Raw genomic sequence first — 115343 nt, 5'->3', positions numbered from 1 at the left:
TGTCGACGCCGATCGAGGCTTCGCTGACAGCGCCGAGCGGCAGCCACAGCTTCTCGCGCATCAGGTCGGTGAACCGCTGGCCCGACGCACGCTCGAGCAGCAGGCCGAGCAGGTCGGAATTCGGCGAGCGGTAGCGGAAGGTCTGGCCATGCGGCTCTGCAAGGCGTTGCAGGGTCAGGATGAATTCGCGCAGGCTCTCCGTGCCGCCGCCCGGATTCCACAGCGTGGCACGGCGATAGCGGGCGAAAGCACTTTCCGGATCGAGATAGGCTTCCTCGAAATCGAGACTGACGCTCATATCGAGCACATGCCGCACGCTCGCATCGCCATAGGCCGAGCCGGCGGCTTCGGGGATGTAGGCCGTCACCGGCGCTTCCGGGTCGAACACCCCCTCGCCTTCTAGTATGCCGGCAATGATGGCGGTCAGCGACTTGCTGATCGAAAAGATGATGTGGCGGGCGCCGAAATCCATATGCGGCGCGAACCAGTCGCCGACGATCCTGCCGCCTTTCATCACCGTCAGTGCGTCGGTGCTCGAACGTGCGAGAAAATCAGCCACTGTCTCCGGTGTGCCGGCGATCGCGACCTTCTCGCCGAGCAGGCCGCCCATATCGCGCACGGGGGTTTCGACAACGCCCGACGTCGCCGTCACCCGGGCGGTCGGCACCAGTTCGCCGAGATTCTGGAACGACCACCGGTTGAACGGGTTCTCGCGCCAATTGGCGAGCACGACCTGGTTGCGCCGGAAGCCATAGCGGGTCTCGAACACGGTTTTGCCGGTCATGGCGTTTCCTTCCGGGTCGTTTCTTCTTTGTGGGGGCTCAGCGAAGTGCCGTGGCGATAGCGTGCACGGCTTTCAGCGTCGCTATGGAATAGGCACCATTGGCGAAATCCGGCCAGGTCGAAAGCTTCACCACGACCATTCCGGTGTTCCAGTCGATATGGATCATCTGACCGAACACGCCGCGGCACATCAGTGCGCGCGAGCGCGGGTCCTCGATCCAGAACTGGTTGCGATAGCTGCCCTCCGGCAGGCTGGGGCTGAAGTCCGGCCCATGCCTGCCGTTGCGCGTGTCCTCGACCCAGCCGGCCGGCACGACGCCGCCACCATTGTCGAGGATCAATTGGCCGAAGCGGCCATAATCGCGCAGCGTCGCGTTGAAACCGCCGTCGGCCACCGCATAGCCGGCGCTGTCGACCGTGAAGCAGGCGCTTTCATCAGCGCCGAGCTTTTGCCAGAGTTCTTCCGAAACCAGTTGCGGCAGCCGTTTGCCTGTCACCCGCTCCATGATGAAAGCAAGCACGTCGGTCTCGATCGAGCGGTATTCGAATTGAGCCCCGTGCGGACGGATCGTGTCCTTCAAGCCCAGGATCAGCTCGAACATGTGCGAGGGCCAGCGAAAATCCGGATCGCTGCCCGGCGGCACCGGCTTCCAGCCGGTGGCGACATCGACCTGGCCGATGTCGGAATAGCGGTCGGTGTATTCCTCGGAGAAACGGACGCCGCTGGTCATGTCCAGCACATGCTGCACATTGGCGCCGGCCCAGCCGGTGGCGCCGAGTTCCGGCAGGTAGTCGCTTACCGGTCTGGCCGGATCGATCAGGCCGCGCCCGACCAGTATGCCGAACACCGAACCGGTGACGGACTTCGCCATCGACTGCGACAGGTGCAGCGTGCGCTCGTCCATGCCGTTGAAATAGCGCTCATAGGCAAGCTTGCCGTCCTTGAGCACCAGAAAACCGTCCGTATAGGTCTCGTCGAGCAGCCCGGCGAGTGTCGTCGGCTTGCCCTCGCTGTCCTCGACCGCCAGCCCGTCAAGATCGACCACGGCGCGTTCGAGACGGCGGCGATGGCCGTTGCCGCGCCAGACTTCGGCGGTCGGCAGAATTTCACGGATGTGCTGGAACGCCCAGCGGTTCCACGGCGGCCGGTCCCAGTCGAGCTTCGGCGGCACCATGGCGGGCGGCGAGCCCTGCATGATCGGCGGCCGCGGATCGCTGTTGCGATAGGAGTCCATGAAAGCCATTCCCGGAAAAGAAAAGACCCGGCGGCATGTACCGCCGGGTCCGTCATGCAGCGATTACTTCTGCAGTTCGGTCCAGATCTTGGTGTAGATGTCCTGGATTTCAGGCGCGCACATCTTCTGGAATTCGCCCTGTGGCTTCGCTGCGGCCGGAATGACGACTTCCGGCGCATCTTTCATGTCGGCCGGCATGTATTTGTCCGAGCCGGTGATGGCGTTGGCATAGCGGTGGAAGGCCGACAGGCCCGCCGCGTTTTCCGGATCCATGATGAAGTTCTGGAACAGCTTGGCGTTGTCGACGTTCTTGGCTTCCTTCAGGACGACCACGTTATCGCTCCACAGGCCGTAACCTTCCTTTGGATAATTGTAGTGGATGGCCGGATTGGCCAGCCGCTGGCGCAGCGCCGAGCCGTTCCAGTCGCTGGTTGCCTTGAAGTCGCCGGCGCCCATCTTCTCGATGGTGTTGTATTCCATGGCGATCCAGTTCGGCTTGGCCGCGACCAGCGTGTCACGCACCTTCTTCAGCACCGCCTTGTCGTCCGTGCACTGCTGGCCGCCGACATATTTGATCGCCGCGAAGATGACGTCATTCATCTCGGGAACGACGTTGACCTTGCCCTTCAGCTCGTCCGGCGTGTTGAAGATGATGCCCCAGCTGTCGGCCGGTCCCTTGTAGGCGTCGGTGTTGACGACGACGCCCACCGTGCCCAGCGCCCACGGCACCGAGTATTTGCGGCCTGGATCGAAGTCGGGGTTGGCCCATTCGGGCGCTACATTCTTGAAGTTCTCCATCTTGCCGGGGTCGGTTTCCAGGACAAGGCCTTCCTTAATCCAGATCGGCACGTAGGTCTGCGAGGGTACCGCAATGTCGAAGCCGGTGCCGCCCTGGCGAACCTTGGCCAGCGCGGTGTCGTTGGAATCGTAATCGGTGATGGTCACCTTGACGTTGTATTTGGTTTCGAACTTCTTGATCACGTCGGGGCTGGTGTAGTTGCCCCAATTGTAGATGTTGAGCACGCCGTCGGCGCGGGCCAAGCCCGTCGAGGCGAGCAACGCCAACCCCATGGCGGTTGCTGTTGTCTTCCAGTTCATGGTTTTAACTCCCATTTTTCGGTTCAGTCTCGTTTCCTGCTGACGAAGAAAAACAACGTGACGATCGCGACCGAAAGCAGCAGGAAGGCGGTCGATATCGCGTTGATCTCGGGTGTGATGCCGCGGCGGATCTGGCCGAGCATGTAGGTGGGCAGCGTGTCCTGGCCGCCCGATTTGACGAACTCGGTGATGACGACGTCGTCGAGCGAGATGACGAAGGCCAGCATCAGCCCGGCCAGGATGCCGGGCCACAGGAGCGGCAGCGTGATGCGCCGGAACGTCTTCCAGGGCGTCGCGTAGAGGTCGGCTGCGGCACGCTCCAGCGTCAGGTCCATATTCTCAAGCCGCGCCCGGATCGGCAAATAGGCAAAGGGAATGCAGAACGCCGTGTGCGCGGCGACCAGATAGCCGATGCCGGAATAACCGGTGAAGATCTTGATGCGCGAGAAGAAGATCAGCAGCGCCACCCCGGTGACGATCTCGGGCACCATCAGCGGCTGGTTGATCGCCGCATACTTGAAGGTGAGGCCGGGATAGGACGCGGTGCGGGTGGTGGCGAGCGCCGCCATGGTGGCAAAGATCGTGGAGAGCACCGCCGCAATGGAGCCGATCTGGAAGGAACGCAGCGTGGCATCGACGACCTGCGTGTTCTGCCATGCCGACTGGAACCATTTCAGCGAAAAGCCGCCCCATTCGGAGGTCGAGCTCGCCGCGTTGAAGGCATAGATGACCAGCACGATGATCGGCAGATACAGCACGATAAAGCAGGTCGCGGCGATCGCGCTGAATCCTGGCTGGTGCTTGATGGAAAAGTTCTTAGCCATGACGCACCCCCGACTTGCCGGCATTGCGCACATAGGCAAGCAGCGCCACCATGACGATGATCATGACGGCGATCGACAGCGCCGAGCCGAGTGGCCAGTTGCGGCCCTGCCCGAACTGCAATTCGATCAGGTTGGACAGCATCATGTTCTTGCCGCCGCCAAGCACGCTCGGCGTCACATAGGCGCCAAGCGCTGGAATGAAGACCAGGATGGAGCCGGCGATGACGCCCGGCTTGACCATCGGAAAGATAATCCGCCGCAGCACCTGGAAGCGCGTGGCGTAAAGGTCGTAGCCCGCCTCGACCAGCCGGAAATCGAGCTTTTCCATACTGGCGTAGATCGGCAGCACCATCAGCGGCAGGTAGACATAGGCCATGCCGATCAGGATCGCCGTGTCGGTATAGAGGATCTGGATCGGCGCCGAGATGATGCCGAGCTTGAGCAGCATTGTGTTGATGATGCCTTCGTTGCGGATGATCTGCAACACCGCGAAGGTGCGGATCAAAAGGTTGGTCCAGAACGGAATGGTGATCAGGAACAGCCAGAGATCGCGGGTCTTTTCGCTGCGCGTCGCCATGAAATAGGCGGTCGGGAAACCAAGCACCAAGGTGGCGATCGTCGTCACCACCGAGAGCTTGATCGAGCGCAGGAAGATGGTGACGTGGGCGGCGGCGATCGAAAGCGTGTCGTCGAAGATATCGCGTTCCAGAAACACCGCTATCCAGGCTTCCGGCGAGAACTGCCACTTCACGTCGCCATAGGAGCCTGGCGTCAGGAACGAGTAGACGAGCACGATCAGCAAGGGGCCGGTCGCTGCGAGGAAAATGACCAGCAGCGCTGGCGCTGACAAAAGCCAGCGGTCGCGGACATCGCGCCGCTCCGCTGCCTTGGCGACTTCTTCCGCGGTCGCCATCGTCAGTCCTTCAGGACCTGGGCGGCATCGCTGCCGATGAGGATCCCGACCGCGTCGCCCTTCTCGAAACCGCAGCCCGCGCTGCGCGTGTTCTGCTGGCGTACGGTGAAGAGTTCGCCACTGTCGAGATGAACGTGGATGTGGGTGTCGGTGCCGAAATAGACGATATTGTCGACCCTCCCCGACAGTTCGCCCTTGGCCTTGGTCAGCTTGGCGTGTTCAGGCCGAACCACGACCGTGGCATTGGGCTTGGGCTGGAAACCCTGGGCCACGGTCGCCTCGATGGTCGCACCGGACTTGAGCGTGGCGCGCGCCTTGCCGTTGGCCATCTCGCTGATGGCGGCCGTCAGGAAGTTGGTTTCACCGATAAAGTCGGCGACGAAGCGTTCGGCCGGCTTGTCGTAGATATCCCAGGGCGAACCGACCTGGAGGATCTTGCCCGATGACATGACCGCGATGCGGTCGGACATGGTCAGCGCTTCTTCCTGGTCGTGGGTGACGAAGATGAAGGTGATGCCGGTCTCGTGCTGCAGCCGCTTCAACTCGATCTGCATCTCCTTGCGCAGCTTGTAGTCGAGCGCCGACAGTGGCTCGTCGAGCAAAAGCACCTTCGGCTGCGGTGCCAAGGCGCGGGCCAAGGCCACGCGCTGCTGCTGGCCGCCGGAGATCTGGCTGGTGCGACGACCGGCGAGTGCCTCCATCTTGACCAGCTTCAGCATCTCGGCGACGCGCGCCTTGATCTCGGCCCTCGGCTTACCCAGCATTTCCAGGCCAAAGCCGATATTGTCGGCGACCGTCATGTGCGGGAACAGCGCATAGGATTGGAAAACGGTGTTGACCGGCCGTTTGAAGGGTGGCAGCGGCGCGATGTCCTGGCCGTAGAGCAGGATTTCACCGGCGGTTGGAAAATCGAAGCCGGCGATCAGCCTGAGCAACGTCGTCTTGCCGCAGCCGGATGGCCCCAGCAACGTGAAGAATTCGTTCTCGCGGATAGATACCGAGACCGTGTCGAGGGCAGCCACCTGCCCCTCACCTGATCCGAAAATTTTGCTGACGTTTACTACTTCAATCGCATTCCGATCCGGTTTGTCCGGCACGATTACGCCTCACTGTTGACCCCGCTCTTGCTGGCGGAGCTCTTCCCCTGTTCGATGTGACCACATGGCCGGTGGGTTGGCAAGCCCGGCATTGGGTCACAGTTCAGTCAGTCATTGAGGCCTGCAAGCCCCATGCCATAGTCAGGCCTGATAGGTGATTTTGCCGCCGCAAATCGTCGTCACCGGCCGCACCTTGTGCAGATCGGCCGGGGCGGTGTTCTCGATATCCATCGACAAAACCACCAGATCGGCCATGTAGCCCGATCTCAGCGTGCCCTTGCGGTGCTCGGCGAATTCGGCGTAGGCGCCCTCGATCGTGTAACCGGCAATCGCTTCATGCAGTGAAAAACTCTGGTCCGGGTCGCTTTCTGCCCACGGTTTGCGCAACACTGCCGCCTGAATGCCCAGGATCGGATCGATCGGCGACACCGGCCAATCGGATGCGAAGACGACATGCGCGCCGGCATCCTTCAAGGTCCGCCAGGCATAGCTCAGCGGCCAGCGTGCCGGCCCGATGCGCGACACCGTCGGCTCCAGCGGAAAATCCATGGCGCCGGGCGGATGCGGCGGTTGCATGGAAGCAATGACGCCGAGTTCTGCGAAACGCGGCACATCCGATGTGGTGGTGACCTCGATGTGCTCGACCCGGTGACGGCTGTCGCGCTTGCCGTTCGCCTTCTGCGCCGCCTCATAACCGTCCAGCACCGCGCGCACCGCGCCGTCGCCGATCGAGTGCACGGCGATCTGCAGCCCGCGCCTGTCGGCCGCGACGGCCAGATCGATGAATTGTTGCGGCGTGAACAGCGGCTCGCCCACCCAGTCGGGCCGGTCGGCGTATGGCTCGACCATGACAGCTGTCCAGGAATCGAGCACCCCGTCGTAGAATACCTTGACCATGCCCGACGACAGCCATTCGCTGTTGTAGCTTTCGGCCATACCAGATGCCTTGTCGAGCATGTCGAGCGTCATGAAATTCTTGTAGTGGAACGGGATCTTGACGCGGCAGGGCAAGCCTTCCTCGGCTTCGATCTCGGCCAGCAGCTCAAGCTGGTAGAGGTTGCCGTCCATGTTCTGGATCGAGGTGATGCCGTGGCGGGCGCACCAGGCGAGCCCGCGCCGCATGATGTCGCGATCGGCGTCCCGCTCGGCCGCCGTCGGCATCGGGTCCGGCTCGCCGCCGGTCGACAGCCCCAGCCGCACCCGGCTTTCGCCGGCAAGGTCGAGCACCGGGCCAAAGGCCTCGCCTTCGCGCAATTCGCCGGCGGCCAGTCCATCGTCACCCATGACAATCTCATTGCCAGGGCCGAGCGTGCGCCCCTGCAGGATGCCGGCCATTTCCAACGCCTTGGTGTTGGCCCACATGGTGTGATGGTCGGGCGCCGCCATGCAGAACGGACGATCGGGCAAAATGGCGTCGAGGTGATGGCGCGTCACGCGCTCGCTGCCGAGCACGGTGTAGTCGACGCCTTGGCCGACCAGCATCTTCGCGTCGGGCCGGGTAGGCGCATAGTCGCGGATCGCCTTCTGCAGCGCCTCGAAGCCATGGATACCGGTGAGTTGAAGGTGGGCAAGTTCAGCCCCGCCCGAAAACAGATGCATGTGGGCTTCGATAAAACCCGGCAGGACGGAGCCGCCCTTGGCGTCGATTACCTTGGTGGCCGGTCCCTTGAACTCTTCGATGGAGGCGCGGCTGCCGATGGCGATGATTGCGCCGTCCTTGACGGCGACGGCCTCGGCGGTGGGATTGTCGTCGTCGATGGTCAGTACACGACCATTGATGACGATCAGATCCGCATTGTGACCTGCACCTGTGACAGACATCGCGACTCCGCGCTTTTGACGACTGACTGAGACCGACAACCTCTTGGCCAACGACCTGCCACTCCACCGGAGCGGCGCCATGGGACGAAAAGGAATGCCAGCGCGCTGTCTTGGAAATTCCCCTTGTCATCCCAAGAGGCAGCGTGGATAAAGAATGCGACTGATTATTCGCGTTTGTCAACATACCGAATCTGGAATGTATCGTGGACAGCAAGCTCCCACCATGTTGAGACCGGGCGGGGAACGAGGACATCGGACGGTGAAGCGCAGTCTCGACCGCAAAACCAGGATAGCGCTCGAACCGCGCAAACAGCCGCGGCAACAACGCTCCAGCAAGGTGGTCGACCGGATTCTCGACGCAGCGCTGGTCTTGACGCGGGAGCAAGGAACCAAGACGCCGACGACGCTCGCCATTGCGCAGCGCGCAGGCTTGTCGGTTGGTTCGATCTACCAATACTTTCCCAACAAGGAAGCCATTCTTCTGGACCTCGCCCGGCGCTGGCTGTCATCCTTTCCCGAGGTGATCGCCAAGCGTATCAAGGTCGCCCCGCCCACCAACCGTGAAGAGTTTCGGCAGGAAGTGCGCAAGCTCTTCATCGACACGTCCAGACTCTACCTCGAAAACGCCAGCCTGATGCCGGTGATCGAGGCCATTTCAGGCAACGCCGACCTCAGGCCGATCCAGAACGAATATGACGAGCAGATCATCGCGCTCTACGCCGCATGGCTGCAGCATGTGAACCCGGCGCTTGAAGACAATGTCGCCAGCCGGCTCGGCGTGCTGATGATGGACGTCGGGCACGCCTGCCGGCTTGTCGGGCTGAAAAGAGACCGCAAGACATACGACCTCATCGAGGACGATGTGGAAAGAATGTGGCTCGCTCTGGTGAGCCCTTATCTCAATCTTGAATCTTGACTGATTTCGCACTTCGAGAGGAATTTATGAAGACTGTTTTCTCCCCCCTTCACGCCGGCCATGCCGGTCAAATGGAACTGGTCACATCAGCCATCGTGCCGGGTTTCGAGAAGCCATCGAGGGCCGAATTCATCAAGGCGCGGGTCGAAAGCGAGAAACTGGGTCCCATCATCGCGCCGCACGAACATGACCTCGCCGCCGCCAAGCGCATCCACAAATCAGACTATATCGACTTTCTCCCGACGGTCTGGCCGCAATGGCTGGAAGCAGGTCTCACAGGCACGGCGATGCCCTTCACCTGGCCGACGCGCGGCCTGCGCGGCGACGTGCCGCCAAAGCGCGTCGACGCGCTGCTCGGCTATTATTCCTTCGATGCCGGCGCCACTTTCGTCGAAGGCACGTGGGCCGCGATCAAGTCTTCCTACGACGTAGCGCTGACCGCCGCCGGCCTGCTCAAGGATGGCGAGGCTTCCGCCTTCGCGCTCTGCCGTCCACCCGGCCACCATGCCGGGGCTGGCTTCATGGGCGGCTATTGCTACATCAACAACGCCGCTGTCGCCGCGCAATGGTTCCGCGACCACGGCGCCAAACGCATCTCGATCCTCGATGTCGACTACCATCACGGCAACGGTACGCAGGAGATCTTCTACGACCGTGCCGACGTCCAGGTGCTCAATCTGCATGGCGATCCGATGGTCGAGTACCCGTTCTTCCTCGGCCATGCCGACGAACGCGGCGCGGGTGCCGGCGAAGGCTTCAACATCAATTATCCGATGCCCTTCGGCACCGACTGGGATGCATGGAACGCCTCGCTCGAGGATGCCTGCGGCAGGCTCGCCGCTTATGCACCGGATGTCGTCATCGTCTCGCTGGGTGTCGATACGTTCGAGAAGGACCCGATCAGCCAGTTCAAGCTGAAGACGTCTGATTATCCCAAGATCGGCCGCCGCATCGCCAGGCTCGGCCTGCCGACGCTGTTCGTCATGGAAGGCGGCTATGCCGTCGAGGAGATCGGCATCAACGCGGTCGGCGTGCTGACCGGGTTCGAGGATCGGTAAATGCCTGTCGTCCAGGAGCATCTGGCGGTTTTGGGACAACGACAGGCATAAGCAAAGGACCACCGGGACCGGGCGGCAACATCGCCCGGCTCCGACTATCGGGCCAAGGCACCCCCTTCGGCACAGCAACCGGCGCGCCCGTCTGTCCAATGCTCCCGAGCCTGGCGAAATCGACCAGCCGCCGAGGTGGCCGGCGAAGACTTTCGCGTCCCGGTCTTCTGTCCAGGGCGCGAAAACCGACTTGTGAGTCGCACATGAGTCCACCGGATTCGATTTTGTCAAATCGCGTTTGATGTCAGATTCAACTGCGGGTAGATTAGACCCGAATCAGCCGGTCCTGGGGGGCGCGGCGACCACCCAAAGTCTTTTGTTCCGGAGCTTTTCCGGCACCAGACGCGGACGGCTTCGCGTTCCCTGAATGGATTCGGGTTTGGTTCGGTGCAGCCCTGCGCCACGCGTGTGTCTTCGTCAAAGTAATGCGTATTCGGGTTCGGCGGCTGGCTTCCAGTATCCGGACAGCAGAAACGATTCCGGCCAAAAGCAACAAGAATGAGCAGTCCCGCCGCACGTCTTCAATCCGACACATTGGGCTCGCGCCTGACGTCGCGCGGCGATCTCACCAGCTTTTTCATGCAACTGACCGCCGAGATCGGCGCCGACAGCTACATGTTGGTCGCCATCGTCCACGACCAGGACCGCAACGATGCGCGCATCGTCTCCTCCAACTGGATTTTCGATGCCATCGAGCTGATCGGCAAGCGATTGATCGCCGGGCTTGCGCAAGGCGCGCTCACCGTCGCGCCAGGCATCCGCCCACAGCCGCTGGTGGCATCTCAAGCACCAGAGGCAGACGGATTGGTCACCGGCGAGGAAGCCCGCCTTCTCGACGTGCTCGGCCATGCCGAAATCTATTCGCTGCGCCTCAATGTCGGCCGCCAGCGCCTGTTTGCCCTGTTCTCTGCGGCGACCGCCGGCAGCATCGACCAGCCGGCGCTGATGCGCGCGCAGCTGAAATGCTGCTACGCGCTCTCGCACATCCCGCAACTGATTGCCGCCGCCGCCATGCAGGACCCGTTGTCGGATCGCGAGCGCGAATGCCTGTTCTGGGTTTCCGAAGGCAAGACCACCGACGAGGTCGCCGTCATCCTTGGCGTCTCCTCCAACACCGTCAACAGCTACATCACCCACGCCATCCAGAAATTCGCGGCCAGCAACCGCGCGATGGCCATCGCCACGGCGATCAGGAGCGGCATCATTTGAAACACGCCGATATCAAGGAAACGGCCGAAGCCCTTTTCAACGAGCAGCGCAACCCGTTCGGGGCCTTCACCCTTGGCTCCGAAACCCATCACGCGGTCACCATTCCCGATGCCGTGCGCCGCTGCCGCTGGATCGCCGTTGACATGAATGCCTCGGCTTTCGGCCTCTTCTTCGTAAGCCCCTCGCCCGAGCGGGCGCGGCTCGTGCCATGCTTCGATTCCGATTATCCCGGCATTGCCGTGGCGACCAAGTTCATCTCAGGCGCCAACGGCGAGGAGATCGTGCGCCACACCCGCATCTCGACCGAACCGCGCTGGTGGACGGATGACGGCGTCCCTGCCACGGCGGAGCTGTTTGGCGATTTCGCCTGGACCGAGCGGATGGCGGCGCTGGTGCCCGGAACCAGCGGCATCGCTTTTCCCGTGCACGCCGACCGCGGCCAATGCGGTCTTGTCGTGTTCCTGGGCTCGGAGATGACCTTGCAGCAGGATGCGCTCTACGAAATACACGCCCGCTGCTTTTCGCTGTTCGCCGCCGTCGCCCGCATCCGTCCGGGCGATGCCGGCCGCATGCGTGCAATCTCCAAGCGCGAACTCGAATGCCTGAAGCTGACCGCCAACGGCAACACCAGCGAGGAGATCGCGCGACTCCTGAAACTGTCGGTGCACACCGCCAACCAGTATCTGACCCAATCGACCCAGAAGCTCAACGCCGTCAATCGCAACCAGGCCGTTGCCAAGGCGCTGCGGCTGGGCTTGATCGAATAGAGGAATTCGAAAGCGATCAGCGATAGGCCAGCGGCTCGACCTTGCGGATACGCGCCTCTTCGATCACCGCTTCGAGCAGCGCCGTGTTGCGCTCCGGGTCTTCGCCCGGCTTCTCGAACGATACGTAGTTGACCGCCACCGACGCGCCGAGCTCGCTCAGCGTCAGCTGGAAATAGACGGTGACGCCGGGCGGCCTCAGTTCCAGATCGAGCACGATGCGCGGGCTGCCGCTCCAGTCGACATGCGCCTCACCACCATGGCCGAGCCGCAGAGTGCCCGGCATGAAGAACAACTCAACCGCTGAATCGACCAGGTCCGACAGGCACGCGAAATGCTCCAGCCGGATAAAGGCGATGTAGTCGGCGACATCGATCAGCCTCAGTTCCCTCACCACCTGCTCGATGGCGCTGGCGACGATGATCTCGCGGGATTTTGCGTGCGGTTGCCGGTTCATGAAATCTGTCTGCGCTCAGCCTTTTTCGAGTAGACGATCCGCACCAGTTCGGCGACGGCCTGGTAGAATTGTGACGGGATCACATTATCGACCGAAACTTGCTTGTACATGGAGCGGGCGAGCGCCACGTCCTCGAAGACCGGGATGTTGTGTTCCCGCGCGATCTCGCGGATCTTGAGCGCCACCAGATCCTGGCCCTTGGCCAGCACCATGGGCGCCGAGTCCTCGTCGCGCACATATTTCAGCGCGATCGAGAAGTGCGTCGGGTTGGCGATGATCAGCGTTGCGCGCGGCACCGCCGTCATCATCCGTTTGCGCGCCCGGTCGCGCGCCAGCGAGCGCAGCCGCGACTTGACGATCGGGTCGCCCTCGGACTGTTTGAACTCGTCCTTGACCTCCTGCTTGCTCATGCGCAGATCCTGCTTCCAGTGGAAACGCGACCAGACGATGTCGACTGCCGCGATCAGCCCCATGACGAAGACGATGGCCACCAGGATGTCGACGGCGATGCCGCGGATGACGAGACCGAAGGCGATCGGATTGGTGATCATCCCGGCGAGCAGCTTGCGGTGGTCTTCCGACAGGGTGAAGCTCAGCACGACGATGGCAAACCCGACCTTGCCGAGTGACTTCAGGAACTCGACCCAACCCTGGATGCCGAACAGCCTGTTCCAACCCTTGGCGATCGAAATGCGCGAGAGTTGCGGCCGGACCCGCTCGCCTACGAATTGCGGCATGTTCTGGAACACCGAGGCGCCGACGCCGGCGACGGTCAGCAGCACCATCAAGCTCAGGACGGCGCGGCCGACCTCGAGCAGGACGATCTTGTAAAGCGCGATGACGTCGGTCTCCGTGTCCATCGGCCAGGCTTCCGGCTTCTCCAGGAACATCGACAGGAACATGCCGAGATCGATGATCGCATCCTTGGCGTAGAAGACGGTGAACACCAGTATGGCAACGAACGAGGCAAAGAGCGCTGTCTCCCGCGAATGGGGCAGCTTGCCCTGTTCGATGGTGTCGCGGATCTTCTTTTCCGTCGCCTCTTCGGTTTTCGAATCCTTGTCGACCGCGTCAGCCATGGCGCGGTCCTAGGCGGCGTCTTGGGTCGAGGGGAGTTCGAAGGCGCCTTCGCGCGACAGCCGGATCGTCGTCGTCACGATCGTCTTGCGGGCCGCCATGATGTCGGCGAGGGGGATCCCGTCCGAGCCCTGCCCGAGTTCGGCTTCGATCATGCGCCGCGAGCGGGCGCCGATGGCCGACAGCACCGATTCCGCGAGTGCGGCCGACGTGCCACGCAAGGCCAGCGTGACCAGCTCCGTCGATAGCCCGTCGAACAGCAGCACCCGCGCTTTCTGGGTGAGCAGCGGCAGATCGTCGAAAGCAAACAGCCGGGCTCGCACGCCGTCGAGATCAGGCGTGCCGGCGGCTTCCAGATCCTGCATCACCTCCTCGAGCAGCGGCTTGTCGAGTTCGTTGAGAACGCTGGCAACACGCGCCTGCCCGGCCGAGGTGTCTTTGGTCGAGGTTTCGGCCAGCACACTGGTGCGCAACCGGTTTTCGACGATCCTGGCGGCAGCGTCGGGAACATTGGCCATCGTCACCATGCGCTTGATGATTTCTCCACGCATCGGCTTGGTCAGTGTCAGCAGCACGCTCGCCGCCACCTGCGGCGCCAGCTTCGACAACACCATGGCCGCTGTCTGCGGATGCTCACCGGCCAGGAAGGCGCCAAGCCGCGCCGGCTCGAGCTTTTCGAGCTCGGGCCAGATCGGCGGCGGGCCTTCCGGTGCGACCTCGAATTTCCTGTCGCCCATGATCGCGCTCATCTCTTCGGGCGACAGCGATTCGTTGAGGATGGTGTCCATCCTGTCGGCGGAATCGAGCAATCCCGCCCCTTCCGTGAACTCGGCCTCGAACTCGGCGACGATGCGCTCAAGATCGCTTTGCGGAATCGTCCGCAGCAGCCGGGCGCCCTCGATCAGGGCCTTCAGTTCTTCCTGCTTGAAGAATTTCAGCAGGCGGCTGGCCGACGGCTTGCCCATCGCCACAAGTATGGCGGCCGCCTTCTGCGCGCGGGTCAAGGTCACCGGCGTCGTCATGCCACTCGCCTCCGCTGCCACCGGCAAGCCCCGCAAACCATGTCTAGGCGCCCTTCGTGCCGGCGATGATTTCGGTCAGCCTGATGCCGAAGCGCGACGGATCGCTTTCCAGAACGGTGATCTCGCCGCGCGCGATCTTTCGGCCGTTGACCACGACGTCGACAGGTTCGCCGATGCGGCGATTGAGCGCCACGGTCGACCCTTTTTGCAGCGCCATCAGATCGGAGACCGGCATCTCGGTGCTGCCGAGGATGATCTGGACATCGACGGGGATGTTCATGATCACGCTCGAATTGGCCGATGAGGCCGCCCTGAACGCCGCATCGGGGCGTTGCTCCTCTTCATGCAGGACCCCGCGCAACTCTTCGATGGCACGGTCGAGTTGCTCGTCCGGCTGGTCGAGGTCGGCTTCCGCCTTGGTTTTGGCCATGATCGTCTCCAAATGCTCAGGCGCGTCCGGCGGCAGCCGGCATCAGCCCGTCGATAAAGTCCTGCCCGGCGTCGTAAGGATGCCTGATCCGGACGGTGTAATTCTGTCCCAGTTTGCCGAACTCGCATACGTACAGCGTCTTGCCCCGTGCGCTGAGACGCGCCTGGGACTGGGCCGTTTCCTCGAATTCGATGACGTCGCCGATTTCGAAACCGGCGAGGTCGCCGAGCGTCAGCCGCGCCAGCGGCATCGTGGCCTCGAGCGCCACGGTGGAGCGCATCACCTCTTCCGAGAAGCGGGCGCGCCAGCTGGGGCCGTGATCGTCGTCGCTGACAGGCACGGCTCCGTCGCGGCTGGCCAGCACGACGCGCTGCGGCATCGTCACCGTCACGGTGCCACTGTCGGCCGGCGTCGAGATGCCAAGCACGATGCGGATTGCCGCGCCATCGCGCAGCACGTACCGCTTCGCCTCGGTGCCCGACATTGCCCGCGGCGCGGGCAGGCGCAGGTCGAGCGAACGCTTTCCCGATCCGTTGAGGGCCTGTGCGACCTGCTGGAACACCATGGTCGAAACATCGATTTCGATTTGCGACAGATCGCGTTCGATCGGCGATGCCGGCAGATCCGGGTCGCCGCCGAACAGCGTGCAGACCATGATGGCGATCGCCGGAGCATCGATCACCAGGGTCATCGCATCGGAGGACGCCGACGAGCCGATCACGGTCATCGCAAACGTGTCGCCGGCACGCGAACGCGCCTCGGGAACGCGGCTGACCTCGATCGCTTTGAGATCGACGACGACCGGAACGCCAAACTCGCTGGTCAGGCTTTTCTGCAGCAGCGGCACGGCGCGTTCGGCCATGGCGCGGCCTGCGTCGATGACCTGCGCGGCCTCGCCGCTGTCGCCGACCAGACGCTCGATGATCAGCGAGCGCGCTTCCGCTGGACTGCCCAGGCTGGTCATGACAGTGCCGGGACCGATCTGTCGCGCATCGTTCAGGCGGCCTTCTTTTCGACGGTGCCGGTATTCATCGTGCTCTGCTCGACCGCGTCGATCGTCGGCCGTTCATAGGACGAGATGGTCTTGCGGCCGAACTCGATCGCCACCTGCGGCAGCGCGCCGTTCATGTAGGCCAACAGCGTCTGCTTGACGATGATATAGAGGCGGTTCTTCTTCTCGCGCACTGTCTTGATCTTGGTGGCGACCGGTCCGACCACCGAATAGGACAGGAAGATGCCGAGGAACGTTCCGACAAGTGCGGCACCAATCAAACCGCCGAGAATTTCCGGCGACTGGTCGAGCGCGCCCATCGCCTTGACCACGCCGAGCACGGCGGCGACGATGCCGAGCGCCGGTAGGCCATCGCCCACCGCCACCATCGCGTGATAGGCCTTCATCTTGTCGGACCTGATGGTCTGGATTTCTTCATCCATCAGCGCCTCGATCTCGTGCGAGCGGGCATTGCCGATGATGATGATGCGGCAGTAGTCGCAGATGAAATGCGTCAGGTCGTGGTTATGCAGCACGGTTGGGAACGCCTGGAAAATCGCCGACTCTTCCGGATTGTCGATATGCGCCTCGACCTCGCTGCGGGATTTCGAGCGCAGCTCGCGCATCAGCGAGTGCAGCACGCCGAGCGTTTCGAGATAGTCCTGTTCCTTCGGCACCGCCTGCTTGAAAGCTTCGAGAATGCCCTTGCCGGTATCCTTGACCGTCTTCATCGGATTGGCGACGAGGAAGGTGCCAAAAGCCGCACCACAGATGATCACCGCCTCCCAGGGCTGGATCAGCACGTGAAGATGGCCGCCCATGGCCATGAAGCCGCCAAGGACGCAACCGAGCGTTACCACCAGTCCAATCAGAATGCCCACGACAGGTCCTTCCGCATTTCACATCAGGAGCTAGGGATAGCCCCCGTGCCTTGTGTGAGGCTTGAATCGAAGGCGTCGGAGACGATTCAGTTTCGCGCAAGGAAGTAGGGGTATTGTCCGGACATAGCTTCGGCCGGAGGCACCTTTTTGCTTAATACCTTTACCAGCTACCAGCTCATCACCAGGGACATTTCAAAGTCGATCGACAGGATCGAGCAGCAGCCCGTGGTTGATCGCGACACCAAATATTATCTGGACAACATCACCAAGGTGAAATCGATCGACGATTTCGTCAAGAATGACCGTTTGTTCAAATATGCCATGAAGGCCTACGGGCTCGAGGACATGGCTTACGCCAAGGCCTTCATGGTCAAGGCACTCAAGGAAGGCGTCTCCGATCCCAACAGCTTCGCCAACAAGCTGACCGACAAGCGTTACGCCGAATTCGTCAGGGCCTTCAATTTCGCCGCCAACGGCACCAGTACGACTGTCTACAACAAGGCGCAGCAACTGGTGACCAGCAACTATGCGCTGCAAGTCCAGATCGGCGCCTCGCAGAAGGGGCTCCCTTACTACCAGAGCGAAACCGCCTACTACGTCACCAACATCGCCAAGGTTAAATCGGTCGACGACCTGATGGGCGACAGCCGCCTGCTGACATATGCGATGGCCGCTTTCGGACTCGACGCCGCAACCGAACCTGCCGCAACCGTCAAGGCGATGCTCGAAGGTGGCGTCAGCGATCCCGACAGTCCCGCCAACAAACTGCCCGACAAGAGCTACGCCAAATTCGTCGCAGCCTTCGACTTCGCCCAGTATGGCGATCAGACGACCATGCGCGACGATGTCCAGCAGGCGGTGCCGAAAGGATACATGGCCGGAGCCGGACTGACATTGGTCGAGCCAAGCGCGCAATATATCAAGGGCGAGGCCGATTATTACGCGGCAAACATTTCCAAGGTGACGTCGATCGACAACCTCATGGCGGACAAGCGCCTGCTCACCTTCGCCATGGCTTCCTACGGACTTGATGCGTCAACCGAAACGCCGCAGCAGATCCGCACAATGCTCGAGGGCGGCGTCAGCGACCCCGACAGCCCAGCAAACAAGCTGACGGATAAACGGTACGCCAACTTCGTCACGGCCTTCAACTTTGCCCAATATGGCGATCAGACGACGTCGCGCGACGAAGTGCAGAAAGACACGCCGAAAATCTATACGACGGAGTCGGCGCTTGGCCTGATCGCGCCGAATGCGGACTACATCAAGTCGGAGACCGCGTATTACCTTGCCAACGTCACGAACGTGAAATCCATCGACGACCTGATGGCCAACAGCCGATTGTACAACTACGTGCTCTCGGCCTACGGACTGGACCCGGCGACGGAAAGCAAGGACCTCATCCGCAACGTTCTTGCCGGTGGCATTCGCGACGCCGACAGCGTCGCCAACAAGATGACCAACAAGGCCTATGCCGGGCTGGCCGCCGCCTTCAACTTCGAACAATACGGCGAAGCGGCCACCACCATCAATCCGGCGCAGCAGCCGACCGTCGACAAATACATGCGCCAGACCCTCGAAGAGGATGCCGGCCAGACCAACCAGGGCGTGCGGCTGGCGCTTTATTTCGATCGCAAGGCCCCAACCATCACCAGTTGGTATGACGTGCTGGCCGACACTGCGCTTGCCAGTGTCGTGCGCACCGTGCTCGGCCTGCCCGATTCCTTCGCCACCGCCGATGTCGACAAGCAGGCGCAGCTGTTCGAGCAGAAACTCGACATCTCGGATTTCTCCGACCCCGAGAAACTCGGCAAGTTCCTGACGCGCTTCACCAGTATGTACGAGATCAACAACCCGACTTCATCGGCCGTCACCTCGGTCAGCGTGCTGTTTGCCCAGCCACTCACCGTCGGCATCTCCACCGACCTGATGATGGCCATGCAGAAACTGAGGTTCTGAGACCATCATGCGGGACAGCCTGTACGTCGCTCTTTCATCGCAGATCGCGCTCGAGCGGCGCCTCGACACCATCGCCGACAACGTCGCCAACGCCTCCACGATCGGCTTTCGCGCCACCGGCGTGAAGTTCGAGGACGTCGTCTCTGGCACCGGGCAGAAATCGGTGTCATTCGCCTCCCCGGGCAAGACCTACCTTTCCGGCGCCCACGGTGCCTTGAGCGAGACCGGAAATCCCTTCGATTTCGCCATCCAGGGCGATGCCTGGTTCGCCATAGAGACGCCGGTCGGCACCGTCATGACCCGCGACGGCCGTTTTTCAATGAACGAGAACGGCGAACTGATGTCGATCGAAGGCCACCCGGTGCTCGATGCCGGCGGCTCGCCGATCCAGCTTGACCCCCGCAACGGTCCGCCCAAGGCCGGGGCCGATGGTTCGTTGCGCCAGAACGATCAGCTTGTCGGATCGATCGGCCTCTACAATTTCGATCCAGGCGCGAACTTCGTCCGCTATGGCAATTCCGGCATTGTTCCGGCACGCACCCCGGAGCCTGTCACCGATCGCTCCGATATCGGCGTTGCCCAAGGTTTTCTCGAAGAGTCCAATGTCAATCCGGTGCTGGAGATCACCAGGCTGATCATGGTCCAGCGCGCCTTCGAGAACACCGCCGCCCTGATGCGCCAGACCGACTCGTCCACCGACGAGGCGATCAAGACGCTCGGCTCGAAATAGTCCATGTCGCTCGACCAGCCATCCCTGCGGGCACTCGAAAGACAACTCCAGCCGGCACCGGAAGACCGGCTTGCCGCCCTGGAACGGGTCTGGCGGCGTTTCGCCGACGCCGAGGCACTGCTCAAGCGCGGCGGCCGCGTCATCGAAGTCACGCCCACGCACTACAAGGTGCACGGCCTTTCCAGCTTCGCCAGGCTGGGTGACATCGTCGAGCAGCCCGGCCATGCCGGTGCGCGCCGCGGCGAGATCGTCAAGATCGGCCGCGACGAGGCCGTCGTGGCACCCTTCGAACGCAGCGCCGATTCCGGCATCGGTGATGCCGTGTTCCGCCGCGGTCCGCTTGTGGTGGCACCGCATGCCTCATGGCGCGGCCGCACCATCGACGCACTCACCAGGGCGATCGATGGCGGCCCGCCGCTCGCCCGGGGAGACGACACATCGCGCGGCGCCCAGACGACGCCGGGCGCCATGGCGCGGCAACGCGTCGGCACTGCCTTCATGACCGGCGTCAAGGTCATCGATATCTTCACGCCGCTCTGCTTCGGCCAGCGCCTCGGCATCTTTGCCGGCTCCGGCGTCGGCAAGTCGACGCTGCTCGCCATGCTCGCCGGAGCCGACGCATTCGATACCGTCGTGGTGGCGCTCATCGGCGAACGCGGCCGGGAAGTCCGTGAATTCCTCGAGGACACGATCGGCGACAGCATGGCCAAGACCATCGCCGTCGTCGCCACCAGCGACGAAAGCGCCATGATGCGCCGGCGTGCGCCGGACACCGCCATGCGCGTCGCCGAGCATTTTCGCGACCAGGGGCATCGCGTTTTGCTGGTGCTGGATTCGATCACCCGCTTCGCTCATGCCTTGCGTGAGGTGGCGACGGGAACCGGCGAGCCGCCGGTCGCCCGCGGTTATCCGGCCTCGGTGTTCACCGAATTGCCCAAGCTGCTCGAACGCGCCGGGCCGGGTACGGAAGGCAAGGGATCGATCACCGCCATCATTTCCGTACTGGTCGACGGCGACGATCACAACGACCCGGTCGCCGATTCCGTGCGCGGCATCCTCGACGGCCATGTCGTGCTCGACCGCACGATCGCCGAACAGGGTCGCTATCCCCCCGTCAATCCGCTGTCGTCCATATCGCGGTTGGCCGGAAAGGCCTGGAGCGTCGAACAGCGCGCGCTGGTGACAAGGCTGAAGTCGATGATCTCGCGCTTCGAGGACACACGCGATATCCGCTTGCTCGGGGCCTATCAGGGCGGCGTCGATGCCGAACTCGACATCGCCGTGCGCCAGGTGCCGCTGATCTATGAAGCGCTGACGCAAGGGCCGAAGGATCGCCCCTCAGCCGACCCGTTCTCCGATCTCGCCCGCCACCTCAAGAGCAAGCTGAACGCCGATGCCGGAGACTGAACGCGAATACACCGAGCGCATCCTGCGCGACATGATCGCCGAGGCCAATGCCGCGCAGCAGGCAGAGGCTGACACGGCGAGAACTGCCAAGGCAAAGGCCGCCCGTGCCATCGCGGCCAAAGCCGAGGCCGTTCTGGCCAGAGCCGTCAAGCCAATCCTGCCACGGGCTGGCAAAGCCGATCCTGATCTGGCCAGGCCCGTCGAACCCGCTTTGTCCCGGGCTCCCCAGGCGGTGGCTGCCGAGATGACGCAGGCCAGCCGGGAATCGCTGATCGACGGCCTGTTCCCGCGCACCGAATGGCCGCAGCCGCCAAAGGCGCCGTTTCCCCGACTGGAGAGGAAGTCCGACCGACGCAGCGATTTCGTCATTGCCGCGCTCGGCATCGCGCTCGGCCTGATCTGCGCCCTGTTCCCCTGGTATATCTTCTTCAACCAGGACCAGTTTGGCGTCCAGGCGATGAAGTTCGGCGGCACAGGCTCTAATTCCGGGCGAGCGGGCGGCGGCGTGGTCGCCGAACGCAGCGCGCCGCTGACGGCAAAGGACGTTCCCGCGGCCAATCTCGATCTTCTTGCCACGGGGACGGTGCGGGATGATGCCGATCCCGCAGCCGCATCCGACGAGCAACCGTTTCCGGCCGACGCGGCGAAATTCCGCATGGTTCATGTCGCCAACGGCCGCGCCATGATCCAGGACGACGCTGGCCTCTGGATGGTCCAGCGCGGCTCGATACTGCCGGATTCCAGCAAGGTATCCTCCATCGAGCAGCGCAACGGCAAATGGGTCATGGTCACCAGTGCCGACCAGGTGATCGAACTGTCCCGATAAACGATCTCCGGCTTCCGGCCATCCGCAAGGCCCGCGCAAGACTGGCGGCCTAGTCTCTGGGTACCTGCTCGGAGATTCCCATGGAGCCCGTTTCCCTTTTCGACCTCGCCGCCAAGCAAGCGCAATGGCTGGCCGTGCGCCAGTCGGCCGTGGCCGGCAACATCGCCAATGCCAACACGCCAGGCTATACGGCAAACGACGTCGAGCCATTCGAAAAAGTGCTCGACCGCGCCGCCGTATCGCTGCAGGCCACCCAGGCCGGCCATCTCGGCAATGCAGCGACCAATGCCGGCTTCACCATCAAGCCGCAGGAAGATGACGGCGTTGTCATGCCGTCCAAGAACTCGGTCGTGCTGGAAGACCAGTTGCTGAAGGCCGGCGAGGTGCGCCGGTCCTTCGAGCTCAACACGGCGATCGTCAAGGCGTTCCATTCGATGATGATGATGGCGGTGAAGAGCTGACCATGGACGCACTGACCGCAGCCCTCAAAGTCGCAGCATCCGGCCTCGGCGCCCAGTCGGAACGCCTGCGCGTGGTTTCCGAGAACCTCGCCAACGCCCAGTCGACGGGCACCGCGCCCGGCTCCGACCCTTATCGCCGCAAGACCATCAGCTTCGTCTCCGAGCTCGACCGGGCCTCCGGCAGTTCAACGGTTGCAGTGAACTCGATCGATCGAGATCCCAGTGACTTTCCAGTCGAGTTCCAGCCCGGCAACGAGGCCGCCGACGAGAAGGGCTACGTCAAGATGCCCAACGTCAACGTGCTGATCGAAATGGCTGACATGACCGAGGCCAATCGCTCCTACGAGGCCAACCTTCAGGTGGTCAAGCAGGCCCGCGATCTGATTTCCATGACCATCGACCTGATGAGGAACCAGTAATGATCAGCGGTATCGGAGCCCTTCAGTTCAAGCCGTCGATCGGCGGCGACGACGCGGCGACAAGCCTGCTCCAGGGCGGCGCGACACCGTCAGCCGGTGGCAATGTCGGCACCTCCTTTGCCGAAGCGCTGAGCCAGGCAGCCTCCAAGACCGTCGACACGATGCAGAACGCCGAGCAGGTATCGATGCAGGCGCTCAAGGGCGATGCCGACACCCGCCAGGTGGTCGACGCCGTGATGAGCGCGCAGCAGGCGCTTCAGACCGCAGTCGCGATACGCGACAAGGTGGTCTCCGCCTATCTCGAAGTCAGTCGAATGGGCATCTGAGGAATTCCGCCATGAAAGCACTCGCCATCGCCGCCACCGGCATGAATGCTCAGCAGACAAATCTGGAAGTCATCGCCAACAACATCGCCAACATCAACACCACCGGCTACAAGCGCGCCCGTGCCGAATTCTCCGACCTGCTCTATCAGGTCGACCGCACGCAAGGCGTGCCCAACCGCTCCAACGCCTCGCTGGTGCCGGAGGGCGTCTCGATCGGCCTCGGCGTCAAGACGACGGCGGTGCGCAACGTGCACACCCAGGGCGAACTGACCAGCACCGGCAACAGTTTCGACCTGGCGCTGACCGGCAGGGGCTGGTTCCAGATCGAGGGTGCCGACGGCGGCACGCTCTACAGCCGCGCCGGCGCTCTCAACACCAACGCCACCGGCCAGTTGGTGACGGTCGACGGCGCTGCGGTCATTCCGGCAATCAATGTTCCCGTTGATGCCGTCGAGGTCATCGTCAACAAGACCGGCCAGGTCTTCGCCCGCATCGACGGCCAGACCGACCTGCAGAACCTCGGTCAGCTTCAGATCGCCAATTTCGCCAACGAGGCCGGCCTGGCGCCGCTCGGCGACAATCTGTTCCAGGAAACCACGGCTTCGGGGCCGGCGAACGTCGGCGTGCCTGGCGATCCCGGTTTTGCCACCATCCAGCAGGGCTATCTCGAAGCCTCCAACGTCGACCCGGTCAAGGAAATCACCGAGCTGATCTCGGCGCAGCGCGCCTATGAGATGAACTCCAAGGTCATCCAGGCCGCCGACGACATGGCCTCCGTGGTCTCCAAGAACATCAGGTAACGCATGATGTCGACGCCCGGCCTCCTGTCTGCATTCCGCCGCACCGCGCTCGTCCTTGCGCTGGTGACCGGCACGATGCCGGCTTTTGCCCAGGAATCGGCCAACCAGTCGGCCACCCGGATCGCCAGCAATCAAGCTGGCGGCGAGGTGGTGCTTATTCCGAGCCGGGTTATCTATCCCGGCGAGACCATCAACCTGGCTGCCCTGAAACAGGTCACCCTTATCGTCGGCAAGCACAAGCCGGAGGCGGTCGCCACACGGGCCGAGGAACTGGATGGCAAGGTCGCCAAGCGCACCCTGCTGCCCGGCCGCTACATTCCCTCCGCCGCCATCCGCGAGGCCTGGCTGGTCGAACAGGGTGCCTCCGTGCAGATCTTCTTCATCGCCGGCGGCCTGACGATCTCGGCGACCGCCGTAACGCTGCAACCAGGAGCCGCGGGCGACCTCGTCAAGGTTCGCAACATCGACAGCGGCAAAATCCTGTCCGGCACGGTGATGGCGGATGGAACCATCCAGGTCAGCGCTTCATGATGCGCGGGCTTACCTTGATCCTGGCAGCCGTGCTTGGCCTGCAGCCGGCGCTGGCCGACGGCCTGACGCCGAAGGCCAAGCGCGAGCTCGCCGCCAAGAATGGCGGCGTCTACAACGATCCCGAATATGATCCGGCCACCACAAGCCGCATGTTCCGGGTTTCGACCGGGCCGAGTTCGCTGCCGCCGGGCCAGGTCGCCTCGCGTATCAAGGACATCGCCCAGCTGCAGAGTTCGCGCGACAATCAGCTCGTCGGCTACGGCCTGGTCATCGGCCTTGCCGGATCGGGCGACAGCCTGCGCAACTCGCCATTCACCGAACAGTCGATCCGCGCGATGCTCGAAAACCTCGGCATCGCCACCGAAGGCGGCAGCGCGCGCGCCAAGAATGTCGCCGCCGTCATCGTCACCGCCAACATGCCGCCCTACGTGCAGTCGGGCGCCCGCATCGACATCGACGTCTCCTCGATGGGCGACGCGACCTCGCTTTCCGGCGGCACGCTGATCATGACGCCGCTGAAGGCGGCGGACGGCGAAATCTATGCCGTCGGCCAGGGCTCGGTCATCGTGTCCGGCTTTACCGCGCAAGGACAGGCCGAGCAGCTGACGCAAGGCGTGCCGACCGCCGGCCGCGTGCCCAACGGCGCCATCGTCGAGCGTGCTGTCCAAGCCGAATTCGACGATCAGGCGATCCTGACGCTGCAGCTGCGCAATCCCGATTTCTCGACCGCTATCCGCATCGCGGATGCCATCAACGACTACACCGGCCAGCGCTTCGGCATGCGGGTGGCGGCCGAGCGCGATTCGCGCACCGTCCAGATCAGAAGGCCGAAGGGTGTCTCGGCGGCGCGCTTCTATGCCGAAATCGAGAATTTGGTGGTCGAATCCGACACGCCGGCCCGTGTCGTGATCGACGAGCGCACCGGCACCATCGTCATCGGCAATGACGTCAAGATCTCACGGGTCGCCATCAGCCACGGCACGCTCACCGTGCGCATCACCGAAGCGCCGCGCGTCGTGCAGCCCGAACCCTTCTCCAAGGGCGAGACCGCGATCGAACCGTTCACCGCCATCGACGCCAGCCGGCCCGACGCCCGCGTTGCCGTGCTTGACGGACCCGATCTCCAGACCCTCGTTTCCGGCCTCAACCGCCTCGGCGTCAAGCCGGACGGCATCATCGCCATTCTGCAGGGCATCAAGTCGGCCGGGGCCCTGCAGGCCGACCTGGTTCTGCAATAGGCGATGCCGATGAAGCGCTCCTTCCCACGCCACGACAGACACCGCAAAGCCGCGATCCTGCTTGCGACCGCTTTTCTCGCGGCTCTGCCCTTTGCCGGCGGCACCGCGCGCGGCGAGGAGACGGTCCGCCAGGTCCTGCCGGGAGCACAGGTGGCGGCGGCGCCGCAGCAACTGACACGGGAAAAGGCGCCGGACCAAAGCGAGATCGAGCGCTTCTGCTCAAACATCGCCGATGCCGCCCGCGACCGCCGCTATGTCCTGCAGGCGCAGGAACTGAAGCAGCTCCAGGCTGGCATTGACGAGCGCATGAAAGCTCTTGATGCAAAGAAAGCTGAATACGAGACCTGGCTGAAGCGGCGCGAGGTTTTCCTGGCCCGGGCCGAGGACGGCGTCGTCCAGATCTACGCCGGTATGAAACCCGACGCCGCCGCCGAGCGGCTGGCCATCGTCAACGCCGACCTGGCTGCGGCTATATTGATGAAGCTCGATTCACGCAAGGCGAGCGTCATCCTCAACGAAATGGACCAGAAGGCGGCGGCGACGCTCACCGGCATTATGGCCAGCGCAGCCCGAAGGGTAGATCCGTCATGATCCGGAAGATGCTTGTCCTGTGCGCGGTTGCCATGCTGTCCGGTTGCGGAACCAACCTCAAGGAGGTCGGCAGAGAGCCGGCCCTGTCCCCGGTCGGCTCCGGCATCGATGGCGGCAGCACCGGCTCGCTCTATCGATATCCGCAAACGCCGCCAGTGCCGGTCAAGAAATTCTCGTTGTGGGACGACCGCCAGAGCCGGCTGTTCACCGACCCGCGGGCGCTGTCCCAGGGCGACATCCTGACGGTCAAGATCAAGATCAACGATCGCGCCAACTTCAAGAACCAGAACGACAGGAGCCGCACCGCCAATCGCAAGCTCGGTTATGACCTCAGCGCGCAGTGGGACAAGTGGAGCACCGCCGGCAAGGGCGCCGGGGCTCTCAGCTCCACCACCGACACGACGGCTGACGGCGAGATCAAGCGCTCGGAAACGCTTGAACTCAATGTCGCGGCGATCGTCACCGATGTGCTGCCCAACGGCAATCTGATGATCACCGGATCGCAGGAAGTGCGCGTCAATGCCGAGCTCAGGGTGCTGACGCTCGCCGGCATCGTGCGGCCGGCCGATATCGGCGCCGAAAACACCATCCCCTACGAACGCATCGCCGAGGCCCGCATCTCCTACGGCGGACGCGGTCGCATCACCGAGGTCCAGCAACCTGCCTACGGCCAGCAGATCCTCGACCAGGTTCTTCCGTTCTAGGATCGGGGCAGGGCGCCGTGGCAAATATTGAACAGGTTCAGCCGCGCAAGGGTCCCTCCCCTGTCATTCAGGCCGGCATGCTGCTGCTTGTGACGGCGGCCGCCATTGGCGTGGGCTGGATGTCCGGCGGTTATCTCAAGGGCGTCGGCGCACCGGCGTCGGTACCGGTCGCGCCTGAGAACGAAGGTAAGATCATGCAGCCCGCCGCAGCCGAGCAACCAGGCCTGGGCCCGATGCTTGTCGTGCTGGCGCCGATCACCACCAACATCGCCTCGCCTGCCGGCACCTGGATCAGGATGGAGGTGTCCGTCGTCTATGACGCGCCGCAGCCACAGGCAATGTCGGATGACATCCACCAAGATCTCCTGGCCCTGGTGCGCACCTTGAAGATGCATCAGATCGAGGGAGCCAGCGGCTACCAGCACCTGAAGGCCGACCTCGAAGAACGCGCCGCGATCCGCAGCCAGGGTCACGCCAAACAGGTACTCATCAGGACATTGCTGCTCGAATGAGAAAGTTCCTTCTCGCCACCGCCATGATCGCCGCCGCCACCTCCATCGCGGCGGCTCAGCAGCTCGATCTCGGCGGCATCGGCAAGGCTGACGGCACCACCGTCGGCTACATCATCCAGATGTTCGGCCTGCTGACTGTTCTGTCGGTCGCGCCGGGCCTGCTGATCATGGTGACCAGCTTCACTCGCTTCGTCATCGCCTTCTCGATCCTGCGCGCCGGCATCGGCCTGCAGTCGACACCGGCAAACCTCATCCTGATTTCGCTGTCGCTGTTCATGACCTTCTATGTCATGGCGCCGACCTTCGATCAGGCCTGGAACACCGGCGTCAAGCCGCTGATGGACAACCAGATCACCCAGACCGAAGCCTTCGACAAGATTTCCGATCCGTTCCGCACCTTCATGCTGCACAATGTGCGTGACAAGGATTTCGACCTCTTCGCCGATCTCGCCCGCGAGCGCGGCCAGACCGTTTCGCGCGACACCGTCGACCTGCGCATCCTGGTGCCCGCCTTCATGATCTCGGAGATCCGGCGCGGCTTCGAAATCGGTTTCCTGATCGTGCTGCCGTTCCTGGTCATCGACCTGATCGTCGCCACCATCACGATGGCGATGGGCATGATGATGCTGCCGCCCACGGTGGTGTCGCTGCCGTTCAAGATCCTGTTCTTCGTCCTGATCGACGGCTGGAACCTGCTTGTCGGCAGCCTGGTGCGCTCCTTCAACTGACTCTGCCGCGCCGGCTCGAAATTCCAGCAATATATTTTCGATTAACCGTCCGGTTTAGCCCTTTGGTAGGGACTTGCCCGCATATTCGCTCGCAGATGGCGGGTGATCGATTTCAGAGATCATTGGCATGATGCCGCACCGTCATACCGGGAGGCCCGGTATGTCAAAAAAACACCTGTAAAAACCAAGGTACGAGTACCATGTCCAGCATCATGACGAACTCCGCCGCGTTGACGGCTCTGCAGAGCCTTAACGCCACCAGCAAATCCCTCCAGGACACCCAGGCCCGCATCTCGACCGGTTATCGCGTCTCGCAGGCCTCGGACAACGCCGCTTACTGGTCGATCGCCACCACGATGCGCTCCGACAACCAGGCAATGTCCACCGTTTCGGACGCTCTCGGCCTCGGCGCCTCGAAGGTCGACACCGCCTATACCGGCATGAACAGCGCGATCTCCACCATCAACCAGATCAAGGCAAAGCTGCTGGCTTCCTACGGCCAGACGGACGCCTCGAAGGAAAAGACCCAGACCGAAATCACCGCTCTTCAGGCGCAGATGAAGTCCTACGCCGACGGCGCCACCTTCTCCGGCACCAACATGCTGTCCGTAGACAGCGGCTCAACAGCCACGACGGCTGCCGATGTGAAGATCCTTTCGGCCTTCAACCGTGACGCGGCCGGCGCATCTTCGATCTCGACCATCGACGTCAAGGTGGAAAGCATCAAGCTCTATGAAGCTGGTACCACCTCGGGCCTCGCGAAGGGCATCCTTGACACGTACCGCCTCGGCAGCGACGGCAGTGTGGCCGCAGCGGTCTCCGGCACGCAGACAGCTCTAGGGGCGGCTGCACTGGCCACCGACACCTATTCGGCCGCCTCGCTTTCCATCTTCTCGGGTGGCACGGCTGCCAGCGATTCGCAGATCAAGCAGATGCTGACCGTCATCGACTCCGCGCTTGCCGACATGACCAACTCGGCCACCACGCTCGGCGCCGCCAAGAGCAGTATCGACCTGCAGAAGACCTTCACCTCGGACCTGATGGACTCCATCGACCGCGGCGTCGGCCAGCTCGTCGATGCCGACATGAACAAGGAATCGACCCGTCTGCAGGCCCTGCAGGTCCAGCAGCAGCTCGGCGTGCAGGCGCTGTCGATCGCCAACGGTTCCTCGCAGTCGATCCTGTCGCTCTTCCGCGGCTGATCGCCTCCGCTCAACCACAGTTCGCACTAGAAATTCGGGCCGCGCCAAAAGCGCGGCCCTATTTGCGTTTGCTCCAGCCCCGCACAATCCTCGATCCTTAACTCTCAAAAGCCAGCTTTTAACAGGCTGTTAACCATGCCGCGCTAGTTATGGTTAACCAATAGCTTACGACAGTTGGCGAATCGGTCCGACCGGCACGATGCCAATCGTTGAACAGGCCCATCCGGCATGTCTGAGCATGTCGGCTTTTGAGAAGGAGCGACTTTCTTGGCGAGCATCATGACCAACGCCTCGGCGTTAACCGCACTTCAAAGCCTCAGCGCCACCAACAAGTCGCTCGAACAGACACAGGCCCGCATATCGACCGGCTATCGGGTCTCGCAGGCTTCGGACAACGCCGCCTATTGGTCGATCGCCACCACCATGCGCTCGGACAATTCGGCCCTGTCGACGGTGCAGGATGCACTCGGCCTCGGCGCCTCGAAAGTCGATGCCGCCTACACCGGCATCACCAACGTGCTGACGACGATCGGCCAGATCAAGACCAAGGTGTTGTCCATGGTCGGCCAGACGGATGCCGCCAAGGCGAAGACCCAGACCGAGATCAAGGCGCTTCAAACGCAGATGAAGTCCTTTGCCGATGCGGCCACCTTCTCCGGCTCGAATTTCCTCGCGGTGACCTCCAAGCAGGTCACGGCCGCCAATGATGGCGTCCAGCCCGACTCGCAGATCGTGTCCTCATTCAATCGCTCTTCATCCGGCGCTGTCTCGATCGGAACGATCAACATCAATGTCGAGGGCACCAAGCTTTTCGACTACGGCCTTGCCGCCGAGGTCAAGAACCAGGGCGTCCTCGATCGCCAGACCTCCATCTATTCCACGGGCGCCGCCCAGACCCTGTATGACAACGCCTATGCTGGCGTGATCGCGGGCGGAGGAACGGATATCGCCGCGAACACTGCCGGCCAGACGGCGGCGGGAGCGGTCACCAAGGTCGACAATATTTCCGCCTACAACCTCGACATCACGGCCCCAGGGGTGACCGACGGCATCATCACCCAGATGGTCACCATGATGGACAAGGTCATGGCCCAGTTGACTGATTCCGCCACCATCATCGGTTCGGCCAAGAGCTCGATCGACCTGCAGAAGACCTTCACACAGAGCCTGATGGACTCCATCGACCGCGGCGTCGGCCAGCTCGTCGACGCCGACATGAACAAGGAATCGACCCGCCTCCAGGCCCTGCAGGTGCAGCAGCAGCTCGGCATCCAGGCACTGTCGATCGCCAACAGCTCCTCGCAGTCGATCCTGTCGCTGTTCAAGAACTAATCGCGGGCGCCCCCGGCGCCCTCCTTTCGCATCCCAACTGACGGGCCGCGCCGCAAGCGCGGCCCGATTTCATTTTCGCACAAGCTTCGAAGACTAGAGTTCCGGCGGACAATCATGCTGGGAGTCGTCGAACCGTGCCGGAACAGATCCAGAGCATCATCTCGAATCTCCGCGGGTTTGGCGTGAAGCGCCTCGCCATGCTGGCGGGCATCGCCGTTCTGGTGATGGGCGTCATCGGCATCGCCTCGGTCTATCTCAACCGCCCCGCCTACGACACGCTCTATGTCGGGCTCGACCGCGCCGACGTGAACCAGATCGGCCTGGTGCTCGGCGAAGCCGGTATCGGCTTCGATGTCGGCGCCGACGGAACCTCGGTTCTGGTGCCGGCCGGCACCACCGCCCAGGCGCGCATGCTGCTCGCCGAAAAGGGCCTGCCGACCAGCGCCAATGCCGGCTACGAATTGTTCGACAATGTCGGCTCGCTCGGCCTCACCTCGTTCATGCAGCAGATCACCCGGGTGCGAGCGCTGGAAGGTGAGATCGCCCGCACCATCCAGTCGATATCGGGCATCAAGGCGGCGCGCGTCCACATCGTCATGTCCGAACGCGCCAATTTCCGCCGCGACGAGCAGCAGCCTTCCGCCTCCGTGGTCATCCGCTACGCCGGCATCGACGCCGAGAAGAGCGCCATGTCGATCCGCCATCTCGTCGCCGCCGCCGTCCCCGGCCTGTCAGCCGACAAGGTGACTGTTCTCGATTCCAGCGGCAATCTGCTGGCCGCAGGCGATGATCCTTCCAACACCAGCGCCGCCCGCACGCTGGGCGTCGAGCAGACCGTCGAGGCGCAGATCGGAGACAACATCCGCCGTGCGCTGACGGCCTATCTCGGCCCCGACAATTTCCGCGCCAGCGTCAAGGCCGAGGTCAACACCGACACCCGCCAGACGGAAGAGACCATCTTCGATCCGAATTCCCGCGTCGAGCGCTCGGTGCAGTCGGTGCGCGCCAACGAGAACAACAACCAGAAGCAGGCTTCCACTCCGGCCAGCGTCGAGCAGAACCTGCCCGAGACCCAGGCAACCGCCACCGATGGCCCGCAATCCTCCTCGCAGAACGACCGCAGGGAAGAGATCACCAACTACGAGATCAATTCCAAGAAGATCGCCACCGTCTCCAACGGCTACACCGTCACCAAGATGTCGATTGCCGTGGTCGTCAACCAGCAGCGGCTGACGACCATCCTCGGCAAGGATGCCACACCGGAGCAGATCGCCAAGCGCGTCGCCGAGATCCAGAAGATGGTCACATCCGCCACCGGCCTGGATGAAAAGCGCGGCGACATCATCGACGTCTCGGCGGTCGAGTTCATCGATGGCCTGGACGGCGAGGCGATCCCGCAGGCCGGAATGCTCGATTCGATCGGCCAGCATGCCGGCACGATGATCAATGCAGGTGCCTTCATCGTCGTGGTCTTCCTGGTCGCCTTCTTCGGCCTGAGGCCGATGGCCGCGGCGCTGACGGCAAAGGCTGCTCCAGCCCTGGCAGGTCCCAGCTTCGACGACATCCAGCGCTCGCTGCCGACGCCGGAGGCAATGGCGGCCACCGACAATGCCGCGGTTGGCGCCTTGCCAGGCACACGCCCAGGCCCCACTCCGCTCGACGATCTTCGCCAGAAGATCCGGCCGGCGCCGCAGGACCGGCTTGCCAGGATGGTCGACCTCAACGAGGAGCGCACCGCGCAGATCCTGCGCAAATGGGCTTCCCAGGAAGTGGCGGTGTAAACCATGCCTTCCGTAGCCCTCTTCGACCTTCTGCCTGATTTCGGCACGCGCGCGCAGCGTGCCGGCCAGCCCCGGGCAGCAGTCGATCCCGAACACAAGCCCGACACGCCGGCGCCGCAAGCCGATATCGGCACGCTGATCGCCGAGGCGGTTGCCCAGGCGGAGGCAGCGCTGGAGGGCCGCCTGGCGGCTGCGCATGACGCCGCGCTCGAAGCCGAACGCCAGGCCAGTGCTGAGGAAGCAAGGATATTTCTCGAAAGCCTTGGCGACGATGTCGGCAAGGCGGTCTCGTTGCACATTGATGCGATGGAGGCGCGCGTGACCGGACTTGTCGCCGGCACGGTCGCCCGCATCATCGGCGGCATCGTCAGCGACGATCTGCAGAAACGTTCGATCGATGCGTTGGCAGACGCCGTCCGCGAAGCGGTTGGCGACGCCGAGGCTGTGCGCATCGTCGTGCGCGGCCCGCTCTCGATGTTCGAAACACTGAAGGCATCGCTCGGACCCCGCGCCGCCAATCTCGATTTTGTCGAGGCCCCAGGCTTCGACCTGACCGTGGCTATCGACGAGGCGGTGTTCGAAACGCGCATGGCCGAATGGTCGACGACCCTCTCGGAGGTCCTGGCATGAGCGTCGCCAACGCCGATCAGGGCCGCCACGAGATCATCATCGTGCGGCGCAGTCATGACGACCATGACGAGGCCCACCATGGCGGCGTCTGGAAGATCGCCTTCGCCGACTTCATGACGGCCATGATGTGCTTCTTCCTGGTCATGTGGCTGATCAACGCCGCCAACGAGCAGACCAAGGCAGCCGTCGCCAGCTACTTCAACCCGGTCAAGCTGGTCGACCGCAATTCGAGCCGCAAGGGCCTGGAGGATCTCGGCGACGGCCCGCGCGCCATGGGACTGACGGCCGACGATCCGCAAGAGGCGACCAGCAAAGCCGGACAGAACGGCAATGCCGGCGCGGGCGCGTCGGAGCGCAAGCAGGACAAGCAGGAGCCACAGCAGGCGGAACACTCCGACGACCATCTCTTCGCCGACCCCTACGCGGTGCTTTCGGAAATCGCCACAGATACCGGCGTCATGCAGAATGTCAGCCAGAAAGGCGATGGCGGCGTGCAGGCTGCCGGCCCGGCTACCGGCGCCTCCGGTGGCGCCTCCTACCGCGATCCTTTCGAGCCGGATTTCTGGTCGCAGCAGGTCGCCGCGCCCGGCGCCGAGGCCAGCGCCCAGCGCACCAAGATCGAGGGCGATCCGGCCAAGCCCGGCGACAAGACCGCCGAAACGCAGGTGCTCAAAGTCAAAGCCGTGCCGCCTGTCGCGGCACCGCTCGAGCCACTGGCAAAGGACGCGACCAGTAAACAGGCCGCGAACCCTGCCACGGCATTGGCCGGCGAGACGAAACCGGACGGCACCAAGGCCGCGGTAGCAAAGGCTGAGCCTGAGGCGCAAAAGGCCGTCCAGCCCGACATCGGGGAGAAGGCGCCAACCGCTGCTGCCGTGAAGGCAGCGGCCGACGTCAAGCGGCAGTTGGCCGATGCTTTCAAGCCTGGCGACAAGCTGCACGACGGCGTCTCGGTCGAAGCCACCGACAAGGGCGTCGTCATCTCGATCACCGATCAGCTCGACTTCGGCATGTTCGAGGTCGGCTCGGCGTTGCCGAGACGCGAACTGGTGCTGGCGATGGAGAAGATCGGCCGCATCGTCAACAGCCAGAAGGGCACCATCAGCATCAACGGCCACACCGATGCCCGGCCGTTCCGCAGCGACAGCTACGACAATTGGCGGCTGTCGACGGCGCGCGCGCATTCCGCGTACTACATGCTCGTGCGCGGCGGCGTCGACGAACGCCGCATCACCGAGGTCGCCGGTTTCGCGGACCGCCAGCCGAAAATAGCAGCCGATCCATTGGCCGCCGCGAACCGCCGCATCGAGATCCTGATGGCGACCGGCGGATGAAGCGAGCGGCCGTCACCCGCCGGTTGATCGGCCTGTTGCTGCTGGCCGGCGGACACCCGTCCACTGGTTTCGCCCAGGAGGCCCTGCAGCCGTATCAGCTGGTGCGCTCGCTGCAGCTCATCCAGGACCGCATAGCCGCCGGCGATCATGCCGCCCTGCCGATGCAGGCCAAGCTGCTCGAGATGACGGATGCGCGCCTGCGCGCGGCGAATGCCGAGGACTACAAGGATCCCAAGAATTTTCGGGCCCTGCTTGTCTACGGCATGAGCGGCGGCAACCCGGTGACCGTCGAAGCGGCCACGTCGCGCGCTACGGCGGACCCGCAAAGCCTTGCCATCGCCAAAGGCGTGATTGAGTACCTCAACGGCCGGCCCGGCAAGGCTATCGAAGCCTTGAGGCCGATCGATCCCATGGCGCTGCCTCCGGATCTCGGCGCCTTCCTCGCTTTGGTCAAAGGCTCGCTGCTTGCCGGCGATCAACCGGCGACCGCACTCGGTCTGCTCGACGAGGCAAGATTGCTCAGCCCCGGCACGCTGGTCGAGGAGGCGGCACTTCGCCGTTCGGTCGGCCTTGCAGTCGCGCAAGGCGACGCGGCACGTTTCGCCCTTGCTTCCACCCAGTATGTCGAGCGCTACCTCTATTCGCCCTATGCCAGCCAGTTCGCGGACTCCTTTGTCTCCGGCGTCATCGCGCTGCACATGTCGATCAGCCAGGACAAGCTGGGCGACATCACCTCGATGATGGATCCCGAGCGCGAGAAGGTGATCTATCTGCGCATCGCCCGCCGTGCCGCGATAGACGGCCTGAACGACCTTTCGGCCTTCGCTTCGGCGCGGGCCGAGCAGGGCCGCGACGGCAACACCAATCAGGACGATCCACGCGCCCTGCTCTATGCCAGCCTTTCCACCGTCACCTCGGGCACAATCGAGGACATTCGTGCCAAGCTCGGCAAGATCGATCGCAGCCGGCTGTCGGAGGGCGACCGCGCCTTGCTCGACGCTGCTCAGGCCATTGCCGGCGAGGTCGTCGCGCCGCCCACCGCCCTTCCGGCGGAAAAGCCTGCCCCTGTCGCGGCCGAGCAACCTCCGGCTCCCGAGATCGCCACGCCGCAAAACGCCGATGACAGTAGCTTGCCACCGGTCGAAGGCGCCATCTCGGAGCAACCCGCCGCCACCGCGGCCTCCGGCGGACCGGCCGCCAATGCGCCGGACACGGCGGCAGTTGCAGCCACATCCGCCGAGCCTGCGACCGTCGTGCCGGCGTCGGCACCTTCGCCCGCCGCCGGTCCAGAGCCCGCCGATCCGACCGACGCCGCCATGACCAGAACACGTCGACAGCTCGACCTGATCGACCAGATGCTTGGAGCCGCCCCTAAATGACCACCAGCCTCGGCTCGGCCTTGCCAGGATTTGCCTCCACGCGCGCGACGTCGGAGCAGCCTGCCGCGAACGGCAGAAACGATGACGCCGGCTTCGGCAAAATGCTGCGCGACGATGCCCGCCCGGAACGGCAGGCGTCGACAGAGGCGGGATCGCGCGACCGGCGCTGGAGCAAGCTCGCTGCCGGCCTCGCCGGGCATGGCGCCAAGGTCGAACCGGCATCGGCCGAGCCCGGAAGGACCACCTCGGCCAAAGGCGCAAGCGTGAAAACCGGCAAGGACGAATTGGAAGCAAAGGCGCACAAGGCCGACGCCGAACAGACGGCGTCGGATACCGCGCCGCTTCAGGACGACCTGCCGCTGCTGATCGCGTTTCATGACCTGCGGCATTTCTCGACAGCGGCCAAGGCAGCGGGGGGCAATGCGGCCACCGGCGAGAATCCGTCGGACCCGGCGCTCGGCGGACAGGCTGCACTGCCAAAGACCTACCGCTCAAAATCGTCGGGCGGACGCGAAGCACTCGAAACCATGTCGAAGCCGGAGCAGGCGTCGATCGTCGACGGACCTTTGACGGCGCTTGACGGTCAGTCGCCGAGCGCTGCCTCCAGCGCGCCAAAACGCGACGTCACAGCGGCGGCCCGGAAGCTGTCGGACGCGCCGGCTGCCGATGTGCCCGGCGTGCCGTCGAAGCCCACCACGAATGCGATGAGGAGCATCGAGGATGTGCAGTCCTCGATGCGTCCCGAAGCCGGAAAACAGTCCCTGTCCGCCGCGCGCATCGACGTGGTGTCGGAACGGAGCTTCCCCGCGCCGCCGCAGGGTCCCATCAGCCAGGCGGCCCTCAATGTGATCAACGCCATAGCCGCCGACGCCGGGCCGCAAAAGGCGCTTTCAGCCTCACCCACGACCACCCATCTGGCCAGCTCTGTTGCCGTTCCGACACATGTGTTGAAGATCGAACTTCACCCTGCCGAACTCGGCATGGTGACGGCCAATCTTCGCCTCTCCGGGGAACAACTTTCGATTGAGCTGAAGCCTGAAACACACGATGCCTATCGTCGACTGTCCGCCGACAGCGAGGCCATCGTCAAGTCGCTGCGAGGGCTCGGCTTCGAGGTTGACAAGGTCACGATACTGCAACCCTCGGTAGCTGTTCCCGCTGCAACCCGGACGGATGCAACCGCTCCGTTGGCGGCGGCAACAGGCCGCGATCCAGCATCCTTTCAACCGGGGAATTCGGGCGGCGGCAATGGTGGAGCCGGCGGCCAGCAACCGGGTCAGCAATCCTCAGGGAACCGCAACGATGACGCGCAGGACTACGGCCGCGGCACTTCGCCTTCTCGCGAGCGCGCTGGCGGCGATATCTTTATCTAGCGCGGTAACAGCTGCCGCAGCCACGACCAACCCTTGCGAGCCGGAAATCCTGCGCGCCGCCGACCGCTATGGCGTTCCCGCCGGCATCCTTTATGCCGTTGGCCTGACGGAGACCGGCAACAAGGGCAGCCTTCAACCCAACGCTTTGAATATAGAGGGAAAAGCAGTCTTTCCCAGGAGCCGGACCGAGGCCCTTGCCGCCTTCGCCAATGCCCGGCGCGAGGGCAAGACCCTGATCGATCTGGGCTGCATGCAGATCAATCACCACTACCACGCATCGCATTTTCGCAGCGTCGAGGACATGCTCGACCCACGTCAGAATGTCGACTATGCGGCGCGCTTCCTGGCCAGCCTTCATGCCCGTCACGAGACCTGGTCGATGGCCGTGGCCCGCTATCATGCCGGCCCCGACAATGACCCGGCGCAGAAGATCTATGTCTGCCGCGTCATTGCCAACATGGTCGCCACCGGCTTTGGAAAATGGACCGCGAACGCCCGCGGATTCTGCAATCCATAAGCGCATTTTCCATTACTAATAGACCTACCACACAACCCCGAATTGTTGTTCTGGCCTGGCCAAAACTTGGCGCCGAATGCGTATCTGGCTGCACGCTAATGCAACCGATACGATTCCAGACTCCCAAGAAACTAGCTACAAGAAATGACGGTTGTTCAGGATTCTCGCCAGCGGATAGGCCTCTCTTCACGGGGCAAATGATTTGATTCGGAAGGCGGGGCCGATGATTGTGATCGTTGACGAGCGCGAGCTCGTAACAGAGGGATACAATTCACTTTTCGATCGTGAGGGCATCGCCTGTGCAGGCTTTGCATCCGGCGAATTCGGTGAGTGGGTGAATTCGGCCGCCGACACCGATCTGCGCTCGGTCAGGGCCTTCCTCATCGGCGATTGCCGCGAAGGTTCCATCTCTCCGCGCCAGATCCGCGACCGCACCGGCGCCCCGGTGATTGCGCTGAGCGAACAGCATTCGCTGGAGAACACGCTGCGGTTGTTCGAGAGCGGCGTCGATGACGTCATTCGCAAGCCCGTCCATATCCGTGAGATCCTGGCCCGCATCACCGCGATCCGCCGCCGCGCCCAGGAAGACGTCGCCTACACCGAGATCGGCGCCATGCGCATCTTCATGGACGGCCGCGACCCCGAGATCGACGGTCAGCCCCTCCCCCTGCCGCGCCGCGAGCGCCGCATCCTCGAATATCTGGCGAGCAATCGCGGACGCCGGGTCACCAAGACCCAGGTCTTCAACGCCATCTACGGCATCTTCGACGAAGAGGTCGAGGAGAACGTGGTGGAAAGCCACATCAGCAAACTGCGCAAGAAGCTGCGCGAGAAGCTGGGCACCGACCCGATCGATTCCAAGCGTTTCCTCGGCTACCGGCTCGTCTTCTGATGCAGCGCCGCGCCAGCCTCGCGCAAGAAAACATGCGTAGCCTCGCAGCCAGCAGCATGGACACAGCGGAGACGTTTCGATGAGCCTCTATGGAATGATGCGGACCGGCGTTTCCGGCATGAACGCGCAGGCAAACCGCCTGTCGACGGTCGCCGACAACATCGCCAATTCAGATACCACGGGTTACAAGCGGTCCTCCGCCGAATTTTCGACGCTGGTCATGCCGTCGACCGGCGGCGCCTACAATTCCGGCGGCGTCACCACGACGATCCGTCAGGCGGTCAGCGATCCGGGCGTGCTTCAGTACACGACCTCGGTTTCCGACCTTGCCGTCAGCGGCGATGGCTTCTTTGTCGTTCAGGATCCGAGCGGTACCCCCTATCTGACCCGAGCCGGCGCTTTCGTTCCCGACGGTCAGGGCAGGCTTGTCAACTCGGCCGGTTTCCAGCTGATGGCCTACAGTTACGAGAACGGCGTACCGGCAGCGACGGTCAACGGCTTCGAGGGATTGGTCCCGGTTGTCATCTCCGACCAGGGCATGACCGCAACGCCGAGCACCGAGGGCAGCTTTGCCGGTAACCTGCCGGCGGGCGCGACACCGGTCGCGACCGCCAACCTGCCCGCCGCCAACGCTGCGACCGCGCAATACACGTCGAAATCCTCCATGGTCGCCTACGACAATCTCGGCAACAAGAAGCTGCTCGACGTCTATTTCACCAACACCGGCGCCGGCACCTGGCAGGTGGCGGTCTTCGATCAGTCGAAGGCCACCGCTGGAACATCGTTCCCCTACACCGCCGGCGGCTTGCTGGGCTCGGCCAACCTGACCTTCGACACCACCACCGGCAAGCTCACCGGCACGCCCACCAACGTTTCATTTACCGTGCCGAACGGCGCCACCCTCAATCTCGATCTGTCGGCGCTGACCCAGCTTGGCACCGGCTTCACGGTTTCCGACGCCCAGGTCAACGGCAACGCACCGAGCACCATCGACAAGGTCCAGATCAGCAAGGACGGCACCATCTACGCCCAGTACAAGGACGGCTCGACCAAGCCGCTCTACAAGATCCCGCTGGCCGACGTACAGAGCCCGGACCAGCTCAAGGCGCTGCCTGGCAACGTCTATTCGCAAGGCACCGAGTCCGGCGCGGTTCGTGTCGGCTTTGCCAATGAAGGCAAGCTCGGCTCCATCATCTCCGGCGCGCTCGAGAATTCCAACGTCGATATCGCCGAAGAACTGACCAACATGATCGCGGCGCAGCGCAGCTACACCGCCAATTCGAAAGTCTTCCAGACCGGTTCCGATCTGATGGACGTCCTTGTCAACCTGAAGAGATAAGACGGGCGTCGCCCGCGAAAGACCCGCATGTCACTGTCTACCGCATTGAGTATCGCCCAGTCGGCGCTTATGAACACCGCGCGACAGACCAGCGTTGTCTCGCGCAATGTCGCCGACGCCTCCAACCCGGACTATTCGCGGCGCCAGGCCGTCGTCACCAGCACGGCGCCGGGTGCGCGCTCGGTCGATATCCAGCGCGCAGCCAACGAGCTTCTGTTTCGCCAGAATCTCGCCGCGCTGTCGGCCTGGAGCGGCCAGAACGCTCTCTACAACGGCATGGATCAGTTGGGTGTTGCGGTCAATGGCGTCGACAATGCGTCCTCGCCCTCGACTGCGATCGCCAACCTGCAGCAGGCACTGCAGCTCTACGCCACCTCGCCGTCGAATCAGAACCTCGGCGCCTCCGTCATCGACGCCGCCAAACAGGTCGTGCGCTCGCTCAATGAGGGCTCCAAGGCAGTCCAGGATTTCCGCACCCAGACCGACGGCCAGATTGCCACCGCCGTCGACGACCTGAACTCGCTGCTCGGCCAATTCCAGGATGCCAACACGGCCGTCATGTCCGGAACCCGTTCCGGCACCGACGTTTCCGATGCGCTCGACCAGCGCGATGCGCTTTTGAAGAAGATTTCGAACTATGTCCCGGTGTCGACCTTCACGCGAGGCGACAATGACATGGTCATCACCACCGGCGACGGCACGACCTTGTTCGAGACGATACCGCGCACGGTCACCTTCGCGGCGTCGGCAGGCTATACCGCGGGTGCCGCCGGCAATGCCGTCTACATCGACAATGTGCCGATCTCGGCGGGAGCCGGTGGCAACACCAGCGCCAGCGGCACGCTTGCCGGCCTGCTGCAATTGCGCGACGGCGTCGCCTCGACCATGCAGAGCCAGCTCGACGAGACCGCGCGTGGCCTGATCACAGCCTTTGCCGAGACCGCACCCTCGATGGCCAACGCCGCCGGCCTGTTCACCTGGTCTGGTGCGCCGGCCGTGCCGGCGGCCGGCACGCTGGTCAACGGCCTTGCCGCGTCCATCAGCGTCAATGCAGCGATGGACCCGAGCACCGGCGGCAACCCGATGCTGCTGCGCGACGGCGGAGCCAACGGTGCGGCCTACGTCGCCAACACGGGCGGTGGCGCATCCTATTCCACCCTTCTGGTTGCCTATGGCGACCGGCTCGACCAGCCGATGACTTTCGACCCCGCCGCCGGGGTTTCGGCAACGTCCAGCGTGTCCGACTACGCCGCCAGTTCGATCGGCTGGTTCGAGGGCGTGCGCCAGCAGGCTTCGACCGCCTCCGACACCAAGGAAGCACTGGCGTCGCGCAGCGCCGAGGCGCTGTCCAACGCGACCGGGGTCAATGTCGACCAGGAAATGTCGCTGCTGCTCGACCTCGAACACACCTACCAGGCATCGGCCCGGATGATGAAAACCGTCGACGACATGATGACGGCCTTGCTCAACGCGGTGGGATAATTCCATGACTTCAGTCTCCTCGGCCGCAATCTCCAATGCCATGCGCTCCCAGCAGATGCGCATGCAGGCCGAACTCGTCAAAGCCACGAAAGAATCCTCGACGGGCAGGGTCGCCGACGTCGGCCTGGCTCTCGGCGGGCGCACCACCCAGGCCGTCACTTTCCAGCGCGATCTTGACCGGCTCAACGTCATCATCGATTCCAACGGCCTGGTCGGCGCCCGGCTCTCCTCGACGCAGACCTCGCTTGGTCAACTCTCGACCGCCGCTCAGACGTTCCTGTCCGCCCTGACCACCGCCTCCTCAAGCGACTCGTCCAACAGCCTCACCCAATCCTCCGGCAAGGCGACCATCCAGCAGCTGACCTCGATCCTCAACACCAGCGTCAATGGCGAATACCTGTTCGCCGGCACCAACACCGACGTCAAGCCAATCAACGACTTCACAGCTGCCGGCTCCCCCGCCAAGGCGGCATTCGACGCCGCTTTCGTCGCCAATTTCGGCTTCACCCAGGACGATCCGCTCGCGGCCGACATCACGGCTGCCCAGATGGACGATTTCATCACCAATGATGTCGCCCCGCAGTTCACGGGCGCTGGTTGGCAGGGCAACTGGTCGAACGCCACCGACCAGCAGATCGTCAGCCGCATCGCACTCAACGAAACCACACCGACGTCGACCAGCGCCAACAGCGCCGGCATCCAGAAGCTCGCAATGGCGGCAGCCATGGTCAGCAGCCTGATGTCCAGCAACATCAGCCAGGCGGCGAAGAATACGGTTGTCAGCCGCTCCACCACATTGGTTGGCGAAGCGCTGAGCGGCATTGGCCAGCTTCAATCCGAGACCGGCATCGTCCAGAAGCGGGTTTCCGATGCCAACGATCGGATGAAAACGCAGGTCGACCTTTTCGAACGGCACATTCTCGACCTGGAAGCCGTCGATCCGGCCGAAGCCGCGACACGGGTCGCGGATCTGACACAGCACATCGAAACGTCTTTCGCGTTGACCGCACGCCTGCAGCAGCTCAGCCTGTTGAATTACCTGACCTGACAACGCTTAACGGAACGGTAGAGCCCCAACGATGTACCAATTCTCCTACGCCGACATCCAGAGCAACTCCGTTGCCGACGCGAAGGACCGCGAGCGCGAGCTCCTGACCCGCTCGATCGACATGCTGGCGGCAGCAGCAGTGGCCGGCCACGGTTCGATGGAGGCGATAGAGGCGCTTCACTTCACCAACCGCGTCTGGACCGCCTTCGTCGAGGATCTTGGCTCCAGCGACAACGCCCTGCCAAAGGAACTGCGCGCCAACCTCATTTCCATCGGCCTGTGGCTGCTGCGCGAGGCGGAGGACATCCGTCAGGGCCGCACCAACAATTTCGAAGGGCTGATCGAGGTGTCCCAGATCATCAGGGACGGCATTCAATGACCAACACGCTGAAGATATCGCTGAAGCCGAACGAAAAGATCTACATCAACGGCGCCGTCATCCGGGTCGACCGCAAGGTCACCGTCGAATTGATGAACGACGTCCAGTTCCTGCTCGAAAACCACGTGATCCAGGCCGAAGATGCCTCGACACCGCTCAAGCAGCTTTATTTCATCCTGCAGGTCATGCTGATGAACCCGGCCGGTGCCGCCGCCGCACGCGAGATGTTCCGTCGTTCGCTGCCGCTGCTTCTGGCAAGCTTCGAGGACGGCCAGATCTGCAGCGCGCTGAAACAGATCGACCGCATGGTCGGCGAGGACCATATCTACGAAGCGCTGAAGGCGATCCGCGCACTTTATCCGCTCGAACGCCGCGCGCTGGGTGGCAATGACGATGTTTCGGGTGCCGAGCGCCCGTTGGCTGTGGGAGCACGATACTGATGAACGTGGACATGACGACGACGATTCCGACCGGCGCCAATCAGGCCACCGCGTCCACCTCGAAGACAGCAGTCGACTACCAGTCCTTCCTGAAGCTTCTGATCGCCGAGATGAAGAACCAGGATCCGACCAAGCCGATGGATTCGACGCAGTATGTCGCCCAGCTCGCCACCTTCTCGCAGGTCGAGCAATCGGTGCAGACCAACACCAAGCTCAATCAGATCATGCAGTCCTCGGCGCTGTCACAGGCCGACGCACTGATCGGGCGCTCGATAACCTCCGCCGACGGCCTGACGACGGGCACCGTGGCTTCGGTGCGCCTCGCCAGCAACGGTCTCATCGCCGTGCTGCAGAACGGCACCGAAGTCGCGGTCGGTCCGGGAGTTTCGGTCAAGGCGGCAAGCTGACGCTTTCGACAGAGAGCCAGTCCCATGAATGAGGCCGACGCTCTCGACATCGTCCAGTACGCGGTATGGACGGTGCTCGTCGCGTCCGCTCCGGTGGTGCTGGTCGCCATGGTGGTCGGCATCGGCATCGCCCTCATCCAGGCGCTGACCCAGGTGCAGGAAATCACCTTGACCTTCGTGCCGAAGATCGTCGCCATCATGCTGGTGGTGGCGCTGACCGGCCCCTTCATCGGCAGCCAGATATCGGCCTTCACCAACGTCATCTTCGAGCGCATCCAGAACGGGTTCTAACCTGTTTTGGGAAGGCGTGCCGCGGCATGCCGTCGTAATTGTCCGAAGACAGACGCCGCCGATCCCCTTGGCGCCTCCGCACGCACGGCTGACAAGGCCTGGACCGCCTCTATCCCATTGTTGGACCATGAGCTTTTTTGCCCTTTGCGGCGCCATGCCCTACTTTCGGCAAACGGTCTGCGCAAACGGATTGTCTGACGGGCAGGCACGACATGGCAGGAATCCCAAATGATTGACGAAAAGCCGGACAGCGAGAGCGTCTCGGCGCTGGCGCCCTTCCGGCACGGCATTTTCCGCGCCGTGTGGGGCGCAAGTCTCGTCTCGAATTTCGGTGGCCTGATCCAGGGTGTCGGCGCCGCCTGGATGATGACCACGATCGCCACCTCGCCCTATCAGGTGGCCCTTGTCCAGGCTTCGACCACCTTGCCGATCATGCTGTTTGCGTTGGTCGCCGGCGCCATCGCCGACAGTTTCGACCGGCGCAAGGTGATGCTGGTCGCCCAGACCTTCATGCTGGTGGTGTCGGTGCTTCTGACCCTGTTCACCTATTCGGGCCTGATCACGCCATGGACGCTGCTTGCCTTCACCTTCCTGATCGACAGCGGCACCGCGCTCAACAGCCCGTCATGGCAAGCCTCCGTCGGCGATATCGTTCCCCGCAACAAGGTGCCGGCGGCCGTCGCCCTCAATTCGATGGGCTTTAACCTGACGCGCAGCGTCGGTCCGGCGATCGGCGGCATCATCGTCGCCGCCGCCGGTGCGGCAGCCGCCTTCGCGGCGAACGCGGTGAGCTATATCGGCCTGATCGTCGTGCTGGCGCGCTGGAAGCCGAACGTGCCGGTATCGACCTTGCCGCGCGAGTCGCTGGGGGCCGCCATGGGCGCCGGCCTGCGCTATGTCGCCATGTCGCCCAATATCGGCAAGGTGCTGGTCAGGGGTGCTGCGTTCGGCTTCAGTGCAGGCGCTGTGCTTGCGTTGCTGCCTCTGGTGGCGCGCGACGTCGTCAAGGGCGATGCGCTTACCTATGGCATCATGCTCGGCGCCTTCGGCATCGGCGCGGTCGGCGGCGCCTTGATCAGCGTCAGGCTGCGGCAGTTGCTCTCCAGCGAGACGATGGTCCGCTGTGCGTTCGCCGGCTTCGCCGTCTGCGCCTTCAATGCCGCCGTCAGCCAGCATGCCTGGCAGACATCGCTCGGCCTGCTTGTCGGCGGTGCCTGCTGGGTGATCGCGCTTTCGCATTTCAACGTCACGGTGCAGATGGCGACGCCGCGCTGGGTGGTCGGCCGGGTGCTGTCGGTCTACCAGACCGCGACCTTCGGTGGCATCGCGCTCGGCAGCTGGATCTGGGGCGTCGTCGCCGATGCGCACGGCGCCGAAACCGCGCTGATCGCCGCCAGCGTCGCCATGCTGGCCGGCGGCGCCATCGGTCTTTTGCTACCGCTGCCGCAACAGCAGGTGCTCAACCTCGACCCGCTCAATCGCTTCAAGGAACCGCATTTGGCGCTTGACCTGAAGCCGCGCAGCGGTCCCATCGCCATCATGATCGAATATGTGATCCGCCACGAGGACGAACCGGAGTTCCTCGCCATCATGGCCGAACGCGGCCGCATCCGCCGCCGTGACGGCGCCCGCAACTGGACGCTGGCGCGCGATCTCGAGAATCCCACCGTATGGATCGAGCATTATCACACGCCGACCTGGATCGAGTATATCAGGCACAATGGACGCATCACCCATGCCGACGCCGTCATCGGCGAACGCGTGCGGGCCCTGCACAGCGGCGACGAACCGCCCCGCGTACGACGCATGATCGAGCGCCCGACCACCGCCGGCACGGCGCTTGTGATGGCCAAGGGGCCGATCGAGCATTAAGCCCGTAACCCCTTTTGCCCGCTTACCCCTCGCCCGACAGGTCCCGGCGCGCCTTGTCGAGTTCCTCGGCATAGCGCCGCATCAGATGGCCTTCGGTCAACAGGCCCAGCACGATGTGGTCGGTGAAATCCTCGACCACGGCGAGTTCTTCGGCGCCCGCCCGCTGGAATGTTTCCGCGGCGGCCTGCACGTTCATGCTCGGCACCAGCACCGCGTCCTTGTATTTGGCGAGATCGCGCACCGGCACCTCGCCATCGGACGGATCGCTGTGCAGTTCGGCCACGATCAGCACGCCGACATAGTGGTCGCCCGCATCGACGGCGATGACGCGCTGGGCAGAGCCGAGCGGCACCTCCTTGCGGAAGGCTGCCAGCGTCGTCGAGGCATAGATGGTCTTGATGTCCTTGCGCATCATCGAGCCGACTGTGAGGCTGCGCATCCAGCCGACATCGTGGGCGCTGCGGATGGTCTCGCCGCGCAGATGGAAGCGCCATGTCGAGAACGAGTAGCCGAAGGTTTCGCGCACCAGGATGGCCGACATGATCGAGGCGGCCAGCACGACGCCGGTCAGCGTCAGGTCGCGGGTCGATTCCAGCGCCAGGAAGGTCATCGTCAGCGGACCGCCGACGACACCGACGGCGAGCGACGTCATGCCGACGACGGCGGCGACGGCAGGGTCGATGCCGGTTGCCGGAGAAATAACAAGCATCACATCCGCGAACGCCTTGCCGAGCAGCGCGCCGAGGAACAGCGAGGCAAAGAACAGTCCGCCGCGAAAACCCGACCCCAGCGAGACCGCCGACGCCGCCAGCTTGAGCACGAAGACGCTGGCCACCACGGCCAGCCCGTAATTCATCGAGAATTCGCGATGCAGCGCGCCATGGCCGCTGGACAGCACTTGCGGCGTGATCAGCCCCAACAAGCCAACGATGACGCCGCCAATGACGGGGCGCAGCGACGCATCGATCGACAGCCTGGCGAAACCGCGCTCGATCAGCGTCACCAGATGCATGATGGCGATCGAGGCGGCACCGCCGAGCAGCCCGAGCAGCAGGAACGGCACATACTGGCTGGCGGTGAGCGCCGGCAGACCCGAAAGCTCGAGCGGGAAAGGCACCCCGCCGAACATTTCAGCGGTCAGCGAGGCTGAGATCGCGGAGGTCATGACAGGCGCGACATTGGCGACCGAGTAGATGCCGATGACCAGTTCGAAGCCGTAGAAGGCGCCGGTCAGCGGTGCATCGAAGGCAGCGGCGATGGCGCCGGCCGCACCACAGCCGACCAGGATGCGGACATCGTTGCGGCGCAGCCTGAAGATGCCCGCCAGCCGCGATGCCAGCCCGGAGCCAACCTGCGTATAGCCGGCTTCCAGCCCGACCGAGGCGCCAAAACCGCTGGAGATCATCGTCTGGCCGGCGATGATGAAGGTGTCGGTCAGCGACATGCGCCCGCCATAGAGCGCATTGGCTTCGATCGGGTCGATCGGTGTGCGGAATTTCCGTATCCGGAGCCAGACCACCGTCAGCCCCAGCAGTATGCCGCCGATCGCCGGTATCAGCGCCTGCATCGGATTGGCGAGCGAAAACATGCCGGAAAGCCGGCCGCCTGGCTGAACGCCGAACAGCAGCCCGTGCAGGTCCTGCACGATCTGGCTCATCGCCGTGACCAATATGCCAGCCATTACGCCTACGACACCGGCGAGGATGACCACCACGATGCCGCGTGCCTCGAGCAGGGGCAACGACCTGATCAGCACCGCGCGCAGCCGGCGGGCATAGACTTCGCTGTGGTTTCTGGAAAGCACCGGGGCGGCTCGCCGATATCGAAAGGCAGTGGAAAGCCAGCCTGATACGCCCGGCGGCACGGCATGGCAACCACAATGCCGACAGACACCATGTTGGCGACAGCGCGATATCGATCGGCCGATGGACCGTTCAGGTCGGCATGGGCTCGCCGGCTTCATAGAGCACGAGGTTGCGCTCGCCTATGCCAAGCGCCGGCCAGCTCGCACGCCAGTCCGCAATGTGCGGCGAGCGGAAATGCGCGTCGAGCGCTGCCCTGTCGCTCCAGACTTCCGTGACCCGGATGAGCCCGGCATCGAAAACATCCTGCGCATAGGAATATTCGAGACAGCCGGGCTCGGCGCGGCTGCCGGAAACCATGCGCTCCATCGCGGGCTTGGCTTCCTCAAATTTGTCTGGCGGCAAGCGGATGGTACCGATGATCAGAAGCATGAGGTTTGCCTTCTTTACGAGGCCGGCCGACACGGCGACCTGCGCATGATCGTTCGAACTAGCCAGTCTCCCACCCTCGCGCAAGCTTGGCGGACTACCCTCACAGGGCTGTCGCGCGCTCGGCAGTCTATGGGGTTTGGGGACGATATGGCGATCAGCGAAAGCATTCAGCCCGGCGCGGCCGCCAAGAACGGCCGCGACGTCTTCTTCGCCATCGGCATCGTCATCATACTTGCCGTGCTGTTCCTGCCGATCCCGGCCTTTCTCATCGATGTCGGCCTCGCCTTTTCGATCGCGCTTTCGGTGCTGATCCTGATGGTGGCGCTGTGGATCCAGCGGCCGCTCGATTTTTCGTCTTTTCCAACCGTGCTGCTCATCGCCACCATGCTGCGGCTGTCGCTCAACATCGCCACCACGCGCATGATCCTGGCGCATGGCAATGAGGGCACACATGCGGCCGGCTATGTCATCGCCGGCTTCTCCAAGCTGGTGATGGCCAGCGACTTCGTCATCGGCCTCATCGTTTTCATGATCCTGATCGTGGTGAACTTCATCGTCATCACCAAGGGCGCCACGCGTATCGCCGAGGTCGGCGCCCGCTTCACCCTCGACGCCATCCCCGGCAAGCAGATGTCGATCGACGCCGACCTCTCGGCCGGCATGATCGACGACAAGACCGCGCAGCTGCGCCGCCGCGAACTGGAAGAAGAAAGCTCCTTCTTCGGCTCGATGGACGGCGCCTCGAAGTTCGTGCGCGGCGACGCCATCGCCGGCCTCATCATCACCGCCATCAACATCGTCGGCGGCATCGCCATCGGCTACATCAGGCACGGCATGGGCATGGGCGAAGCCGCCGACGTGTTCATCAAGCTGTCGGTCGGCGACGGCCTCGTCACCCAGATCCCGGCGCTGATCGTGTCGCTCGCCGCCGGCCTGCTCGTCTCCAAGGGCGGCACCCGCGGCTCGACCAACCAGGCGGTGTTCGGCCAGCTCGGCGCCCACCCGCGCGCCCTCTATGTCGCGGCATCGCTGCTGGTGCTGCTCGGCCTGATGCCCGGCCTGCCGCTGTTCCCGTTCTTTGCGCTGGCCGCCGGCATGGCCGGCCTCGGCTACGTCATCCCGATGCGCGCCAACCGTGTCCTCGCCGAAGCCGAGGCGATCAAGGACCAGGAAAAGGCGACCAAGGTCGAGGAGGAGAAGAACTCGGTCAAGGCCTCGCTCGCCACCGCCGAGATCGAGCTTTTGATCGGCAAGCAGCTGTCGACAAGGCTGCTGACGTCGCATCAGGAACTGGTTTTCCGCATGGGCAAGATGCGCAAGAAATTCGCCACCCAGTACGGCTTCGTCGTGCCGGAAGTGCGTGTCGCCGACGATTTCGCCATCCCGCCGAAGAGCTACCAGATCAAGGTGCACGGCACCGTGGTGGCCGAATACCAGATGCGCGTCGGCGAGATCATGGTGCTGCTCGGCAATCGCGACATACCCGAGATACCGGGCGAGGAAATCCGCGAGCCGGCCTTCGGCATGCGCGCCTATTCGGTGGTCGAAGCCTTCGCCGAGGATCTGAAGCGCGAGAACTACACCTTCGCCGACAACATGTCGGTGCTGCTCACCCATCTCTCCGAGGTCATCCGCAACAACCTGCCGCAGCTTCTGTCCTACAAGGACATGAAGGCGCTGCTCGAACGCCAGGACCAGGAATACCGCAAGCTCGCCGACGAGATCTGCACCACGCACATCTCCTATCCCGGCCTGCAGGCGGTGCTGAAGCTGCTGCTCGCCGAGCGCGTCTCGATCCGCAATCTGCACCTGATCATCGAGGCGATCGCCGAGATCGCGCCGCATGTGCGCCGCACCGAGCAGATCGTCGAACATGTCCGCATCCGCATGGCCCAGCAGATTTGCGGCGACCTGTCCGAGGGCGGCGTGCTGAAGGTGCTTCGCCTCGGCAACCGCTGGGATCTCGCCTTCCACCAGAGCCTCAAGCGCGACGCCAAGGGTGAGGTGCGCGAGTTCGACATCGACCCGCGCCAGCTCGAGGAGTTCGGCCAGGACGCGACCAAGGCGATCAAGAAATATCTGGAAGCCGGCGAGCGTTTCGTCCTCGTCACCGCGCCCGACGCCCGCCCCTATGTGCGCATGATCATCGAGCGGCTGTTCACCACGCTGCCGGTGCTCAGCCACGTCGAAATCGCCAAGGGCGTCGAGATCAGGGTGCTCGGAACCATATCGTGAGCGTGCTGTCGCAAGGCGTCGTCATCGCGGCGTTCCTCGCCTTCTGCCGCATCGGCGCCTGTTTCATGCTGATGCCGGGCCTGTCCAGCGCCCGCGTCCCGGTCCAGGTCAGGTTGTTCGTGGCGGTCGCCGCCACCGGCGGCCTGCTCGCCTTCCTGTGGGACAAGATCTTTCCTTTCGTCGACCCGCGCCCGCAGATCCTGGTGCCGATGATCATCTCGGAACTTCTGGTCGGCGGCCTGATCGGCGCCATGACCAGGCTCTACATGGAAGCCCTGCGCTTCATGGGCTCGGCCATCGCCATGCTGGTCGGTTATGGCGGCACCGGCGGACCGGCGATCGAGGAGCCCGAACCCCAGGCAGCCCTTGCCGCCATCATCTCGTTCTCGGCGCTGTTGATGCTGTTCGTGTTCGATTTCGACCACGAGATAATACGCGCGCTGGTTTCCTCCTACACGGTCGCGCCGGTCAACATCTTCTTCAACCCGCAGGCAGCCCTCGTCGATGTCACCGACACGGTGTCGGACACCTTCTTCCTGGTCATCCGCCTCGGCAGCCCGTTCGTCGCCTATGCCATTCTCGTCAATCTGACGATCGGCTTCGTCAACAAGCTGACCCCGCAGATCCCGATCTATTTCATCTCCCAGCCCTTCATCATCGCCGGCGGCATGATCATCTTCTATTTCGCCGTCGGCACCATGCTGTCGCTGTTCGTCGACGGCTTCGTCGACCTGACGCTGGCGAGATGACCATGAGCACGCGCAAGGACCGCCTGAAGAAACTGGTCAAGGTGCAGGAACAGCTGAAGGCGCTGCACGAAACCCGCCACGCCACCTTCCTTGCCGCGGCCAGTGCCGCCGAGGCTGAAGCCAGGGAACTGGTCGGCCATTTCGACCAGGCCGATTCGCTTTCCGCCCTGTTCCCCGATCTCTACCACCGCCGCATCGCCCAAGCGGTCGTGCGCCAGGAGGCGAACCTGGCAAGCGCGAAGCAAGAAGCCGGCCTCATCGCCACCGCGACCGCCCGCACCAACATGGTTGAGCGTGCCTACAAGGACGTGCGCAACCGCGACGAGCGCGAACGCTCCGACCGCGAGCGGCTCGACATCATCGCGCAGAAGCAGGGCGAGGAGTAAGCTGAGGGTGTTCCGCTATGGGCCAACGGTGAGCGTCATTGACCAGGTTGCGAATGGCGGCAATCTCGGTCTTAGGGGCGGGCATGGTGGCTTCCTGAGAGCGGACATTGCAGGCTGCACATCGAGGTCCTGCCGCGCCATGACCAGTCGATGCTTCGGTCTGGAAGCAGCCGTTGAGCAGACGTTCATTGCACGGCGGCGGCCGCGGTGAAGATGTAGCCAACGCCATAGACGACCTTGATCGGCGCGGGCAAGCTGATGTGCTCCTCCAGTTTGCGGCGTAGCCGGCTGACGACTGCGTCGAGATGCCTGTTGTCGAAGTTCGACCTGGGACGGGCGACAAGCTCCACCAGATCCTCGCGCTGGCAGATTTCGCCGCTACGGTTGCAGAGCACGTTCATGAAGGCGAACTCGGCCGCCGTCAGTTTAAGCGAACGGTGATTGGGCGCGATCAGCATCCAGTTCGTGCCGTCCAGCACCCACCGATCGCTGCTGCCGTTGGCAGAGTCGGGCGGGGCTCCCGTCCGTCGCAGCAGGCTGCGAATTGCGGCGTCGATCTCGCGCAGCGTGCTGTGCTTGACCAGGTAGATGTCGGCGCCGCTCTCAAAGCCACGGATACGGTCGTCGCTGTCACCGAGCGCCGTCAGCATGATGATGCCGCAGGCATGTGATTTGCGGATTTCGGTTGCCAGATCGAACCCGTTCCCATCGGGCAGCCCGACATCGAGGATGATGACAGCGGGCGAGCTGCCGTTGGCCAGCGTCTGGCGCAATTCCCCTGCCGTGGCGACGCCTTCGGCCGTGAAGCCCGTCAGTTCCAGGAAATCCGCCAGATCCTTGCGCAGCCGGGGCTCGTCCTCGACGATCAGAATATGCGTCATGCGGTCAGTTCCTCGGGCGAAAGTCGATCCGTTGCCTCGCCTGCCAGAGGCAGGCTGACGATGGACGTAATGCCCTGGTCGTCGTTGGCGAGCAACTGCAGCTTGCCGCCGTGATAGGCCAGCAATTTGCGCGAAGAATAGAGGCCGAGACCGGTTCCGGTTACCGCCATCGTATTGGAGGCCCGGAAAAAGCGCCTGCCGATCTTGTGAAGCTCAGCCTGTGGAATGCCGATGCCACGGTCACGCACCCGAATGACCGCACTTCGACCTTCGCTGCGCACATCGATATCCACTGGCTGGTCCTCCGACGAATATTTGAGCGCATTGTCGATGAGGTTGATCAGGACCGTCGCCAGCATCTCGGGATCGGCGACAAGCGAAACGGCGTCGTCATCCGCCGTAAAGATCAGGCGCTCGCCGCGCCCGGTCATCCCGAAATGCAGCCGCACATCGGCAATAAGCAAACCGACGCGTATCATCTCCGGCTGAAACCCGCTGTCGCGATCATTGGCCATGAAGCGGTCGATCAGGGAAAACAGGCGATCGAGCGCCTCGCCAATGCCGGCAATCCGTTCTCGTGTCGCTTCGGGCGACTTGTGGCCGACAAGGCCGATCATGTCGGCCGCGTTGCGGATGATGGCGAGCGGGGTGCGAAACTCGTGGCTGACGACGCGCATGAAGTCCGCCTGCTCGTCGCGAAGCACACGTTCGGCCGCCAGGCTCGCGTTCAACCGGCTTTCCAGCCGTCGTCGTTCCCGTACCTCCCGCGACAGGGCGATATTTTTCTCCAGCAGCGCAGAGGACAGCCGCGAACTGACCATGAACAGCAGGCAGCCGAAAAAGGCGATCAGGAACAGCGCGCCCTGCAGCAGATACCAGGCGTTGCGGTCGGCCAGAACTGAGGCGCCTTGAAAATCGACCGGCAGCCGGTATTCGATGATGCTCTGGAGAACGCTAGCCGCGATATACTCGGCAAGCACACCGATCGTGATCCAGCGCAGGAGGGTTGGTTGCGTCCGGTCCCGCATCAGCCCAAGACACATCACCGACATCATCACGACCGTAAAGAAGGTCGATGCGTGAATGCGTATAGCAATGTCGCCTGGATCAATCGCGAGGGCGGCACTCCATGCGACAATTTGGAAAATCAGCAGTGAAATGCTGATCCAGGTATAGCGTGGCTGTCCCAGAAAGCGCGCCAGACCCTCGGCCAGCAACACCAGGCCTAGCTTGATGATCGTGTTGTGGAGCACGATGGCCCAGGCCGCCGGCTGCTCCCCACGCAGGAGAATCAGCAGCACCCCCGCCGCGATAGCGACGAAGCCGGCCGCAAGAAACTTCAACTCATAGAGGCGGCGCCACGCCAGCCACACAAACAACCAGGTGACGGCCTGCAGGCTTGCGGTTGCAAACGTAACAACCAGAACGGTCTTCAGATCAAGCATGGTCGAGTATTCGCACGGGGTTCCCCTGCCGCACCCCCCGATGCGCCAAATGTTGAATCTCGCAGGAGTTGTGCGGGGAGGCAAGCGCGATCCGCCCGTGCAAGAATTGGTCAGAATTCAATAGAATTGATCGGTGGAATTGTCGGGAGAGGACGTTTTATCATCGGCCGCGATCGTCTTGGTGGTTTCGCCGGGCGGATTGTGAGGAAGCAGTCGGGGCGATGTGCGTGGCGGACGCACGCGACCCGACGCAGCGGCAAGCGATGATTTTCGCGGGACGCCCGGCGATCGGGCCGGCCGCGGAATCGTTGCTTGCGGCACACGGGGGGAATTCCATGACAATTCGCGATCGTCGCTCGCTCATACGCCCGCTTGTACTTTTGTGCTCCACGGCGCTCGCGGGGTCGTTGCTGCTGCCAGTCATCCTGACGGCGCCGGCGCATGCACAGGCTCTTTATGGTGCGACCGGAGGCAGGGGCGGTGATGGTGACGTAGACAGCAACGGCGGCGATGGTGGCGATGCAGGTGACGCCGGCGTCGCGGGCAACGGTCCGGATGCAGGGACCGGTGGGGCGGCCGGCACGCAGGCCATTCCAGACGGTGGAAATGGTGACAATGGCGGCTCCGGTGGCGGTGGTGGTGGCGGCGGCGGCGGTGGTTACAGCAATATCATTGCTGGCGACATTTCCGCGCCCCTCAATGGTGGCAATGGAGGCTATGGCGGCGGCTTTTTGGACGGAGGCTATGGCGGCGGCGGCGCTGGTGGCGATGGCGTGCGTAATGAAGAGGTGAACCCGGCAATTTCCGTGACGGCTGATGTTCATGGCGGCGATGGCGGCGATGGCAATGGCAATGGCCCGTTTGCCGGCGGCGGCGGCGGCGGGGGCGGGGGCGCCGGCATGGTGCTTCTGAACAACGGCGCCATCACTGTTGAAAGCTCGGCCACCGTTGCTGGCGGAAACGGTGGCAATCCTGGCGCCAATTTCGGCGGTGGTGGTGGTGCGGGCATTGTTTTGAACGCCGGCGGCGACTTGACCAACCATGGCGATGTCCTCGGTGGCACGGGCGGGGCTTTAGCCACCGGCGGAACAGCCATTGTGATGGGAGATTCTGGCAGCATCGTCAACGACGGTCGCATTACCGGTGGCCGCGCCGGGGTTTCTGCATCCGCCGGTGCAGCGATCGACCTCAGAAATGGTGGGACGGTTTTTAACAGCGGAGTGATCATTGGCGGCGAGGGCAACGGTGGCCATGCCGGCGGCTCTAACGGCCCTGCTGGCGGAACCGGCAGTGGCGGCGCCCCCGGCTATATTCCCCTGACGCCCAGCAATGGAAACGGTGGTACCGGCATCGTTGGGGCCAATTTGGCGGTGCTTAACGTTGGGGAGATTACTGGGGGAGATTCTTTCTTTGGCCGGGCTAGCGCCATCACCTTCACCGGCGGCGTCAACACGCTTTCCCTGCGAAACGGCTCGATTATCACCGGCAATGTCGTGGTGGAGAGTGGCGCGACCGGCTCATTGATGCTCGGGGATTATGACACGCTGCCTTCCACACCGGCCTTCGATGTCTCGAAGCTCGTGAATACGGCCACCGTAGGCGCGAGTGACGAGTTCGTCGGCTTCACGAGCTTTAACAAGGCCGGGACGAATACCGTGACCCTGACCGGCACGGGTGCGCAGGACTGGACCATCGATCAAGGCACCTTGGTCGGCGACACCAACAGCTTCGGCGGCAATCTCACCTTCTCAGGCGTGAACACCGGCGCCGTCGTCTTCGACCAGGCGAGCGACGGTACCTATGCCGGGACCATTACCGGCCCCGGCCATTTCGGCAAGGCCGGCGCCGGTACGCTGACGCTGTCAGGCGACGCTTCCGACCTCGCGGGCAACCTGGGCGTCATGGGGGGCACGCTCGACATCGACACACAGCTCACCTCTTTTACCGGGATCATTGCTACTGACGGAACTGATCCGGACGAGTGGGCAACCGCAAGAGTTTCAGGGTCGGCCACCTGGACTGCCGACGTCCTTAGGGTCGGGGATTCCAATGGGGATTCCAAAGGGAAAGGGAGCTTGATCGTCGAGAATGGCGGTCAGGTTTTCAACGATTCGGGAGTTGTGGCGTATGGCGCGGGCAGCACTGGCTCCGCGGTGATTTCCGGAAATGATTCGGGTTGGACACTCGTTGATGCCATCGCAGTTGGTCTCTTTGGCAATGGATCGCTCAGCATTGAAAATGGCGGGCAGGTTTCCAGCGGCAACAACGCCATTGTTGGTTGGGATGCTCAAGCCACCGGAATTGTGAATATTACGGGCCCCGGGTCGGTTTGGACAGGCGACTCCATCATTGCCGTTGGCGTCTTGGGCAAGGGCACGCTGACTCTGTCGGAGGGCGGGCAGGTTTCGCTTGCCGGGGGTCCTGCTATCGTTGGGTTGGCGGCCCAGCCAGGATCATTCGGAACGCTCAACATCGGTGCGGCAAGTGGGGAAGTGGCGAAGGCCGCCGGCACGGTTGATGCGGCATCGATAGCTTTTGGCGCTGGCACAGGCACGGTTGTGTTCAATCATCTGGGAAATCCCGATGGGTCCGATCTGATTTTCACCCCTTCCCTGACCGGCTTGGGGACCATCCTCCATGAAAGCGGCACGACCGTTTTGGCCGCGGACAGTTCCAGCTTCACCGGTGCCACCACTGTTGCAGGCGGCACGCTTCTTGTCGGGAACCATGCCAGTGCCGGCTTCCTCGGTGGCACGATCAATGTCGAGGACGGCGCCACGCTCGGTGGCTCGGGCACGGTGGGCACGACGACGGTTGCCGATGGCGGGCATATCGCGCCAGGCAATTCGGTGGGTACGCTGACGGTTGCCGGAAATCTGGGCCTCTCTTCAGGGTCGATTCTCGATTACGAATTCGGCAATCCAGGCGGTTCAACCGGCTCTCCGGGGATAAGCGACCGCATCGGGGTGAGTGGCAATCTGACGCTCGACGGTACGCTCAATCTTGCGCAGAGCGGCGACGTGGCCGATGGCACGGCGGGCCTCGGCTATTACCGGCTGATGACCTATGGCGGCAGCCTTACCGACAACGGCCTGGAGATCGGCACGAAGCCGCCGCTCTCCGATCCGGCCGGCTATGAGATCCAGGCGGGCGGCGGCAATGTCGACCTCTTCATCGGAGCGGCCGGCGACGACACGCTGCAGCACTGGCAAGGCGGCGACGGGACCTGGAACACCACGAACGAAAAATGGCTGAACCAGGGCGGCGATACTCTCGTCTCCTGGGCAGGAAACCATGCGGTGTTCAAGAACGAACCGGGCGGCTTCGACGGCGGCACGATCGCCGTCGAAGGAGCGCAAAGCTTCAAGGGCCTGCAATTCGTCGACAGCGGCTACCGCCTGGAAGGTTCCGGCACGCTCGCGATAGATGGTTCCGACAGCGCCGATGGCAATGCCGAGATCCGCGTGCTGGCCGGCACGGCAGCCACCATCGCGACGACGATTACCGGCGCGGGCGGGGTCAGCAAGACGCAAGGCGGCACGCTCGTCCTGGAAGGCAGCAACAGCTATCAGGGCGGCACGCGGCTTCTGGGCGGGACTATTTCCGTTTCGTCCGATGCCAATCTCGGCGCTGCAAGCGGTGCCCTGACATTCGATGGCGGCACGCTGCGGAACACGGCGGCGTTCGCGACGGCGCGCAACGTCACCCTGGATGCCGGCGGTGGGACGTTCCAGACCGATGCCGACCTGACGGCGAACGGCGTCATCTCCGGGACCGGCGCGCTCACCAAGACCGGGGCCGGCGGGCTGGTGCTTTCGAGCGCCAACAGCTACGCCGGTGGGACGACGGTTTCGGCAGGATTCATCACCGCGGCGACGACAGGCGCGCTGGGCAGCGGACCGGTGAATGTCAAGGCCGGTGACCTCCGCTTCATCAATGATGCAAGCGCCGAGAGCCTCGACATCGTCATGGAAACAAACGCAACGATGCGCTTCGATGGCAGTGCGTCGGCGGGAACGGCGACGATCGTCACTACCCAAAGCCGCATCAACTTCAACGACGAAACATCGGCCGGTGCGGCTTCGATCACCGGCAATGGTAGCAGGACGTCCTTCAACGGCAATTCGAGCGCCGCCAATGCCACGATTGGCGTTACAATCCAAGGAACGCTCGACTTCTACGACACCGCGTCTGCCGGCAGCGCCGCCATCACTAACAAGGGCGGCTTCGTTGGCTTCCATGGCGCCAACACCGCGGATGGCGCCACGATCATCAACGATACCGGGGGAAAGGTCGACATCTCCGAAATGACGTCGGACGGTATCGCGATTGGCTCGCTTTCGGGCGATGGTCTCGTCTTTCTCGGCTCGAAGTCGCTGACGCTTGGCGGATTGGATAAGAACGACACGATCGGCGGCGTCATCCAGGATGGCAGCACTGACATCGGAGGGAGCCTCGTCAAGACCGGCGCCGGCACGCTGACGCTGAACGGCGTCAGCACCTATACCGGTCTGACCACCATCGGCGGCGGCAAGCTCGTTGTCGGCGACGGCAGCCATTCCGGGGCAAGCATTGCTGGCGCCATTGCGGTTGCAGCCGGCGGCACGCTCGGCGGTTCGGGAACGGTGGGTACGACCACGATCGCTTCTGGCGGCACGATTACGCCGGGCAATTCGATCGGCACGCTGAATGTGTCAGGCGATTACACGCAGGAGATAGGCTCGACCTACGAAGTCGAGATCAATCCGGCCGGCAATTCCGACCTGATCGACGTGACGGGCAAAGCCACCATCCAGGGTGGCACCGTCTTCGCGCTCAAGGCGCCGGGCGGCTACAGTGCCGGAACCCGCTACACGATCCTGAGCGCGGATCAAGGCGTGACCGGCACCTATGATGCGTTCGACCAGAACGCCCCGTTTGTCGACCTGGCACTCGCCTATGACGCCAGTAATATCTATCTCGACGTTGCCCGCAATGACGTGTCGTTCTGCGACGTGGCCGGCACCCGCAACCAGTGTGCCACCGCCAATGGCGCCGAAAGCGCCGGGCCGGGCAACCCGATCTACGATGCAATCGCCGGCCTTCCGGACGACGAAACCGCACGCGAAGCCTTCGATGCGTTATCTGGCGAGATCCATGCGTCCGCCAAATCCACGCTGATCGAGGACAGCCATTTTGTCCGCGATGCCATCAATGACCGCCTGCGTGCGGCCTTCGAGGGAGTAGGTATCCCGGCAACGCCGGTGCTGGCCTATGGCGAAGGCGGTCCGATGCTGGCGCCTGCCACCACCGATCGCTTTGCCGCCTGGGGCACGGCTTTCGGGTCATGGGGCACCTTCGACGGCGACGGCAATGCCGCAGGCCTCGATACCTCCACCGGCGGCTTTCTTACCGGCGTCGACGGCCTTGTCGCGGAGGATGTGCGGCTTGGCATCATGACTGGCTACAGCCACACGAGCTTCGATGCCGACGGCCGATCCTCGTCAGGCTCGAGCGACAATTATCATCTCGGCCTTTATGGTGGCACGCAGCGGGGCGCTCTCGCCTTCCGCTCCGGGCTTGCCTATACGTGGCATGACATGAAGACATCGCGCTCGGTGGCCATGCCCGGCTTTGCCGACAGCCTGAGCGGCGACTACAACGCTGGCACCTTCCAGGCGTTCGGGGAACTCGGCTATCGCATCGATACGCCAGTCGCGGCCTTCGAGCCTTTTGCCAACCTCGCTTATGTCAACCTGCATACGGACGGCTTCACGGAAAAGGGCGGTGCGGCGGCATTGACCAGTGCAAGCCAGACCACCGACGCCACCTTCACCACGCTTGGTCTCAGAGCCTCCGCCGGCTTCACGCTCGGCGCCATCAATGCCACAGCGCGCGGCATGCTGGGCTGGCGCCATGCCTATGGCGACGTCATACCGACCAGCACACATGCCTTCTCTGCCGGTGATGCCTTCACGATCGCTGGCGTGCCGATCGCCAAGGACAGTGCCGCCATCGAAGCGGGGTTCGATCTCAACCTGACCGATGCCGCAACCCTCAGCGTCGCCTACCAGGGTCAGTTCGGCTCCGGCGTCCAGCAGAACGGCTTCAATGCAAAACTCAACGTGGAATTCTAATCAAGCGGGAAGGATCGTTCCGGAATGACTGCCCCTGACGGAAAAGGGGCTATTCAATCCGCTTGTCGCATCGCCCAGGCGGTCGTACGCCAGGAAGCGAACCTCGCGAGCGCCAGGCAGGAAGCCAGCCTTATCGCCGCCGGTCGGAGCGAGCCTACAAGGACGTGCGCAACTGTGATGAACGCGAACGCTGCGACCGCAGGTGCCGGACTTGATCGCGCAGAAGCGGACGCAGGAGCAGCTGGGAGGATTGTGTGGCGCGAAGCGGACCCTCCCAAGGTTCGGCTTTCCCCTAAACGCTTTACAGCCCGGTTTGGTAGCGCTACCGTTTCGGCCTAGCGTGAGCCTGGGAGGAGCCAGGGCTGTCGCTAGCGGAAGCGTTGTTCCTTCGACGACGTCGCAGGAATTTGTTGGGAGGATCGATGGCGTCTGTCGCAATTGGCGAAGTCTACAAATCATTCGGCGCTGTCGAGATCCTGCACGGGGTCAGCGTGAACATCGAGGACGGCGAGTTCGTCACTCTGGTCGGACCATCGGGCTGCGGAAAATCAACCCTTCTCAGAATGATCGCCGGCCTGGAAAAGATTTCACGCGGCCAGATCGCGATTGGCGAACGTGTCGTCAACAACGTTGCGCCCAAGGAGCGCGACGTCGCCATGGTCTTCCAGAACTATGCGCTCTACCCACACATGACCGTTGCCGAGAACATGGCGTTCTCGCTGATGCTCAAAGGAGTTTCCAAGCCGGAGAGCGATGCAGGCGTGCGCCGCGCGGCCGAAATCCTTGGGCTGGTGCCGTTGCTGGCGCGCTATCCTCGGCAGCTTTCCGGCGGCCAGCGCCAGCGCGTCGCCATGGGCCGCGCGATCGTGCGTGATCCGGCGGTCTTTCTCTTCGACGAACCGCTGTCCAATCTCGACGCCAAACTCAGGGTGCAGATGCGCGCCGAGATCAAGGAACTGCACCAGCGCCTCAAGACCACGACAGTCTACGTCACGCACGACCAGATCGAGGCCATGACCATGGCTGACAAGATCGTGGTCATGCATGACGGCATCGTCGAGCAGATAGGGCCGCCGCTGGAACTCTATGACCGGCCGAACAATCTTTTTGTCGCCAGCTTCATCGGCTCGCCGGCCATGAATTTGCTGAGGGGCGAGATCGCTATTGACGGCTCACCCTCGTTCCGCGGCGCCGGGGGGATTTCAGTCCCGTTGGCCTCGGCACTTTCCATCCCCAATGGCGAGCCTGTGGTGCTGGGAATAAGGCCCGAGCATTTGCGGCTGTCCGACGACCGGGGCATTCCGGTCACCGTCGCGGTGGTTGAACCAACCGGGTCCGAAGTGCAGCTCATCGGCCGGACAGCCGGCGGCGAAGAGATCGTCGCGAATTTCCGGGAACGACATTCCTTCACGCCGGGCGAAACCATCCGGCTTACGGCCGAGCCCGGCCTCATCCATCTCTTTCACGGAGAAACCGGACAGAGGTTCCAAACACGTACCGATCAGTAGGACCACAGGCAAGGACAACAAGCAGGAGGAAACGAGCATGAAGTTCACCAGACGTGACGTGATCCGCACCACCGCCGGCGCGGCGGCGGGTGCCTTGGGAAGTCGGTTCATCAGCTCTCCGGCCCTTGCCCAGGACGGACCGAAATACAAACCCGAGGATGGCGCCAAGCTTAGGCTGCTGCGCTGGTCGCCCTTCGTCCAGGGCGACGAGGACCAATGGCTGGCCAACACCAAGCGCTTCACCGAAGCGACCGGTGTCGCGGTCCGCGTCGACAAGGAAAGTTGGGAGGACATTCGCCCCAAGGCGGCGGTCGCGGCAAATGTCGGCTCCGGCCCCGACCTGATGTTCGTCTGGTTCGATGACCCGCACCAATATCCCGACAAGCTGCACGACGTGAGCGAACTGGGCGAGTATCTCGGCTCGAAATACGGCGGCTGGCATGATGGACCAAAGCAATATGCGACCCGGGAAGGCAAATTCATCGGCCTGCCACTGGCCACGATCGGAAATGCCATCGTCTATCGGGAAAGCTGGGTGAAAGAGGCCGGCTTTTCGGAGTTTCCCAAAGACACGAAAGGCTTCCTGGAACTTTGCAAGGCCTTGCAGGCGAAGGGCCATCCGGCCGGCTTCACGCATGGCCATGGCGTCGGCGACGGCAACAACTATGCTCATTGGCTGCTGTGGAGCCATGGCGGCCAGATGGTCGACGAGAGCGGCAAGGTAACGATCAACAGCCCCGAGACCCTCAAGGCCATCGAATACGCGCAGGAACTCTACAAGACCTTCATTCCAGGCACGGAAAGCTGGCTCGACGTCAACAACAACCGCGCCTTCCTGGCCGGCGAACTGGCTGTCATCGCCAACGGCATCTCGGCCTACAACACCGCCAAAATCAATAAGGACAATGATCCGAAGCTGGCTGAAATCGCCAAGGACATACGCACCACCAACCTGCCCATCGGTCCTGTCGGCAAATCCGTCGAATTGTTCCAGGTGACCACGGCTGTCATCTTCAATTACACGCCCTACCCCAACGCGGCCAAGGCGTATTTGCAGTTCATGTTCGAGGAACCGCAAATGAAGGACTGGATCACCTCCTCGGCCGGATATTGCTGCCAGACCCTGAAGGCATTCGACAACAACCCGGTATGGACTGCCGATCCCAACAACGCCGCTTACGCCAAGGCTTCGGCTACTCTGCGGCCTAACGGCTATGCCGGGCCGCTCGGCTATGCTTCGGCGGCAACCATGGCCGACTACGTGCTGGTCGATATGTTCGCCAAAGCGGTGACCGGCCAGGCGACGCCGCAAGAGGCAATGGAAGAGGCCGAGAAGCGGGCAAATCGCTATTATCGCGTTTGAGCCGGCTCAGCCGGGCAGCGCGGCTGCCCGGCTGGCTTCGGATTGCGTCGCGGCCGATCCGGCCGATCAATGAGACCTCAGCAGGAGCCGACCCATGGCCGTGCCGTCAGCTGCTATCCAGCCGCGATCTTCGATCTTCTCACGGATTCTATCGCGCTGGAGCGAAAGCCGGAACGCACTTGGCTTCGGCTTCATGCTTCCGGCGGCTGCACTGCTGCTTGTCTTCCTGACCTATCCGCTGGGGCTCGGCGTCTGGCTCGGCTTCACCGATGCCCGCATCGGCCGCCCCGGCATCTTCGTCGGCATCGAAAACTATGAATATCTGTGGAGCGACGCCGTCTTCTGGCTCTCCGTCTTCAACACCTTGCTCTACACGATCAGCGCTTCGATCCTGAAATTCGCGCTCGGCCTCTGGCTGGCGCTCATCCTCAACCAGAACCTTCCCTTCAAATCGTTCTTCCGCGCGATTGTCCTGCTGCCGTGGGTGGTGCCGACGGTGCTCTCGGCCATCGCGTTCTGGTGGATCTACGATTCGCAGTTCTCCATCCTGTCGTGGGCGCTCATGGAAATGGGACTGATCGACCACCGCATCAATTTCCTTGGCGATCCGGAGAACGCACGCGCCTCGGTGATCGCCGCCAATGTCTGGCGCGGCATTCCTTTCGTGGCCATCACGCTGCTGGCCGGCCTGCAGACGATTCCCCAATCGCTTTACGAGGCCGCGACGCTCGACGGCGCCAGCCGTTGGCAGTTGTTCCGCTATGTGACACTGCCGCTGCTGACGCCGATCATCGCCATCACCATGACCTTTTCGGTCCTGTTCACCTTCACCGATTTCCAGCTGATCTATGTGCTGACTCGCGGCGGGCCGGTGAATGCCACCCATCTGATGGCGACGCTCTCGTTCCAGCGCGGCATTTCCGGCGGCCAGCTTGGCGAGGGAGCCGCGATCGCGGTGGCGATGATCCCGTTCCTGCTTGCAGCGATCCTTTTCAGCTATTTCGGGCTGCAACGTCGTAAATGGCAGCAGGGCGGTGGAGACTGACATGGCCGCGATAGAAACGAGCAACCGCCCGAACACGGATGAAGGCGGCATGGGCTATCTTCAGAGCCTGCCCCGGCGCGTGGTGACCGTTTATCTGCCGCTCCTGATCTTCGTCATCGTGTTGCTGTTCCCGTTCTACTGGATGACGATCACGGCGGTGAAACCCAATCTCGAGATGACGGATTATGCCAATTTCAACCCGTTCTGGGTCGTCCATCCGACGCTCGAGCATATTCGGTATCTGCTCTTCGAGACGTCCTATCCAGGTTGGCTTCTCAACACGATCATCATCTCGACCGCCTCAACTTTCCTGTCGCTGCTGGCGGCGGTGTTCGCTGCATATGCGATCGAGCGCTTGAGGTTTTCCGGGGCGCGGCAGGTCGGCTTGGCGATCTTCCTGGCCTATCTCGTGCCGCCCTCGATTCTGTTCATTCCACTGTCGGTGATGGTGTTCAACCTCGGCCTTTACGATACGCCGTTCGCACTGATCCTCACCTATCCGACGTTCCTCATTCCATTCTGCACGTGGCTCTTGATGGGCTACTTCCGCTCGATACCCTTCGAACTGGAAGAATGCGCGCTGATCGACGGAGCGAGCCGCTGGCAAATCCTGACCAAGATAGTTCTGCCGCTGTCGGTGCCCGGCCTGATCTCCGCCGGCATCTTCGCCTTCACCCTGTCATGGAACGAATTCATCTACGCCTTGACCTTTATCCAGTCGTCCGAAAACAAGACCGTGCCGGTCGGCGTGCTTACCGAACTCGTACGTTCGGACGTCTATGAATGGGGAGCCCTGATGGCAGGCGCGCTGATCGGCTCCCTGCCGGTGGTGGTGCTCTATTCATTCTTTGTCGAGCACTACGTCTCCTCGATGACGGGGGCGGTCAAGGAGTGAGGCTGAGGCGCAAATCCCACCCTCGGCCGGCAGCTTCGATCCGATCCCTGCACTCCGCTCCCTCTCCTTCCCGCAAGCCTGCCACAAGCTTGTTGAGGCATGGTCTGGTCAGGGAAAACCGGTAAAAGGCGGACTTTCTTGGCGATTTCTCCACCCAGCGACATCGTTATGGATGTGGCCCGAGCCGTCGACCCGGCGGATATCGAGACCGCTCGCGCCGCGCTGGCAAAGCGGGCCGGCGGCGCTGCGGGCACGTTTTCACTCGACACCGCCGCTTCCGTCGATGCCGGCTCGATCCTGTCGCGCGCCACAGCCGACAAGGCCGCCGCCGCAACCGACCCGGCCAAGAAATTCAAGAAGTTCGAGGCGATGGTGCTGCAGACCTTCATCCAGAACATGCTGCCCAAGGACACCGAGGGCGTCTACGGCAAGGGCTTGGCCGGCGACATGTGGAAATCGCAGCTTGCCGAGCGGGTGGCCGACGTGATGGCCGAACGCGGCGGCATCGGCATCGCCAAATCGATGCTCGCCGACCACTATCTCGAAGGCAAGCGCGTCGTGCCCGTCGGTCCGGTTTCGGGCGGGCCGGAAAAGACCGAGGTCGACCAGCAAAACAGCCTGTCGACCTCGCTGGTCCATCAATTGCAGCGCAAGGCTGCGGGATCGATGACCGGTGACGAGACGACCATAAAAACAAATATCAGGATCTAAACTGGGAAACGCCATGGCCGACTTTTCGGAATCCACCCCCAACCTGCCAGCACGCACGACCACGTCGGAAGCGCCGATCCCGTTCGCGCGGCCCGGCAACCTCGCCGCCATCATCGGCCGCATCGAGGAAGTGGTCGAGGAAGAGACGGCAGGCATCCGCAACGCCACCAACTATGATCTCAAGGCATCGAACGCCCGCAAGAGCCGCTACCTCTACGAGTTGACCCGCGCCATGAAGGGCGGCAGCGAAGCCGAATTCCTCGAGCAGCACCGCGAGGGCCTGACCCGGCTGCGCCAGAAGCTGGCGAAGAACGAAGCGGCGATCCTGGCGCATCTCAGCGCGGTCAACGAAGTCGCCAGCCTGCTGCGGCACGCCATCCAGCGCGCCGAGACCGACGGCACCTATTCCGCCGGCGAGTTCGGCTGGATAAAGGCGTGATGGCGAACACAGGCGACACGTCGGAGATCCTGCCTCGGCAACGGCGCCGTGCCGCGTTGCCATTGCAAGGGACTGACCAAGGGACTGACAAGGCCCGATGATCAAGGTCATCGCCATCGCCGTCTGGATCTGCGCCGCAACGCTGGGCGCCGTGTTCTATTCTTTCCAGGCGGCCGGCGAGCGCGGTGTCGGCGAAACGCCGAAGCCGATGCTGGGCGGCCTCGACTACGTCAAGACCGACATCATTTCGGTGCCGCTGATCCGCGACTCCGAGATCGGCGGCTATTTCCTGACCAAGCTTGTCTACACGGTCGAACCCGAGCAGATCAAGAAACTGTCCATTCCCGCCGAAGCGCTGATCACCGACCAGGTTTATTCCTACCTCTATTCCAATCCGCAGATCGACTTCACCAACAAGGCGACGATCGATCTCGATGCCTTCCGCGCCGCGATCCGCGATACCGTCAACATGCGTGTCGGGGCGCCTTTGGTGCATGAGGTTCTGATCGACCAGGTCAATTTCCTGTCGAAGGACGAAATCCGCGACAACTGGCTGCGCCGCAAGAAAAGCGAGACGGCGAGCGAAATGACCAAGGCGTTCAAGGAACACTGAGTTGCCGGGCTCGCATTCCCGGCCTCCTCCAGGCTCGCCTGCCGCAACGGCAGGAACCAACCGCCTGAATTCGCGTTGACGTAAACGTCAACCCAAAGCTATATGCGGCAGCGACCGTGATCGCGAAACCGCGGCACGGGCTTCGGCTGGATCGAAGCGCCGTTGCGAGACAGATGCAACCAGACAAGGAGAACAGCGTGAGCGTTCAGGAGATTGCCGAGAAGATCAAGTCGCGCGTGGCCAGCAGCGGGTTCGATCGTTCCGTGAAATTCGACACCGGCAGCGACGGCGTCATCGTCATCGACGGCGCAACCGTCTCGAACACCGATGCACCCACCGACTGCACCATCAAGCTCTCGCTCGACGATCTCGATTCGCTGATCGCTGGCGACCTGAACCCGACAATGGCGTTCATGACCGGCAAGATAAAGGTCGAAGGCGACATGACCGTTGCCATGGCGCTCAGCCAGCTGATCGGCTGAAGGCATGCAGGCGCCCAAGGTGGCGCCCACCAATCGCGAAAAAACGCCGCCTTTTCGGGCGGCGTTTTTGCATGAAATGCTGGCGGCTTCGTATCTCAGGCCGCCGATATCAATTCCTGCGCCTTCAGCTTGCGGCCGGCCGGCCTCAGCGTGCCGTGCACGCCGTCAAGCGCGCCTTCCACCAGTTCCAGCGCCAGCAGGCGGTGCCGCTCATAGGGTCCCGGCATGGCAAGTGAACCGGTCTTCTCGGCCGAGAAGCCGAAGCGCGCGTAATAGGGCGCATCGCCGACCAGAAGGATCGCGGCATGGCCAAGACGTGCCGCCTCGGCGATGGCATGGCGCATCAGGGCCGAGCCGATGCCGGCGTTCTTCAGCGACGGATCGACGGCAAGCGGGCCAAGCAGCAGCGCGGCCGCACCGCCCTCGCCCAGCCTGACGTCCCACAGCCGCACGGTGCCGGCGACGCCGCCCGAGCCATCGCGGGCGACGAAGGCCAGGCCTTCCGAGGGCCGCCGGCCACGCCGCAGCTTCTCCGACGACTTTTTCCTGCGCTTCGGCCCCATGGCCCGATCGAGCAACGCCTCGCGCGCCGAAACATCGGCGGCGGTTTCGGCAACCATCACAAAGGCCGGTGCGTGGCCCCCAATTTCAACTGGCATTTCCATTTCCGTAATCCCTGGCGAGCGGAGATCTGTTCCACAGGCGAGCCCGGGTGGACGAAAGTCGCCCACCTGGGATGATCTGATCGGCTCTCTCAGCGCATTTTCAGGCGAAGTTGTGTCCGGTTCGCCGTTCGAAAATGCGCTGAGCAAGCGCCGTCAGATCACGTAGGATCGGAGAGGCTCGAAGCCGTTGAAGGCGACCGCCGAGTAGGTGGTCGTGTAGGCGCCGGTGCCTTCGATCAGCACCTCGTCGCCGATGGTCAGCGACAAAGGCAGCGGATAGGGCGTCTTCTCGTACATCACGTCGGCCGAATCGCAGGTCGGGCCGGCGAGCACGCAAGGTGCGGTCTCCGTGCCGTCATGCGCGGTGACGATCGGGTAGCGGATCGCCTCGTCCATAGTCTCGGCCAGACCGCCGAACTTGCCGATGTCGAGGAACACCCAGCGCACATTGTCGTTGGCCGCCTTCTTCGAGATCAGCACGACTTCCGACTTGATGACGCCGGCATTGCCGACCATGCCACGGCCCGGCTCGATGATGGTCTCCGGAATGGCATTGCCGAAATGCTTGCGCAGCGCCGAGAAGATCGCCTGGCCATAGGCCTGGGCGGCCGGCACGTCACGCAGATAGCGCGTCGGGAAACCACCGCCCATATTGACCATCTTCAAGACGATGCCTTCCTCGGCCAGCGTCGCGAACACCACCTTGGCGTCGGCCAACGCACGGTCCCAGGCGGTCAGGTCGGTCTGCTGCGAGCCGACATGGAACGACACGCCATAGGCGTCGAGGCCGAGCCCCTTGGCATGGCGCAGCACGTCGACGGCCATCGCCGGCACGCAGCCGAACTTGCGCGACAGCGGCCACTCGGCGCCCTCGCCATCGGTCAGCACGCGGCAGAACACGCGCGCACCGGGCGCGACGCGGGCGATCTTCTCGACCTCTTCGACGCAATCGACGGCGAACAGGCGGATGCCGAGCTGGTAGGCGCGTGCGATGTCACGCTCCTTCTTGATGGTGTTGCCGAAGGAGATGCGGTCCGCCGGCGCACCAGCGTCCATCGCCATCTCGACTTCGGCAACGGAAGCGGTGTCGAAGGACGAGCCCATCGCAGCAAGCAGGCGCAGGATTTCCGGCGCCGGGTTTGCTTTCACCGCATAGTAGATCCTGGAATCGGGCAGCGCCTTCTCGAAGGCGCGGAAATTGTCGCGCACGACATCGAGGTCGACGACGAGGCAGGGGCCGGTCGGACGTCGGGTGGCGAGGAAATCAAGGATGCGCTGGGTGGCCATCGGGGTCTCTCCATCAGCGCCTTTCGGCGCGCAATAAGGCTGCGGGACGCGGGCTGTCGGCCTCGCGAACTCGCGGTGGACAAAGGCGGGACGGAAATCCATGGAACCAGCCGGTGGAGACCCCGGAACCATGAAGCGCCGTCTCGCGGCGGTGAACCTTGGCCTTGCCCGGCCTCGGTTCGCTTTGTCTGCCTTGGCTTGGATGGGAGACCCGTCCGCACTGCCGGCAATGAAGGTGTGCCTCTTCAGTAACCCCGGTTTTTGGACAACCGGCAGAACACCAGAAAGGCCCGCACCGTCGTTGCTTCAAGGTGTCCTCGGGCTGGCGGTTGGCCGCTAGACCGACTGGAGGGGTTGGCTCCAGTTACCTTACCGATTTCCCTCACCATTCGAGGATCGGCGGACACCCACAGGCACGTGCGACTTTGGGCAAGCGCGATATAAGGGCGAAGACTTTCACAATCAATAAAAATCGTATCGCAGGTTGTAAAATTTCTGGCGTCGAACAATGTTGCGGCAACCGTATCCGGATATCGAACGATGACAGGCACGCACGGCCCTCTCAACGCCTTTCTCGATCTTCGCCAGATGCCCGTGGCACATGCCCAGCTCGGCCCGCTGGCCGGCCTGCGGCTGGCCGTCAAGGACATATACGACGTCGCCGGCTACCGCACCGGTTGCGGCAATTTGCAAAAATTCGCCGAAAGCCACGCAGCCTCGCGCACCGCACCCGCCGTGCAGATGATCCTCGATGCCGGCGCACGCTTCGTCGGCAAGACGCAGACCGACGAGCTCGCCTTCGCGCTATTCGGTCAGAATGCGCATTTCTCGTTTCCGGTGAACCCGGCGGCACCCGACCGCGTCACCGGCGGCTCCTCATCGGGGTCGGCGGCGGCGGTGGCGGGCAGGCTGGCCGATATCGCCACTGGTTCCGACACCGGCGGCTCGATCCGCGCGCCGGCGAGCTTTTGCGGACTGATCGGGCTGCGCACCACGCATGGCCGCATTTCGCTCGACGGCACGATGAAGCTGGCGCCGAGCCTCGACACGTTCGGCTGGTTCGCCGACGACATCGAGACCTACGAGACCGTCGGCAAGCTGCTGCTCGGCCGCGATCCGCACCAGCACGTGTTGGACCGGCCGCTGGCGCTGGATTGGCTGGACGGGCTGGTCGCCCGCCCGGCGCTGGCCGAATATGCCGGAATGAAGGGGCTGGCGGGCGCGGTTTTCGGCGCGCCGGCGACGCCGGCAATCCGCTTCTCCTCATCTCCCGATGAACTTTACTGGTGCTTTCGCCGGCTGCAGGCCAGGGAGGCCTGGGCGGTGCATGGCGAATGGATCACCAGCGGCGAGCGCGGCCTCGGCCCCGGCGTCGAGGAGCGTTTCGGCTTCGGCCGCGCCGTCGACGACAAGACAGCGCAGGCCGAGAAGGTGCGGCGTCTGACCTTTCGCGGCGAACTGAGCGCCCTGCTCGGCAAGGACGGCTTCCTTGTCCTGCCGACGGTGCCTGGTCCGGCGCCTTACGTGGACAGCACGCCGGAGCAGTTCCAGGCCTATCGCGAACGGGCGCTCCAGCTTCTGTGCCTGGCCGGCCTGTCCGGTTTTCCACAGATCACACTGCCCATCGGCTCGGTCGCCGGCGCCCCGTTCGGCCTGTCGCTGCTTGGCCCTTCCGGCAGCGACATTGCCCTGATACGGCTCGGCCGGAAACTTCTCGACGCGGCACGAAAGGCCTGACCATGGACACACTGACGCGCATGCGTGCCTTCATCGACGTGGTCGAGGCCGAGGGCTTTTCGGCGGCGGCGCGCAAGATCGGCCGCTCCAAGGCCTTGCTGTCGAAATATGTGCGCGAGCTGGAGGACGAACTCGGCGCTTTGCTGCTCAACCGCACCACGCGCCAGTTCTCGATGACCGAGGCCGGCCACACCTATTACCGGCGCGCCTCGGAGATCGTGCGCGAGGTCGACAGCCTGGCCGACGCGGTGCGCGAATCCTCCGGCGACGTGCGCGGCCGGATCAAGCTGTCGGCGCCGCGCACCTTCGCCGACGCGCCGATCGGCCAGTCGCTGATCGACTTCGCCAAGCAGCATCCCGACATCGTGCTCGACATCCAGCTCGACGACCGCTTCGTCGATCTGGTCGAGGAAGGCTTCGACCTTGCGGTGCGCATCTCGCGGCTGGAGAACTCGTCGCTGATCGCCAGGCGTCTGGCGCCGTTTTCGATAAAGCTCTGCGCCTCCCCCGAACTGATCGCCAAGCACGGCACGCCGACACGGCCGCAGGATCTCAGCCGCATGCCTTGCATCGTCGACACCAATGGCCGCGGACTGAACAACTGGCCGTTCAAGGGCGACAATGGCGATCCGGTCAGCGTTTCGGTGTCGGGTCCGATCGAGGTCAACAGCCCGATGACGGCGAGAGCCGCGGCCGTGTCCGGGCTGGGATTCACCGTCCTGCCGGATTTCATTGCCGCGCCCGACCTCGCGAGCGGCCGGCTGGTGTCGGTGATAGATGACCGTATCCTGTCGGGCGGCGGCATCTTCGCCGTCTACCCGCACCGCCGCTATCTGCCGGCCAAGGTCCGCGTTTTCGTCGACTTCCTGGTGCAGTGGTTCAGGACGCGTGAAGTTGCCTGACCCACTTCAGCCGAGCAGCGGTCCCAATTTCGCCCCCTTTCTGGTAACTCTCGGCAACTCTTCCGAAGCCTAGGGAATCGCGACCGAGAATGCACCTGAAACGGCACGCAATCATGCTGGCTTCGGCCTTGGCGGCTAGCTTTGCCGCCACTGGACCCGCTTACGTGCATCCACACGTCTTCGCCGAGGCTCGCCTCGATGTGATCCTCTCCCCGGATCACCAAAGCGTGAAGGCTCTGCGTCATCTCTGGCGCTTCGACGATCTGTTTTCCTCGACGGTGATGATGGAATTCGACAAGAACTCCGACCTGAAGCTCGACGACAAGGAGCTGAAGGAAGTCGCCGACACCGTTCATGCCTCGTTGGCGGAGTTCAATTACTTCCAGCTCGTCACCGTCGACGGCAAGGACGTGGCGATGACGCCGCCGCCGCATCTGATGGCCAATTTCGACAACGACCAGCTGATCATCCTGTTCGAGTCCGAACCGAAGCTGCCGATCAAGCTCAACGGCAAAATCGATATCGGCGTCTACGATCCGACATTCTACACGGCGATCGACTTCACCGAGGACTCCAACATCACGGTCGAAGGCCTGCCCTCGAACTGCACCAGCAAGGTGGTCCGTCCCGACCCCGACGAGGCCATCAAGGAAAACCAGAAGACCCTCACCGATGCCTTTTTCAACGATCCGACCGGCACCGATATGAGCAAGATCTTCGCCACCAAGCTCGAACTGACCTGTCAGCCAGAAGGATGAAGCCGGTGACGAAACCGTCCCTGCGTTTGGCATTCGGCCTGTTGGCCCTCACAGTCGCCATGATGCATTTCGCCGACGCGGCTCATGCCCAGAGTTCGCTCGGCATCGGCGTCAATGACGGCATGGCGCCCACCACCGGCCCGTTCGCCCATATCCTGATGTGGATCAATCTCAGGCAGCAGGAATTCTACCGCGCGCTGGCAACGGCGATGAAGGCGATGCGCCAGGACGGCAGCAAGATCTGGATACTCGTCGGCCTGTCCTTCGCCTACGGTATTTTCCATGCCGCCGGCCCCGGTCACGGCAAGGCGGTGATCTCGTCCTACATGGTGGCCTATGAAGTGGCGTTGCGGCGCGGCATCCTCTTGTCCTTCGTCTCGGCGCTGCTGCAGGGCCTGACCGCGGTCGCGGTGATGGGGGTCGCCTATTTCGTCCTGCGCGGCACCTCCGTCTCGATGACGGACGCAGCCTGGTTCATGGAGATCATGAGCTTTGTCTTCGTCACCCTGTTCGGCGCCTGGCTGCTGTGGCGCAAACTCGGCCCCGCCGTCCTGCGTCTGTTCGGCAAGGGCCCGGCCTACAGCCTGTCGGCGGCTCATGCCGGCCATTCTCACGCCGGTCATTCTCATGGGGGTCATTCTCATGGGGGTCATTCGCACGGCGCGCATTCGCATGCCGGCCATTCCCATGCAGCTCACAGCCATTCGGCGCATGCCCATTCGCACGCGCTGCACGCGCATGACCATGTGCACGGCCCTTCGCACGATCATCACGATCATCACGATCATGCCGAACACGATCATGCTCATCACGATCACGCGGCCGGCGAAGTCTGCGACACCTGCGGCCATTCGCACGCACCCGATCCGGCGCTGCTGTCAGGCGACCGCTTCGACTGGCGCACGGCCTGGACAGCGGTGGCGGCGGTCGGCATCCGCCCCTGCTCCGGCGCGCTGATCGTGCTCAGCTTCGCCCTGCTCAACGGCCTCTGGCTCGGCGGCCTGCTGTCGGTGCTGGCAATGTCGCTGGGCACCGCCATCACCGTTTCGGCACTGGCGACGCTGGCGGTGACCGCCAAGAACTGGGCGGTCTATTTCGCCGGCGACGGCCGCATGGGCAACCGCATCCACTCGATCGTCGAGATCGGCGGCGCCGCCTTCGTGTTCCTGTTCGGACTGCTGCTGCTGTCGGCAAGCCTGGCGAGCGGCGGATGATGCCCGACGCCACGAGGGTCGGAGTTTAACCCGCGATCTTGCCGCCGAGCTCATCCTCGATGTGAGCGCGGATGATCTCGTCAAAACTCTTTTCGGCGCTGAAGCCGAGCTCCCGCGACCGCTTTGCCTCGAAGCGCGTCGGCCAGCCCTTGACGATCGCCCAGATCGTGTCATCCGGAACCTCGCGGATCAGGCTTACCGCCTTCGGCCCGGCGATGCGTTCCAGCGCCTCGATCTGCTCGCCGACGGTGACGGCGACGCCGGGCATCGTCAGATTGCGGCGTGGCCCGACAGCGCTGCCGTCGATCCCCGCCGCATGGATCAGGAAGTTCACCGCCGAGCGCGGGCTGGCATGCGTGTGCACGACCGAGCGCGGCACCGGCAGGATCGCCTCATGGCCGCTCAACGGCTCGCGGATGATGCCCGAGAAGAAGCCGGACGCCGCCTTGTTCGGCTTGCCCGGCCGCACGCAGATTGTCGGCAGCCGGATGCCGATACCGTCGAAGAACCCGCGCCTGGAATAGTCGGCCAGCAGCGCTTCGCTCATCTGCTTCTGGGTACCATAAGAGGTCAGCGGCGTCGGATGGAAGTCATCGGGAATGACGTCCGGGAACGGCGCGCCGAACACCGCGATCGACGAGGTGAAGACGACGCGCGGCGCAAAGCCCGCCACCCGGATGGCATCGAACAGGGCGCGCGTGCCATCGAGATTGACGCGGTAGCCGAGATCGAAATTCGCTTCCGCCTCGCCCGACACGATGCCGGCAAGGTGGAACACGACGTCGGGGCGCGATGCGACCAGGCGCTCGGTGGCACCCGCTTCGGCGAGATCGCCGGTGTGCAGCGTGACGCTGACGCCATCCAGGCTCGGCGCCTGTGGCGGCACGATATCGTGGAGATCGAGCGCGGTGATCTTGCCCCCGCGCAGCGTCCCGTCCTTGGCCAGCCGGGCGATGAGCTTGCGGCCGACCATACCCGCGGCGCCAGTGATCAGAATGCGCATGTCGAAAATCCCTTGCCTATTTACCCTGGTTTTTGCGCTGGTTGCGGGCGCGCAGCCAGAACACCGAGAAGAACGCCAGCACGAAGACGATGCCAAAGGCGCCGGCCAGCACAGTGGAAAGGCTGCCGAGTGCCAGCATCACGGTCGGCAGATAGTAGGCGCCTATACCGAACAGCAGCATGATCCACGCGGCGGCGATGACCGCGTTCCTGGTGTCGCGGTCCATCATGCCGCGTCCGGAGGATGGGCGTTCGTCAAGCTGGTTTTCAAGGTTTTGCAACTCCTGAGGCAGGACGATCGACATCGATCGATCCGGTCCTAGTGATGGTGGTCGTGATATGCAGCCGCTTCATGCTCGTGCCCGTGGTCGTGCTCGTCGCCATCGTCGGCGCATTGGCCGAATTCCGGTTCCACGGTGGCATGGCTGATGCCGTGCTCGCTGGCAAGCCGCTTCTTGACGGCACTCACCGCCTGATGCGCATCGACGCCCTCGTCGAGACAGGCATGCAGCGTCGCCATGTTGCTGGTCCCGTCGAGCGACCAGACATGCATGTGGTGCACTTCGCGCACGCCCTGGATGGTCGCCTCGATATCGCTGGCGATCAGATCTCGGTCGAGGCTTGGCGGCACGCCCTCGAGCAGGACATGGGCGGCCTCCCGCATCAGCGACCACGCCGTGTAGAGGATCAGCAGTGAAACCAGGACCGACAGGATCGGGTCGATCGGCGTCCAGCCGGTCGCCAGAATGACCAGCGCCGCAACGATGGCGGCGGCCGAGCCGAGCAGGTCGCCAAGCACATGCAGAATGGCGCCGCGCATGTTCAGGCTCTCGCGGTCGCCGCCATGCAGCACGAAGAACGAGCCGAGGTTCACCAGCAGGCCGAGGATCGCCACCACCAGCATCGGCCCGCCAAGCACCGGCGCCGGCGCCTGCAGGCGTCCCCAGGCCTCATAGACGATCCACAGCGCGATGACGAAGATGGCGATGCCGTTGGTATAGGCCACCAGCGTCTTGACCCGGCCGAAGCCATAGGTGAGGCGAACGGTCGCCGGCCGGCCGCCAAGATGAAACGCATACCAGGCAAGGCCGAGCGCGATCGAATCGGCGAGCATGTGGCCGGCATCGGCCAGCAGCGCCAGCGAGCCCGTGAGGATGCCGCCAAGCGCCTCGGCGACCATGAAGCCGCCGGTCAGGCAGGCTGCGATCAGAACGCGTTTCTTGTCGGTCGAGCCATGCACATGACCAGGGCCGTGACCGTGCCCAGTGTGATCGTGGGTATGTGCCAATAGTGAACTCCTAAGCGCCGAATTCCGCGCGAAAATCCTCGAGCCGTCGCTTCTGCCGGCCGTCGCCATCGAAATTGGCCGGATCGAGCCACGCCTCATAGGCACTGCGCAGCGCCGGCCACTCCTTGTCGATGATCGAATACCACGCAGTGTCGCGGTTTTCACCCTTGACGATGAGATGCTGGCGGAAAATGCCTTCGAACTTGAAGCCGAACCGCTCGGCGGCCCGCTTCGATGGCTCGTTGCGGTTGTTGCACTTCCATTCGTAGCGGCGATAGCCGAGCCCGTCGAAGATGTATTTCATGAACAGGAACTGCGCTTCGGTTGCTCCCGGCTTGCGCGAGATGAGCGGTCCCCAATAGATGTTGCCGATCTCGATGACGCCGTAGGCCGGATCGATGCGCATCAGCGTCTGGCGTCCGGCGACCTTGCCGCTGGCCTTGTCGATGACGGTGAAGAACAGCGGATCCTCGCTGGCTTCGACTTTGTCCAGCCATGGCTGGAAGGCGGCGCGGGTCTCCGGCGGATAGTCGGGCAACCAGGCGAAGCGGTCGTCGATATCGGACACGGAGGACGCTTCATAGAGGCCGTCGCCGTGTTTTGCAGCGCTCAGCGGTTCAAGCCGGACGTATCGACCGTCGATGGTCTTGCGTTCGGGCCGCGGACGCGGTTGCCAATCCTTCAGATTTTCCGACACCGAATGCTCCAATCCGTTTGACTTTTGCGGGCTGAGGCTCACAAAAACGCGACCCAACAGCAAGAACCACACGGACGGGAAAAATGCTCCACACGATTTCGGCCTTCGACCGCCTTGGCGAGGAAAACGCCTTCGCCGTGCTTGCGAAGGCCACAGCACTTGCCCAACAAGGCCGCGACATCGTCAATCTCGGCATCGGCCAGCCCGACTTCAAGACGCCGCAGCACATCGTCGAGGCGGCGATCAAGGCGCTGCGCGACGGCCATCACGGCTACACGCCGGCCAATGGCCTGCTGGCGACGCGCGAGGCGGTGGTGCGCCGCACGCTGACCACCACCGGTGTCGAGATATCGCCCGAAACGGTGATGATCCTGCCCGGCGGCAAGCCGACCATGTTCGCCGCGATCCTGATGTTCGGCGAGCCCGGCGCCGAGATCCTCTACCCGGACCCCGGCTTTCCCATCTACCGCTCGATGATCGAGTTCACGGGTGCGGCACCCATTCCCGTGCCGATGCGCGAAGAAAACGGCTTTGCCTTCTCGGCCGAGGAGACGCTGGCGCTGATCACCTCGAAGACCAGGCTGCTGATCCTCAACTCGCCCGCCAATCCGACCGGCGGCGTCACGCCTCGCGCCGAGATCGAGAAACTGGTCAAGGGGCTGGAGGCGCATCCGCAGGTCGCCATCCTCTCCGACGAGATCTACGACGTCATGACCTATGATGGCGAGACGCATTGCTCGCTGCTCGGCTTTCCCGAAATCCGCGACCGGCTGATCGTGCTCAATGGCTGGTCGAAGACCTGGGCGATGACCGGCTGGCGCATGGGCTGGTCGATCTGGCCGAATGGCGACAAGGGCGCCCATCTCTACGACAAGGTGCGCAAGCTGGCGGTCAATTGCTGGTCCTGCGTCAACGCGCCGAGCCAGTTTGCCGGCATCGCCGCCATCGACGGCCCGCAGGACGACGTCGACGAGATGATGCGCGCCTTCGACCGCCGCCGGAAGATCGTCGTCGAGGGACTGAACGCCCTGCCCAACATATCCTGCATCACGCCCAAGGGCGCGTTCTACGCCTTCCCCAACGTCTCGAAGACCGGCTGGAAGGCCAAGAAGCTCGCCTCGGCGCTGCTCGACGAGGCCGGCGTGGCGCTGATCGGCGGCCCCGATTTCGGCATTCTCGGCGAAGGCTATATCAGGCTCTCCTACGCCAATTCCGAGGAGAACATCTTGCGCGCACTGGAGCGGATCGGAGCGTTCCTGGCGAAGTAGGTTTGAAAGCGGGCCGGTGGCCTCTTTCCGGATGGTTGCGGCTGGCGACCATGATGGTGTCATGATCTGTCCGGACACGCACGGCCAAGGCTGGGCGGGCGTGTCGGGAACCGCTACGCTCCCTGGATCAGGATCGAAGCAGGTGACATAAAATGTTCTACGCAATCCTTGCCTATCACGTGGAAGATGCGATCAAGGCGCTGACGCCGCAGGAAGATGCAGCACTTATGGCCGACCTGCTGAAGATCAACACCCGGCTTCATGAGGAGGGCACGCTTGGACCGTCCGCGCGTCTGGGCGCGACACAGGATGCCATCACCCTGCGCGGCCCGGGCGACGGTGTGATCATCGACGGTCCGTTCGCCGAAACCAAGGAACAGTTGCTCGGGCTCTATGTCGTCGACTGCGCCACGCGAGACGAGGCCATCGCGATCGCCCGCGACCTTCGCCGCGTCAATCCCACCGCCGTTTACGAGATCAGGCCCATTCTGCTGTTCAAGCCCGGCGTGCCGCTGGCCGGGAAATAAAACCATCCGGCTGGGTCCCCGCTGCTTCGCAGCGTCCCAGCGTTCGCCGGCCTTTCATCGTGCCACTGGCACGATGAATTCGCTTACGCGAACCGGGCTGCTCACCCACGCCCGACAAACGGCATCTTGGTCGCCATCACGGTCATGAACAGCACGTTGGCGTCGAGCGGCAGGCTGGCCATGTGGACGACGGCGTCGGCGACGCGCTGAACATCCATCACCGCTTCGGCTGCGATCGAGCCATTGGCCTGCGGCACACCGACCGTCATCGGCTGCGCCATGTCGGTCAGCGCATTGCCGATGTCGATCTGGCCGCAGGCGATGTCATAGGGCCGGCCGTCGAGCGCCAGCGTCTTGGTCAGTCCGGTGATGGCATGCTTGGTCGCCGTGTAGGGCACCGAGCCTGGGCGCGGCGCATAGGCCGACACCGAACCGTTGTTGATGATGCGGCCACCCATCGGCTTCTGCTTGCGCATGGCGCCAAAGGCGGCACGGGCGCACAGGAACGAACCGGTGAGGTTGACGCCGACGATATCGTTCCACACTTCGACCGGTATCTCGTCGATCGGCGTCGATTTGTAGCCCATGCCGGCATTGTTGAAGAGCAGGTCGACACGGCCGAAGGCCGCCGCCACGGTCTCGAACAGATCGTCGACCTCGCCTGCCTTGCTGATATCGCAGGCAACCGCCAGGGCCTTGGCGCCGGTGGACCCGGCCTCAGCCACGGCTGCATCCAGCACGGATTTGCGGCGTCCGCAGAACACCGTGTTCCAGCCGGCCTTGAGCAGCGCCGTGGCGACGCTCTTGCCGATGCCCGTGCCGGCCCCGGTGACGATGGCGGTTCTTTGCTCGGTCATGGCTATTGTCCTCCGGCAGCGCTGCGCTTGCTCGACTGATTTTGGGGGGTTGGCTCGAAAAGGAAGGCATCGCAAATGACGGCGGCGATGGCAAGCGTGTCCATCCGGCCGGACCGACAAAAAGGGCGGCCATTGGCGACCGCCCCTGATCTGAACCGGGCTTGGGAGGAGGAAAAGCCGATCCGACTGTGTTGAATGATGCGCTTGCTGGGTTAATGAGCGGTTAACCCGGAAAGTGCCCCCTGTTCCGTTTTGGCCTACCAGCGCGGATTGGGTGACGTCCCGGCCTTGGCCGGCACCTTGGCCGCCGAAACCGTCGCCTCGACATGGTCGACCAGCGCGTCCGGCAGGCCGAGCCGACCGGCGAGCAGATCGAGATAACCGCGCTCGGCGCGTGTGTCGGGATCGATGGTCAGGCGCGACGCCGTGTAGAGTTCGAGCTTCTGCGCATCGGTCTTGGCGCCGGCCACCAGCGTGTCGAGGTCGAGCGGGCTTGCCAGCTCCGCCATCAGGAACTTTTCGGCATCGGAGCCTATGCCGGCCAGGCTGAGCTTGCCGGCGATCTTCTGGCGCTCTTCATCGTCGATATGGCCATCGGCTTTCGCCGCCGAGATCATCGCCCGCACCAGGGTCAGCGTGAATTCGTCCTCGCCTTGCGGCGCCTGCGACGGGTGGAAGGGGGTATCCTTGGGCGGCGGCAGCAATTCCGGTTGGCCGGCCGCCGGTGCTTCTGCGGGCGCGTTGCCGGCCTTGTAATTCTGGTAGGCCTTGTAGGCGAGGCCGCCGATTGCGGCCAGTCCGCCAAGCTTCACCGCGGCGCCCGTCACGTTGCGGCCAGTACCGGTTCCGAGCAGCACCGCGGCCAGCGCACCGGCGGCCAGCGGATTGTCCTTGGCCATCTGCACGGCCTGCCCCGCCTTGTCGCGAACAGTGCCGCTGGTGCCGGGGATTTGCGAGCCGAGCAGATCGTCGAGAAGCTTCTTGGGATCGAACATTCAGTGCCTCCAGGATTTGCCCGGCCAACGGGCGGGTTTCGAACGTCGAAGACGTAGGTCCCGAAACTTGACATTGCAATGACAGGCAGCAGCTTTGCAGCAGCACGATGCTGGATCAGGAGCCGATATGCGGCCCCCTGCCCCGCGCCTGCGCAAGCTCGACCTGGCGCTGGCGCTCGGCATAACGCTGGCGGTCCTCGTCCGAACGCGCATCGAAGCAATGCGGGCACGAAATACCGGCAGCGAATTTGGGCGACGTCAGCTCGCCCGGCGTTAGCGGGTGGCGGCAGGCGCGGCACAGTTCCGCGTCGCCCTCGGCAAGGCCGTGCGACACCGAAACCCGCTCGTCGAAGACGAAGCACTCGCCTTGCCAGAGGCTCTGTTCGGCCGGAACCTCTTCGAGGTATTTGAGGATACCGCCCTTGAGATGGAAGACATCCTCGAAGCCGAGCGATTTGACATAGGCGGTCGCCTTTTCGCACCGTATGCCGCCGGTGCAGAACATCGCCACCTTGCGGCCTTCGAGCTCCGCCCGGTGCGTTTCCACCCAGGCCGGGAACTCGCGAAAACTTGCGGTGGCTGGGTCGATCGCACCCTTGAACGTGCCGATCGACACCTCATAGGCGTTGCGCGTGTCGATGATGACAGTGCCGGGCTGCGAAATCAGAGCGTTCCAGTCGGCCGGCGCGACGTAGGTGCCGGCACTTTTCGAAGGATCGATGTCATCGACACCCATGGTGACGATCTCGCGCTTCAGCCGCACCTTCATGCGATGGAACGGCATGTCCGCGGCCGCGCTGTACTTGACCTCGAGTCCGGCAAGCCCTTCGATGGCTTCGAGATACGCGATCAGTTCGGCAATTGCCGTCTCGCTGCCGGCGACGGTGCCGTTGATGCCTTCATGCGCCAGCAGCAGCGTGCCCTTTATGCCGCGCCCGCAGCAGAATGCGGCGAGCGGCGCGCGCAGTTCTTCGAAAGCGTCGAGCCGGGCAAACCGGTAGAGCGCGGCGACGCGAAGGAGTGGAAGTGATGTCATCGCCGAAGCCACTAGACGCTCGAGCAAGCCGATTCAAGGCAAAGCAGGCATCCTGTTCGGCGGGTCACTGGCGCAAATCTGCACCATGGCTGAATTTGTACCATAGCTGAGATCAGGGAGTCAAGAAAAAATTCCTATCCTGAAAAGCCACCGGGACCAAAGCTGTCGGCACCATCGAGCCGGCAGCCACCCTTGTCAACTTGGGCTTGGCGAGTATGGGCGACGCGTGACATCGCGACACGGCCGGTTTCGTGGACAGGAAAACGGCCTTCTGCTAATCGGTTGAATTGTCCCACGCCACGGAGAGACACATGCCCAGCAAGACCGAAAAACTTCTGTCGCTCCTCAACGGCCAGCCCGTCATCCCGGTGCTGAAGATCTCCGATGTCGCCAATGCCGTGCCGCTGGCCCGCGCTCTGGCGCGCGGCGGCCTGCCTGCGATCGAGATCACGCTGAGGACCGCCGACGCGCTGGAAGCGATCCGGCGGGTCGCTGGTGAAGTCGAGGAAGCCATCGTCGGCGCCGGCACCATTCTCGATGCCAGGCAGTTCGAAGAGGCTGCCGCCGCGGGCTCGCGCTTCATCGTCAGCCCCGGCATCACCCGCGAGCTTCTGTTGGCAGCCGCCGCCAGCGATGTTCCGCTGCTGCCCGGTGCGATCACCCCCGGCGAGATCATGGCCGCGCGCGAAGCCGGCTTGCGCTTCCTGAAATTCTTCCCGGCCGAGCAGTCGGGCGGCATCGCTTCGCTGAAGGCCTTCGCCTCGCCGCTCGCCGATGTGAAATTCTGCCCGACCGGCGGCATCTCGGCCAAGAACGCGGCTGACTATCTCAGCCTGCCCAACGTGGTCTGCGTCGGCGGTTCCTGGGTGGCGCCCGACGACCTCGTCAAGGCCGGCAAATGGGACGAGATCGAAGCCTTGGCGCGCGCGGCAAGCAAGCTCGCAAAATAAGGCTTTCATGGCGGCATGGAAAAACCCGGCCGACTTGCGTCGACCGGGTTTCCGCCGGATGTTTTTTCCAGGCCTGCCTTGGCTGGATCAGTTGCAGACCCTGACTTCCCTGACCACCCTATGATGATGCTTCCAGGTCGTGACAACCTTGGTCCGGCAGTGCTTCTTCATGTGCATGTGATCGTGGGTCTTGACGACAATGGTTTCGGCCTGCGTAGGGGCGATGGCCGCCGAAGCGGTTGCCAACGCGATGACCGATGCCAGTAGAATCTTCTTCATGGGTATCCCCGGGTTTGAACGAACGAGGGAGAAACCGTTGACGGCCCGAGGCGTTCCACGATCACGGCAATGTCAGGCCGGTGTGATCGGAAGCCGGCGGGCCGCGCGACCGGATCCGGCCACGCAGCAAAAAGCCGCGCTGGTTGCCCGGCGCGGCTTTGTCGGTTGATTTGCCGTCATTTGGTCTGGAAGCGGGCTACCGACATGAACTTGACGGCGTTGCCGGTGAAGCGATTGGCATCGGCCACCTGGCTGCTCGGCTGGAAGCCAGCGGTGTAGACCTCGCTCGGCGGCGTGTGCACGATGCTGTAGGCGTAACCCGGCGCCGTCGTCGCGCTTGAAACGGTGGCGACCTGCTCGCCGCTGGTCAAGGCCCAACGGGCGGCCTGCGGTGCGGCTGCAACCACCATGGCCTTGGGGCCTGGCTTCAGGTCGCGGGCGGTGGCTCTCGATTCCTTGCGGGTCGTCTTGACGCCGGCGCCGATCGCGGCGGCCGGATCGGAACCGACTGGGCGGGCTACGACAGCATCGCGCGGTGATGCGGCGTTGGTGCCCGGATCGTTGAACGCCGAACGCGGCTCGGACCCGGACAAGGAAGCAAGCTGGTAATCGGCCGCACCGACCTGGGCATTGGCCTCGTCGAGCACGGCCTTGACCGCGTCCGGCCTGGCCATCTCGGGCCGTGCCGTCGGCAGCACCGAGAACGCATCGGTCGCGGTCTTGCCTTGGTCGGCCGTCTCGGCCAGCGCCATCAGCACATCCTTGCTGGGCGGCGCAGCCAGAGCGGCCGGCAGCGAATTGTCGGGACGCCATGTCGGCAACGGTATGTTGTTGACCGCGACCTGGGTCGCATCAGCCGAAGCCGTTGCATCGGCCATGCCGAAAGGAACGCTCGCCGGCGCATGCGCGGTCGCCACGGCCTGCTCGGTGGTGGCTGTCGCCTCCGCCATCGCGAAGGGAACATTCTCAGGCTGCTGCGCGCCGACATCGGCTTTCGGCCGCGGTGCGAAATCCGGCAGCGGAATGCTTCGGGCCGGCAATGCCGCGATGATCGTCTCCGGCGTGTCCTCTTCCGGCTCCGGAGCCTGCTGTTCGGTCACCTGCGGAATCTCGGCGCGCCGCGCATTCTCCGGCGCCACGATGGCGATGCCCGGGAGGTTGCTGGTCTTGGCCGCCGCTGCCGGCTTCAGGTTTCTCGCCTTGGGCGGGGGGGCGGCCGAAGCGGTCTCGACATCGGCGCTGTCGTCGGCCTCGTCGTCGCCGCCGCCACCGAAGAAAGCCGACAGGAATCCACCCGATTTCTTGCTGCTGCCGCCGGCACTGGCCATCTCGATGGCCGGCGAGCCTGAACCCTTGCGCGCCTTGTAGGAGGCGAGCGCCTGCTCAAAGCCGGGCAGCGGCCTGCCGTCGTTCGGCACATGCAGCGTCTTGCCATTGGGGAACAGGGAGACCAGTTCCTGGCGGCTGATACCGGGCCAATGGCGCACATTGCCGACATCCATGTGGACGAACGGCGAACCGGATGACGGATAGTAGCCGACGCCGCCGCCCTGCATCTTGAGGCCGATGTTGCGCAGCTTTTTCAGCGGCACGCCGGGAATATAGAAATCCATCGCCTTGCCGAGCATGTGCTGGCTCTTCTCGGCCACGCCCCTGCTGCGGCTGCGCAGCATCGAGTTCGTCGACGGCGAGCGATAGCCGCACACGACCTGGATGTAGTCCGTGGCACCTGCTTCCCGATACGCCTCCCAGACGAGATCCAGCAGGCGCGGATCCATCTTGGTCGGCTCGTTGCGACGCCAGTCGCGCAAAATGATGTTGATCTTGCGGAGACCCTCGGGAACGTAGCGGCCGTTGCGCTTGTAGACGATCTCGGCCTTCTCGTGGGTGTGGAGATGATACAGCTTCAGCGACCGTGTTTCGGCGCTGGCTCCGCTCGCAGCCGCGGCAACAAAACCAAAAGCGACAACCAACACTGCCAGCCACTTCGGCCAGACGCTCAAATGATGGTGCCGCCTGTTTGTGTGTCGTTCGATTCTGTTCAAATCAAAAGGCCTTGCAGGCTGCCGTTTGTCCCCGGATTTGTCCAAACGGATGTGGCATTAGCACACCCGAATATCGATCCTAATGGTTAATCATCGCTTATTGAAGCCGAAATGCGGTAACACCGTGGCGATATCCCGTCAAAAATTGTTCACAAGGCTTCTTGGTAAACCGCTGGTTTAGATAAGATTTTCGCCTTCGCCCCGAACACGATCTGTTACCGCTAGCCTTAATGCGTGAACAGAGCTGTCCACGGGACAGCCACAATGCCGCCGAAACGGCGATACAAGGCCCGTTGTGGCATTGCAAGCTGGCGCCGGCCTTGTGGCAAAGCCGGAAGCCGGGCCAAAGCTCAGCCCGGCATCGCCCTTAGGAGGCTAGTCGATCGACGCGGCCTGTCTCCGGATCGATGCCGTGTTCCTTGAGCTTGCGATAGAGCGTCGAGCGGCCGATGCCGAGTCGGCGGGCGACTTCGCTCATCTGTCCGTTGTAGTGATCGATGGCAAGCTTGATCATCTCGAGTTCGACATCGGCAAGTGCCCGCACATTGCCGCGCTCGTCGAGCGCCCGCAACGTGCCGAAGCGAGGCTGCAGCCTTGCCGGCGGATCGAACGCGATTGCCGGGCCGCCCTCGCCGGGCAAGGCTTCGTCATCGCGCGCCTGCAAAGGCAAGGACGGCGACGGCGCGTCGCCATCCATATCGAGGTTGACGGTGCCTTCCACTTGCGCCCGGATCTGCGGGAAGTCCTCGGCGGCAAGCACATCGCCTTCGCAAAGCACCGAGGCGCGAAAGACGGCGTTTTCGAGCTGCCGGATGTTTCCGGGCCAGTCATAGGCCTGCAGCACGGCGAGCGCTGCCGCCGAAATACCTTGCAGGCGACGGTGCGGGTCGGCCGGCGCGACCTTCTCCATGAAATGGGTGACCAGATACGGGATGTCGTCGCGGCGGTCGCGCAGCGGCGGCACGAAGATCGGATAGACGTTCAGCCGGTAGAACAGATCCTCGCGGAACTTGCCGTCCTTGACCTGCTGCAGGAGGTTGCGGTGCGTCGCCGAAATCAGCCTGATGTCGACCCTGACGGTCGAGCGCCCACCGACAGGGTCGACCTCGCCGTCCTGGACCGCGCGCAACAGCTTGACCTGCACGTCGAGCGGCAGGTCGCCGATCTCGTCGAGAAACAGCGTGCCCGAATGCGCTTCGACGAACTTGCCGGTGTGCTTGTCGGTGGCCCCGGTGAACGAGCCCTTCTCGTGACCGAACAGGATCGATTCGACCAGATTGTCTGGAATGGCGCCGCAATTGACGGTGACGAAGGGCTTCGTGCGGCGGTCGCCACTGCCCTGGATGGCGCGCGCCACCAGTTCCTTGCCGACGCCGGACTCGCCCTCGATCAGGATCGGAATGTTGGATGCCGCCGCTTTCTGGCCAAGGCGGATCACCCTGTCCATGGCCGGGCTGTGCGTGATCATGTCCTTGAAGGTCAGGAGGCCGCCGCGCCGGCGCGATGTGCGCTTGACCTCGCCCTCGACGGCCTCGACCTTGAGCGCATTGCCGATCGATGCCTGCAGCCTGTCGGGAGACGCCGGCTTGACGACGAAATCGAAGGCGCCATGACGCATCGCCGAAACCACGGTCTCGATTCCGCCCTGCGCGGTTTGCACGATCGCCGGCACGTTGATGTCGCGCTCGCGCATCGCCTTCAGCACGCCGATACCGTCGAGACCGGGCATGACCAGATCGAGGATGACCACCGACACCTCGCGGGCGCCGGGTCCATCGAGGATGTCGAGAGCGGCCGCGCCGCCGTCGACCACGATTGCGCTGTAGCCGAACCGCGTCACCGCCGCTTCGAGCAGCCGGCGTTGCACCGGATCGTCATCGACTATGAGTATGGAACCTGTCATGACTGGTGTGACTGCCCGCCCGAGGAATTCTGCCCTGTGGACCATCTTGGCACAGGGTTCTAAATAAGGTTTCAAAAAACCCGGTGAATGAATTCCTTAGGATTTGACCGGCTTCTCGTTTCTCCTTGAACCTTGGCCACGGAAGGTGTCGGCAATGCATAGGGATTCTGGCCACATGATTTCCGCACGGCGGCTGGCGGCGCCGGCGTCGGGTCAAGGCGCGGCCGAGCTGGGCGACTTGCCAGAATGGAACCTTGCCGACCTCTATGCCGGCATGGACGCGCCGGAGCTGAAGCGCGACATCGCCAAGGCCGCCACCGATGCGACCAGTTTCGAGAGCCGCTGGAAGGGTACGCTGGCCGCCGAAGCCGAGCGCGGCGGCGCCGGCAGGCTGGGCGAGGCGCTTGTCGCCTACGAGGCGCTGGAGGAACTGATCGGCCGCATCGTCTCCTATGCGGGACTGGTTTATGCCGGAAACACCGCCGATCCCCAGCGCGCCAAGCTCTACGGCGACATCCAGGAGAAGATGACCGACGCCAGCGCGCACCTTCTGTTCTTCGCGCTCGAACTCAACCTGATCGACGATGCGTCGATCGAAGGCGCGCTCGCCGTCGATCCCGCCTTCGGCCACTATCGGCCATGGGTGCTCGATCTGCGCAAGGACAAGCCTTACCAGCTCGAGGACCGCGTCGAGCAGCTCTTCCACGAAAAGTCGATCACCGGACGCGGCGCCTGGAACCGCCTGTTCGACGAAACGATGACCGACCTTCGCTTCCACATCGACGGCGAGGAACTGACGTTGGAGCCGGCGCTGAATCGTCTGCAGGACGCCGACGGCGAGGTGCGCCGCCGGGCGTCCGAGGCGCTGGCCACGACCTTCCGCAAGAACTTGCGCACCTTCACGCTGATCACCAACACGCTGGCCAAGGACAAGGAGATATCCGACCGCTGGCGTGGCTTCGAGGACATCGCCGATTCACGCCATCTGGCCAACCGCGTCGAGCGCAGTGTGGTGGACGCCTTGGCCTCCGCCGTTCGCGATGCCTATCCGCGCCTCTCGCACCGCTACTACGCGATGAAGGCACGCTGGCTGGGCATGGAGGTGATGAACCATTGGGACCGCAACGCGCCGTTGCCGGATACGCCCCAGGCGATCATCGGCTGGGACGAGGCCAGGAACACCGTGCTGTCCGCCTATCAGCGCTTTTCGCCCGACATGGCCGAGATCGCGCGAACCTTCTTCGACCGCAACTGGATCGACGCGCCGGTGCGGCCCGGCAAGTCGCCTGGCGCCTTCGCGCATCCGACCGTACCGTCGGCGCATCCCTATGTCCTGCTCAACTACATGGGCAAGCCGCGCGATGTGATGACGCTGGCGCACGAGCTTGGCCATGGCGTGCATCAGGTGCTGGCCGGCGGCCAGGGTGCGCTGATGGCCTCGACGCCGCTGACGCTGGCCGAGACGGCATCGGTCTTCGGCGAGATGCTGACCTTCCGCTCGCTGCTCGACCAGACCACCGACCGGCGCGAGCGCAAGGCCATGCTCGCCCAGAAGGTCGAGGACATGATCAACACGGTCGTGCGCCAGATCGCCTTCTATGAATTCGAGCGCAAGGTGCATGCCGAACGCAAGAACGGCGAACTGACCTCCGACAGGCTCGGTCAGTTCTGGCTCGAAGTGCAGGCCGAAAGTCTGGGTCCCGCCATCAAGCTGCGCGAAGGCTATGAGGTGTTCTGGACCTACATCCCGCACTTCATCCATTCGCCCTTTTATGTCTATGCCTATGCTTTCGGCGACTGCCTGGTGAACTCGCTCTACGCGGTCTACCAAAACGCCGAGCGCGGCTTTCAGGACAAGTATTTCGAAATGCTGCGCGCCGGCGGCACCAAACATCATTCCGAGCTTCTGGCGCCCTTCGGGCTCGACGCCACCGATCCCGCCTTCTGGCAGATCGGACTTGGCGTCATCAGTGGCCTGATCGACGAGCTGGAAGCGCTCGACACTTGAAATGCGCGCCCAGGCGTCGCTCTAACAGTTTAGCCGGAATGCATGTTGGGACAGCTCTACTATCGCCCTAAATATCTGTTCTTGAAGTACTCTCCACCGAAGTTTTCCGATAGCTTTCCACAAGCTCTATGATAGCCTTCGCTCCAAGCTCAGCCGGAGCGCATGCGGATCGGCGAGGAGAAATCTCAGCCGGCCGTGGCGCTCAGGCGAACGCGACAACGGCCGTTGGCCATGGGCAAGCAAAGCCGATCGCCGACAGCTCGAACCGAAGCCGGCTGTTCTGCTTACCGCGGAACCACCAAGAGTAGTCCTTCGCCGAAGATCATGACCCACGGCAGACGGATCTGACTGGAGAGAGACAATGGGCACTTTTTTCTACGTGGTCCTGGCGTTCCTGATAGGCGTATTGGTCGGCTGGTTCCTTTGGGGGCGCCTGCGCGGTGAACTCGACAGCTTGCGCGGCGATCTCGACCGTACACGCAGCGAACGCGACAGGCTGCGCACCGACAGCGACCGCCTGACCGGCGAACTCGATGCATGCGGCAAGACCCGCGCCGACCTTGAGCGCCGGCTGCGCGAAGCGTCGGCCGCACCTGCCGCCGGAAGCAGCGCGGCAAAACCGGCAAGCCAGGCGCCGGCGGCCCTGATGTCGACCCCCGCGACGGCCAAATCCACAAAGCCCGCGCCGGCCAAACCGGCCGCTGCGAAAGCGGTCCCTGCCAAGGCGGTCCCTGCCAAGCCGGCGGCGAAACCCGCCGCCACCAAAACCTCGGCTCCAGCCAAATCCGCAACGAGCAAGCCTGCAACAGCCAAGCCTGCATCCGGCTCAGCATCCGGAAAGCCCGACAATCTGCGTCGGCTGATCGGTATCGGTCCGGTCAATGAGAAACTGCTCAAGGCACAAGGCGTCACCAGCTTCGCCCAGATCGCGTCCTGGACAGCGGCCGATATCAAACGGATCGAAGACGTCATGAATTTCGATGGCCGCATCGCGCGCGAACGCTGGATCGAGCAGGCCAAGCTGCTCGCCGCCGGCAACGAGAAGGAATTCGCCAAGCAGTTTCCAACAGCCGGAACCTCCAGCAACAGCTGATCGCCAGGCACGACCTGAAGATTGCAAGCGGCGGCGCCATATCGGCGTCGCCGTTTGCTCTTGGTTCCTGAGTTGGCCCAAAGGTCGGCTTTAAGAGGCAGCGTGCCGTTCCCTCGATTGCGCGCGGGCGGCACCCCATATAGAGCGGTTGATGGCTTCATTGACCGCAGCATTCGGTGCCCATGTCCCTGCCCGCCGCAATTTTTCGCAATGACAAAAGCGCGCGCCAGCTCGTTTTCGACCGGCCGGCCGATATCATCGTGGCGCACGACGCAGGCGATTTCCGGCCGGCTCTGGAAGCAGCACAAGCCGCGCATGATGCAGGCAAATGGCTTGCCGGCTATTTCTCGTATGAGGCGGGCTACCTGCTCGAACCCAAGCTCGTTCCCCTGCTGCCGAATGGACGCCGCGCCCCACTCGTGTGCCTTGGGGTTTTCGATGCCCCGGTCGAAGAGGCGGTGCCGCCGCGCAATACGGCGGCGACCAATGGCCCGATCTTCGACGCCCGTGCGACGTGGTCGCCCGAGGATTATGAAAAACGCTTCTCGCGGCTGCACCAGCACATCCGGCAAGGTGATTGCTACCAGGGCAATCTGACCTTTCCCGTGCACGCGCAATGGTCAGGCGAGCCGCTGGCCGCCTTCGATGCGTTGACTGAACGTCAGCCGGTGAAATATGGCGCGCTGATCGCGCTCGGTGAACCCATCGTGCTGTCGCGCTCGCCTGAACTGTTCTTCGAGATCGACGCCGAGGGCATGATCGAGACGCATCCGATGAAGGGAACGGCGCCGCGCGGCGCCACCAAAGCCGAGGACGAACGGCAGAAGATCTTCCTGCGCAATGACGAGAAAAACCAGGCCGAAAACCGGATGATCGTCGATCTCCTGCGCAACGATATCTCGCTGATCAGCGAGGTGGGCACGCTGGACGTGCCGGCGCTGTTCCGCATCGAGACTTACCCGACCGTGCATCAGATGGTGAGCGACGTCAGGGCCAAACTGCTGCCGGGTCTCTCTATCCGCCAGATCTTTGCGGCGCTGTTTCCTTGCGGTTCGATCACCGGCGCGCCTAAGATCCGTGCCATGGAGATCCTGCGCGACCTGGAAGGCACGCCCCGCGATGCCTATTGCGGCGCCATAGGCTGGATCGCGCCCGGCGGCCCGATGCGCTTTTCCGTGGCGATCCGCACCATCTCGCTCTTTTCGGGCGGCGAGGCCGTCTACAATGTCGGAGGCGGCGTCGTCTTCGATTCGACGGCGCAGGAGGAGTATCAGGAGTGTCTGCTGAAAGCGCGCTTCGCGACGGGAACACCGCCGACTTTCAGTTGATCGAGACCATGCGCTGGGAACCCGGCTCGGGCTTCCTGCGCTTCGATCGTCATCTTGCGCGCCTCTATGGCTCGGCGGCGGAACTCGGCTTCCGCTGTGATCCAGGCACGGTCGGCGAGGCGCTGAGCAGCGCGGTCGGCGGTTCCGGCGTTGCCACGCGCACGCGTCTCGTCCTGTCGCACGATGGCGAGGTGACGGCCTCTGCGCAGCCTTATGAACCGCTCGCCGCCGACAAAGTCTGGATGCTGCGGCTGGCGCGGACGAGGCTCGATTCGAACGACACGCTGCTGCGCCACAAGACCAGCCGGCGACAGCTTTACACGCGTGCCCGTGCCGAACACCTCATCACGCAGGCCGACGAGGTGCTTATGGCCAACGAGCGTGGCGAGATCTGTGAAGGCACGATCACCAATGTCTTTGCCGATCTCGGCGACGGCGTGCTGGCGACGCCCCGGCTCGATTGCGGCCTGCTGCCTGGCGTATTGCGCGCGCAGCTTCTGGATGAAGGCCGCGCCCGCGAAGCGATCTACAGCTTGGACGATCTGAAATCCGCCAAGTCCCTGTTCGTCGGCAATTCGCTGCGCGGACTGATCCCCGCAAGACTGACCTGAGACATGACGTCCGTGCCCACTCACACACCCCCAAAACATACGCTGCCCACCCACACGCCCTATGACGGCTCGTCGAAACTGTTCAGCATCGGGCTGAAGCCGCTCGACCCGGCGGCCTGGATCGAGGTCGACGGCCATCTGCTGCCGTATCTCGCCGAAAAGCACCGGCTCTATGCCGAAATCCCAGAGCGCGTTTTCGTCGAGGAGGACGGCACGCGGGACGCCCAGCAGGAAGTGCTCGACTTGCTCGCTGCGCATCTCCCGGAGAGGTTCCCCGAAACCCATCGGCTCGGCGGATCAGGCGTCGAGGTGGCGGGCGCGGCGAACCGTCTGCCTGCTTCCCTCGCCGATGCGCCGCTGGCCAAAGCCTCACTGCTCGTCCAGGAAGACCTGATCCTGATGCGCAGCAGTGACAGCGGCTGGCGGCTGGTCGCCGGCTCGCTCTGCTTTCCCTCCTCCTGGTCGCTCCTGGAAAAGTTCGGCAAGCCGCTGCAGGACATCCACGCGCCGGTGCCGGGTTTCGGCCCGGGCACGCGTCCGGCGGAACTCATCAACCGGATGTTCGATGGCCTCCAGGGGCAGGCCGTCGAGCGCTACAACTGGTCGATCCAGGCCGACAACGCGCTCTACCATCCGCTCTCCGACCTGCAGCGCATCGACCGCGCCACCAACCGGCCGTCGCGCTTTCCCGATGGCGACATCGACGCCCATGCCTTCATTCGCGTCGAGCGGCAAACCCTGCGCAAACTGCCTGTTTCACGCGATATCCTGTTCACCATCCGCATCCATCTCGACCCGCTCGCCGTGCTGGCCAGGCACTCTGATCGGGCGAAGCTCGCGGTGTCTTTCGCCGCCCAGCTCGAAGCACTCGATCTCGCCCAGCTCGACTACAAGGGCCTGACATCGGACCGCGACCGGCTGATGACGGTCCTTAACCACATGGCCAATGACGACTGATCGCTGGTTGGCGCTTTTCGCTGGTTTGTGACAATGATCTGTGATGTAGCGCATGGCCGCCGGGCAAAGATGCCCGGTTTTGTGTGTGCGTTTTCCCAGTTTCCTGGGCTTTGAAGGAGTGCTCGATAAAATGGCGAATGAAAACTGGCCCGTTTACGGTGAGATCAGCGGCCCTGTCGTGATGATCGGCTTCGGCTCGATCGGCCGGGGAACGCTGCCGCTGATCGAACGCCATTTCAAGTTCGACAAGTCGCGCATGACGGTTATCGATCCGCGCGACACCGACCGCAAGCTGCTCGACGAGCGCGGCATCACCTTCGTCCAGGAAGCGGTGACCGAGAAGAACTACAAGAAGCTCCTGACCCCGCTTCTGACCAATGGCGGCGGCCAGGGCTTTTGCATCAACCTGTCGGTCGATACCGGCTCGGTGGACCTGATGCGGCTCTGCCGCAAGCTCGGCGTGCTCTACATCGACACCGTCGTCGAGCCGTGGCTCGGCTTCTATTTCGACGCCAAGGCCGATAACGCCAGCCGCACCAATTACGCGCTGCGCGAGTCGCTGCTCAAGGAAAAGCACGACAAGCCCGGCGGCGCCACGGCGGTCTCCACCTGCGGCGCCAATCCAGGCATGGTCTCGTGGTTCGTCAAGCAGGCGTTGGTCAATCTCGCCACCGATCTTGGCCTGGAGTTCTCGGAGCCCGCGCAGGACGACCGCGAGGGCTGGGCCAAGCTGATGAAGAAGGCAGGCGTCAAGGGCATCCACATCGCCGAACGCGACACCCAGCGCACCAAGAAGCCGAAACCGATGGATGTGTTCTGGAACACATGGTCGGTCGAAGGCTTCATCTCCGAGGGCCTGCAGCCCGCGGAGCTTGGCTGGGGCACACACGAGACATGGATGCCGAAGAACGCCAAGAAGCACAAGCACGGCTCGAAGGCAGCCATCTACCTGGAGCAGCCGGGCGCCAACACGCGCGTGCGCTCGTGGTGCCCGACGCCCGGCGCGCAATACGGCCTGCTGGTGACGCATAACGAGGCGATCTCTATCGCCGATTTCTTCACCGTGCGTTCGAAGAAGGGCAAGGTGCATTACCGCCCGACCTGCCACTATGCCTATCATCCCTGCAACGACGCGATGCTGTCGCTTGACGAGATGTTCGGCGCCGCCGGCAAGCCTCAGCCGGTGCATCATGTGCTCGACGAGAACGAGTTGATCGACGGCGTCGACGAACTCGGCGTGCTGCTCTACGGCCACGACAAGAATGCCTACTGGTACGGCTCGCAGCTGTCGCTCGCCGAGGCGCGCAAGCTGGCCCCCTACCAGAATGCCACCGGCATGCAGGTCACCTCGGCGGTGCTCTCGGGCATGGTCTGGGCGCTGGAGAATCCCGAGGCCGGCATCGTCGAAGCCGACGAGATGGACTACAGGCGGTGCCTGGAAGTGCAGTCCCAGTATCTCGGACCGGTCAAGGGCTACTACACCGACTGGACGCCGCTCGATAACCGTCCCGGGCTGTTCCCGGAAGACCTCGACCGGAACGACCCGTGGCAGTTCCGCAACATCCTTGTGCGATAGCAGCACCGCCCACCTGCCTCACTGCCTTGCAATCGCCCGGAAATCGGGCGATTGAAGGGATGCGGACCATAGCGATACGTATTCATCTGGACGCACGTCGCTCTGGAAACTTGGATGCACGCCTCGTGCTTGTCGAAAATCGATTTCCGATTTTTGGGCCGATGCGAGAGGAGAGGATTTTCACATGATCATTGCGCGCAAAATTCTTTCGATGAGCGTGGCGGGTGCCATTGCGGCGATGCTCGCCGCCTGCGCGACCAGCGGCCCCGATCAACCGCCGATGGCAGCGGCGCCGAAAGGCGTCGAGGGCTCGTGGATCGACGCCAAGGGCACCGGCCTGTCGACCTTCACCGGCGGCACCTTCACGACGGTAGCCACCGACACCGGCCAGAAGCTTGCCGACGGCAGCTACACGATGACCGGCGCCACATCGGTACAGATCAACGGCACCTCGCTGATCCGCCAGACCGCGGTCAGCTTCAACTGCCTGATGGTGTCGACAAGCCAGCTCAACTGCACGAGCTCCAGCGGTCAGAATTTCGTGCTGACAAGGCGCGTCTGAACCCACGACCATTCGTTTTCCAAGGACGGCGGCCGGTTGGCCGCCGTCCTTTTTTGTGCCGGCAAAGGGTCCCGGATTCCGCTTGCGTCATCCGGAACGCGATGGGAACATGGCCAAAGCGCCGGCTGTTATGTTCCAGTCAAGCAAGAGCGCTAATGGCCTCTGATCAGCTCTCCGGGAGACGAAGATGAAGAAGCTTGCCGCCATTGCAGCCCTGTCAGCCTCAACCCTCGGCCTGTCGGCCGGCGCGTCCTTTGCCGACTACACGCTGAACATCCTGCATATCAACGACTGGCACAGCCGCATCGAAGGCAACAACAAATATGAATCGACCTGCTCGGCGGACGAGGAGACCAAGGGCGAGTGCATCGGCGGCGCGGGCCGGCTGATCACCGCGATCGCCCAGGAACGCAAGAAGCTGGAAGGCCAGAACGTGCTGCTGCTCAGCGCCGGCGACAATTTCCAGGGCTCGCTGTTCTACACGACCTATAAGGGCAAGGTCGAAGGCGAATTCCTCAACGACATGAAGTTCGATGCCATGGCCCTCGGCAACCATGAATTCGACGACGGCGAGGCCGCCTTGGCGCCGTTCCTCGACATGATCAAGTTCCCCGTGCTCGGCGCCAATGTGAAGGCCAACGCGCAATCCAAGCTCGGCGACCGCGTCAAGCCATCTGTTGTCGTCGAGGTCGGCGGCCAGAAGATCGGCATCATCGGCGCGATCACCAACGACACGCCGGATCTCGCTTCGCCGGGTCCCAACGTCGCCATCGAGGACGACGTCAAGTCGATCACTGCCGAAGTCGAGAAGCTCAAGGGCGAAGGCGTCAACAAGATCATCGCCGTGACCCATATCGGCTACAGGCGCGAACGTGACGTCATCGCCAAGATCCCGGGCATCGATGTCGTCGTCGGCGGCCACAGCCATTCCCTGCTGTCGAACACCGACCCGAAGGCGGAAGGCCCCTACCCGACGATGGTCGACAATCCGGACGGCTACAAGGTGCCGGTGGTGCAGGCGGCCTCCTATTCGAAATATCTCGGCGAGTTCAAGGTGGTGTTCGACGACAATGGCGTCGTCAAATCGGCCAGCGGCGACCCGATCTATCTCGACAAGTCGATCACCCCCGACCCGGCCGTGCTCGCCCGCATCAAGGAGCTTGGGGCGCCGATCGAGGCGTTGAAGAACAAGGAAGTGGCCGAAACCACCGACGTCATCGACGGCAGTCGCGAGAGCTGCCGCACCCGCGAATGCGCGATGGGCAATCTCGTCTCCGACGCCATCCTCGACCGCGTCAAGGGACAGGGCGTCGAGATCGTCATCTCCAATGGCGGCGGCCTGCGCGCCTCGATCGACAAGGGCACCGTCACCATGGGCGAGGTGCTGACCGTGCTGCCCTTCCAGAACACGCTGGCGACCTTCCAGATTTCGGGCAAGGATCTGGTGGCCGGCCTCGAGGGCGGTCTCAGTCAGGTCGAGGACGGCGCCGGGCGCTTCCCCCAGGTCGCCGGCCTGAAATATTCCTTCGACAAATCCGTTGCGCCCAATGCCGGCCGGGTCAAATCGGTGGAGGTCATGGAAGGCGGCGCCTGGACGCCGATCAAGCCGGACAAGGACTATCTGGTCGCCACCAACAACTATGTTCGCCAGGGCGGCGACGGCTATAAGATCTTCGCCGACAAGGCCAGGAATGCCTACGACTACGGCCCCGGCCTCGAACAGGTGGTCGCCGACTATCTCGGCGCCCACCGGCCCTACACGCCGAAGCTCGACGGCCGCATCACCGAAATAGCCGCGACCGTCGCCGCGGCGCCTGCGGCCCCGGCAAGCGATCCGGCCAAGCCAGCCGAAGCGGCCCCGGCCACCCCGGCGCCCGCACCGGCTGAAGCCGCCAAGCCTGCCGAAGCGGCACCGGCAATGCCTGAATTACCGGCCAACTCGGGCGATATCGCCAACACACCACCGGCCATATCGACGGAAGGAGCACCTCCCCCGCCAGCGCCACCAGCCGCGCCGGCACCGGCCGAGCCGGCAAAGCCTGCTGAGGCCGCGCCAGCGGAAGCCAGCCATGTCATCGTTGCCGGCGACACCTATTGGGATCTGGCCAAGAAAGCCTATGGCGACGGCGCCAGGTGGAAGGTCATTTCGGGCGCCAACAAGGGCTACGAACCCCGCCGGCTTCCTGTCGGCGCAACGCTGACCATCCCGCCGAAATAGCTCGCTTATATGCCTGAATGACACCGCCCGTCCGAAAACCGGACGGGCGTCCTGTTTTCGGGCTAATGCATGTCGCCCAAAAGTGACCTCGGTTTTGGGAAAACGACATGCATAAAACAAAGAGTTAAAGCGGGTCGTCTGAATCCATTCGGACAATCCGCTTTAAGGTGCGGCCAGACGCTGCATTGAATGCGCGCGCAAGATGGTTAGGTTCGCGTCTCCCGGAGAACCCTTATGACGCTTCCCACCCCTGCCGATCCCAAGGTCGCAAAAGCGCTCGGCCCGTTGCCCGCTGGGCATCCGCCGGTCAAGGCGGGCAAGATCGGCGTCATGCTGGTCAATCTGGGCACGCCCGATGGCACCGATTTCAAGCCGATGTGGCGGTATCTGCGTGAATTCCTGTCCGATCCGCGCGTCATCGAGCTCAACAGGGCGATCTGGTATCCGATCCTCTATGGACTTGTGCTCACCACGCGCCCCAAGAAGTCGGGCGCCAATTACGCCCGGATCTGGAACCGGGAAAAGAACGAGTCGCCGCTGCGCACCTACACCCGTGCCCAGGCCGAAAAGCTGGCCGAAGCGCTGCGCGACCTGCCTGATGTCGTCGTCGACTGGGCGATGCGCTACGGCAACCCTTCGACCGCCAGCATTGCCCAGCGTCTGGCCGACCAGGGCTGCGACCGCATTCTTTCGTTTCCGCTCTATCCGCAATATTCGGCGACGACCACGGCAACAGCCAACGACCAGCTGTTTCGCGCGCTGATGAAGATGCGCCGCGCGCCGGCCGTCCGCAGCGTGCCGCCCTACTATGACGAGCCGGTCTATATCGAGGCGCTGGCGCGTTCGATCGAACGGCATCTGGCGACGCTGGATTTCGAGCCGGAGGTGGTCATCACCTCCTATCACGGCATTCCAAAACCCTATTTCGAGAAGGGCGATCCCTATCATTGCCACTGCCAGAAGACGACGCGGCTGTTGCGCGAACGGCTCGGCTGGGATGACAGGAAACTGATCATCACCTTCCAGTCGCGCTTCGGCGCGCAGGAATGGCTGCAACCCTATACCGACAAGACGGTGGAGAAACTCGCACAGGACGGCGTCAAGTCGATCGCCGTCGTCAATCCCGGCTTTTCCGTCGACTGCATCGAGACGCTGGATGAGATCGGCCGCGAGGCGGCCGAAACCTTCCACCATGCCGGCGGCAAGAATTTCGCCCATATCCCTTGCCTCAACGACAGCGCGGAGGGGATGGCGGTGATCGAGGCGATGGTGCGGCGCGAACTGTCTGGCTGGGTCTAGGAGAAATTCCAGGAAAAGTGTGAAACGGTTTTCCCGGGAAAAGCGAATAGCGCTTTCCCTTGGGAATTTCGTCAACCGGAGTTAGAGCGGCTCGCCGCTCTAACTCCGGAACAACACAAGCTCCGGGGCGTTAAGGCGCGCCGCCGGAGAATGCGATGCCCCGCAAACTCGACCTCAGAACTGGCCAGCCCGTCTGGTCAGCCTATCGCGCGCCTGCGGTGCCGACGGACGGCCTGACCCCGGACGTCAAGGCAGATGTGCTGGTCGTCGGCATGGGCATCAGCGGCGCCATGATGGCCGAGGCGCTGACGGCCGATGGCCATCGGGTGATCTGTATCGACCGCCGCGGCCCGCTGAAGGGCTCGACGGCCGCGACCACCGCGCTGGTGGCATTCGAAATAGACCAGCCTCTCTCCACGCTTTCGAAGATGATCGGCAGAGCCTCGGCGCAGCAGGCCTGGCGGCGCTCGCGGCTCGCCGTCTCCAATCTCGCCGGACGCATCGCCGAACTCGGCATCAACTGCGGCCTGAGCCGGGCGCCGTCGCTCTATCTGTCTGGCACGATACTTGGTCCGTCGGAACTGCGCGACGAGGCCAAGGCACGGCGGCTAGCCGGCATCGCCGCGACCTATCTGACGCCGGCGCCGCTGGCGGAGACATTCGGCATCGACCGCGAAGGCGCCATTCTCAGCCACGGCAACATCGCGCTCGACCCGCGTAAGCTGACGGCTGGGCTGCTGCTGAAATCCCTTCAGCGCAAGGCTCGCTTCTACGCCCCCGTCGAAGCGACAGTGATTGAGGATAGCGCCGAAGCTGTTGTCGTCGCGACCAGGGATGGCCCGACCATAACCGCGCGACATGTTGTTCTGGCCACCGGCTACGAACTTGTGGAGATCGTGCCGGCCGCGGCCCACCGGATCATCTCGACATGGGCGATCGCAACACGCCCGCAACCGCGAAAGCTCTGGCCGGACGCAGCGTTCATCTGGGAAGCGTCGGAGCCATATCTGTATATGCGCACGACGATCGACGGCCGGGTCATTTGCGGCGGCGAGGACGAGGATTTTGTCGACGAAGCGCGGCGCGACGAGCTGATCGCCGACAAGAGCACACGCATCGCCGAGAAGCTCGGCCTGGTATTTCCGCATCTCGACGCCAGGCCCGATTTTGCCTGGACCGGTTCGTTCGGCACCACAACCACCGGCCTGCCCTATATCGGCGCCATTCCCCGCCACCCGCGCATCCATGCAGTGATGGGCTACGGCGGCAACGGCATCACCTTCTCGCAGATCGCTTCCGAGATTGTCCCGGCTTCGATCAACGGGCTGGAGGACACGGATGCAAGATTGTTTGCCTTCAACCGCTGATCGCACCCGCAAACAATCCGTCATCACCTGATTGTAACGCATCTGAAACACACTTAAGTCTTTGGTGAAGTCGGCCGCGCGAGAATGGCTTGTGCGGCCTTCGTCTGAGGGAGAGCCAAATGGATTTCAGTGGTTTCGATATTGCGGTTGGTGCACTTGCCCTTCTGGTATTGGTGCTGCTGATCAAAGGCATCAGGACAATCCCGCAAGGCTACAACTATACGGTGGAGCGCTTTGGCCGTTACACCAAGACACTGAGCCCGGGTCTCAATTTCATTTACCCGTTCATCGACCGCATCGGCGCCAAGATGAACATGATGGAGCAGGTGCTCGACGTTCCAAGCCAGGAAATCATCACTCGCGACAACGCCATTGTCGGTGTCGACGGCATCGCCTTTTTCCAGATCCTCAACGCCGCGCAGGCCGCTTACCAGGTTTCCGGCCTGCAGAACGCCATCCTCAATTTGACGATGACCAACATCCGTACCGTCATGGGTTCGATGGATCTCGATGAACTCCTGTCGAACCGCGACGCCATCAACGAGCGCCTGCTGCGCGTCGTCGATGAAGCGGCCCACCCGTGGGGCATCAAGATCACCCGCGTCGAAATCAAGGACATCAACCCGCCGGCCAACCTTATCGAATCGATGGGCCGGCAGATGACCGCGGAACGCAACAAGCGCGCCCAGATCCTTGCCGCCGAAGGCCTCAAGCAGTCGCAGATCCTCGAGGCCGAAGGCCGCAAGGAAGCCGCCTTCCGCGATGCCGAGGCGCGCGAACGTTCGGCCGAGGCGGAGGCCCGCGCCACCCAGGTTGTGTCGGAAGCGATCTCCAAAGGCGATGTGCAGGCGCTGAACTACTTCGTCGCCCAGAAATACACCGAAGCGTTGGGCAAGATCGGCACTGCGACCAACAGCAAGATCGTGCTGATGCCCTTCGAGGCATCGTCGCTGATCGGTTCGCTCGGCGGCATTGGCGAGATCGCCAAGGAAGTCTTCCGCAGCGAGGGCACGACCGGCTCGCAGAGGCAGGCCGCGCGCCCGCCGGTCGTTCGCCCAACCGACAACTGAGGTCGAAACCAATGATCGACCGCATCGTTTCCGAACTCGGCCCCTGGAACTGGATGGTTCTCGGTTTCGTCCTGCTGGTGATGGAAATCATCGCGCCGGGTATCTTCATGCTGTGGATCGGCATCGCCGCGCTGATCATCGGCGCTGTGTCGCTGCTGATCTGGGACACCGGCTTCTGGACATGGCAGGTCCAGGTCCTCGCCTTCCTGGCGCTGTCGCTGGTCTCGGCCTATGTCGGCAAGAAGCTGGTCGGCAGCCGCAACGACCCGACCGATCAGCCGCTGCTCAACCGGCGCGGCGCGCAGATGGTCGGCAGGATGGCGACACTTGCCGAACCGATCCGGGACGGGCGCGGCCGCATCAAGCTGGGCGACACACTGTGGCGTGTCTCCGGCCCTGACCTGCCGGCCGGCACGCAAGTGCGCGTGACGGGTGCGGCCGATACGGATCTGGAACTGACCGTCGAGGCGGTCTGAACGTTCAGGCGGCGCCGATACGCAGCAGATCATGCAGGTGGATGAGGCCGACTGGTTTCCGGCCCTCCACCACCATCAGGCTGGTGATGGCTGAATTGTTGATCGTCTGCAGCGCCGTTGCCACCAGCGTGTCCGGCGTCGCGGTCTTCGGACCTCTTGTCATCACCTGATCCACCGTCATCGCCAGCAGATTGCTGCCGATGTGACGGCGGATGTCGCCATCGGTGATGATGCCGACCAGCGCACCGTCGACATCGGTGATCGCGACGCAGCCAAATCCTTTGCGCGACAGTTCCAGGATCGCGTCCTGCATGCCGGTGCCCGCAACCACCAGCGGCAGCCTGTCGCCGACATGCATGATCTCGCGGATCTGCGTCAGGTTGGCGCCGAGCTGGCCGCCCGGGTGAAAGGTGCGGAAATGGTCCGGCGTGAAGCCGCGTGCTTCGAGCAGCGCGATCGCCAGCGCGTCGCCCATCACCAGTTGCAGCAGCGTCGATGTCGTTGGCGCCAGGCCGTGCGGACAGGCCTCCGGAGCGCGCGGCAAAAGCAGCACCACGTCCGCCGCCCGCGCCAGCGCCGATGTCTCTCCGGCGGTGACGGCGATCAGCGGAATGGAAAAGCGCCTGGAATAGGCGACGATGCCCATCAGTTCCTTGCTTTCGCCCGACCACGACATGGCGATGATGGCGTCGTCCCTGGCGATCATGCCGAGATCGCCGTGGTTGGCTTCGGCGGGATGGACAAAGAAAGCCGGCGTGCCGGTCGAGGCCAGCGTCGCGGCGATCTTCGAACCGATATGGCCGCTTTTGCCGACGCCGGTGACGATGAGCCGGCCTTCAATCCCCGAGATCATCTCGACCGCCTGGGCGAAAGGCGCGGCCAGCCCATTCTCCAGCGCCTCGGCGAGGGCTTCGACACCAGCCTGTTCTGTCGCCACCGTCCTCAGCGCCGAAGCGATCGAGGCTTGCCTGTCCAAAGGCTTCTTATCCAGGGATCCCGCATGCATGGCTGATGCGATTAGCGCTTTGCCGGCGCGCTGTCCAACGGAAATGGCCCCAGGCATATCGCCCGAACGTGTGCGGTGGTTTCAGACGACGGCAGGCGAGAAAACGCACGCAGTATGAATCCCTTTGGAAATCAGCGCTTCAGGCAGCTGACGGGCCGCTGCCTCAACCCTCCGTTAACCATCCCCATTTACGGTTCGGTAAGTATGGCGCGCGTGCGCCGCGCAAGCAGTGGTGGCGATGTCCGGGGTCCAGCCAGAAAATTCGACGCGACGTGGGGGCAAGGCGGTCTGCGCCTTGCTGCTGGCAACCAGCATGTTTGCCTTGCTGCGCCCAACGGCGCTCCATGCCCAGGAAACCGAACTGCGCGGCGAAGTTTCGGAATCGGCGATCCTGTCCGACCAGCAGCGCAAGGCGAGACAGCTGGCCTTGGCAGCGCAGGGTCAACAGCCGGCCAACGCCGCGCAGGACAATGCGCCGGCCCGCACCTATCTGCCGGCCAGCGCCGGTGCCGTGCCTGACGACGCCGACACTGGCGACGCCACCGCGACCGGCAGCCTCTTCGACCCGCCGGCAGCCACTGACGACACGTCCGCCGACACGGCGGCGCCGCCCAAGCCGCGCCGCCGCTCATCGAGCGCCAGGCAGAATGCGGCTGACCAAGCCAAGGACAAGGCTGCCGACAAGTCGAAAAAGAAGAAGAAATCGACGGCCGACACCTCCGACATCACCGCTTCCACGACCGCCTCCCGGACCGCCTCCACGACGGACGCCACCGATGCTGCAGAGACCGATGCGGACACGGCCAACCGCCGCGCACTCACCATCGACAGCGCCGACAGGCAGAAGCTCGACCCAGGAGCGGAGCGTACGGACGCCATCGAAGGCCAGAAGAAGAAGCTGGAGGATGATCCGTTTGCCGCCACCGGCGTCAAATGGGGCTCCTTCGTCATCCGGCCGACGATCGAACAGGGCCTGACCGCCACCTCGAACGGCGATTCGAGCAGTGCAGGCAAGTCGGCGCTGCTGTCCGAGACGGCGCTGCGCTTTTCCGCCGCCTCCGACTGGCGCGAGAACTCCGCTACGATCGACGGCTATGGCCTTTTTCGCGAGACCGTCTCGGGTTACCCGGTTCACGACGAGCAAGGCCGCATCGAAGGCCAGCTCAATGTCGACCTCGACAATGAATTGCGCGCCATCGCCAAGCTCGGCTACGAGGCCGTGCCGGAATCGGCATCATCGCCGGACGCCATTGCCGGCGTCAGCAAGCAGCCGCTGCGGCAGACCATCGATGGCAGCCTGGCCGTCGAAAAGCATCTCGGCAAGATGCAGTACACCTTGACCGGCGCGGTCTCGCACGACTTCTACGGCGACGCCAAGCTCTCGGACGGCACCTCGCTATCGCAGAAGGATCAGGACTCGACGCTCTACACGGCGACGTTGCGCACCGGCTACGAGATCTCCCCTGCCCTGACCCCTTTCACCGAAATCGAGGTCGGCCGCCGGACCTATGATCAACGCATCGACAATGAAGGCTTCGAGCGCTCGTCGACGCGGCTCGGCGCCCGCGCCGGCCTTGCACTCGACATGGGTGAGAAGCTGTCGGGCGAATTCTCGGCCGGCTGGCTCAGGGAAGCGATCGACGACAAAAACCTTGATGCGATATCGGGTGCCACCGTCAACGCCGACCTCAAATGGTCACCCGAGCGCGGCACCATAATCGGCCTGACCGGGCGGACCACCGTCGAGCCCACGACCACATCGGGCGAGAGCGGCGACATCCTCTATTCCGGTCGCCTGACCGGCGAACGCCAGATTCGCGCCAACCTCACCGCCAACGCGGCTCTGGGTCTCGACTGGCGTGATTACATCGGCATCGACGGCCATGACAGGGTGTTGAGCGCCGAGGCCGGCCTGACCTGGTGGCTGAACCGCTACGCCGGCCTGACCACAAGAGTGAGGACCGAGAAACTGACCAGCAACCTGCCGGGCCGGGACTACACCGCCAACAGCATCTTCCTCGGCGTCAAGGTGCAGCGCTGAACGGCCGCACCAACGACATCCGGCCGCTCGCTAGGATGTTTTAAAACGCAGCGCCACGGCGCTCTGACGGCTTCAGCTCGTCGAGAAGCGTGCGGATGACGCCCGCCATGTTCTCGTTCATGTCGCTGCGCCACAGCGCGAAGGCAACATTGGCCTCGACAAAACCCTCCGGCGATCCGCAGTCGAACGTGCGGCCTCGATAGTGGTAGCCGTAGAAAGGCTGCTGCTTTTCCAGCTTCAGCATGGCGTCGGTGAGCTGGATCTCGTTGCCGGCGCCTTTTTCCTGACCTTCTAGGATCTTGAAGATCTCCGGCTGCAGGATGTAGCGGCCGTTGATGTAGAGGTTGGACGGCGCGGTGCCGGCCTTCGGCTTTTCCACCATCTCGGTGATACGGAAGCCGTGATGCGTGTCCTCGCCGCGGCCGACGATGCCGTATTTGTGGGTTTCGGCGGGATCGCATTCCTGCACCGCGATGATGTTGTTGCCCGTCTCCTCGTAGAGCTCGACCATTGCCTTCGTGCAGCTCTTCTCCGACTGCATGATCATGTCGGGCAACAAAAGCGCGAAGGGTTCGTCGCCGACGAGCTCGCGGGCGCACCAGACGGCGTGGCCAAGTCCCATCGGCACCTGCTGGCGTGTGAAACTGGTCTGCCCCGGCGCCGGCTGCAGCCGCTGCAGGCGGGCGAGCTGGTCGTCCTTGCCGCGCTGGGCCAGCGTGTCATAGAGTTCGAACTGGATGTCGAAATGGTCCTCGATGACGGCCTTGTTGCGACCGGTGACGAAGATGAAATGCTCGATGCCGGCCTCGCGCGCCTCATCCACCACATACTGGATCACCGGCCGGTCGACGACGGTCAGCATTTCCTTGGGAACAGCCTTGGTGGCCGGAAGAAACCGTGTGCCGAGGCCGGCGACCGGGAAGACTGCCTTGCGAACTCTCTTCATGCTTTCAATTATCCGTTTGAGGGCCAGCTCCGCAATCCCCGTTTCAAGACATTTTCACGCCGGAATTGGGGATTACTGGGAAACTGAGGGGAGCGTCCACCGGTAAAGCTTCGAAGCGTCTTTTCGTTCCCGGTGGCACCTATGGTAAACTAATTCCTAACCTGGTTCGGCGATGAATGGTCTTTCCTGAGACAGAGAAGGAGGAAAAGATGTCCGTTCGCAATGCCGCAAAAATTCTTACCAGCGTCATGGCGGCAGCCAGCCTATCGCTCGCTCTGCTGATGCCTGGCCCCGCTTTCGCCGATGCCGGTTTCCGGCAATGGGTCGCCGGCTTCCGCGCCACCGCCGTGCAGAGCGGCGTTTCCGGCGCCCTATACGACCAGGCCTTCAGGAACATCAGGGATATCGATCCCGTGGTGCTGGAAAAGGCGCGCACGCAGCCTGAATTCACGGCCCCCGCCTGGGACTATTTCGACAACCGCGTCCATGATCAGTCCGTCGCCGTCGGCCAGCAGATGGCCAGGAAATGGAAGCCGTGGCTGGATCGGATCGAGGCCAGGTTCGGCGTCGACCGCTACATCCTGCTGGCCATCTGGTCGATGGAATCGAATTATGGCGAGATCCTCAAGCGCGACGACATCATGCGCAACGTCGTTCGCTCGCTGGCGACCTTGGCCTACGCCGATCCGAAGCGGGCGAAATTCGCCCGCACACAGCTTATCGCCGCGCTGAAGATCCTGCAGACCGGCGACATCGACGAAAGCCATCTGAGCGGATCCTGGGCCGGCGCCATGGGCCACACCCAGTTCATCCCGACCAGCTATCTGCACTATGCCGTGGACATGGACGGCAATGGCAAGCGAGACATCTGGAATTCGATCCCCGATGCGCTGGCGACATCAGCCAATTTGTTGAAGAAGAATGGCTGGCAGGCCGGCAAGACCTGGGGCTATGAGGTCGCCTTGCCAGCCGGAAAACTTCCCGGCGGTTCCAAGACGCTGTCGCAGTGGCAGGCGCTCGGCGTCGCCAGGGCCAACGGCAAGCCGTTCAAGAACGGCTCCGACAAGGCGACGCTGAAGGTGCCGGACGGCCGCAGCGGGCCAGCCTTCCTGATGATCAAGAATTTCACGGTCATCAAGGCCTACAACAACGCCGACAAATATGCGCTGGCCGTCGGCCTTCTTGCCGACGAAATCGCCGGCTCGAGCGGTCTGGTGCAGGACTGGAAGCGGCCTTTCACCAAGCTTACTTTCGAGGAAAGACAGGAGCTGCAGAAGCGGCTTTCCCAGCATGGCCTTTACGACGGCAAGTTCGACGGCAAGATCGGCGACGGCTCGAAGACTGCCATCATGGCCTTCCAGGCCAAGGCCGGCTTGACCCAGGACGGCTATCCGAGCATGGAAGTGCTGAAGTGGCTCCGGCAGAAATAGAGCCGCCTGCGGTGCCGCGCGGCCTTCCAGGCGCGCAAAGGACACTGTAGCAATCTGGTTGGCGCGGCATTTGCCGAGAAACCGATGCGGTTTTTCGGCAGGACTGCGCCAAGGGACGGAGGAAACGATTGGCTTCGGCTGCGCGCATCGCAGGGCTTGTTCGTCGCATGCCGGTGCTCGTCCTGGCCGTGGTCGTGCTTGCCGTCGGCGTTGCTGGCGCCTTTCATGCGCCGGCCATGGCGCAGGAGCAGCAAAACCGCGGCTGGTCGTTGCGCGACCTTTTGTTTCCGCGCCGCAGCGAGCGCATTGAGCCGCCCCTGGATATCCAGAAGCCGAGGCCCAGGCCCAAGGCGAAAAAACCCCGCGCCCCGCGCCCGCCCGCGGAACCGGAAATCCCGGTGGTCGACAAGGCGCCGGACGCCCGCACCGTCCTGGTGGTCGGCGACTTCATGGCGGCCGGCCTCGCCGAAGGCCTCGACACCGCTTTCGCAGAGAATGCCGGCGTCAGGATCGTCGTTCGCAGCAATGGCTCGTCCGGCTTCGTGCGCGATGATTTCTACAACTGGCCCGAACAGATCAAATCGCTGATCGAGACCGAAAAACCCGCCGCCGTGATCGTCATGCTGGGCTCCAACGACCGCCAGTCGATGAAGGTGGGCGACGTGCGCGAACAGCCACGCTCCGAGAACTGGACCAAGGAATATGAACGCAGGACCGACGCGCTGGGCAAAGCCATCGCCGCGGCCAAGGTCCCCTTCCTTTGGGTCGGCATGCCGGCGTTCCGGGTGCCGAAGATGACCTCGGATATGCTTGCCTTCAACGACATCTACCATCAGGCCGCAGAAAGCCATGGCGGCGAATTCGTCGATATCTGGGACGGCTTTGTCGACGAGAACGGCGCCTTCGTCACCAGCGGCCCCGACATCAACGGCCAGCCGGTGCGGCTGCGCGCCGATGACGGCATCAATATCTCGAAGGCGGGCAAGCGCAAGCTCGCCTTCTACACCGAAAAACCGCTGCTGAAGATCCTCGGCCTGACCGCGCCGGGAAGCATGATTACACCGTCCGCTCCGGCGGGCGCCCCTGTCGAGACGCCGGCGCCGGCCGCGCCCCCCATCGTCATCGACCGCACCGCGCCGATGCTGCTCAGCGATCCGGCACTCGACGGCGGCTCGGAGCTGCTTGGCGCGGCACCGCCGGCAAAGGCCAATCCGGACCTGCCCGGTGAAAAGCTTGTGGTCGAGGGCAAGGCACCGATTGCATCGCCCGGCCGCGCCGACGATTTCTCCTGGCCGCCGAAGGCCGCAGCCGCGACCGACACCACGACCGCGATCAATCGTTAGTCTCGCAGCGCGGCTCTGAGGCCGGGCTCAGCGCGGGAGAACGCTCGACCCCATCAACGCCTCGTCGATCGCGCGCGCAGCCTGGCGGCCCTCGCGGATCGCCCAGACGACCAGCGACTGGCCACGACGCACGTCGCCGGCCGCATAGAGCCTGTCGACGCTGGTCTTGTAGTCGCGGTCATTGGCCTCGACATTGCGCGAGCGGCGGCTGTCGGTGGCGATCTTCATCTCACCCTCCAATTCCCTCGCCACACCTGCCGCGGCCGGCCCGGCAAAGCCGATGGCGATGAAAGCGAGATCGGCACGAATGACGAATTCGGTACCGGCGATCGGCTTGCGCTTGTCATCGACCTCGCAGCACTTGACGCCGGTCAGCTGGCCTTCCTCGCCGATGAATTCGAGCGTCGCCACCTGGAATTCGCGCTCGGCGCCTTCGGCCTGCGAGGACGAGGTGCGCATCTTCGTCGCCCAGTAGGGCCAGACCGAAAGCTTGTCTTCCTTCTCCGGCGGCTGTGGGCGGATATCGAGCTGTGTGACGCGCACCGCGCCCTGGCGGAAGGCCGTGCCGACGCAGTCGGACGCGGTATCGCCGCCGCCGACGACGACGACATGCTGGCCGCCGGCGATGATGGGATGCGACGGCCACGCCACCGACTGGATCGGTTCGCCGCCGACCCGCCTGTTCTGCTGCACCAGATAGGGCATCGCGTCATGCACGCCGCCGAGATCGTCGCCGGGAATACCGGCCGCGCGCGGCGTTTCGGAACCGCCGCAATAGAGCACGGCATCATGTTCGGCGAGCAGTTCGGCGACCGGCTTGTCGACGCCGACATTGACGCCGCAATGGAAGGTCACGCCCTCGCCCTGCATCTGCTCGATGCGCCGGTCGATATAGTGCTTCTCGATCTTGAAGTCGGGAATACCGTAGCGCATCAGCCCGCCGGGCCGGCTTTCGCGCTCGTAGACATGGACGTCGTGACCGGCGCGGCCAAGCTGCTGGGCAGCCGCCATGCCGGCCGGGCCGGAGCCGATGACGGCGACCCGCTTGCCGGTCTTCTTCTCCGGCGGATAGGGCCTGATATGGCCGGTTTCATAGGCCTTGTCGGCGATCGCCTGCTCGACCGTCTTGATGGCGACGGGAATGTCCTCGAGGTTCAGCGTGCAGGCTTCCTCGCAAGGCGCGGGGCAGATGCGGCCGGTGAACTCCGGGAAATTGTTGGTCGAATGCAGGTTGCGGATCGCGTTGTCCCAGTCGCCATTGTAGACGAGGTCGTTCCAGTCTGGAATCTGGTTGTGGATCGGGCAGCCGGTCGGCCCGTGGCAGAACGGAATGCCGCAATCCATGCAGCGCGCGGCCTGTTTCTCGACCTCCTTGTCAGACATCGGCAGCGTGAACTCGCGGAAATGCCGGATGCGGTCGGAGGCCGGCTGGTACTTGTGCACCTGCCGGTCGATTTCGAGAAAGCCTGTTACCTTGCCCATAGTCCAGTTCCTGCTGTCCAGATGGTGCGGTTTTCGCCGCACCCGTTAACCCCTTGAGGCAGCCATGGCAACCTTGCGCCGGAGGTCAAACTGTCGATGAAGATGGGCCGGGAAGCCTGGGCTCCCCGGCCATTGCAAAGCCTATTCCGCCGCAACGCCCATGCGCATGCGTTCCATCTCGATCAGGGCGCGGCGGTATTCGACCGGCATGATCTTGCGGAACTTCGGCCGGAACGTCGCCCAGTCGTCGAGAATCTCGCGGCCACGCACCGACCCGGTGTAATGCACATGGTTCGAGATCAGCTGGTAGAGCCGCTCCTCGTCATGGCTGGTCATGTCGCCGGAGACGTCGACGCGGCCCTTGTGGTCGAGGTCGCCGCCATGGTGCAGCAGCCTTTCCATCAGATCGTCTTCTTCCGGAACCGGCTCCAGCTCGACCATCGCCATGTTGCAGCGCTCGGCGAAATCGCCCGCCTCGTCGAGCACGTAGGCGACGCCGCCAGACATGCCGGCGGCGAAGTTGCGGCCGGTCTTGCCGATGACGACGACGATGCCGCCAGTCATGTACTCGCAGCCATGATCGCCGACGCCTTCGACGACGGCGGCGACGCCCGAATTGCGCACGGCGAAACGCTCGCCGGCGACGCCGGCGAAATAGGCTTCGCCCTCGGTTGCGCCATAGAGCACCGTGTTGCCGACGATGATGGATTCAGCCGCGACGATCTTGGCCTCTTCCGGCGGCCGAATGACGATACGTCCGCCCGACAGGCCCTTGCCGACATAGTCGTTGCCGGCGCCGACAAGCTCGAACGAGATGCCGCGCGCCAGGAAGGCGCCAAAGGACTGGCCGGCAGTGCCGGTCAGCTTCACCTGGATCGTATCCTCGCGCAGGCCCTTGTGCTTGAAGCGCTTGGCCACTTCGCCCGACAGCATGGCGCCCGCGGAGCGGTCGACATTGCGGATATCGACCTCGATCTTGACCGGCAGCTTGCTCTCGAGCGCCGGCTTGGCCAGTTCGATCAGCTTGCGGTCGAGCACGTCGTCGATCGGGTGCTTCTGCCGCTCGGTCCAGTGCACCGCTTCATGCGGCGCATCCGGCTTGAAGAACATCTTCGAGAAATCGAGCCCGCGCGCCTTCCAGTGCACGATCAGGTCGCGCTTTTCCAGAAGATCGGTGTCGCCGATGATCTGGTCGAGATGGGTGTAGCCCATCTCGGCGAGCAGCTCCCTCACCTCTTCCGCGACGTAGAAGAAGAAGTTGATGACATGCTCGGGCGTGCCCTTGAAGCGCTTGCGCAGCACCGGATCCTGCGTCGCGACGCCGACCGGACAGGTGTTGAGATGGCATTTGCGCATCATGATGCAGCCGGCCGCGATCAGCGGTGCGGTCGAGAAGCCGAACTCGTCGGCGCCGAGCAGCGCGCCGATGATGACGTCGCGCCCTGTGCGCAAGCCACCATCGACCTGCAGCGCAACGCGCGACCGCAAGCCGTTCAGCACCAGCGTCTGGTGTGTCTCGGCAAGGCCCATTTCCCACGGGCTGCCGGCATGCTTGAGCGAGGTCAGCGGCGAGGCACCGGTGCCGCCGTCATAGCCAGAGATGGTGATGTGGTCGGCGCGCGCCTTGGCGACGCCCGCCGCGACCGTGCCGACGCCGACTTCCGACACCAGCTTGACCGACACGTCGGCCGCTGGATTGACGTTCTTCAGGTCGTAGATCAGCTGTGCCAGATCCTCGATCGAATAGATGTCGTGATGCGGCGGCGGCGAGATCAGGCCGACGCCCGGCGTCGAATGCCGGACCTTGGCGATGGTGGCGTCGACCTTGTGGCCGGGCAGCTGGCCGCCCTCGCCGGGCTTGGCACCCTGCGCCACCTTGATCTGCATCATGTCGGAGTTGACGAGGTATTCGGCCGTGACGCCGAAACGTCCCGAGGCGATCTGCTTGATCGCCGAGCGTTCCGGGTTCTTGCCGCCGCCCGGCAGCGGCAGATAGCGGTCGGCCTCTTCGCCGCCCTCGCCGGTGTTCGACTTGCCGCCGATCTGGTTCATCGCGCGCGCCAGCGTCGTGTGCGCTTCGCGCGAGATCGAGCCGAACGACATCGCTCCGGTCGAGAACCGCTTGACGATGTCGGCCGCCGGCATGACGTCGTCGAGCGCCACCTTCTTGCGGCCGGTTTCCCCGGCCAGCTTGAGCTTGAACAGGCCGCGAATGGTCTGGGCGCGGGCCGTCTCGCTGTCGATCTGGGCGGAATAGTCCTTGAAGGTTTCCCACGATCCCTGGCGCACGGCGTGCTGCAAGGTGGCGACAGCATCGGGCGACCAGATATGCGCCTCGCCGCGCATGCGGAACATGTATTCGCCGCCGACCTCGAGGCTGTTGCGCAGCACGGGGTCGTTGCCGAAACCGTCATTGTGGCGGCTGAGCGTCTCGGCCGCGATCTCGTCCAGGCCGACGCCTTCGATCAGCGTCGCGGTGCCGGTGAAGTATTGCTGCACGAAATCGGTCTTCAGGCCGATGGCGTCGAAAATCTGCGCGCCGCAATAGGACTGGTAGGTCGAGATGCCCATCTTGGACATCACCTTGAGGATGCCCTTGCCGATCGACTTGATGTAGCGCGAGACGACTTCGTAGGCGTCCACTTCCTTCGGCAGTTCGCCGCGCTTGTGCATGTCGAGCAGCGTGTCGAAGGCGAGGTAGGGATTGATCGCCTCGGCGCCATAGCCGGCGAGGCAGCAGAAATGATGCACTTCGCGCGGCTCGCCGGATTCGACGACGAGGCCGACCGAGGTGCGCAGCCCCTTGCGGATCAGGTGATGATGGACCGCCGCCGTCGCCAGCAGCGCCGGGATGGCGATGCGGTCGGGCCCGACCTGGCGGTCGGACAGGATGATGATGTTGTAGCCGCCGGCAACCGCCGCCTCCGCCCGCTCGCACAACCGATCGATGGCGCCCTGCATGCCCGCGGCGCCTTCGGCGGAGCCATAGGTGATGTCGATCGTCTTGGTGTCGAAACGGTCCTCGGTGTGGCCGATGGAGCGGATCTTTTCGAGATCGCCATTGGTCAGGATCGGCTGACGAACTTCGAGCCGCTTGCGGCGCGAATTGCCGACAAGGTCGAAGATGTTGGGCCGCGGCCCGATGAAGGACACCAGGCTCATCACCAGCTCCTCGCGGATCGGGTCGATCGGCGGGTTGGTGACCTGGGCGAAGTTCTGCTTGAAATAGGTGTAGAGCAGCTTCGACTTGTCCGACATCGCCGAGATCGGCGTGTCGGTGCCCATCGAGCCCACCGCTTCCTGGCCTGTCGTCGCCATCGGCGACATCAACAGCTTGGTGTCCTCCTGGCTGTAGCCGAATGCCTGCTGACGATCGAGCAGGCTGACATCCTTGCGCAACGCGCGCGGTTCGACCGGCTTCAGATCTTCGAGGATCAGCTGCGTGTTGGCGAGCCAGGTCTTGTAGGGATGCTTGGTCGCGATCTCCGACTTGAGCTCCTCGTCGGAGACGATGCGCCCCTTCTCCAGGTCGATCAGAAGCATGCGGCCAGGCTGCAGCCGCCACTTCTTGACGATCTTCTCCTCCGGCACAGGCAGCACGCCGGCTTCCGAGGCCATGATGACGCGGTCATCGTCGGTGACGATGTAGCGCGCCGGGCGCAAGCCATTGCGGTCGAGCGTGGCGCCGATCTGGCGGCCATCGGTGAAGACCACCGCCGCCGGTCCGTCCCACGGCTCCATCAGTGCCGCATGGTATTCGTAGAAGGCCTTGCGATCGGCATCCATGAGCTTGTTGCCGGCCCAGGCTTCCGGGATCAGCATCATCATGGCATGGCTGAGCCTGTACCCCCCCTGGAACAGGAACTCGAGCGCATTGTCGAAGCAGGCGGTGTCGGATTGGCCGTCATAGGAAATCGGCCACAGCTTCGAGATGTTGTTGCCGAACAGTTCGGAATCGACCGACGCCTGGCGCGCAGCCATCCAGTTGTTGTTGCCGCGCACGGTGTTGATCTCGCCATTGTGGGCGACCATGCGGTAGGGATGCGCCAGCTTCCATGACGGGAACGTGTTGGTCGAGAAGCGCTGGTGGACGAGGATCAGCGCGGTTTCGAAGCGCGGGTCCTTGAGGTCCTTGTAGTAGGCCCCGACCTGATAAGCCAGGAACATGCCCTTGTAGACGATGGTGCGCGCCGACAGCGACACGCAATAGGCGCCAACGTCCATGTTGTCGTTCTCGGCATAGATGCGGCCCGAGATGACCTTGCGCAGCAGATAGAGCCTGGCCTCGTATTCCTCGTCATCGGTAATGTCTGGCGTGCGGCCGATGAAGATCTGCCGATGGAACGGCTCGGATGCCACGATGTCGGGCGCCTTCGACAGCGACGAATTGTCGACGGGCACGTCACGGAAACCGATGAGCGGAAGTCCCTCGGATTGCGCCGATTCGGCAATGATGTCCTCGATATGGGCGCGAAGGGCCGCGTCCTGCGGCATGAACCAATGTCCGACGCCGTACTGGCCCGCCGGCGGCAGCTCGATGCCCTGGGCTGCCATCTCCTCACGGAAGAACTGGTCGGGAAGCTGCACCAGTACGCCGGCGCCATCGCCGACCAGCGGATCGGCGCCGACGGCGCCGCGATGCGTCAGGTTTTCGAGCACAGCCAGCCCGTCCTCGACGATCTGATGCGACTTCACGCCCTTCATGTTGACGATGAAGCCGACGCCGCAGGCGTCATGCTCGTTGCGCGGATCGTAGAGGCCCTGGGCGGAAAATCCGTTGGCGCTTCGGCCAATATTGGATCGCAAGGTGGTTTTGACGGTTGCCGCTTTCGTCTGCGCGGCCTGGCCGTTCGTCGCAGAGTGCGTCATGTCCGTCATCTCCTGTCCTCCTTCCCAGCCATTCAGGCGCTGGTTTGCCTCGGCAAGCGCTTGGCTCACCCTGATCCTTGTGGCACGTCTTGCGAAATCCTGTCGAACCAGGCGGCTTTCCGCATGGATCGCATCTGGTAATCGTACAGGCCAGAGTCTGGCTGTCCACCTGTCGCTCGCGGCAACAGCCGGAGAGGCCCAAATGATACGCCAATCCAGCTCGTTTTGTGCGACAAAATAAGACAGCACTACTGTCCTAAATTTTTATGGCAGAAATCCCGGACGCACACAAGACCGATTTGCAAAAAACTTGGGGCATTCGCGACAGAAAATGTCGCGAAGCTGAGGAAAAACGTAAGCTTCAGTCGTCGGCCTGGGCTTTGCCCGTTGGCTGGCTTTACTGTTTTTCCGGCGCCTGGCCCTTGCGATCAGCACGCGAAACCGGTCAACTTCAGTCTGATTTCCCCAACCCCCCGTTCTCCCAAGACATAGGCAGATGCATGTTCTTCGCTTCCGACAATTGGGCAGGCGCCCACCCCAACATTGCCGCCGGCCTGTCGGCCAATGCCGGCGGCTTTTCCACCGCCTACGGCGACGGAGCGCTCGACCAGGCAGTCTACCAGCGCTTCAGCGAGATTTTCGAACGCGAGGTCGCGGTGTTCTTCGTCGCCACCGGCACGGCCGCCAACTCGCTGGCGCTGACCGCTTACAACAAGCCGGGCGGCATTTCCTTTGCTCATCGCGAATCGCATGTCATCGAGGACGAATGCGGCGCGCCAGTGTATTTTTCCGGCGGCTCACGCCTGCATGAGATCGATGGCGCGCTGGGCAAGATCGATCCGCACAATCTGGAAAGGACCATCGGCCGTTTCGCACCGGAAATCGTCCATTGGGGACGGCCGATGGCCGTTTCGATCACCCAGTCGACCGAGGTCGGCACCATCTACGGCCTGGATGAGATCGAGACGATCGCGGCGATCGCCAAACGATATTCGGTGCCCTTGCACATGGACGGCGCCCGCTTTGCCAATGCGCTGGTCGCGCTCGACACGTCGCCAGCCGAAATGACCTGGAAACGCGGCGTCGACATCCTGTCCTTCGGCGGCACCAAGAATGGCTGCTGGTGCGCCGAAGCGATCGTGCTGTTCGATCTTGATCGTGCCAGGGAATTGGCGTTCCTGCGCAAGCGCGCCGCCCAGCTGTTTTCGAAATCGCGCTTCGTCGCGGCGCAGTTCGAGGCCTATTTCAAAGACGGATTGTGGCTGGACACCGCCCGCCACGCCAACGCCATGGCCGCACGCCTTGCCGCCGCGATCGAGGATTCGGCCACGGCAAAGCTGGCATGGCTGCCGCAGGCAAACGAGATTTTCGCAGTAATCAAGAAAGCCGAAGCTGAAAAGCTGCAGGCAGCGGGTGCGGCGTTCTATGATTGGCACAAGCCGCACGGCTTTGACGGCCACATTAGCGAGGACGAGTTGCTGTATCGCTTCGTCACCAGCTTCGCGACGACGGCCGATGAGGTCGACCGTTTTGGCCAGCTGATCGCCTGATACCGAAATCCCCGATAACAAAAAAGCGGGGGGGGGGGGGGG

Annotated in this window: 104 protein-coding genes (1 of these 104 running past the window's edge); 70 read left to right on the top strand and 34 right to left on the bottom strand. The window is 63.4% G+C overall.

Going from position 1 to position 115343, the window contains the following annotated elements; all coding sequences use genetic code 11:
- The 7 genes from LB519_RS26505 to LB519_RS26475 form a co-directional block, all read right to left on the bottom strand.
- A protein-coding gene (locus LB519_RS26505; protein ID WP_224621560.1) for a serine hydrolase domain-containing protein crosses the window boundary here: on the bottom strand, positions 1-784 show its 5' portion. Its footprint begins 398 nt before the window's first position; the window shows 784 of its 1182 coding nt (coding positions 1-784); it begins with the start codon at positions 782-784; the stop codon falls past the left edge of the window.
- Between the two features lie 37 nt (positions 785-821).
- Complete coding sequence (locus LB519_RS26500; protein ID WP_224621559.1) at positions 822-2018, bottom strand: serine hydrolase domain-containing protein; 1197 nt, start codon at positions 2016-2018, stop codon at positions 822-824.
- A gap of 63 nt (positions 2019-2081) precedes the next feature.
- A complete protein-coding gene (locus tag LB519_RS26495; RefSeq protein WP_224621558.1) occupies positions 2082-3116 on the bottom strand; it encodes an extracellular solute-binding protein in 1035 nt (344 codons plus the stop codon).
- Between the two features lie 23 nt (positions 3117-3139).
- Positions 3140-3940: an ABC transporter permease gene (locus LB519_RS26490; RefSeq protein WP_013529816.1), complete on the bottom strand. Its 801-nt coding sequence runs from the start codon at positions 3938-3940 to the stop codon at positions 3140-3142.
- Complete coding sequence (locus tag LB519_RS26485) at positions 3933-4853, bottom strand: ABC transporter permease (protein ID WP_013529815.1); 921 nt, start codon at positions 4851-4853, stop codon at positions 3933-3935. The genes LB519_RS26490 and LB519_RS26485 overlap by 8 nt, the downstream gene beginning before the upstream one ends.
- Positions 4854-4855: 2 nt before the next feature.
- Positions 4856-5950: an ABC transporter ATP-binding protein gene (locus LB519_RS26480; RefSeq protein ID WP_027161444.1), complete on the bottom strand. Its 1095-nt coding sequence runs from the start codon at positions 5948-5950 to the stop codon at positions 4856-4858.
- A gap of 141 nt (positions 5951-6091) precedes the next feature.
- Positions 6092-7771 (bottom strand): amidohydrolase, encoded by a 1680-nt coding sequence (locus LB519_RS26475; protein WP_224621557.1) that lies wholly within the window; start codon positions 7769-7771, stop codon positions 6092-6094.
- A gap of 154 nt (positions 7772-7925) precedes the next feature.
- Between LB519_RS26475 and LB519_RS26470 the strand changes: the two genes are divergently transcribed.
- The 4 genes from LB519_RS26470 to LB519_RS26455 all read left to right on the top strand — a co-directional run bounded on the left by LB519_RS26470 (position 7926) and on the right by LB519_RS26455 (position 11772).
- Entirely contained in the window at positions 7926-8687 is a 762-nt protein-coding gene (locus LB519_RS26470; protein ID WP_224621556.1) for a TetR/AcrR family transcriptional regulator, read from the top strand.
- Positions 8688-8713: 26 nt separating this feature from the next.
- Complete coding sequence (locus LB519_RS26465) at positions 8714-9745, top strand: histone deacetylase family protein (protein WP_024502679.1); 1032 nt, start codon at positions 8714-8716, stop codon at positions 9743-9745.
- 549 nt (positions 9746-10294) lie between these two features.
- Positions 10295-11005: a helix-turn-helix transcriptional regulator gene (locus LB519_RS26460; protein WP_024502680.1), complete on the top strand. Its 711-nt coding sequence runs from the start codon at positions 10295-10297 to the stop codon at positions 11003-11005.
- The gene (locus LB519_RS26455) at positions 11002-11772 is read left to right on the top strand and encodes a helix-turn-helix transcriptional regulator (protein ID WP_027161441.1); all 771 of its coding nucleotides are present in this window, start codon (positions 11002-11004) and stop codon (positions 11770-11772) included. Before LB519_RS26460 ends, LB519_RS26455 begins: the two co-directional genes overlap by 4 nt.
- A 16-nt stretch (positions 11773-11788) precedes the next feature.
- Here the strand turns inward: LB519_RS26455 and LB519_RS26450 are convergent, their stop codons facing one another.
- The 6 genes from LB519_RS26450 to motA are packed head-to-tail and all read right to left on the bottom strand — an operon-like array spanning position 11789 to position 16627.
- Positions 11789-12226 (bottom strand): hypothetical protein, encoded by a 438-nt coding sequence (locus LB519_RS26450; protein WP_013529808.1) that lies wholly within the window; start codon positions 12224-12226, stop codon positions 11789-11791.
- Positions 12223-13305 carry a flagellar biosynthesis protein FlhB gene (gene flhB, locus LB519_RS26445; protein WP_013529807.1) on the bottom strand — a complete coding sequence of 361 codons (1083 nt, stop codon included), beginning with the start codon at positions 13303-13305 and terminating at the stop codon, positions 12223-12225. Before flhB ends, LB519_RS26450 begins: the two co-directional genes overlap by 4 nt.
- Before the next feature lie 9 nt (positions 13306-13314).
- Entirely contained in the window at positions 13315-14325 is a 1011-nt protein-coding gene (locus tag LB519_RS26440; protein WP_013529806.1) for a flagellar motor switch protein FliG, read from the bottom strand.
- 43 nt (positions 14326-14368) lie between these two features.
- Positions 14369-14755 carry a flagellar motor switch protein FliN gene (gene fliN / locus LB519_RS26435; protein WP_023809994.1) on the bottom strand — a complete coding sequence of 129 codons (387 nt, stop codon included), beginning with the start codon at positions 14753-14755 and terminating at the stop codon, positions 14369-14371.
- A gap of 16 nt (positions 14756-14771) precedes the next feature.
- Positions 14772-15719, bottom strand: coding sequence for a FliM/FliN family flagellar motor switch protein (locus tag LB519_RS26430; protein WP_224621555.1), 948 nt, complete (start codon positions 15717-15719; stop codon positions 14772-14774).
- A 32-nt stretch (positions 15720-15751) separates the two neighbouring features.
- Positions 15752-16627, bottom strand: coding sequence for a flagellar motor stator protein MotA (motA, locus tag LB519_RS26425; protein ID WP_013529803.1), 876 nt, complete (start codon positions 16625-16627; stop codon positions 15752-15754).
- 147 nt (positions 16628-16774) lie between these two features.
- On the opposite strand from motA, the gene LB519_RS26420 reads away from it, so the two are divergent.
- From LB519_RS26420 to LB519_RS26270, 31 genes are all read left to right on the top strand, one after another.
- A complete protein-coding gene (locus LB519_RS26420) occupies positions 16775-18586 on the top strand; it encodes a DUF1217 domain-containing protein (RefSeq protein WP_024502684.1) in 1812 nt (603 codons plus the stop codon).
- A 7-nt stretch (positions 18587-18593) separates the two neighbouring features.
- Positions 18594-19316 carry a flagellar basal-body rod protein FlgF gene (flgF, locus tag LB519_RS26415; protein WP_013529801.1) on the top strand — a complete coding sequence of 241 codons (723 nt, stop codon included), beginning with the start codon at positions 18594-18596 and terminating at the stop codon, positions 19314-19316.
- Between the two features lie 3 nt (positions 19317-19319).
- Positions 19320-20723 carry a flagellar protein export ATPase FliI gene (gene fliI / locus LB519_RS26410; RefSeq protein ID WP_013529800.1) on the top strand — a complete coding sequence of 468 codons (1404 nt, stop codon included), beginning with the start codon at positions 19320-19322 and terminating at the stop codon, positions 20721-20723.
- Positions 20710-21549: a hypothetical protein gene (locus tag LB519_RS26405; protein ID WP_064995643.1), complete on the top strand. Its 840-nt coding sequence runs from the start codon at positions 20710-20712 to the stop codon at positions 21547-21549. Before fliI ends, LB519_RS26405 begins: the two co-directional genes overlap by 14 nt.
- A gap of 80 nt (positions 21550-21629) precedes the next feature.
- Entirely contained in the window at positions 21630-22010 is a 381-nt protein-coding gene (gene flgB, locus LB519_RS26400; protein ID WP_013529798.1) for a flagellar basal body rod protein FlgB, read from the top strand.
- A 2-nt stretch (positions 22011-22012) separates the two neighbouring features.
- Positions 22013-22429: a flagellar basal body rod protein FlgC gene (gene flgC, locus LB519_RS26395; RefSeq protein ID WP_013529797.1), complete on the top strand. Its 417-nt coding sequence runs from the start codon at positions 22013-22015 to the stop codon at positions 22427-22429.
- Positions 22429-22755 carry a flagellar hook-basal body complex protein FliE gene (locus LB519_RS26390; RefSeq protein WP_013529796.1) on the top strand — a complete coding sequence of 109 codons (327 nt, stop codon included), beginning with the start codon at positions 22429-22431 and terminating at the stop codon, positions 22753-22755. Before flgC ends, LB519_RS26390 begins: the two co-directional genes overlap by 1 nt.
- 11 nt (positions 22756-22766) lie before the next feature.
- The gene (gene flgG, locus LB519_RS26385) at positions 22767-23555 is read left to right on the top strand and encodes a flagellar basal-body rod protein FlgG (RefSeq protein ID WP_013529795.1); all 789 of its coding nucleotides are present in this window, start codon (positions 22767-22769) and stop codon (positions 23553-23555) included.
- Positions 23556-23558: 3 nt separating this feature from the next.
- A complete protein-coding gene (gene flgA, locus LB519_RS26380) occupies positions 23559-24086 on the top strand; it encodes a flagellar basal body P-ring formation chaperone FlgA (RefSeq protein ID WP_063168917.1) in 528 nt (175 codons plus the stop codon).
- Positions 24083-25324 carry a flagellar basal body P-ring protein FlgI gene (locus LB519_RS26375; protein WP_013529793.1) on the top strand — a complete coding sequence of 414 codons (1242 nt, stop codon included), beginning with the start codon at positions 24083-24085 and terminating at the stop codon, positions 25322-25324. The genes flgA and LB519_RS26375 overlap by 4 nt, the downstream gene beginning before the upstream one ends.
- Positions 25325-25333: 9 nt before the next feature.
- Positions 25334-25915, top strand: coding sequence for a MotE family protein (locus LB519_RS26370; protein ID WP_027161434.1), 582 nt, complete (start codon positions 25334-25336; stop codon positions 25913-25915).
- Positions 25912-26619: a flagellar basal body L-ring protein FlgH gene (flgH, locus tag LB519_RS26365; RefSeq protein WP_027161433.1), complete on the top strand. Its 708-nt coding sequence runs from the start codon at positions 25912-25914 to the stop codon at positions 26617-26619. The genes LB519_RS26370 and flgH overlap by 4 nt, the downstream gene beginning before the upstream one ends.
- A gap of 17 nt (positions 26620-26636) precedes the next feature.
- Positions 26637-27131, top strand: coding sequence for a flagellar basal body-associated FliL family protein (locus tag LB519_RS26360; RefSeq protein WP_013529790.1), 495 nt, complete (start codon positions 26637-26639; stop codon positions 27129-27131).
- Positions 27128-27859, top strand: coding sequence for a flagellar type III secretion system pore protein FliP (gene fliP, locus LB519_RS26355; protein WP_013529789.1), 732 nt, complete (start codon positions 27128-27130; stop codon positions 27857-27859). The genes LB519_RS26360 and fliP overlap by 4 nt, the downstream gene beginning before the upstream one ends.
- Positions 27860-28059: 200 nt before the next feature.
- Entirely contained in the window at positions 28060-29061 is a 1002-nt protein-coding gene (locus LB519_RS26350) for a flagellin (RefSeq protein WP_013529788.1), read from the top strand.
- 267 nt (positions 29062-29328) lie between these two features.
- The gene (locus tag LB519_RS26345) at positions 29329-30393 is read left to right on the top strand and encodes a flagellin (RefSeq protein WP_027161432.1); all 1065 of its coding nucleotides are present in this window, start codon (positions 29329-29331) and stop codon (positions 30391-30393) included.
- Between the two features lie 134 nt (positions 30394-30527).
- Positions 30528-32174, top strand: coding sequence for a flagellar basal-body MS-ring/collar protein FliF (gene fliF / locus LB519_RS26340; RefSeq protein ID WP_224621554.1), 1647 nt, complete (start codon positions 30528-30530; stop codon positions 32172-32174).
- A gap of 3 nt (positions 32175-32177) precedes the next feature.
- On the top strand, positions 32178-32804 hold the full coding sequence (locus LB519_RS26335) for a hypothetical protein (RefSeq protein WP_224621553.1): 627 nt from the start codon (positions 32178-32180) through the stop codon (positions 32802-32804).
- Positions 32801-34138: a MotB family protein gene (locus LB519_RS26330; protein WP_013529784.1), complete on the top strand. Its 1338-nt coding sequence runs from the start codon at positions 32801-32803 to the stop codon at positions 34136-34138. Before LB519_RS26335 ends, LB519_RS26330 begins: the two co-directional genes overlap by 4 nt.
- Positions 34135-35517, top strand: coding sequence for a chemotaxis protein MotC (locus LB519_RS26325; protein WP_224621552.1), 1383 nt, complete (start codon positions 34135-34137; stop codon positions 35515-35517). The genes LB519_RS26330 and LB519_RS26325 overlap by 4 nt, the downstream gene beginning before the upstream one ends.
- The gene (locus LB519_RS26320; RefSeq protein WP_224621551.1) at positions 35514-36890 is read left to right on the top strand and encodes a flagellar hook-length control protein FliK; all 1377 of its coding nucleotides are present in this window, start codon (positions 35514-35516) and stop codon (positions 36888-36890) included. The genes LB519_RS26325 and LB519_RS26320 overlap by 4 nt, the downstream gene beginning before the upstream one ends.
- Positions 36820-37407 (top strand): transglycosylase SLT domain-containing protein, encoded by a 588-nt coding sequence (locus LB519_RS26315; RefSeq protein WP_164753690.1) that lies wholly within the window; start codon positions 36820-36822, stop codon positions 37405-37407. The genes LB519_RS26320 and LB519_RS26315 overlap by 71 nt, the downstream gene beginning before the upstream one ends.
- Before the next feature lie 223 nt (positions 37408-37630).
- The gene (locus tag LB519_RS26310) at positions 37631-38299 is read left to right on the top strand and encodes a response regulator transcription factor (protein WP_013529780.1); all 669 of its coding nucleotides are present in this window, start codon (positions 37631-37633) and stop codon (positions 38297-38299) included.
- A gap of 79 nt (positions 38300-38378) precedes the next feature.
- Positions 38379-39638 (top strand): flagellar hook protein FlgE, encoded by a 1260-nt coding sequence (locus tag LB519_RS26305; RefSeq protein ID WP_013529779.1) that lies wholly within the window; start codon positions 38379-38381, stop codon positions 39636-39638.
- A gap of 27 nt (positions 39639-39665) precedes the next feature.
- Entirely contained in the window at positions 39666-41120 is a 1455-nt protein-coding gene (gene flgK, locus LB519_RS26300) for a flagellar hook-associated protein FlgK (protein ID WP_224621550.1), read from the top strand.
- 4 nt (positions 41121-41124) lie between these two features.
- The gene (locus LB519_RS26295; RefSeq protein WP_013529777.1) at positions 41125-42168 is read left to right on the top strand and encodes a flagellar hook-associated family protein; all 1044 of its coding nucleotides are present in this window, start codon (positions 41125-41127) and stop codon (positions 42166-42168) included.
- A gap of 31 nt (positions 42169-42199) precedes the next feature.
- Positions 42200-42547, top strand: coding sequence for a flagellar biosynthesis regulator FlaF (flaF, locus tag LB519_RS26290; RefSeq protein WP_013529776.1), 348 nt, complete (start codon positions 42200-42202; stop codon positions 42545-42547).
- Positions 42544-42987 (top strand): flagellar biosynthesis repressor FlbT, encoded by a 444-nt coding sequence (gene flbT, locus LB519_RS26285; RefSeq protein WP_013529775.1) that lies wholly within the window; start codon positions 42544-42546, stop codon positions 42985-42987. The genes flaF and flbT overlap by 4 nt, the downstream gene beginning before the upstream one ends.
- Positions 42987-43394, top strand: coding sequence for a flagellar hook assembly protein FlgD (flgD, locus tag LB519_RS26280; RefSeq protein ID WP_013529774.1), 408 nt, complete (start codon positions 42987-42989; stop codon positions 43392-43394). Before flbT ends, flgD begins: the two co-directional genes overlap by 1 nt.
- A 24-nt stretch (positions 43395-43418) precedes the next feature.
- A complete protein-coding gene (fliQ, locus tag LB519_RS26275) occupies positions 43419-43685 on the top strand; it encodes a flagellar biosynthesis protein FliQ (protein ID WP_013529773.1) in 267 nt (88 codons plus the stop codon).
- A gap of 228 nt (positions 43686-43913) precedes the next feature.
- Complete coding sequence (locus LB519_RS26270) at positions 43914-45557, top strand: MFS transporter (protein ID WP_224621549.1); 1644 nt, start codon at positions 43914-43916, stop codon at positions 45555-45557.
- 22 nt (positions 45558-45579) lie between these two features.
- Here the strand turns inward: LB519_RS26270 and LB519_RS26265 are convergent, their stop codons facing one another.
- Complete coding sequence (locus LB519_RS26265; RefSeq protein ID WP_224621548.1) at positions 45580-47361, bottom strand: chloride channel protein; 1782 nt, start codon at positions 47359-47361, stop codon at positions 45580-45582.
- A gap of 130 nt (positions 47362-47491) precedes the next feature.
- Positions 47492-47791 carry a putative quinol monooxygenase gene (locus LB519_RS26260; RefSeq protein ID WP_224621547.1) on the bottom strand — a complete coding sequence of 100 codons (300 nt, stop codon included), beginning with the start codon at positions 47789-47791 and terminating at the stop codon, positions 47492-47494.
- 147 nt (positions 47792-47938) lie between these two features.
- On the opposite strand from LB519_RS26260, the gene flhA reads away from it, so the two are divergent.
- Genes flhA through LB519_RS26245 form a run of 3 tightly spaced genes read left to right on the top strand, consistent with a single transcriptional unit; the run spans position 47939 to position 51161 of the window.
- The gene (gene flhA, locus LB519_RS26255; protein WP_224621546.1) at positions 47939-50026 is read left to right on the top strand and encodes a flagellar biosynthesis protein FlhA; all 2088 of its coding nucleotides are present in this window, start codon (positions 47939-47941) and stop codon (positions 50024-50026) included.
- The gene (gene fliR / locus LB519_RS26250; RefSeq protein WP_013529768.1) at positions 50023-50775 is read left to right on the top strand and encodes a flagellar biosynthetic protein FliR; all 753 of its coding nucleotides are present in this window, start codon (positions 50023-50025) and stop codon (positions 50773-50775) included. The genes flhA and fliR overlap by 4 nt, the downstream gene beginning before the upstream one ends.
- A gap of 2 nt (positions 50776-50777) precedes the next feature.
- Positions 50778-51161, top strand: coding sequence for a hypothetical protein (locus tag LB519_RS26245; protein WP_224621545.1), 384 nt, complete (start codon positions 50778-50780; stop codon positions 51159-51161).
- Positions 51162-51346: 185 nt separating this feature from the next.
- On the opposite strand, the gene LB519_RS26240 is transcribed toward LB519_RS26245, so the two are convergent.
- The 3 genes from LB519_RS26240 to LB519_RS26230 are packed head-to-tail and all read right to left on the bottom strand — an operon-like array spanning position 51347 to position 54530.
- Complete coding sequence (locus tag LB519_RS26240) at positions 51347-52042, bottom strand: response regulator transcription factor (protein ID WP_013529766.1); 696 nt, start codon at positions 52040-52042, stop codon at positions 51347-51349.
- Positions 52039-53571 (bottom strand): sensor histidine kinase, encoded by a 1533-nt coding sequence (locus tag LB519_RS26235; RefSeq protein WP_224621544.1) that lies wholly within the window; start codon positions 53569-53571, stop codon positions 52039-52041. The genes LB519_RS26240 and LB519_RS26235 overlap by 4 nt, the downstream gene beginning before the upstream one ends.
- Before the next feature lie 26 nt (positions 53572-53597).
- On the bottom strand, positions 53598-54530 hold the full coding sequence (locus LB519_RS26230; RefSeq protein ID WP_164766086.1) for a hypothetical protein: 933 nt from the start codon (positions 54528-54530) through the stop codon (positions 53598-53600).
- Positions 54531-54587: 57 nt separating this feature from the next.
- Here LB519_RS26230 and LB519_RS26225 point away from each other — a divergent pair, with 57 nt between their 5' ends.
- The 9 genes from LB519_RS26225 to LB519_RS26185 all read left to right on the top strand — a co-directional run bounded on the left by LB519_RS26225 (position 54588) and on the right by LB519_RS26185 (position 66659).
- Positions 54588-59603, top strand: coding sequence for an autotransporter domain-containing protein (locus tag LB519_RS26225; protein WP_224621543.1), 5016 nt, complete (start codon positions 54588-54590; stop codon positions 59601-59603).
- Between the two features lie 422 nt (positions 59604-60025).
- Complete coding sequence (locus LB519_RS26220) at positions 60026-61111, top strand: ABC transporter ATP-binding protein (RefSeq protein WP_063168933.1); 1086 nt, start codon at positions 60026-60028, stop codon at positions 61109-61111.
- 37 nt (positions 61112-61148) lie between these two features.
- The gene (locus LB519_RS26215; protein ID WP_013529762.1) at positions 61149-62474 is read left to right on the top strand and encodes an ABC transporter substrate-binding protein; all 1326 of its coding nucleotides are present in this window, start codon (positions 61149-61151) and stop codon (positions 62472-62474) included.
- A gap of 193 nt (positions 62475-62667) precedes the next feature.
- The gene (locus tag LB519_RS26210) at positions 62668-63519 is read left to right on the top strand and encodes a carbohydrate ABC transporter permease (protein ID WP_411909263.1); all 852 of its coding nucleotides are present in this window, start codon (positions 62668-62670) and stop codon (positions 63517-63519) included.
- A gap of 1 nt (position 63520) precedes the next feature.
- Positions 63521-64414 (top strand): carbohydrate ABC transporter permease, encoded by an 894-nt coding sequence (locus tag LB519_RS26205; RefSeq protein ID WP_024502709.1) that lies wholly within the window; start codon positions 63521-63523, stop codon positions 64412-64414.
- A gap of 99 nt (positions 64415-64513) precedes the next feature.
- Positions 64514-65125, top strand: a complete 612-nt coding sequence (locus LB519_RS26200; protein WP_318011957.1) for a rod-binding protein — start codon at positions 64514-64516, stop codon at positions 65123-65125.
- A 13-nt stretch (positions 65126-65138) separates the two neighbouring features.
- Positions 65139-65564 (top strand): hypothetical protein, encoded by a 426-nt coding sequence (locus tag LB519_RS26195; RefSeq protein WP_013529758.1) that lies wholly within the window; start codon positions 65139-65141, stop codon positions 65562-65564.
- Between the two features lie 97 nt (positions 65565-65661).
- Positions 65662-66177 (top strand): hypothetical protein, encoded by a 516-nt coding sequence (locus LB519_RS26190; protein WP_224621540.1) that lies wholly within the window; start codon positions 65662-65664, stop codon positions 66175-66177.
- Positions 66178-66374: 197 nt separating this feature from the next.
- Positions 66375-66659: an SCP2 sterol-binding domain-containing protein gene (locus tag LB519_RS26185; protein WP_013529756.1), complete on the top strand. Its 285-nt coding sequence runs from the start codon at positions 66375-66377 to the stop codon at positions 66657-66659.
- Positions 66660-66754: 95 nt separating this feature from the next.
- Here LB519_RS26185 and LB519_RS26180 read toward each other — a convergent pair whose 3' ends face one another.
- Positions 66755-67324, bottom strand: a complete 570-nt coding sequence (locus tag LB519_RS26180; RefSeq protein ID WP_224621539.1) for a GNAT family N-acetyltransferase — start codon at positions 67322-67324, stop codon at positions 66755-66757.
- A gap of 153 nt (positions 67325-67477) precedes the next feature.
- On the bottom strand, positions 67478-68611 hold the full coding sequence (odc2, locus tag LB519_RS26175) for an ornithine/lysine decarboxylase (RefSeq protein WP_013529754.1): 1134 nt from the start codon (positions 68609-68611) through the stop codon (positions 67478-67480).
- Positions 68612-69151: 540 nt separating this feature from the next.
- Between odc2 and LB519_RS26170 the strand changes: the two genes are divergently transcribed.
- The 4 genes from LB519_RS26170 to LB519_RS26155 all read left to right on the top strand — a co-directional run bounded on the left by LB519_RS26170 (position 69152) and on the right by LB519_RS26155 (position 73222).
- Positions 69152-70348, top strand: coding sequence for an amidase (locus tag LB519_RS26170; protein ID WP_224621538.1), 1197 nt, complete (start codon positions 69152-69154; stop codon positions 70346-70348).
- Positions 70349-70350: 2 nt separating this feature from the next.
- Complete coding sequence (locus LB519_RS26165) at positions 70351-71250, top strand: LysR family transcriptional regulator (RefSeq protein WP_024502714.1); 900 nt, start codon at positions 70351-70353, stop codon at positions 71248-71250.
- An 89-nt stretch (positions 71251-71339) separates the two neighbouring features.
- On the top strand, positions 71340-72008 hold the full coding sequence (locus tag LB519_RS26160) for a DUF1007 family protein (protein ID WP_013529751.1): 669 nt from the start codon (positions 71340-71342) through the stop codon (positions 72006-72008).
- The gene (locus LB519_RS26155; protein ID WP_224621537.1) at positions 72005-73222 is read left to right on the top strand and encodes a nickel/cobalt transporter; all 1218 of its coding nucleotides are present in this window, start codon (positions 72005-72007) and stop codon (positions 73220-73222) included. The genes LB519_RS26160 and LB519_RS26155 overlap by 4 nt, the downstream gene beginning before the upstream one ends.
- Positions 73223-73247: 25 nt before the next feature.
- Here LB519_RS26155 and denD read toward each other — a convergent pair whose 3' ends face one another.
- From denD to LB519_RS26135, 4 genes are all read right to left on the bottom strand, one after another.
- Positions 73248-74225, bottom strand: a complete 978-nt coding sequence (gene denD, locus LB519_RS26150) for a D-erythronate dehydrogenase (RefSeq protein WP_013529749.1) — start codon at positions 74223-74225, stop codon at positions 73248-73250.
- A gap of 16 nt (positions 74226-74241) precedes the next feature.
- Positions 74242-74454 carry a hypothetical protein gene (locus LB519_RS26145; RefSeq protein WP_013529748.1) on the bottom strand — a complete coding sequence of 71 codons (213 nt, stop codon included), beginning with the start codon at positions 74452-74454 and terminating at the stop codon, positions 74242-74244.
- Between the two features lie 89 nt (positions 74455-74543).
- The gene (locus LB519_RS26140) at positions 74544-75512 is read right to left on the bottom strand and encodes a cation diffusion facilitator family transporter (RefSeq protein ID WP_013529747.1); all 969 of its coding nucleotides are present in this window, start codon (positions 75510-75512) and stop codon (positions 74544-74546) included.
- Positions 75513-75522: 10 nt separating this feature from the next.
- On the bottom strand, positions 75523-76209 hold the full coding sequence (locus tag LB519_RS26135) for a GNAT family N-acetyltransferase (RefSeq protein ID WP_013529746.1): 687 nt from the start codon (positions 76207-76209) through the stop codon (positions 75523-75525).
- A gap of 83 nt (positions 76210-76292) precedes the next feature.
- Between LB519_RS26135 and LB519_RS26130 the strand changes: the two genes are divergently transcribed.
- Both LB519_RS26130 and LB519_RS26125 read left to right on the top strand, forming a co-directional pair.
- Entirely contained in the window at positions 76293-77477 is a 1185-nt protein-coding gene (locus tag LB519_RS26130) for a pyridoxal phosphate-dependent aminotransferase (RefSeq protein ID WP_013529745.1), read from the top strand.
- 152 nt (positions 77478-77629) lie between these two features.
- The gene (locus LB519_RS26125) at positions 77630-78004 is read left to right on the top strand and encodes a YciI family protein (protein ID WP_013529744.1); all 375 of its coding nucleotides are present in this window, start codon (positions 77630-77632) and stop codon (positions 78002-78004) included.
- A gap of 101 nt (positions 78005-78105) precedes the next feature.
- Here LB519_RS26125 and LB519_RS26120 read toward each other — a convergent pair whose 3' ends face one another.
- The 3 genes from LB519_RS26120 to LB519_RS26110 form a co-directional block, all read right to left on the bottom strand.
- The gene (locus LB519_RS26120) at positions 78106-78861 is read right to left on the bottom strand and encodes an SDR family oxidoreductase (RefSeq protein WP_013529743.1); all 756 of its coding nucleotides are present in this window, start codon (positions 78859-78861) and stop codon (positions 78106-78108) included.
- A 257-nt stretch (positions 78862-79118) separates the two neighbouring features.
- A complete protein-coding gene (locus tag LB519_RS26115) occupies positions 79119-79856 on the bottom strand; it encodes a tellurite resistance TerB family protein (protein WP_013529742.1) in 738 nt (245 codons plus the stop codon).
- Positions 79857-79971: 115 nt separating this feature from the next.
- Positions 79972-80892: a rhodanese-related sulfurtransferase gene (locus LB519_RS26110; RefSeq protein WP_013529741.1), complete on the bottom strand. Its 921-nt coding sequence runs from the start codon at positions 80890-80892 to the stop codon at positions 79972-79974.
- Positions 80893-81203: 311 nt separating this feature from the next.
- Between LB519_RS26110 and LB519_RS26105 the strand changes: the two genes are divergently transcribed.
- Complete coding sequence (locus LB519_RS26105) at positions 81204-81842, top strand: 2-dehydro-3-deoxy-phosphogluconate aldolase (RefSeq protein WP_224621536.1); 639 nt, start codon at positions 81204-81206, stop codon at positions 81840-81842.
- Between the two features lie 87 nt (positions 81843-81929).
- On the opposite strand, the gene LB519_RS26100 is transcribed toward LB519_RS26105, so the two are convergent.
- From LB519_RS26100 to LB519_RS26090, 3 genes are all read right to left on the bottom strand, one after another.
- Positions 81930-82121, bottom strand: coding sequence for a hypothetical protein (locus LB519_RS26100; RefSeq protein WP_013529739.1), 192 nt, complete (start codon positions 82119-82121; stop codon positions 81930-81932).
- A gap of 176 nt (positions 82122-82297) precedes the next feature.
- Positions 82298-84124 carry a DUF882 domain-containing protein gene (locus tag LB519_RS26095; RefSeq protein ID WP_224621535.1) on the bottom strand — a complete coding sequence of 609 codons (1827 nt, stop codon included), beginning with the start codon at positions 84122-84124 and terminating at the stop codon, positions 82298-82300.
- A gap of 409 nt (positions 84125-84533) precedes the next feature.
- Positions 84534-86069 carry a sigma-54-dependent transcriptional regulator gene (locus tag LB519_RS26090; protein WP_024502726.1) on the bottom strand — a complete coding sequence of 512 codons (1536 nt, stop codon included), beginning with the start codon at positions 86067-86069 and terminating at the stop codon, positions 84534-84536.
- A 175-nt stretch (positions 86070-86244) separates the two neighbouring features.
- Here LB519_RS26090 and LB519_RS26085 point away from each other — a divergent pair, with 175 nt between their 5' ends.
- The 12 genes from LB519_RS26085 (at position 86245) to LB519_RS26030 (ending at position 100634) form a co-directional block, all read left to right on the top strand.
- Positions 86245-88077 (top strand): M3 family oligoendopeptidase, encoded by a 1833-nt coding sequence (locus LB519_RS26085; protein ID WP_224621534.1) that lies wholly within the window; start codon positions 86245-86247, stop codon positions 88075-88077.
- Positions 88078-88438: 361 nt separating this feature from the next.
- On the top strand, positions 88439-89170 hold the full coding sequence (locus LB519_RS26080) for an NADH dehydrogenase (protein ID WP_013529735.1): 732 nt from the start codon (positions 88439-88441) through the stop codon (positions 89168-89170).
- Between the two features lie 182 nt (positions 89171-89352).
- Positions 89353-90498 (top strand): aminodeoxychorismate synthase component I, encoded by a 1146-nt coding sequence (locus LB519_RS26075; protein ID WP_224621533.1) that lies wholly within the window; start codon positions 89353-89355, stop codon positions 90496-90498.
- Positions 90447-91109 carry an aminotransferase class IV family protein gene (locus LB519_RS26070; RefSeq protein WP_013529733.1) on the top strand — a complete coding sequence of 221 codons (663 nt, stop codon included), beginning with the start codon at positions 90447-90449 and terminating at the stop codon, positions 91107-91109. The genes LB519_RS26075 and LB519_RS26070 overlap by 52 nt, the downstream gene beginning before the upstream one ends.
- A 3-nt stretch (positions 91110-91112) precedes the next feature.
- Positions 91113-92066, top strand: coding sequence for a heme-dependent oxidative N-demethylase family protein (locus tag LB519_RS26065; protein ID WP_013529732.1), 954 nt, complete (start codon positions 91113-91115; stop codon positions 92064-92066).
- A gap of 130 nt (positions 92067-92196) precedes the next feature.
- A complete protein-coding gene (locus LB519_RS26060) occupies positions 92197-93642 on the top strand; it encodes a homospermidine synthase (RefSeq protein ID WP_013529731.1) in 1446 nt (481 codons plus the stop codon).
- 184 nt (positions 93643-93826) lie between these two features.
- On the top strand, positions 93827-94204 hold the full coding sequence (locus tag LB519_RS26055) for a hypothetical protein (RefSeq protein ID WP_013529730.1): 378 nt from the start codon (positions 93827-93829) through the stop codon (positions 94202-94204).
- 187 nt (positions 94205-94391) lie between these two features.
- The gene (locus LB519_RS26050) at positions 94392-96422 is read left to right on the top strand and encodes a bifunctional metallophosphatase/5'-nucleotidase (RefSeq protein WP_013529729.1); all 2031 of its coding nucleotides are present in this window, start codon (positions 94392-94394) and stop codon (positions 96420-96422) included.
- Positions 96423-96656: 234 nt separating this feature from the next.
- Complete coding sequence (hemH, locus tag LB519_RS26045; RefSeq protein ID WP_013529728.1) at positions 96657-97721, top strand: ferrochelatase; 1065 nt, start codon at positions 96657-96659, stop codon at positions 97719-97721.
- Positions 97722-97876: 155 nt separating this feature from the next.
- Complete coding sequence (locus LB519_RS26040) at positions 97877-99088, top strand: NAD(P)/FAD-dependent oxidoreductase (protein ID WP_224621531.1); 1212 nt, start codon at positions 97877-97879, stop codon at positions 99086-99088.
- Positions 99089-99207: 119 nt separating this feature from the next.
- Positions 99208-100158, top strand: coding sequence for an SPFH domain-containing protein (locus LB519_RS26035; protein WP_013529726.1), 951 nt, complete (start codon positions 99208-99210; stop codon positions 100156-100158).
- Positions 100159-100169: 11 nt separating this feature from the next.
- Positions 100170-100634 (top strand): NfeD family protein, encoded by a 465-nt coding sequence (locus tag LB519_RS26030; RefSeq protein ID WP_013529725.1) that lies wholly within the window; start codon positions 100170-100172, stop codon positions 100632-100634.
- A 4-nt stretch (positions 100635-100638) separates the two neighbouring features.
- Here LB519_RS26030 and LB519_RS26025 read toward each other — a convergent pair whose 3' ends face one another.
- Positions 100639-101640, bottom strand: coding sequence for an SIS domain-containing protein (locus LB519_RS26025; RefSeq protein WP_013529724.1), 1002 nt, complete (start codon positions 101638-101640; stop codon positions 100639-100641).
- A gap of 238 nt (positions 101641-101878) precedes the next feature.
- Between LB519_RS26025 and LB519_RS26020 the strand changes: the two genes are divergently transcribed.
- The gene (locus LB519_RS26020) at positions 101879-103681 is read left to right on the top strand and encodes an outer membrane beta-barrel protein (RefSeq protein ID WP_224621530.1); all 1803 of its coding nucleotides are present in this window, start codon (positions 101879-101881) and stop codon (positions 103679-103681) included.
- A gap of 40 nt (positions 103682-103721) precedes the next feature.
- Here the strand turns inward: LB519_RS26020 and galU are convergent, their stop codons facing one another.
- Positions 103722-104627 (bottom strand): UTP--glucose-1-phosphate uridylyltransferase GalU, encoded by a 906-nt coding sequence (gene galU / locus LB519_RS26015; RefSeq protein WP_013529722.1) that lies wholly within the window; start codon positions 104625-104627, stop codon positions 103722-103724.
- A 209-nt stretch (positions 104628-104836) separates the two neighbouring features.
- Between galU and LB519_RS26010 the strand changes: the two genes are divergently transcribed.
- Both LB519_RS26010 and LB519_RS26005 read left to right on the top strand, forming a co-directional pair.
- Positions 104837-106057: a lytic murein transglycosylase gene (locus LB519_RS26010; RefSeq protein WP_224621529.1), complete on the top strand. Its 1221-nt coding sequence runs from the start codon at positions 104837-104839 to the stop codon at positions 106055-106057.
- A 128-nt stretch (positions 106058-106185) separates the two neighbouring features.
- A complete protein-coding gene (locus LB519_RS26005; protein ID WP_013529720.1) occupies positions 106186-107400 on the top strand; it encodes a DUF459 domain-containing protein in 1215 nt (404 codons plus the stop codon).
- Between the two features lie 27 nt (positions 107401-107427).
- On the opposite strand, the gene LB519_RS26000 is transcribed toward LB519_RS26005, so the two are convergent.
- Together LB519_RS26000 and gltB are read right to left on the bottom strand one after the other, a co-directional pair.
- A complete protein-coding gene (locus tag LB519_RS26000; protein WP_013529719.1) occupies positions 107428-108882 on the bottom strand; it encodes a glutamate synthase subunit beta in 1455 nt (484 codons plus the stop codon).
- A 141-nt stretch (positions 108883-109023) separates the two neighbouring features.
- Positions 109024-113760: a glutamate synthase large subunit gene (gene gltB, locus LB519_RS25995; RefSeq protein WP_013529718.1), complete on the bottom strand. Its 4737-nt coding sequence runs from the start codon at positions 113758-113760 to the stop codon at positions 109024-109026.
- A 491-nt stretch (positions 113761-114251) separates the two neighbouring features.
- Between gltB and LB519_RS25990 the strand changes: the two genes are divergently transcribed.
- Positions 114252-115301: a threonine aldolase family protein gene (locus LB519_RS25990; protein WP_224621528.1), complete on the top strand. Its 1050-nt coding sequence runs from the start codon at positions 114252-114254 to the stop codon at positions 115299-115301.
- Positions 115302-115343 lie beyond the last annotated feature (42 nt).

Source organism: Mesorhizobium sp. AD1-1 (genome assembly GCF_020164655.1).
Classification (GTDB): domain Bacteria; phylum Pseudomonadota; class Alphaproteobacteria; order Rhizobiales; family Rhizobiaceae; genus Mesorhizobium; species Mesorhizobium ciceri.
This window is presented reverse-complemented; position numbering and strand designations above follow the sequence as displayed.

Coding starts and splice junctions, on each gene's coding strand:
- LB519_RS26500 (WP_224621559.1), bottom strand. CDS start 2,018: ATGGACTCCTATCGCAACAGCGATCCGCGGCCGCCGATCATGCAGGGC.
- LB519_RS26495 (WP_224621558.1), bottom strand. CDS start 3,116: ATGAACTGGAAGACAACAGCAACCGCCATGGGGTTGGCGTTGCTCGCC.
- LB519_RS26490 (WP_013529816.1), bottom strand. CDS start 3,940: ATGGCTAAGAACTTTTCCATCAAGCACCAGCCAGGATTCAGCGCGATC.
- LB519_RS26485 (WP_013529815.1), bottom strand. CDS start 4,853: ATGGCGACCGCGGAAGAAGTCGCCAAGGCAGCGGAGCGGCGCGATGTC.
- LB519_RS26475 (WP_224621557.1), bottom strand. CDS start 7,771: ATGTCTGTCACAGGTGCAGGTCACAATGCGGATCTGATCGTCATCAAT.
- LB519_RS26470 (WP_224621556.1), top strand. CDS start 7,926: ATGCGACTGATTATTCGCGTTTGTCAACATACCGAATCTGGAATGTAT.
- LB519_RS26465 (WP_024502679.1), top strand. CDS start 8,714: ATGAAGACTGTTTTCTCCCCCCTTCACGCCGGCCATGCCGGTCAAATG.
- LB519_RS26460 (WP_024502680.1), top strand. CDS start 10,295: ATGAGCAGTCCCGCCGCACGTCTTCAATCCGACACATTGGGCTCGCGC.
- LB519_RS26450 (WP_013529808.1), bottom strand. CDS start 12,226: ATGAACCGGCAACCGCACGCAAAATCCCGCGAGATCATCGTCGCCAGC.
- flhB (WP_013529807.1), bottom strand. CDS start 13,305: ATGGCTGACGCGGTCGACAAGGATTCGAAAACCGAAGAGGCGACGGAA.
- LB519_RS26440 (WP_013529806.1), bottom strand. CDS start 14,325: ATGACGACGCCGGTGACCTTGACCCGCGCGCAGAAGGCGGCCGCCATA.
- fliN (WP_023809994.1), bottom strand. CDS start 14,755: ATGGCCAAAACCAAGGCGGAAGCCGACCTCGACCAGCCGGACGAGCAA.
- LB519_RS26430 (WP_224621555.1), bottom strand. CDS start 15,719: ATGACCAGCCTGGGCAGTCCAGCGGAAGCGCGCTCGCTGATCATCGAG.
- flgF (WP_013529801.1), top strand. CDS start 18,594: ATGCGGGACAGCCTGTACGTCGCTCTTTCATCGCAGATCGCGCTCGAG.
- fliI (WP_013529800.1), top strand. CDS start 19,320: ATGTCGCTCGACCAGCCATCCCTGCGGGCACTCGAAAGACAACTCCAG.
- LB519_RS26405 (WP_064995643.1), top strand. CDS start 20,710: ATGCCGGAGACTGAACGCGAATACACCGAGCGCATCCTGCGCGACATG.
- flgB (WP_013529798.1), top strand. CDS start 21,630: ATGGAGCCCGTTTCCCTTTTCGACCTCGCCGCCAAGCAAGCGCAATGG.
- flgC (WP_013529797.1), top strand. CDS start 22,013: ATGGACGCACTGACCGCAGCCCTCAAAGTCGCAGCATCCGGCCTCGGC.
- LB519_RS26390 (WP_013529796.1), top strand. CDS start 22,429: ATGATCAGCGGTATCGGAGCCCTTCAGTTCAAGCCGTCGATCGGCGGC.
- flgG (WP_013529795.1), top strand. CDS start 22,767: ATGAAAGCACTCGCCATCGCCGCCACCGGCATGAATGCTCAGCAGACA.
- flgA (WP_063168917.1), top strand. CDS start 23,559: ATGATGTCGACGCCCGGCCTCCTGTCTGCATTCCGCCGCACCGCGCTC.
- LB519_RS26375 (WP_013529793.1), top strand. CDS start 24,083: ATGATGCGCGGGCTTACCTTGATCCTGGCAGCCGTGCTTGGCCTGCAG.
- LB519_RS26370 (WP_027161434.1), top strand. CDS start 25,334: ATGAAGCGCTCCTTCCCACGCCACGACAGACACCGCAAAGCCGCGATC.
- flgH (WP_027161433.1), top strand. CDS start 25,912: ATGATCCGGAAGATGCTTGTCCTGTGCGCGGTTGCCATGCTGTCCGGT.
- fliP (WP_013529789.1), top strand. CDS start 27,128: ATGAGAAAGTTCCTTCTCGCCACCGCCATGATCGCCGCCGCCACCTCC.
- LB519_RS26350 (WP_013529788.1), top strand. CDS start 28,060: ATGTCCAGCATCATGACGAACTCCGCCGCGTTGACGGCTCTGCAGAGC.
- LB519_RS26335 (WP_224621553.1), top strand. CDS start 32,178: ATGCCTTCCGTAGCCCTCTTCGACCTTCTGCCTGATTTCGGCACGCGC.
- LB519_RS26330 (WP_013529784.1), top strand. CDS start 32,801: ATGAGCGTCGCCAACGCCGATCAGGGCCGCCACGAGATCATCATCGTG.
- LB519_RS26325 (WP_224621552.1), top strand. CDS start 34,135: ATGAAGCGAGCGGCCGTCACCCGCCGGTTGATCGGCCTGTTGCTGCTG.
- LB519_RS26320 (WP_224621551.1), top strand. CDS start 35,514: ATGACCACCAGCCTCGGCTCGGCCTTGCCAGGATTTGCCTCCACGCGC.
- LB519_RS26315 (WP_164753690.1), top strand. CDS start 36,820: ATGACGCGCAGGACTACGGCCGCGGCACTTCGCCTTCTCGCGAGCGCG.
- LB519_RS26310 (WP_013529780.1), top strand. CDS start 37,631: ATGATTGTGATCGTTGACGAGCGCGAGCTCGTAACAGAGGGATACAAT.
- LB519_RS26305 (WP_013529779.1), top strand. CDS start 38,379: ATGAGCCTCTATGGAATGATGCGGACCGGCGTTTCCGGCATGAACGCG.
- flgK (WP_224621550.1), top strand. CDS start 39,666: ATGTCACTGTCTACCGCATTGAGTATCGCCCAGTCGGCGCTTATGAAC.
- LB519_RS26295 (WP_013529777.1), top strand. CDS start 41,125: ATGACTTCAGTCTCCTCGGCCGCAATCTCCAATGCCATGCGCTCCCAG.
- flaF (WP_013529776.1), top strand. CDS start 42,200: ATGTACCAATTCTCCTACGCCGACATCCAGAGCAACTCCGTTGCCGAC.
- flbT (WP_013529775.1), top strand. CDS start 42,544: ATGACCAACACGCTGAAGATATCGCTGAAGCCGAACGAAAAGATCTAC.
- flgD (WP_013529774.1), top strand. CDS start 42,987: ATGAACGTGGACATGACGACGACGATTCCGACCGGCGCCAATCAGGCC.
- fliQ (WP_013529773.1), top strand. CDS start 43,419: ATGAATGAGGCCGACGCTCTCGACATCGTCCAGTACGCGGTATGGACG.
- LB519_RS26270 (WP_224621549.1), top strand. CDS start 43,914: ATGATTGACGAAAAGCCGGACAGCGAGAGCGTCTCGGCGCTGGCGCCC.
- LB519_RS26260 (WP_224621547.1), bottom strand. CDS start 47,791: ATGCTTCTGATCATCGGTACCATCCGCTTGCCGCCAGACAAATTTGAG.
- flhA (WP_224621546.1), top strand. CDS start 47,939: ATGGCGATCAGCGAAAGCATTCAGCCCGGCGCGGCCGCCAAGAACGGC.
- LB519_RS26245 (WP_224621545.1), top strand. CDS start 50,778: ATGAGCACGCGCAAGGACCGCCTGAAGAAACTGGTCAAGGTGCAGGAA.
- LB519_RS26240 (WP_013529766.1), bottom strand. CDS start 52,042: ATGACGCATATTCTGATCGTCGAGGACGAGCCCCGGCTGCGCAAGGAT.
- LB519_RS26230 (WP_164766086.1), bottom strand. CDS start 54,530: ATGGTTGGTCAAGTCGCCGCCGGCGTTCAAAACAATGCCCGCACCACC.
- LB519_RS26225 (WP_224621543.1), top strand. CDS start 54,588: ATGGGAGATTCTGGCAGCATCGTCAACGACGGTCGCATTACCGGTGGC.
- LB519_RS26220 (WP_063168933.1), top strand. CDS start 60,026: ATGGCGTCTGTCGCAATTGGCGAAGTCTACAAATCATTCGGCGCTGTC.
- LB519_RS26215 (WP_013529762.1), top strand. CDS start 61,149: ATGAAGTTCACCAGACGTGACGTGATCCGCACCACCGCCGGCGCGGCG.
- LB519_RS26210 (WP_411909263.1), top strand. CDS start 62,668: ATGCTTCCGGCGGCTGCACTGCTGCTTGTCTTCCTGACCTATCCGCTG.
- LB519_RS26205 (WP_024502709.1), top strand. CDS start 63,521: ATGGCCGCGATAGAAACGAGCAACCGCCCGAACACGGATGAAGGCGGC.
- LB519_RS26200 (WP_318011957.1), top strand. CDS start 64,514: ATGGTCTGGTCAGGGAAAACCGGTAAAAGGCGGACTTTCTTGGCGATT.
- LB519_RS26195 (WP_013529758.1), top strand. CDS start 65,139: ATGGCCGACTTTTCGGAATCCACCCCCAACCTGCCAGCACGCACGACC.
- LB519_RS26190 (WP_224621540.1), top strand. CDS start 65,662: ATGATCAAGGTCATCGCCATCGCCGTCTGGATCTGCGCCGCAACGCTG.
- LB519_RS26180 (WP_224621539.1), bottom strand. CDS start 67,324: ATGGAAATGCCAGTTGAAATTGGGGGCCACGCACCGGCCTTTGTGATG.
- odc2 (WP_013529754.1), bottom strand. CDS start 68,611: ATGGCCACCCAGCGCATCCTTGATTTCCTCGCCACCCGACGTCCGACC.
- LB519_RS26170 (WP_224621538.1), top strand. CDS start 69,152: ATGACAGGCACGCACGGCCCTCTCAACGCCTTTCTCGATCTTCGCCAG.
- LB519_RS26165 (WP_024502714.1), top strand. CDS start 70,351: ATGGACACACTGACGCGCATGCGTGCCTTCATCGACGTGGTCGAGGCC.
- LB519_RS26160 (WP_013529751.1), top strand. CDS start 71,340: ATGCACCTGAAACGGCACGCAATCATGCTGGCTTCGGCCTTGGCGGCT.
- LB519_RS26155 (WP_224621537.1), top strand. CDS start 72,005: ATGAAGCCGGTGACGAAACCGTCCCTGCGTTTGGCATTCGGCCTGTTG.
- denD (WP_013529749.1), bottom strand. CDS start 74,225: ATGCGCATTCTGATCACTGGCGCCGCGGGTATGGTCGGCCGCAAGCTC.
- LB519_RS26145 (WP_013529748.1), bottom strand. CDS start 74,454: ATGATGGACCGCGACACCAGGAACGCGGTCATCGCCGCCGCGTGGATC.
- LB519_RS26130 (WP_013529745.1), top strand. CDS start 76,293: ATGCTCCACACGATTTCGGCCTTCGACCGCCTTGGCGAGGAAAACGCC.
- LB519_RS26125 (WP_013529744.1), top strand. CDS start 77,630: ATGTTCTACGCAATCCTTGCCTATCACGTGGAAGATGCGATCAAGGCG.
- LB519_RS26120 (WP_013529743.1), bottom strand. CDS start 78,861: ATGACCGAGCAAAGAACCGCCATCGTCACCGGGGCCGGCACGGGCATC.
- LB519_RS26115 (WP_013529742.1), bottom strand. CDS start 79,856: ATGTTCGATCCCAAGAAGCTTCTCGACGATCTGCTCGGCTCGCAAATC.
- LB519_RS26110 (WP_013529741.1), bottom strand. CDS start 80,892: ATGACATCACTTCCACTCCTTCGCGTCGCCGCGCTCTACCGGTTTGCC.
- LB519_RS26105 (WP_224621536.1), top strand. CDS start 81,204: ATGCCCAGCAAGACCGAAAAACTTCTGTCGCTCCTCAACGGCCAGCCC.
- LB519_RS26100 (WP_013529739.1), bottom strand. CDS start 82,121: ATGAAGAAGATTCTACTGGCATCGGTCATCGCGTTGGCAACCGCTTCG.
- LB519_RS26090 (WP_024502726.1), bottom strand. CDS start 86,069: ATGACAGGTTCCATACTCATAGTCGATGACGATCCGGTGCAACGCCGG.
- LB519_RS26085 (WP_224621534.1), top strand. CDS start 86,245: ATGATTTCCGCACGGCGGCTGGCGGCGCCGGCGTCGGGTCAAGGCGCG.
- LB519_RS26080 (WP_013529735.1), top strand. CDS start 88,439: ATGGGCACTTTTTTCTACGTGGTCCTGGCGTTCCTGATAGGCGTATTG.
- LB519_RS26075 (WP_224621533.1), top strand. CDS start 89,353: ATGTCCCTGCCCGCCGCAATTTTTCGCAATGACAAAAGCGCGCGCCAG.
- LB519_RS26065 (WP_013529732.1), top strand. CDS start 91,113: ATGACGTCCGTGCCCACTCACACACCCCCAAAACATACGCTGCCCACC.
- LB519_RS26060 (WP_013529731.1), top strand. CDS start 92,197: ATGGCGAATGAAAACTGGCCCGTTTACGGTGAGATCAGCGGCCCTGTC.
- LB519_RS26055 (WP_013529730.1), top strand. CDS start 93,827: ATGATCATTGCGCGCAAAATTCTTTCGATGAGCGTGGCGGGTGCCATT.
- LB519_RS26050 (WP_013529729.1), top strand. CDS start 94,392: ATGAAGAAGCTTGCCGCCATTGCAGCCCTGTCAGCCTCAACCCTCGGC.
- hemH (WP_013529728.1), top strand. CDS start 96,657: ATGACGCTTCCCACCCCTGCCGATCCCAAGGTCGCAAAAGCGCTCGGC.
- LB519_RS26040 (WP_224621531.1), top strand. CDS start 97,877: ATGCCCCGCAAACTCGACCTCAGAACTGGCCAGCCCGTCTGGTCAGCC.
- LB519_RS26035 (WP_013529726.1), top strand. CDS start 99,208: ATGGATTTCAGTGGTTTCGATATTGCGGTTGGTGCACTTGCCCTTCTG.
- LB519_RS26030 (WP_013529725.1), top strand. CDS start 100,170: ATGATCGACCGCATCGTTTCCGAACTCGGCCCCTGGAACTGGATGGTT.
- LB519_RS26025 (WP_013529724.1), bottom strand. CDS start 101,640: ATGCATGCGGGATCCCTGGATAAGAAGCCTTTGGACAGGCAAGCCTCG.
- LB519_RS26020 (WP_224621530.1), top strand. CDS start 101,879: ATGTCCGGGGTCCAGCCAGAAAATTCGACGCGACGTGGGGGCAAGGCG.
- galU (WP_013529722.1), bottom strand. CDS start 104,627: ATGAAGAGAGTTCGCAAGGCAGTCTTCCCGGTCGCCGGCCTCGGCACA.
- LB519_RS26010 (WP_224621529.1), top strand. CDS start 104,837: ATGTCCGTTCGCAATGCCGCAAAAATTCTTACCAGCGTCATGGCGGCA.
- LB519_RS26000 (WP_013529719.1), bottom strand. CDS start 108,882: ATGGGCAAGGTAACAGGCTTTCTCGAAATCGACCGGCAGGTGCACAAG.
- gltB (WP_013529718.1), bottom strand. CDS start 113,760: ATGACGGACATGACGCACTCTGCGACGAACGGCCAGGCCGCGCAGACG.
- LB519_RS25990 (WP_224621528.1), top strand. CDS start 114,252: ATGTTCTTCGCTTCCGACAATTGGGCAGGCGCCCACCCCAACATTGCC.